111 protein-coding genes, 1 rRNA gene and 4 pseudogenes are annotated in these 109,973 nt (G+C 69.5%); 65 read left to right on the forward strand and 51 right to left on the reverse strand.

Going from position 1 to position 109,973, the window contains the following annotated elements:
• Positions 1 to 69: 69 nt before the first annotated feature.
• Entirely contained in the window at positions 70 to 1,410 is a 1,341-nt protein-coding gene (locus ACFVYE_RS29155) for an MDR family MFS transporter (RefSeq protein WP_389607678.1), read from the reverse strand.
• A 216-nt stretch (positions 1,411 to 1,626) separates the two neighbouring features.
• On the opposite strand from ACFVYE_RS29155, the gene ACFVYE_RS29160 reads away from it, so the two are divergent.
• Positions 1,627 to 2,388, forward strand: a complete 762-nt coding sequence (locus ACFVYE_RS29160; RefSeq protein ID WP_329836938.1) for a phosphoglyceromutase — start codon at positions 1,627 to 1,629, stop codon at positions 2,386 to 2,388.
• Between the two features lie 80 nt (positions 2,389 to 2,468).
• On the opposite strand, the pseudogene ACFVYE_RS29165 reads toward ACFVYE_RS29160, so the two are convergent.
• A pseudogene (locus tag ACFVYE_RS29165) lies at positions 2,469 to 3,061 on the reverse strand (tyrosine-type recombinase/integrase); the annotation flags it as partial.
• Positions 3,062 to 3,733: 672 nt separating this feature from the next.
• Here ACFVYE_RS29165 and ACFVYE_RS29170 point away from each other — a divergent pair.
• The gene (locus ACFVYE_RS29170; RefSeq protein WP_389607679.1) at positions 3,734 to 4,024 is read left to right on the forward strand and encodes a hypothetical protein; all 291 of its coding nucleotides are present in this window, start codon (positions 3,734 to 3,736) and stop codon (positions 4,022 to 4,024) included.
• Between the two features lie 243 nt (positions 4,025 to 4,267).
• On the opposite strand, the gene ACFVYE_RS29175 is transcribed toward ACFVYE_RS29170, so the two are convergent.
• Positions 4,268 to 4,912 (reverse strand): hypothetical protein, encoded by a 645-nt coding sequence (locus ACFVYE_RS29175; RefSeq protein ID WP_383971389.1) that lies wholly within the window; start codon positions 4,910 to 4,912, stop codon positions 4,268 to 4,270.
• A gap of 135 nt (positions 4,913 to 5,047) precedes the next feature.
• On the opposite strand from ACFVYE_RS29175, the gene ACFVYE_RS29180 reads away from it, so the two are divergent.
• On the forward strand, positions 5,048 to 5,296 hold the full coding sequence (locus tag ACFVYE_RS29180) for a hypothetical protein (RefSeq protein ID WP_114245784.1): 249 nt from the start codon (positions 5,048 to 5,050) through the stop codon (positions 5,294 to 5,296).
• A complete protein-coding gene (locus ACFVYE_RS29185) occupies positions 5,293 to 5,535 on the forward strand; it encodes a hypothetical protein (RefSeq protein ID WP_383971386.1) in 243 nt (80 codons plus the stop codon). The genes ACFVYE_RS29180 and ACFVYE_RS29185 overlap by 4 nt, the downstream gene beginning before the upstream one ends.
• Positions 5,536 to 5,583: 48 nt before the next feature.
• Here the strand turns inward: ACFVYE_RS29185 and ACFVYE_RS29190 are convergent, their stop codons facing one another.
• Both ACFVYE_RS29190 and ACFVYE_RS29195 read right to left on the reverse strand, forming a co-directional pair.
• Positions 5,584 to 5,931, reverse strand: coding sequence for an SCO0607 family lipoprotein (locus ACFVYE_RS29190; protein WP_383971383.1), 348 nt, complete (start codon positions 5,929 to 5,931; stop codon positions 5,584 to 5,586).
• Between the two features lie 171 nt (positions 5,932 to 6,102).
• The gene (locus ACFVYE_RS29195) at positions 6,103 to 6,882 is read right to left on the reverse strand and encodes a hypothetical protein (RefSeq protein ID WP_389607680.1); all 780 of its coding nucleotides are present in this window, start codon (positions 6,880 to 6,882) and stop codon (positions 6,103 to 6,105) included.
• 183 nt (positions 6,883 to 7,065) lie between these two features.
• On the opposite strand from ACFVYE_RS29195, the gene ACFVYE_RS29200 reads away from it, so the two are divergent.
• Entirely contained in the window at positions 7,066 to 8,088 is a 1,023-nt protein-coding gene (locus ACFVYE_RS29200; RefSeq protein ID WP_383971377.1) for a phosphotransferase family protein, read from the forward strand.
• Positions 8,089 to 8,113: 25 nt separating this feature from the next.
• Here the strand turns inward: ACFVYE_RS29200 and ACFVYE_RS29205 are convergent, their stop codons facing one another.
• The 3 genes from ACFVYE_RS29205 to mshA form a co-directional block, all read right to left on the reverse strand.
• The gene (locus ACFVYE_RS29205) at positions 8,114 to 9,880 is read right to left on the reverse strand and encodes a glycosyl hydrolase family 28-related protein (RefSeq protein ID WP_389607681.1); all 1,767 of its coding nucleotides are present in this window, start codon (positions 9,878 to 9,880) and stop codon (positions 8,114 to 8,116) included.
• Positions 9,881 to 10,032: 152 nt separating this feature from the next.
• On the reverse strand, positions 10,033 to 10,551 hold the full coding sequence (locus ACFVYE_RS29210) for a YbjN domain-containing protein (protein ID WP_383971371.1): 519 nt from the start codon (positions 10,549 to 10,551) through the stop codon (positions 10,033 to 10,035).
• The gene (gene mshA / locus ACFVYE_RS29215) at positions 10,544 to 11,896 is read right to left on the reverse strand and encodes a D-inositol-3-phosphate glycosyltransferase (RefSeq protein WP_383971368.1); all 1,353 of its coding nucleotides are present in this window, start codon (positions 11,894 to 11,896) and stop codon (positions 10,544 to 10,546) included. Before mshA ends, ACFVYE_RS29210 begins: the two co-directional genes overlap by 8 nt.
• A 225-nt stretch (positions 11,897 to 12,121) precedes the next feature.
• Between mshA and ACFVYE_RS29220 the strand changes: the two genes are divergently transcribed.
• The 3 genes from ACFVYE_RS29220 (at position 12,122) to ACFVYE_RS29230 (ending at position 15,916) form a co-directional block, all read left to right on the forward strand.
• Positions 12,122 to 12,913 carry a class I SAM-dependent methyltransferase gene (locus ACFVYE_RS29220; RefSeq protein ID WP_383971366.1) on the forward strand — a complete coding sequence of 264 codons (792 nt, stop codon included), beginning with the start codon at positions 12,122 to 12,124 and terminating at the stop codon, positions 12,911 to 12,913.
• Between the two features lie 219 nt (positions 12,914 to 13,132).
• A complete protein-coding gene (locus ACFVYE_RS29225) occupies positions 13,133 to 14,221 on the forward strand; it encodes an NlpC/P60 family protein (RefSeq protein ID WP_383971363.1) in 1,089 nt (362 codons plus the stop codon).
• A gap of 330 nt (positions 14,222 to 14,551) precedes the next feature.
• The gene (locus tag ACFVYE_RS29230) at positions 14,552 to 15,916 is read left to right on the forward strand and encodes a PP2C family protein-serine/threonine phosphatase (RefSeq protein WP_383971361.1); all 1,365 of its coding nucleotides are present in this window, start codon (positions 14,552 to 14,554) and stop codon (positions 15,914 to 15,916) included.
• Here the strand turns inward: ACFVYE_RS29230 and ACFVYE_RS29235 are convergent.
• The 3 genes from ACFVYE_RS29235 to ACFVYE_RS29245 all read right to left on the reverse strand — a co-directional run bounded on the left by ACFVYE_RS29235 (position 15,898) and on the right by ACFVYE_RS29245 (position 17,520).
• Positions 15,898 to 16,233: a DUF2516 family protein gene (locus tag ACFVYE_RS29235; protein ID WP_383971358.1), complete on the reverse strand. Its 336-nt coding sequence runs from the start codon at positions 16,231 to 16,233 to the stop codon at positions 15,898 to 15,900. The two genes, ACFVYE_RS29230 and ACFVYE_RS29235, sit on opposite strands and share 19 nt — an antisense overlap.
• A gap of 123 nt (positions 16,234 to 16,356) precedes the next feature.
• Positions 16,357 to 16,989, reverse strand: coding sequence for a hypothetical protein (locus tag ACFVYE_RS29240; RefSeq protein WP_383971355.1), 633 nt, complete (start codon positions 16,987 to 16,989; stop codon positions 16,357 to 16,359).
• Between the two features lie 27 nt (positions 16,990 to 17,016).
• A complete protein-coding gene (locus tag ACFVYE_RS29245) occupies positions 17,017 to 17,520 on the reverse strand; it encodes a helix-turn-helix domain-containing protein (RefSeq protein WP_383971351.1) in 504 nt (167 codons plus the stop codon).
• Positions 17,521 to 17,961: 441 nt separating this feature from the next.
• On the opposite strand from ACFVYE_RS29245, the gene ACFVYE_RS29250 reads away from it, so the two are divergent.
• From ACFVYE_RS29250 to ACFVYE_RS29270, 5 genes are all read left to right on the forward strand, one after another.
• Positions 17,962 to 19,446, forward strand: coding sequence for an ATP-dependent endonuclease (locus ACFVYE_RS29250; protein WP_383971348.1), 1,485 nt, complete (start codon positions 17,962 to 17,964; stop codon positions 19,444 to 19,446).
• Between the two features lie 166 nt (positions 19,447 to 19,612).
• Positions 19,613 to 20,362: a TnsA-like heteromeric transposase endonuclease subunit gene (locus ACFVYE_RS29255; protein WP_383971345.1), complete on the forward strand. Its 750-nt coding sequence runs from the start codon at positions 19,613 to 19,615 to the stop codon at positions 20,360 to 20,362.
• A complete protein-coding gene (locus tag ACFVYE_RS29260) occupies positions 20,356 to 22,410 on the forward strand; it encodes a Mu transposase C-terminal domain-containing protein (protein WP_389607682.1) in 2,055 nt (684 codons plus the stop codon). The genes ACFVYE_RS29255 and ACFVYE_RS29260 overlap by 7 nt, the downstream gene beginning before the upstream one ends.
• Positions 22,407 to 23,459, forward strand: a complete 1,053-nt coding sequence (locus ACFVYE_RS29265; RefSeq protein ID WP_383959940.1) for an AAA family ATPase — start codon at positions 22,407 to 22,409, stop codon at positions 23,457 to 23,459. The genes ACFVYE_RS29260 and ACFVYE_RS29265 overlap by 4 nt, the downstream gene beginning before the upstream one ends.
• A gap of 5 nt (positions 23,460 to 23,464) precedes the next feature.
• Positions 23,465 to 24,451, forward strand: coding sequence for a TniQ family protein (locus tag ACFVYE_RS29270; protein WP_383959939.1), 987 nt, complete (start codon positions 23,465 to 23,467; stop codon positions 24,449 to 24,451).
• Between the two features lie 310 nt (positions 24,452 to 24,761).
• Here ACFVYE_RS29270 and rox read toward each other — a convergent pair whose 3' ends face one another.
• On the reverse strand, positions 24,762 to 26,189 hold the full coding sequence (gene rox, locus ACFVYE_RS29275) for a rifampin monooxygenase (protein WP_389607683.1): 1,428 nt from the start codon (positions 26,187 to 26,189) through the stop codon (positions 24,762 to 24,764).
• A gap of 756 nt (positions 26,190 to 26,945) precedes the next feature.
• Here rox and ACFVYE_RS29280 point away from each other — a divergent pair.
• From ACFVYE_RS29280 to ACFVYE_RS29335, 12 genes are all read left to right on the forward strand, one after another.
• A complete protein-coding gene (locus ACFVYE_RS29280) occupies positions 26,946 to 27,302 on the forward strand; it encodes a VOC family protein (protein WP_383959934.1) in 357 nt (118 codons plus the stop codon).
• 413 nt (positions 27,303 to 27,715) lie between these two features.
• A complete protein-coding gene (locus tag ACFVYE_RS29285) occupies positions 27,716 to 30,106 on the forward strand; it encodes an ATP-binding cassette domain-containing protein (protein ID WP_389607684.1) in 2,391 nt (796 codons plus the stop codon).
• A 251-nt stretch (positions 30,107 to 30,357) separates the two neighbouring features.
• Positions 30,358 to 30,828, forward strand: a complete 471-nt coding sequence (locus ACFVYE_RS29290; RefSeq protein WP_389607685.1) for a helix-turn-helix transcriptional regulator — start codon at positions 30,358 to 30,360, stop codon at positions 30,826 to 30,828.
• Between the two features lie 10 nt (positions 30,829 to 30,838).
• Positions 30,839 to 31,255: a VOC family protein gene (locus ACFVYE_RS29295; protein ID WP_383959926.1), complete on the forward strand. Its 417-nt coding sequence runs from the start codon at positions 30,839 to 30,841 to the stop codon at positions 31,253 to 31,255.
• Positions 31,256 to 31,268: 13 nt separating this feature from the next.
• A complete protein-coding gene (locus ACFVYE_RS29300) occupies positions 31,269 to 31,580 on the forward strand; it encodes a hypothetical protein (RefSeq protein ID WP_389607686.1) in 312 nt (103 codons plus the stop codon).
• A 272-nt stretch (positions 31,581 to 31,852) separates the two neighbouring features.
• On the forward strand, positions 31,853 to 32,476 hold the full coding sequence (locus ACFVYE_RS29305) for a hypothetical protein (protein ID WP_383959922.1): 624 nt from the start codon (positions 31,853 to 31,855) through the stop codon (positions 32,474 to 32,476).
• A gap of 297 nt (positions 32,477 to 32,773) precedes the next feature.
• Positions 32,774 to 33,676, forward strand: a complete 903-nt coding sequence (locus tag ACFVYE_RS29310) for an oxidoreductase (RefSeq protein WP_383959921.1) — start codon at positions 32,774 to 32,776, stop codon at positions 33,674 to 33,676.
• A gap of 133 nt (positions 33,677 to 33,809) precedes the next feature.
• Positions 33,810 to 34,298 carry a MarR family winged helix-turn-helix transcriptional regulator gene (locus ACFVYE_RS29315; RefSeq protein ID WP_383959919.1) on the forward strand — a complete coding sequence of 163 codons (489 nt, stop codon included), beginning with the start codon at positions 33,810 to 33,812 and terminating at the stop codon, positions 34,296 to 34,298.
• An 88-nt stretch (positions 34,299 to 34,386) separates the two neighbouring features.
• Entirely contained in the window at positions 34,387 to 35,841 is a 1,455-nt protein-coding gene (locus ACFVYE_RS29320) for an MFS transporter (protein ID WP_383959917.1), read from the forward strand.
• A gap of 49 nt (positions 35,842 to 35,890) precedes the next feature.
• Positions 35,891 to 36,385, forward strand: a complete 495-nt coding sequence (locus ACFVYE_RS29325) for a pyridoxamine 5'-phosphate oxidase family protein (protein WP_389607687.1) — start codon at positions 35,891 to 35,893, stop codon at positions 36,383 to 36,385.
• Between the two features lie 58 nt (positions 36,386 to 36,443).
• Complete coding sequence (locus tag ACFVYE_RS29330) at positions 36,444 to 36,965, forward strand: DUF2199 domain-containing protein (protein ID WP_383959913.1); 522 nt, start codon at positions 36,444 to 36,446, stop codon at positions 36,963 to 36,965.
• A gap of 120 nt (positions 36,966 to 37,085) precedes the next feature.
• Positions 37,086 to 37,589 (forward strand): hypothetical protein, encoded by a 504-nt coding sequence (locus tag ACFVYE_RS29335; RefSeq protein ID WP_383959911.1) that lies wholly within the window; start codon positions 37,086 to 37,088, stop codon positions 37,587 to 37,589.
• A 45-nt stretch (positions 37,590 to 37,634) separates the two neighbouring features.
• Here the strand turns inward: ACFVYE_RS29335 and ACFVYE_RS29340 are convergent, their stop codons facing one another.
• Complete coding sequence (locus ACFVYE_RS29340; RefSeq protein WP_389607688.1) at positions 37,635 to 38,315, reverse strand: TetR family transcriptional regulator; 681 nt, start codon at positions 38,313 to 38,315, stop codon at positions 37,635 to 37,637.
• A gap of 98 nt (positions 38,316 to 38,413) precedes the next feature.
• Between ACFVYE_RS29340 and ACFVYE_RS29345 the strand changes: the two genes are divergently transcribed.
• Complete coding sequence (locus ACFVYE_RS29345) at positions 38,414 to 38,617, forward strand: hypothetical protein (protein ID WP_383959907.1); 204 nt, start codon at positions 38,414 to 38,416, stop codon at positions 38,615 to 38,617.
• 114 nt (positions 38,618 to 38,731) lie between these two features.
• On the opposite strand, the gene ACFVYE_RS29350 is transcribed toward ACFVYE_RS29345, so the two are convergent.
• Positions 38,732 to 39,505 carry a TetR/AcrR family transcriptional regulator gene (locus tag ACFVYE_RS29350; protein ID WP_383959905.1) on the reverse strand — a complete coding sequence of 258 codons (774 nt, stop codon included), beginning with the start codon at positions 39,503 to 39,505 and terminating at the stop codon, positions 38,732 to 38,734.
• 128 nt (positions 39,506 to 39,633) lie between these two features.
• Between ACFVYE_RS29350 and ACFVYE_RS29355 the strand changes: the two are divergent.
• Positions 39,634 to 39,945 (forward strand): annotated as a pseudogene (locus ACFVYE_RS29355) (ABC transporter); the annotation flags it as partial.
• Positions 39,946 to 40,131: 186 nt separating this feature from the next.
• Here the strand turns inward: ACFVYE_RS29355 and ACFVYE_RS29360 are convergent.
• From ACFVYE_RS29360 to ACFVYE_RS29370, 3 genes are all read right to left on the reverse strand, one after another.
• A complete protein-coding gene (locus ACFVYE_RS29360) occupies positions 40,132 to 41,382 on the reverse strand; it encodes a GNAT family N-acetyltransferase (protein WP_383959903.1) in 1,251 nt (416 codons plus the stop codon).
• A 64-nt stretch (positions 41,383 to 41,446) separates the two neighbouring features.
• A complete protein-coding gene (locus ACFVYE_RS29365) occupies positions 41,447 to 42,430 on the reverse strand; it encodes an asparaginase (RefSeq protein ID WP_389607689.1) in 984 nt (327 codons plus the stop codon).
• A gap of 44 nt (positions 42,431 to 42,474) precedes the next feature.
• Entirely contained in the window at positions 42,475 to 43,089 is a 615-nt protein-coding gene (locus tag ACFVYE_RS29370) for an ABC transporter substrate-binding protein (protein ID WP_383959899.1), read from the reverse strand.
• Between the two features lie 117 nt (positions 43,090 to 43,206).
• Between ACFVYE_RS29370 and dtd the strand changes: the two genes are divergently transcribed.
• Positions 43,207 to 43,656, forward strand: a complete 450-nt coding sequence (gene dtd / locus ACFVYE_RS29375) for a D-aminoacyl-tRNA deacylase (protein ID WP_389607690.1) — start codon at positions 43,207 to 43,209, stop codon at positions 43,654 to 43,656.
• An 89-nt stretch (positions 43,657 to 43,745) separates the two neighbouring features.
• Here dtd and ACFVYE_RS29380 read toward each other — a convergent pair whose 3' ends face one another.
• The 6 genes from ACFVYE_RS29380 to ACFVYE_RS29405 form a co-directional block, all read right to left on the reverse strand.
• Positions 43,746 to 44,711: a YgfZ/GcvT domain-containing protein gene (locus tag ACFVYE_RS29380; RefSeq protein WP_383959895.1), complete on the reverse strand. Its 966-nt coding sequence runs from the start codon at positions 44,709 to 44,711 to the stop codon at positions 43,746 to 43,748.
• 59 nt (positions 44,712 to 44,770) lie between these two features.
• On the reverse strand, positions 44,771 to 45,241 hold the full coding sequence (locus tag ACFVYE_RS29385) for a Fur family transcriptional regulator (protein WP_189279682.1): 471 nt from the start codon (positions 45,239 to 45,241) through the stop codon (positions 44,771 to 44,773).
• A 71-nt stretch (positions 45,242 to 45,312) separates the two neighbouring features.
• A complete protein-coding gene (locus ACFVYE_RS29390; protein ID WP_383959893.1) occupies positions 45,313 to 45,885 on the reverse strand; it encodes an FABP family protein in 573 nt (190 codons plus the stop codon).
• A gap of 332 nt (positions 45,886 to 46,217) precedes the next feature.
• Entirely contained in the window at positions 46,218 to 47,108 is an 891-nt protein-coding gene (locus ACFVYE_RS29395; protein ID WP_389607691.1) for a hypothetical protein, read from the reverse strand.
• Entirely contained in the window at positions 47,105 to 47,941 is an 837-nt protein-coding gene (locus ACFVYE_RS29400; protein ID WP_383959889.1) for a hypothetical protein, read from the reverse strand. Before ACFVYE_RS29400 ends, ACFVYE_RS29395 begins: the two co-directional genes overlap by 4 nt.
• Entirely contained in the window at positions 47,938 to 48,912 is a 975-nt protein-coding gene (locus ACFVYE_RS29405) for a hypothetical protein (RefSeq protein WP_389607692.1), read from the reverse strand. Before ACFVYE_RS29405 ends, ACFVYE_RS29400 begins: the two co-directional genes overlap by 4 nt.
• 106 nt (positions 48,913 to 49,018) lie before the next feature.
• Here ACFVYE_RS29405 and ACFVYE_RS29410 point away from each other — a divergent pair, with 106 nt between their 5' ends.
• Positions 49,019 to 49,381 carry a DsrE family protein gene (locus ACFVYE_RS29410; protein ID WP_383959886.1) on the forward strand — a complete coding sequence of 121 codons (363 nt, stop codon included), beginning with the start codon at positions 49,019 to 49,021 and terminating at the stop codon, positions 49,379 to 49,381.
• A 20-nt stretch (positions 49,382 to 49,401) separates the two neighbouring features.
• On the opposite strand, the gene ACFVYE_RS29415 is transcribed toward ACFVYE_RS29410, so the two are convergent.
• The 8 genes from ACFVYE_RS29415 to ACFVYE_RS29450 all read right to left on the reverse strand — a co-directional run bounded on the left by ACFVYE_RS29415 (position 49,402) and on the right by ACFVYE_RS29450 (position 54,947).
• A complete protein-coding gene (locus tag ACFVYE_RS29415; protein WP_383959884.1) occupies positions 49,402 to 49,659 on the reverse strand; it encodes a DUF3099 domain-containing protein in 258 nt (85 codons plus the stop codon).
• A gap of 191 nt (positions 49,660 to 49,850) precedes the next feature.
• The gene (locus tag ACFVYE_RS29420) at positions 49,851 to 50,138 is read right to left on the reverse strand and encodes a DUF1416 domain-containing protein (protein WP_018490348.1); all 288 of its coding nucleotides are present in this window, start codon (positions 50,136 to 50,138) and stop codon (positions 49,851 to 49,853) included.
• Positions 50,139 to 50,188: 50 nt separating this feature from the next.
• Positions 50,189 to 51,034, reverse strand: coding sequence for a sulfurtransferase (locus tag ACFVYE_RS29425; RefSeq protein ID WP_389607693.1), 846 nt, complete (start codon positions 51,032 to 51,034; stop codon positions 50,189 to 50,191).
• 158 nt (positions 51,035 to 51,192) lie between these two features.
• Positions 51,193 to 51,300: a putative leader peptide gene (locus tag ACFVYE_RS29430; protein ID WP_350983699.1), complete on the reverse strand. Its 108-nt coding sequence runs from the start codon at positions 51,298 to 51,300 to the stop codon at positions 51,193 to 51,195.
• Between the two features lie 210 nt (positions 51,301 to 51,510).
• Positions 51,511 to 52,200 carry a DUF2993 domain-containing protein gene (locus ACFVYE_RS29435; protein ID WP_383959880.1) on the reverse strand — a complete coding sequence of 230 codons (690 nt, stop codon included), beginning with the start codon at positions 52,198 to 52,200 and terminating at the stop codon, positions 51,511 to 51,513.
• Positions 52,201 to 52,334: 134 nt separating this feature from the next.
• Positions 52,335 to 53,744, reverse strand: coding sequence for a hypothetical protein (locus tag ACFVYE_RS29440; RefSeq protein WP_389607694.1), 1,410 nt, complete (start codon positions 53,742 to 53,744; stop codon positions 52,335 to 52,337).
• Between the two features lie 10 nt (positions 53,745 to 53,754).
• Positions 53,755 to 54,009, reverse strand: a complete 255-nt coding sequence (locus ACFVYE_RS29445; RefSeq protein ID WP_093899708.1) for a MoaD/ThiS family protein — start codon at positions 54,007 to 54,009, stop codon at positions 53,755 to 53,757.
• A 41-nt stretch (positions 54,010 to 54,050) separates the two neighbouring features.
• Positions 54,051 to 54,947: an alpha/beta hydrolase family protein gene (locus ACFVYE_RS29450; protein WP_383959876.1), complete on the reverse strand. Its 897-nt coding sequence runs from the start codon at positions 54,945 to 54,947 to the stop codon at positions 54,051 to 54,053.
• Between the two features lie 314 nt (positions 54,948 to 55,261).
• On the opposite strand from ACFVYE_RS29450, the gene ACFVYE_RS29455 reads away from it, so the two are divergent.
• The 6 genes from ACFVYE_RS29455 (at position 55,262) to ACFVYE_RS29480 (ending at position 60,866) form a co-directional block, all read left to right on the forward strand.
• Entirely contained in the window at positions 55,262 to 56,065 is an 804-nt protein-coding gene (locus ACFVYE_RS29455; RefSeq protein ID WP_383959874.1) for a response regulator transcription factor, read from the forward strand.
• A gap of 24 nt (positions 56,066 to 56,089) precedes the next feature.
• Positions 56,090 to 57,133 carry a LacI family DNA-binding transcriptional regulator gene (locus ACFVYE_RS29460; RefSeq protein WP_383959872.1) on the forward strand — a complete coding sequence of 348 codons (1,044 nt, stop codon included), beginning with the start codon at positions 56,090 to 56,092 and terminating at the stop codon, positions 57,131 to 57,133.
• 184 nt (positions 57,134 to 57,317) lie between these two features.
• Positions 57,318 to 58,448, forward strand: a complete 1,131-nt coding sequence (locus tag ACFVYE_RS29465) for a S1C family serine protease (RefSeq protein WP_383959870.1) — start codon at positions 57,318 to 57,320, stop codon at positions 58,446 to 58,448.
• A 10-nt stretch (positions 58,449 to 58,458) separates the two neighbouring features.
• Positions 58,459 to 58,647, forward strand: a complete 189-nt coding sequence (locus ACFVYE_RS29470) for a hypothetical protein (RefSeq protein ID WP_389607695.1) — start codon at positions 58,459 to 58,461, stop codon at positions 58,645 to 58,647.
• Between the two features lie 60 nt (positions 58,648 to 58,707).
• Positions 58,708 to 59,439: a response regulator transcription factor gene (locus ACFVYE_RS29475; RefSeq protein WP_389607696.1), complete on the forward strand. Its 732-nt coding sequence runs from the start codon at positions 58,708 to 58,710 to the stop codon at positions 59,437 to 59,439.
• Complete coding sequence (locus tag ACFVYE_RS29480) at positions 59,436 to 60,866, forward strand: sensor histidine kinase (protein WP_389607697.1); 1,431 nt, start codon at positions 59,436 to 59,438, stop codon at positions 60,864 to 60,866. The genes ACFVYE_RS29475 and ACFVYE_RS29480 overlap by 4 nt, the downstream gene beginning before the upstream one ends.
• Before the next feature lie 28 nt (positions 60,867 to 60,894).
• Here ACFVYE_RS29480 and ACFVYE_RS29485 read toward each other — a convergent pair whose 3' ends face one another.
• From ACFVYE_RS29485 to ACFVYE_RS29495, 3 genes are all read right to left on the reverse strand, one after another.
• On the reverse strand, positions 60,895 to 61,788 hold the full coding sequence (locus ACFVYE_RS29485; protein WP_383959862.1) for a phosphatidylinositol-specific phospholipase C: 894 nt from the start codon (positions 61,786 to 61,788) through the stop codon (positions 60,895 to 60,897).
• 169 nt (positions 61,789 to 61,957) lie between these two features.
• A complete protein-coding gene (locus tag ACFVYE_RS29490; protein WP_383959861.1) occupies positions 61,958 to 63,793 on the reverse strand; it encodes a bifunctional metallophosphatase/5'-nucleotidase in 1,836 nt (611 codons plus the stop codon).
• A 272-nt stretch (positions 63,794 to 64,065) separates the two neighbouring features.
• A complete protein-coding gene (locus ACFVYE_RS29495) occupies positions 64,066 to 64,482 on the reverse strand; it encodes a hypothetical protein (RefSeq protein WP_383959859.1) in 417 nt (138 codons plus the stop codon).
• Positions 64,483 to 64,599: 117 nt separating this feature from the next.
• Between ACFVYE_RS29495 and ACFVYE_RS29500 the strand changes: the two genes are divergently transcribed.
• The 12 genes from ACFVYE_RS29500 to pstB all read left to right on the forward strand — a co-directional run bounded on the left by ACFVYE_RS29500 (position 64,600) and on the right by pstB (position 76,540).
• Complete coding sequence (locus ACFVYE_RS29500; protein WP_389607698.1) at positions 64,600 to 64,749, forward strand: hypothetical protein; 150 nt, start codon at positions 64,600 to 64,602, stop codon at positions 64,747 to 64,749.
• A 127-nt stretch (positions 64,750 to 64,876) separates the two neighbouring features.
• Positions 64,877 to 65,800, forward strand: a complete 924-nt coding sequence (gene mshD, locus ACFVYE_RS29505; protein WP_383959855.1) for a mycothiol synthase — start codon at positions 64,877 to 64,879, stop codon at positions 65,798 to 65,800.
• A 90-nt stretch (positions 65,801 to 65,890) separates the two neighbouring features.
• Positions 65,891 to 66,301: a GntR family transcriptional regulator gene (locus tag ACFVYE_RS29510; protein WP_114245740.1), complete on the forward strand. Its 411-nt coding sequence runs from the start codon at positions 65,891 to 65,893 to the stop codon at positions 66,299 to 66,301.
• The gene (locus tag ACFVYE_RS29515) at positions 66,298 to 67,200 is read left to right on the forward strand and encodes an ABC transporter ATP-binding protein (protein ID WP_383959851.1); all 903 of its coding nucleotides are present in this window, start codon (positions 66,298 to 66,300) and stop codon (positions 67,198 to 67,200) included. The genes ACFVYE_RS29510 and ACFVYE_RS29515 overlap by 4 nt, the downstream gene beginning before the upstream one ends.
• Positions 67,197 to 68,171, forward strand: coding sequence for an ABC transporter permease subunit (locus ACFVYE_RS29520; RefSeq protein WP_383959849.1), 975 nt, complete (start codon positions 67,197 to 67,199; stop codon positions 68,169 to 68,171). The genes ACFVYE_RS29515 and ACFVYE_RS29520 overlap by 4 nt, the downstream gene beginning before the upstream one ends.
• A gap of 275 nt (positions 68,172 to 68,446) precedes the next feature.
• Positions 68,447 to 70,702: an RNA degradosome polyphosphate kinase gene (locus ACFVYE_RS29525; RefSeq protein ID WP_383959847.1), complete on the forward strand. Its 2,256-nt coding sequence runs from the start codon at positions 68,447 to 68,449 to the stop codon at positions 70,700 to 70,702.
• Positions 70,689 to 71,687, forward strand: coding sequence for a CHAD domain-containing protein (locus ACFVYE_RS29530; RefSeq protein ID WP_389607699.1), 999 nt, complete (start codon positions 70,689 to 70,691; stop codon positions 71,685 to 71,687). Before ACFVYE_RS29525 ends, ACFVYE_RS29530 begins: the two co-directional genes overlap by 14 nt.
• An 11-nt stretch (positions 71,688 to 71,698) precedes the next feature.
• Positions 71,699 to 72,097 (forward strand): NUDIX hydrolase, encoded by a 399-nt coding sequence (locus tag ACFVYE_RS29535; RefSeq protein ID WP_383959844.1) that lies wholly within the window; start codon positions 71,699 to 71,701, stop codon positions 72,095 to 72,097.
• 239 nt (positions 72,098 to 72,336) lie between these two features.
• A complete protein-coding gene (gene pstS, locus ACFVYE_RS29540; RefSeq protein ID WP_383959842.1) occupies positions 72,337 to 73,473 on the forward strand; it encodes a phosphate ABC transporter substrate-binding protein PstS in 1,137 nt (378 codons plus the stop codon).
• A gap of 184 nt (positions 73,474 to 73,657) precedes the next feature.
• Positions 73,658 to 74,653: a phosphate ABC transporter permease subunit PstC gene (pstC, locus tag ACFVYE_RS29545; RefSeq protein WP_389607700.1), complete on the forward strand. Its 996-nt coding sequence runs from the start codon at positions 73,658 to 73,660 to the stop codon at positions 74,651 to 74,653.
• Positions 74,650 to 75,735 carry a phosphate ABC transporter permease PstA gene (gene pstA, locus ACFVYE_RS29550; protein WP_383959838.1) on the forward strand — a complete coding sequence of 362 codons (1,086 nt, stop codon included), beginning with the start codon at positions 74,650 to 74,652 and terminating at the stop codon, positions 75,733 to 75,735. The genes pstC and pstA overlap by 4 nt, the downstream gene beginning before the upstream one ends.
• A gap of 28 nt (positions 75,736 to 75,763) precedes the next feature.
• Entirely contained in the window at positions 75,764 to 76,540 is a 777-nt protein-coding gene (gene pstB, locus ACFVYE_RS29555) for a phosphate ABC transporter ATP-binding protein PstB (protein ID WP_383959836.1), read from the forward strand.
• Positions 76,541 to 76,807: 267 nt separating this feature from the next.
• Here pstB and ACFVYE_RS29560 read toward each other — a convergent pair whose 3' ends face one another.
• Together ACFVYE_RS29560 and ACFVYE_RS29565 are read right to left on the reverse strand one after the other, a co-directional pair.
• Positions 76,808 to 77,806: an anion permease gene (locus ACFVYE_RS29560; RefSeq protein WP_383959834.1), complete on the reverse strand. Its 999-nt coding sequence runs from the start codon at positions 77,804 to 77,806 to the stop codon at positions 76,808 to 76,810.
• Between the two features lie 5 nt (positions 77,807 to 77,811).
• Complete coding sequence (locus tag ACFVYE_RS29565) at positions 77,812 to 78,432, reverse strand: DUF47 domain-containing protein (RefSeq protein ID WP_114245730.1); 621 nt, start codon at positions 78,430 to 78,432, stop codon at positions 77,812 to 77,814.
• A gap of 200 nt (positions 78,433 to 78,632) precedes the next feature.
• On the opposite strand from ACFVYE_RS29565, the gene ACFVYE_RS29570 reads away from it, so the two are divergent.
• Positions 78,633 to 78,992 carry a metal-sensitive transcriptional regulator gene (locus ACFVYE_RS29570; protein ID WP_383959833.1) on the forward strand — a complete coding sequence of 120 codons (360 nt, stop codon included), beginning with the start codon at positions 78,633 to 78,635 and terminating at the stop codon, positions 78,990 to 78,992.
• A 109-nt stretch (positions 78,993 to 79,101) separates the two neighbouring features.
• Here ACFVYE_RS29570 and ACFVYE_RS29575 read toward each other — a convergent pair whose 3' ends face one another.
• Both ACFVYE_RS29575 and ACFVYE_RS29580 read right to left on the reverse strand, forming a co-directional pair.
• Positions 79,102 to 79,296, reverse strand: a complete 195-nt coding sequence (locus tag ACFVYE_RS29575; protein ID WP_383959831.1) for a hypothetical protein — start codon at positions 79,294 to 79,296, stop codon at positions 79,102 to 79,104.
• A gap of 142 nt (positions 79,297 to 79,438) precedes the next feature.
• Positions 79,439 to 80,365, reverse strand: coding sequence for a hypothetical protein (locus ACFVYE_RS29580; protein ID WP_389607701.1), 927 nt, complete (start codon positions 80,363 to 80,365; stop codon positions 79,439 to 79,441).
• Between the two features lie 133 nt (positions 80,366 to 80,498).
• On the opposite strand from ACFVYE_RS29580, the gene ACFVYE_RS29585 reads away from it, so the two are divergent.
• Positions 80,499 to 80,687, forward strand: coding sequence for a hypothetical protein (locus tag ACFVYE_RS29585; RefSeq protein ID WP_383959829.1), 189 nt, complete (start codon positions 80,499 to 80,501; stop codon positions 80,685 to 80,687).
• Between the two features lie 67 nt (positions 80,688 to 80,754).
• Positions 80,755 to 82,383 (forward strand): FAD-binding oxidoreductase, encoded by a 1,629-nt coding sequence (locus tag ACFVYE_RS29590; protein WP_389607702.1) that lies wholly within the window; start codon positions 80,755 to 80,757, stop codon positions 82,381 to 82,383.
• A 105-nt stretch (positions 82,384 to 82,488) separates the two neighbouring features.
• Here ACFVYE_RS29590 and ACFVYE_RS29595 read toward each other — a convergent pair whose 3' ends face one another.
• The 7 genes from ACFVYE_RS29595 to ACFVYE_RS29625 form a co-directional block, all read right to left on the reverse strand.
• Complete coding sequence (locus ACFVYE_RS29595; RefSeq protein WP_383959826.1) at positions 82,489 to 83,220, reverse strand: phosphatase PAP2 family protein; 732 nt, start codon at positions 83,218 to 83,220, stop codon at positions 82,489 to 82,491.
• A 326-nt stretch (positions 83,221 to 83,546) separates the two neighbouring features.
• Positions 83,547 to 84,557 (reverse strand): NlpC/P60 family protein, encoded by a 1,011-nt coding sequence (locus ACFVYE_RS29600; RefSeq protein WP_383959825.1) that lies wholly within the window; start codon positions 84,555 to 84,557, stop codon positions 83,547 to 83,549.
• Between the two features lie 111 nt (positions 84,558 to 84,668).
• The gene (locus ACFVYE_RS29605; protein ID WP_389607703.1) at positions 84,669 to 85,265 is read right to left on the reverse strand and encodes a hypothetical protein; all 597 of its coding nucleotides are present in this window, start codon (positions 85,263 to 85,265) and stop codon (positions 84,669 to 84,671) included.
• On the reverse strand, positions 85,262 to 87,580 hold the full coding sequence (locus ACFVYE_RS29610; protein ID WP_389607704.1) for an alpha/beta hydrolase: 2,319 nt from the start codon (positions 87,578 to 87,580) through the stop codon (positions 85,262 to 85,264). Before ACFVYE_RS29610 ends, ACFVYE_RS29605 begins: the two co-directional genes overlap by 4 nt.
• A 286-nt stretch (positions 87,581 to 87,866) precedes the next feature.
• Positions 87,867 to 88,397, reverse strand: a complete 531-nt coding sequence (locus tag ACFVYE_RS29615; RefSeq protein ID WP_389607719.1) for a hypothetical protein — start codon at positions 88,395 to 88,397, stop codon at positions 87,867 to 87,869.
• 23 nt (positions 88,398 to 88,420) lie between these two features.
• The gene (locus ACFVYE_RS29620; protein ID WP_389607705.1) at positions 88,421 to 90,214 is read right to left on the reverse strand and encodes an alpha/beta hydrolase; all 1,794 of its coding nucleotides are present in this window, start codon (positions 90,212 to 90,214) and stop codon (positions 88,421 to 88,423) included.
• Complete coding sequence (locus ACFVYE_RS29625) at positions 90,211 to 90,615, reverse strand: hypothetical protein (RefSeq protein ID WP_383959816.1); 405 nt, start codon at positions 90,613 to 90,615, stop codon at positions 90,211 to 90,213. The genes ACFVYE_RS29620 and ACFVYE_RS29625 overlap by 4 nt, the downstream gene beginning before the upstream one ends.
• Before the next feature lie 403 nt (positions 90,616 to 91,018).
• On the opposite strand from ACFVYE_RS29625, the gene ACFVYE_RS29630 reads away from it, so the two are divergent.
• The 3 genes from ACFVYE_RS29630 (at position 91,019) to ACFVYE_RS29640 (ending at position 96,076) form a co-directional block, all read left to right on the forward strand.
• Entirely contained in the window at positions 91,019 to 91,774 is a 756-nt protein-coding gene (locus ACFVYE_RS29630) for a hypothetical protein (RefSeq protein WP_389607706.1), read from the forward strand.
• Positions 91,767 to 92,486, forward strand: a complete 720-nt coding sequence (locus tag ACFVYE_RS29635) for a caspase family protein (protein ID WP_389607707.1) — start codon at positions 91,767 to 91,769, stop codon at positions 92,484 to 92,486. Before ACFVYE_RS29630 ends, ACFVYE_RS29635 begins: the two co-directional genes overlap by 8 nt.
• Before the next feature lie 62 nt (positions 92,487 to 92,548).
• The gene (locus ACFVYE_RS29640; protein WP_389607708.1) at positions 92,549 to 96,076 is read left to right on the forward strand and encodes a hypothetical protein; all 3,528 of its coding nucleotides are present in this window, start codon (positions 92,549 to 92,551) and stop codon (positions 96,074 to 96,076) included.
• Positions 96,077 to 96,131: 55 nt separating this feature from the next.
• Here the strand turns inward: ACFVYE_RS29640 and ACFVYE_RS29645 are convergent.
• The 4 genes and pseudogenes from ACFVYE_RS29645 to ACFVYE_RS29660 form a co-directional block, all read right to left on the reverse strand.
• Positions 96,132 to 96,554 (reverse strand): annotated as a pseudogene (locus ACFVYE_RS29645) (GNAT family N-acetyltransferase); the annotation flags it as partial.
• Positions 96,555 to 96,751: 197 nt separating this feature from the next.
• Positions 96,752 to 97,993: a serine hydrolase domain-containing protein gene (locus tag ACFVYE_RS29650; RefSeq protein WP_389607709.1), complete on the reverse strand. Its 1,242-nt coding sequence runs from the start codon at positions 97,991 to 97,993 to the stop codon at positions 96,752 to 96,754.
• Positions 97,994 to 98,195: 202 nt separating this feature from the next.
• Complete coding sequence (locus tag ACFVYE_RS29655) at positions 98,196 to 98,561, reverse strand: iron chaperone (RefSeq protein ID WP_383959810.1); 366 nt, start codon at positions 98,559 to 98,561, stop codon at positions 98,196 to 98,198.
• Positions 98,562 to 98,570: 9 nt separating this feature from the next.
• Positions 98,571 to 99,053: an ATP-binding protein gene (locus ACFVYE_RS29660; protein ID WP_389607710.1), complete on the reverse strand. Its 483-nt coding sequence runs from the start codon at positions 99,051 to 99,053 to the stop codon at positions 98,571 to 98,573.
• A gap of 213 nt (positions 99,054 to 99,266) precedes the next feature.
• Between ACFVYE_RS29660 and ACFVYE_RS29665 the strand changes: the two genes are divergently transcribed.
• The 11 genes from ACFVYE_RS29665 (at position 99,267) to ACFVYE_RS29715 (ending at position 109,019) form a co-directional block, all read left to right on the forward strand.
• Positions 99,267 to 100,118, forward strand: a complete 852-nt coding sequence (locus tag ACFVYE_RS29665) for a Scr1 family TA system antitoxin-like transcriptional regulator (RefSeq protein WP_389607711.1) — start codon at positions 99,267 to 99,269, stop codon at positions 100,116 to 100,118.
• Between the two features lie 11 nt (positions 100,119 to 100,129).
• A complete protein-coding gene (locus tag ACFVYE_RS29670) occupies positions 100,130 to 100,321 on the forward strand; it encodes a DUF397 domain-containing protein (RefSeq protein WP_383959804.1) in 192 nt (63 codons plus the stop codon).
• Entirely contained in the window at positions 100,314 to 100,562 is a 249-nt protein-coding gene (locus ACFVYE_RS29675; protein ID WP_389607712.1) for a DUF397 domain-containing protein, read from the forward strand. Before ACFVYE_RS29670 ends, ACFVYE_RS29675 begins: the two co-directional genes overlap by 8 nt.
• A gap of 143 nt (positions 100,563 to 100,705) precedes the next feature.
• Positions 100,706 to 100,870, forward strand: coding sequence for a hypothetical protein (locus tag ACFVYE_RS29680; RefSeq protein ID WP_383959800.1), 165 nt, complete (start codon positions 100,706 to 100,708; stop codon positions 100,868 to 100,870).
• A complete protein-coding gene (locus ACFVYE_RS29685) occupies positions 100,867 to 101,493 on the forward strand; it encodes a DUF402 domain-containing protein (protein ID WP_389607713.1) in 627 nt (208 codons plus the stop codon). Before ACFVYE_RS29680 ends, ACFVYE_RS29685 begins: the two co-directional genes overlap by 4 nt.
• Positions 101,494 to 101,777: 284 nt before the next feature.
• Positions 101,778 to 102,086, forward strand: coding sequence for a hypothetical protein (locus ACFVYE_RS29690; protein WP_018101695.1), 309 nt, complete (start codon positions 101,778 to 101,780; stop codon positions 102,084 to 102,086).
• Positions 102,087 to 102,265: 179 nt separating this feature from the next.
• Positions 102,266 to 103,138 (forward strand): hypothetical protein, encoded by an 873-nt coding sequence (locus ACFVYE_RS29695; protein ID WP_389607714.1) that lies wholly within the window; start codon positions 102,266 to 102,268, stop codon positions 103,136 to 103,138.
• A 61-nt stretch (positions 103,139 to 103,199) separates the two neighbouring features.
• Entirely contained in the window at positions 103,200 to 104,498 is a 1,299-nt protein-coding gene (locus ACFVYE_RS29700) for a hypothetical protein (protein WP_389607715.1), read from the forward strand.
• A complete protein-coding gene (locus tag ACFVYE_RS29705; RefSeq protein WP_383959792.1) occupies positions 104,495 to 106,045 on the forward strand; it encodes an SCO6880 family protein in 1,551 nt (516 codons plus the stop codon). Before ACFVYE_RS29700 ends, ACFVYE_RS29705 begins: the two co-directional genes overlap by 4 nt.
• Positions 106,046 to 106,087: 42 nt before the next feature.
• Positions 106,088 to 107,506 (forward strand): ATP-binding protein, encoded by a 1,419-nt coding sequence (locus ACFVYE_RS29710; RefSeq protein ID WP_389607716.1) that lies wholly within the window; start codon positions 106,088 to 106,090, stop codon positions 107,504 to 107,506.
• Position 107,507: 1 nt separating this feature from the next.
• Positions 107,508 to 109,019 (forward strand): type IV secretory system conjugative DNA transfer family protein, encoded by a 1,512-nt coding sequence (locus ACFVYE_RS29715; protein WP_389607717.1) that lies wholly within the window; start codon positions 107,508 to 107,510, stop codon positions 109,017 to 109,019.
• On the opposite strand, the gene ACFVYE_RS29720 is transcribed toward ACFVYE_RS29715, so the two are convergent.
• Positions 109,016 to 109,603: a GNAT family N-acetyltransferase gene (locus ACFVYE_RS29720; protein ID WP_389607718.1), complete on the reverse strand. Its 588-nt coding sequence runs from the start codon at positions 109,601 to 109,603 to the stop codon at positions 109,016 to 109,018. The two genes, ACFVYE_RS29715 and ACFVYE_RS29720, sit on opposite strands and share 4 nt — an antisense overlap.
• A 57-nt stretch (positions 109,604 to 109,660) precedes the next feature.
• Between ACFVYE_RS29720 and ACFVYE_RS29725 the strand changes: the two are divergent.
• Positions 109,661 to 109,827 (forward strand): annotated as a pseudogene (locus tag ACFVYE_RS29725) (response regulator transcription factor); the annotation flags it as partial.
• A 66-nt stretch (positions 109,828 to 109,893) separates the two neighbouring features.
• On the opposite strand, the gene rrf reads toward ACFVYE_RS29725, so the two are convergent.
• Positions 109,894 to 109,973: ribosomal RNA gene (gene rrf, locus ACFVYE_RS29730) — 5S ribosomal RNA — on the reverse strand; the annotation flags it as partial.

Genomic DNA, 109,973 nt, shown 5'->3' on the forward strand with positions numbered 1-109,973 from the left:
GTAGCAGTCCGCTCCGCGCGGGGCTCCTATCGTGTGCGGAGGTGGTGCCGGGCGGCGTCCGCGCGTCCCCTAGGCGGAAGGCCCGGCCCCGGCGTCGGCCCCGGGACCGACCGGGACGGCATCCCCCGCATCCCGGCCACTTCCCTTCACCGTCCGGCCGCTCTCCGCCACCCGGCTGCCCTCGGAGGCCGCCCCGTCCTCCCCCGGCAGATTCCGCATCAGCAGCCAGTACCCGAGCGCGGCCCCGGTACCCAGGACCCCACACGTCCCCCACAGCCACTGGGCCCCGAACCGGTCGATCACCACACCCGACATCAGCGGTGCGACCAGCGCCGCCGCGGACCAGGACATCGTGTACATGCCCTGGTAGCGGCCGCGGCCCTGAGCGGGCGAGAGCCGGACCACCAGACCGGTCTGGACGGGCGAGTTGACGATCTCGGCAACCGTCCAGACGCAGATGGTCAGCGCGTACACGGCGACCGAACCGGCGAACGCGGTGAGCCCGAATCCGTACCCCGCCAGCAGCGACGACACGATGAGCAGACGGCGCGGATCACGGTGCTGGATGAAGCGGGTGACCGGGATCTGGAGCACCACGATCAGCACACCGTTGACGGCGACGGCTGTGCCGAAGTCGGAGCTGGAGAACCCGTCCGCCCCCATGGCCACCGGCAGCCCCACATACCCCTGCTGGAAGATCAGGGCGATGACGAAGGACAGCCCGACGACGCTCATGAACCGCCCGTCGCGCAGCACGGTGGAGAGCCGGACCTCGTCGGCGCCGGTGACCGCGTGCCCGGCCGGCGCCGACTTCTCCGGCCGTGACTCGGGCACCTTCATGAAGACGACGAAGGCGCAGACGAGCGTCATCACGGCCTCGCCGAGGAACCCGGCGAGATAGCTGTACTCGGCGACGAACCCGGCCCCGGCCGAGGAGACGGCGAAGCCCAGATTGATCGCCCAGTAGTTGAGCGAGAAGGCCCGCACCCGGTCCTCGGGCCTGACGATGTCGGCCATCATGGCCTGCACGGCGGGCCGCGAGGCGTTGCTGGCCATACCGACGACGAAGGCGACGGCCGCGATCGCCACCGGATGGACCATGAACCCGAGCACGGCCACGGACACGGCGGTCGAGGTCTGCGCGATGAGCATGGTGGGCCGGCGGCCCAGCCGGTCGGTCATCACCCCCGCCCCGAGCGAGGAGACGACCCCGCCGAGCCCGTGCAGCGCGGCGACCAGACCGGCGTACGAGGCGGAGTAACCCCGGTCGAGGGTCAGGTAGAGCGCCATGAAGGTGGCGACGAACGCCCCGAGGCGGTTGACCAGAGTGCTGGTCCACAGCCACCAGAACTCCCTGGGGAGACCGGACACGGATTCGCGTGCGGCCCGTCTGAGACCGGCGACAGACATACGGAATCCCCCCAGGGAAGTACGGAACGGACCCCGACGGTAAGAGGCCCGTCGGCTATCCGAACATTACGAATCCCGGTTTCCGGTCCGCCAGTCAATTGACGCCGGCCGTCAATCGTCCCGGCCCCGGCTCCCCCGCGCACCCCTCCTGCCCCCACCTGTCCGCCTTGTGACCGGCCGCACGACGCCCGCACGGCTTCGATTACGCTCGGACCCATGGCCGACGCACCGTACAAGCTGATCCTCCTCCGCCACGGCGAGAGCGAATGGAACGCGAAGAACCTGTTCACCGGTTGGGTGGACGTCAACCTCACAGAGAAGGGCGAGAAGGAGGCAGTCCGCGGCGGTGAGCTGATCAAGGACGCCGGCCTGCTCCCCGATGTCCTGCACACCTCCCTCCAGAAGCGCGCCATCCGCACCGCGCAGCTCGCGCTGGAATCCGCGGACCGCCACTGGATCCCCGTCCACCGCTCCTGGCGGCTGAACGAGCGCCACTACGGCGCCCTGCAGGGCAAGGACAAGGCGCAGACGCTCGCCGAGTTCGGCGAGGAGCAGTTCATGCTCTGGCGCCGCTCGTACGACACCCCGCCGCCCGCCCTCGAGGACGGCACCGAGTTCTCCCAGAGCGACGACCCGCGCTACGCGACGATCCCGCCGGAGCTGCGCCCGCGCACCGAGTGCCTCAAGGACGTCGTCGTCCGCATGCTGCCGTACTGGTACGACGGCATCGTCCCGGACCTCCTGGCCGGCCGCACGGTCCTGGTCGCCGCCCACGGCAACAGCCTCCGCGCCCTGGTCAAGCACCTCGACGGCATCTCCGACGCCGACATCGCGGGCCTGAACATCCCGACCGGCATCCCGCTCGCCTACGAGCTGGACGCCGACTTCCGCCCGATCAAGCCGGGCGGCACGTACCTCGACCCGGACGCGGCGAAGGCCGCCATCGAGGCCGTGAAGAACCAGGGCAAGAAGAAGTAACGCGACCAAGACAAGCCCCCTACCTGCGGTTTATCCGCGAGTAGGGGGCTTGTTTTTGCGCTGGGGCCGTCGCTGGGCCGTCAGGTGCTCGATCGGGCCGTAGCGAAGACAGCGGCCACAGCCGAGCGCGTGCGTTCCTGGCTGGAGGGCATCAGGTGCGCGTACACGCGGAGCGTCAGCCCGGGGTCCGAGTGACCGAGGTACTCCGCGAGGGCCTTGACGTTCTCCCCCGCGTCCAGGAGCACCGAGGCGCAAAAGTGGCGCAGTGCATGCATTCCGCTCTCTCGCGACTCGGCATACGGCTTGCCCCGTTCGGGGACCGGGATGATGCCGACAGCAGCCAACGAGGGCTTCCACGCTTCGTCGTTGAGGGACGTACGCCAGACGTGGCCACCGCGCGGACCGAAGAAGACGAGGCGCTTAGTCACAAGCGGTCCGTCCGCGACCTTCCACGGCAGCGTGATCTCGACCGGCGGGAAACGGTTCATGTGGGCCCGCAGCGATTCAGCGACGGGGCCGGGAGCGGGACGTCGCGGAGCTTGCCGCCCTTGGGCGATGCGAAGACCGGTTTGCTGCGGCTGAGCTTGAGTTGCTGGACGACGTGCAGCGTGTCCGACTCGAAGTCGATCGCGTCAACGGCGACGCCCAGGATCTCCCCTTGTCGCAGCCCGCAGCGAACGCTGGCACCTCAACCACTGAGACACAACCGACTTCGGTGCGCCAGGTTGGGCGGTCGCTCCCTCTGCCACACTGGGCCAGTTGTCGAGGGGTGGCGTCAAGGGGGTGGACCGTGGGAGCGACTTTGGGGGCTATGGTGCTCGGCGCGCTGTTCGTAGCGATCGCGCTTGCGCTGACGGGTGCCGTACTCGGCATCCATGCGCTGATCTTCGGACGAGTTCCCGGCCGCTGGCTACAACGGTACGTCAGGAGGCCAAGGGTGTGGGGCGCAGGAGCCCTCCTGCTTGTGTGGGGCGCATTCTGGTCCCCGAGTGCCGCTGTCATCGGAGTGGGACTCGTCGCCATCGGGTACGTACGAACACCGGCGTCCTGAACGGGTCCATCTGGCGATGACATCAGCGGCTGACACCAACGGGCCCGATCGTCGGCGAATCCCGGCGAATTCGCCGAGCAGGTAGATGCAGCACGGGACCCCATTGGCCATGGTGCGAGGTGCCCATGGACCGACCTGATAAGGATGAGGCCACAGGTTCAAGCCCTGGGGCCGATCCGGGGCCTCAGCCTGACGGAAGAGGCATCTCGTTTGCCTCGGCCATTGAGACTCCACCCGCCTCGGTTACTGTCTGGAGGCCCGAGAATCGGGCACAGTGAAGGGGAGGCCGCCGTCGTGTCGATACGAAAGAACTTCGCCAAGCTCTTCAAGAGCACGGCCAAGACCTCTGACGGCAACCTGTTCGCGGTACAGCGCCCATGCCAATGCTCGCCGGAGTGGCCCGGCTTGGAGACGACGGCGAACGGGCACATGCTCCCGGCTCAGCCCTCCAGCCACTACAGCGTTCTCACGAACCCGGAGATCGGTCCGTTCGTCGCGCGCTGCACCGTTTGTCGGGCTCGCTATCCCCGCCCTTGGGTGATCCCGCAGGATGCGCCGATGCCTTTCGACTGGGCTCGCGATTGAGTACGGGCCGTCTCTGGGCCGTGCGAGGTCACTCACGGGCAGCCAATGATGACCAATGACGACCCGTCGGCCGCAGCCGATGAGCTCCCGGAGCTGCGAAAACCCAGGTTGCCAAGATCAATCGCAAGACCCAGGGCAAGAAGAAGAAGTACGTCGACAACAAGCCCCCTGCCTGACGCCCGGTCGGCGGCTGCGTGGCTGCACCGCGCGCTCCACCTGTACGCCAGGGCCCAAGCCCGCTCGTCACGCCCCCGGTATCTCGGACAGCTCCCGCTCCTGCCGCTCCCCCTCCGCACCCAACGCCCGCCCGATGCGCACCGCAAGCGAGTCCCACGGGCGGCAGGCGACCACCGGCAGAGCATGCAGGCGGGCCTGGTCGCCCAGCCATCGCGAGTACTCCGCGCTGACCTGCGCCCGATGCCGCTGTTCCCCGCTGCCGGGCTCCCGGGAGGCGTAGTTGGCGGTGATCCGGTCCGGGTCCTCCTCGTGCAGGAACACCGCCCGCACGCGGCGGCCCGCCGTCCGGCCCTCGCGGATCGCCGCCGCGGCGGCGGCCGGGGTGAGGTAGTCGCCCTCGATCACGGCGGGGACGTCGACGGTCAGGCGGTTGCGCACGACCCCCAGCACCGCGGGCTCCAGGGCTCTGGCGGTGGCGATCTGCAGATCCAGCACCTGCTCGATGGCGAGTTGCGCGGTGTCGGGGATGTCATCGAAGTGATGGAGAGCGGGGTGGTGTTCGGCCGTCGTCATGGCCTCGACGGCGCTGACGACGTCGTCGAATTCGACCATGAACCCTTCTGCCTCAGCGGCCAGTTGCACGGCGACCCGGCTCTTGCCGATGCCGGACGCTCCACCGATCAGCAATATGTCCCACGATGTTCCCGTCACGGAGCGAACGTATCGCGCGGGTTCCGCGTCCGTCACCGCCCCTGGCACTACGGTGGCCCAAGTACCGGCCTGTGCACGAGCGGAGCCGATCGGGCGGGCCGTGCGGAGAGAGCAAGGAGAGCGGGGAGAGCAATCATGGGCGAGCCCCTGAAGACCTTCGTCGGCGGCGCCGAAGTCGACGTGCCCAACAGCATTCCGGACATCCGGGCCACCCTGCCCGAGGAGAGACGTGAGGAGTTCGACCGCGCCATCAACGACGCCGGTGTGAGCGAGATCCAGGCGGTCATGCGGCACTGGATGCTGGAGGCCGTACCCGATCCGGAGGCCGAGAAGATCCTGGACCGACTGGCGCAGGACGAGGCCGAGAGGCGGACCGTCGCTTGAGCTTCCGCATCTCCTACGCCCCGCCGGCCGACGACACCCTGGCCAAGATGCGCTACGGCGAGGTCTTCCGGGACGAGATGGCACGCACCCTGGGCCTCGACCCGTACGGGCACGGGTCGTCGGCCGTCAAGAGCGAGCGCGACCGCCGCGAGGCGACGGTCGCCGGGGCGATCGTGCTCTATTACGTCTCCGGGTCCGTGCTGATCGTCACCGTGGTGAGGCTCGTCCCGCTGCCCTGAACCAGCACCGGACCGAGGAGATTCCCCGGGCGCCCGAGCGGTTCTGCCTCACTCACCGGATTCGGCGGGGATGTCGATGGCCTTGCCGTTCTCGTCGACGGTGTGGGTCTCCCAGTACTTGTCCCACTTGTCGCCCACATGCTCGGGAACCTTGCCCTTCGGATACCGGGCGTAACCCTTCGGTGGTGCCTCGTCGTTGGGCGCGCACGCCGATCCGGCGTCCCCGACGACCAGGACCGGATATTCGCCGCCGCCGCAGATCGCTTCCTCCATCGAGCAGCCCGCGGTCAGCAGCGCCACGGTCACGGAGGCCAGGGCGAGGCCCACCGCGGACCGGCTCGGACGGCGCCCGCTCCTCGCGGGCGCCGATCGGTCAAGTCGGCTGATCCTGTGCACGGTTGGCTCCCTCTGGGTGGTTGGTACGACCAGCCTGCCCGGAAGGTGGGACGCCGATCATGAGTACGTGTACTCACACGCGTCGGGCTGCGTACGTGTTCCACGGACACGGCGCCGGACAACCGGCGCAGGACCGCCGCCACGAGGGACGCACAGAGCCGGGGCCGGCTCCTATGCCAGCTTCGCGGCCTGGGCCTCGACCACCGCGGTCGGCAGCTCGAAGTCCTCGCCCCCGCCCATCGCGGCCAGGTTCATCGAGGAGAACGAGGCGAACGAGGGGCCCTGGCGCATGGCCACGAGCTTGAACTCGATCTTCTCGCCGTCCTGTTCCAACTGCACCGTCCAGGCGGCCGCGTCCTCCCCGCCCTTGACCTGCTCCTCGGTGATCTTGCTGACCTTCTGCTTCTCACCGGCAGCCGTGAAGTCGAACCCTCCTGCGCAGTCGGTGGCGGCGGTGCGCAGCGAGGCGACCGACTCCTCCGCGCCCTTGCCGTCGTACGAGCCGAGGGCCAGCTGCGTCGTCGTGATGTCGAACGCCGCCTTGAAAGCGTCTTCGGCATCCGCGCCGTCCTGGCTGCCCTTCTTGGGCTCGCTGACGACCGTCCGCTTGGTGAACGCCGCGGGCTCACCGACCTGCGCCCCCATCAGCGCGTCGACGAACGGGGCACAGACCTCCTTCTCGACCTTGATGTCGTCACCGGAGATCACGTCCTTGGCCGCGGCCTTGGAGATCTTGTGCCCCTTGACGTCGCCCTTGGCCAGCGCCGCCTTCTCCAGCTCGGCGGCGGTCAGCGCCTTGGCAGCCGGGTTCGCGGCGGCGGACTCCTTGCCCTTGGCATCCGCCCCCTTGTCGCCGGAACCGGAGTCCGAGCCGCCGCATGCGGTGACGAGCAGGGCCAGGGACACCGCAGTGGCGGCAACGGCGGTACGGCGTATGGCGGTGGATCGCATGGTCCGGTCCGTCTCTCTGAGCTGGGTCTTCGGGTTTTGCTCACTCTATGAGCGACAGATGGTTTGACGATCAATCAAATAGGGCACGGGATGTGATCGTGATGGCGCCGTGATCATCCCGTGAAGACGCCGTCCGTCGCCGCAAGCCGGATCGAACACCGACGCAAAGGGGCAATTCATCCCATGCAGCCAGATGACACAACCGCGGCCGTTCTCCGGTCCGTTGGCGTGACGGAGGACCGCATCGCCGCAGTCGCACCCCTCGCCGGAGGCACGTTCAACACCGTCACCCGGGTGAGTCTCACCGACGGCAGCGACTGGGTGGTGAAGATACCGCCGCCCACTACCGACGGAACCCTGATGAGTTACGAGCGCGATCTGCTGGTCAACGAGGTCGAGTTCTACACCTGCGCGGGCGAGTCGGCGGCAGTCCCCCGCGTCCTGCACAGCGAACTCGACCCGCGCGCCCCGACCGGCCCGTACGTGATCATGTCTGCCTGCCCGGGTCGGCCCTGGTACGACATCGCCGGCGCCGCGGGCGACCGCGTCCTGTCCGACGCCGAGGAGCGCCGGCTCAGGAACGAGCTGGGGCGGATCGTCGCCCGGCTGCACTCCGTCACGGGCCCCGGCGGATTCGGCTATCCGGCCGGGGCGTTGGGCCCGTTGGCCCCGACCTGGCGGCAGGCGTTCACAGCGATGACGGACGCCGTACTCGCCGACGCGGACACCTACCGTGCCCGGCTGCCGCGCCCTGCAGCCGATATCCGCGCGCTGATCGCCGCAGCCTCGCCCGTACTCGGCGACGTCACCCGGCCCGCCCTGGTCCACTTCGACCTGTGGCAGGGCAACCTGCTCGTCGACGGGGAGCCCGGCGCGTGCACCATCGGCGGGATCATCGACGGTGAGCGGATGTTCTGGGGCGACCCGGTCGCCGACTTCGTATCGCTCGCCCTGTTCGCGAACATGGAGGAGGACGAGGACTTCCTCGCCGGGTACGGGAGCGGGAGCGGGCAGCCGTTGGTGTTCGACGCATCCGTGCGGCTGCGGCTCGCACTCTACCGCTGCTACCTCTACCTGATCATGCTGGTGGAGACCGTTCCGCGCCGCGTTCCCCAGGAGCACCTCGACTGGGTGTGGAAGGAAGTCGGTCCGCAGCTCGAATCGGCTCTGGTGGACGTGGAAGCGGCACTGCGGGCACGGGACTGACCACCGGCCCGCAGCGCCCTGCCCGTCAGCCGGCCAGTACCCGCTGCGCCGCGTGGAGGTTCGGCGGCCACACCGCTTCCGGTGTGCCGTACGCCTCCAGCCGGGTGTGCAGATCGCCGGTGAAGTCGGGGACGTCGATCTGGTCGAACTCCGTCACCTCGCTGACGCCGACCGTGGCGCTGTACGGGGCGAGCCCGTCGATCCGCATCAGGCCGGCCCGGCCGTTGGTCACCCGGATGTTCCAGTGGGTGAAGCGGGCGCCGAAGAGCGGCCCAGCGCTCGCGTCGCCGCCGTGGCGCCCGTTGTTGTTCACGGTGATGTCGGTACGGACGTTGGCGAACGGCATGCCCCGGTGGGAGTCGAACGTCCCCATCTCCATCACGCCACGCGACCAGACGTTGTAACTGGACAGGCCCTCGACGTTGATGCCGTGCAGCTGCGTTCCGGCGGGCGCCGGGACGGTCCGCTGAGCGATGGCGAAGTCCTCGATGAGGTTGTCGTGCGAGCCCTCGCGGCAGTAGTACGGGTGGTGGGAGCCGCGGCCCTCGACCCGCGTACGGCGCAGGGTGCAGGCGGACGCACCGATCAGCCCGAAGCCGTTGTCGACATGGCGGACGGTGATGTCGTCGGCCCAGCAGTCGTACGCGCACTGGAACGCGACCCCGTTGTACCCCTTGTCGAGCAGATGCTGCGACTGCGGGGTCTCGACCGCTTCGAGCGTGAGGCCCTCGACGCCGGAGCCGGTGAGCGGGGCGGCGAGGGTGGTCAGGCGCGGGTCCCACTCGGGGCGGATGTCGAGCGGAAGCGGGCGCTCCAGCGTGACCCTGTGGCCGTGTACGGAGGTGACGCGGACCGGCCACTCGTAGGGGACGTACGAGGTCAGCTTGGTCTTGTCGTCCCAGTAGTACGCCTCGGGGCCGGGGCCGCCCCCCGCCATGTGCTCCAGGAGCGAGTGGTCGGCGTCGTCGGCGAGGCGGAGCAGTACGAGTCCGCCGCGCTTCAGGTTCTTCGTGGACTCGACGGTGATGGACCGGTCGCCCCGGACGGCGGGGGCGACGGTGGTCAGGGTCTGCCACTCGTCGCGCCTGTTGCCGGTCCAGCCCTCGAAAGGCCAGGCCTTGGCCCTGATCGCGTCGGTGAGGGAGGCCCAACGGTCCTTCGGGCAGAGCCAGATGAGGCCGCCGGCCCACGACCAGCTGGACTTGTCGCCGCCGTAGCGGCTGCCGTACACACCGATCAGCTCGGTGAGGTTCTTGGTCGCGTACAGCTTGGTGCGCCCGCTGCCCGCACCGCGCACCACCACATTGCTGTGGCCGATCCGGATGATGTCGTCGATGCGGTACGTGCCTGCGGGGATGAGCACCGTGCCACCGCCACGCTCTCCGGCAGCGGCGATGGCACGGTTGATCGCGGGGGCGGAGTCGGTGGAGTTGTCCGGCTTCGCTCCGTAGTGCAGGACGTCGGCGACGAAACCGCGGCCCGTACGACGGGGCAGGTCACAGCCGCCCCGGTATCCGGCCCGGCCGATGAAGGGGACCTGCGGGTGGGTGAAGGGAGCGGCGGCGAACTCCCGCCAGAGGGGGGTGGCACGCAGGCCGCCGGCCGCGGACGCCTGCCCGGTCGCGGTGCCGGTGGCGGTGCCGGCCGCAGTCGACCGGCTCGCGGCGGATGCCGTACCGCTGCCGATGATGCCGGTGGCCGCCGCTGCGGCGACGGCCACAGCGCTGCCGAGCAGTCCACGTCTGCTGATGTTCCCCATGGTCGCCATGAATCCGAGCCGCCTTTCATGCATGTGAACGACGTTCATATCTGCGTCGGCGGCGAGCATGCCACGGCGCCCCGGCACGGCGAAAGAGTCGTGCACCGGGGAATCTCCAGAGGAGGCCGGTCAGTTGAGCCAGTCGATCGAGCCTCGGCCCGGTCGGCTGAGACTCGGCCCGGAGGTCAGCGGGCGGGGCGTTGGGTCAGATGTGTGAACGCGTCCAGGTTCCGCGTGGACTCGCCGCGCGACACCCGCCACTCGTACTCCTTGCGGATCGCGCTCGCGAAGCCCAGCTCCAGCAAGGTGTTGAACGAGCCGTCGGCCGCTTCGAGGACCGTGCCGAGCAGCCGGTCCAGCTCCTGCGGGGTGACCACGGAGAGCGGCAGCTTGCCGACCAGATAGATGTCGCCGAGCCGGTCGATGGCGTAACTCACGCCGAAGAGGCGGAGGTTGCGCTCCAGCAGCCAGCGGTGCACCGCCGCGTCGTTCTCGTCCGGGTGACGGACGACGAAGGCGTTGAGAGAGAGCGAGTGCTTGCCGACGCGCAGCGAGCAGGTGGTGGACAGCTTCCGCGTGCCGGGCAGCTTGACGACGTAGCTGCCGGGTTCGGGGCTCTCCCATTCGAGCTCGGCGTCCTTCAGGGTCGCCTCGATGACCTGCGCGACCTGCGTCGTCACCGCTTCATCGGGTACGTCAGCCATGGTGCGAGCGTACGCGACGGCGGTGTTCGTGCATCGCGGCCGTGTACACGTCGGCGGTCGCGGACGCGGCGGTGTCCCAGCCGAAACCCCGGGCGTGCGCGGCGGCCGCCGTACCCATACGGGCGACCAGCTCCGGCGCCTCGGCGAACCGGCCCAGCGCCTGCGCGTACGCCTGTGGGTCGTGCCCGGGTATCAGGAAGCCGCTGACCCCGTCCCGCACCGCCACCGGAAGACCGCCCACGGCCGCCGCGACGACCGGGGTGCCCGCCGCCTGGGCCTCGATGGCGACCAGGCCGAAGGACTCGCTGTACGAGGGCATGACCAGCACGGACGCGGCCCGGAACCAGTCGGCGAGCTGGTCCTGCCCGACCGGCGGCTGGAACCGTACGACATCGGCGATGCCCAGCCGCGCCGCCAGCTTCTGCAGCCCCTCCGGTTTGGCGAGCCCGCTGCCGCTCGGGCCGCCGACGACCGGTACGACCATCCGGCGACGCAGCGAGGGGTCGCGGTCCAGCAGTACGGCGACGGCCCGCAGCAGCACGTCCGGGGCCTTCAGCGGCTGGATGCGGCCCGCAAAGAGCGGAATCAGGGCGTCCTTCGGCAGTCCGAGGCGCGCCCGCGCCGCGGCGCGCCCGTCGGCGGGGCGGAAGCGGTCGAGATTGACCCCGGGGTGCACCACGGCGACGGAGCCGGGATCGGCCTCGTAGAAGCGGATCAGCTCGTCCGCTTCCTCGGCGGTGTTCGCGATCAGCCGGTCGGCCGCGCTGACGATCTGGGTCTCGCCGATGACGCGGGCGGCGGGCTCGGGGGTGTCGCCCTCCGCGAGCGCCGCGTTCTTGACCTTCGCCATGGTGTGCATGGCGTGGACGAGCGGGACGCCCCAGCGCTGGGCGGCGAGCCACCCGACATGACCGGAGAGCCAGTAGTGGGAGTGGACCAGGTCGTAGTAGCCGGGGCGCTGGCCGGCCCATGCCTGCATGACGCCGTGCGTGAAGGCACAGAGCTGGGCGGGCAGCTCCTCCTTGGCCAGACCCTCGTACGGCCCCGCGTCAACATGCCGGACCAGGACACCCGGGGCCAGGTCGACCGTCGGGGGCAGCGCGCCGGTGGTGGACCGGGTGAAGATCTCGACCTCGATATTGATCGCGGCGAGGCGCTTGGCCAGCTCCACGATGTAGACGTTCATGCCGCCCGCGTCACCCGTGCCCGGCTGATGCAGGGGCGAGGTGTGCACGGAGAGCATCGCGATGCGGCGAGGTTTGCGGTGACCGCCGGGGAAGGCGGCGGGGAACCTGAGGCGCGGCGCGACACGGCTGCTGCCGAGCCGGGAGACGTACTGACTCACGTCGTCCGGTCCTCCTCACTCAGGGCATGGCACCGAAGGGACCTGAGCCCCTTCGGGGGCTGCAACAGCGGAATCTCTCCTTTCATTTCCGCTTTACCAAATCATTGCAGTGACGGGGCCGCATGCCTGGTCGGGGGCCGGGCACCCCGCGCCGCCCACCGGGCCGGACCGGGGCCGGGCACCCGCGCCGCCTTCCGCCCCCGTGAGATCGTTACGCTCGCTGTCATGCGCCCCATCGGCACCGCGACCCGCGGGACCACCAACCCGAACCGGCTCCGCCGCATGGACCGCTGGATCGCCGCCACCCACGGCCCGGCCCTGCGCCGCGCCGACACCCCCGTCGCCGTCGACCTCGGATACGGCGCCGCACCCTGGACCGCCGTCGAGTTGCTGCAGCGCCTGCGTACCGCCGAGCCGCGCACGACGGTGGTCGGCATCGAGATCGACCCGGAGCGGGTCGCGGCGGCGAAACCGTACGAACGCGAGGGCCTCACCTTTCTGCACGGCGGCTTCGAGATCCCGCTCCCCGAGCGCCCCGATCTCATCCGGGCGGCGAATGTGCTGCGCCAGTACGACGAGGGCGAGGTCGCCGCGGTCTGGCAGCGGCTGTGCGCGCGTCTGGCGCCGGGCGGACTGCTGGTGGAGGGCACCTGCGACGAGATCGGGCGCCGGCACGTATGGGTGGCGCTCGGCCCGGAGGGCCCGCGCACGGTGACGTTCGCGACCCGGCTCGCCTCCCTGGACCGCCCCTCCGACCTCGCGGAACGTCTCCCCAAGGCGCTGATCCACCGCAATGTGCCGGGCGAACCGGTCCATGCGTTCCTGCGGGACTTCGACCGGGCGTGGGCCGCGGCAGCCCCGTACGCGTCACTGGGTGCCCGGCAGCGCTGGATCGCGGCGGTGCGGGCGCTGTCGGGCGACTGGCCGCTGGCGGACGGGGTGCGGCGGTGGCGCCAGGGCGAAGTCACGGTGAAGTGGACCGCCCTCCAGCCCAACCGACAGCCCAACACGTACTGAACAGACCCGCCGAGCCCGCATGCGGGGAGACGGGCGGGAACGCGGACAGGGCATCGTTCGTCAGGACAATGGGGAGCGATTCCCGGGACGCCGGTCGACCCGTGTGACCGTCAGGACAGCAGGTGTGTGCCTCTGTTGCTTTTCGGTACGGCATGGCACGATCTCGTCATCGGCAAAAAGTTACTGACGGTAAATCAGATTCATTCGGAGGGGGATCTCGTGAACCGACGTCACGTTGCCGCAGCCGCGATCACTCTGGTCTGCGCGCTGACCTTAATCACCGCGCCGGTCCAGGCTTTCGCCGCGCCCGCACCCCCCTCCCCCTCGGCGACACAGCCCGACACCCGGTCCGGTTCCGGGTCGAAGACGCCGAAGAAGAGCCTCGAAGAGGTACGCGAGGAGATCGACGCCCTCTACCGCAAGGCCGGGGCTGCCACCGACGCGTACAACCTCGCCGAGGAGCGGGCCAAGAAGCAGTCCGGCGAGATCGTGAAGCTGGCCAGGGCCATCGTCGAGGGCCAGTCGAAGATCGCCGAGCTCAAGAACCAGGCCGGCGCCCAGGCCCGCGAGCAGTACCGCACCGGCGGACTGCCGTCCGGTGCCCAGCTGATGCTCAGCGACGACCCGCAGCTTTTCCTCGACGGGGTGAGCCGGGTCAGGGAGGGCCAGCAGGCCGCCCAGGGAGTCCTCGGCGAACTGACCAGGACCCAGCAGGACCTGGAGACGTACACCCAGGACGCGAGCACCAACTGGCAGAAGCTCGAAGCCAACCGTCTCAAGCAGGCCCAGGCCAAGAAGAAGATCAACGCGCAGATCGCCGCGGCGAAGAAGCTGGAAGACCAGCTGGAGAAGAAGGAGCGGGCCCGCCTGCTCAAGCTGGAGCAGGAGGCCGAGTACAAGCTGCAGACGGCCTGGCTCAGCTCCGGCGCCCTGAAGGACATCAACCGCGAGGCGAGTGCGAGCGGTAAGAAGGCGGTGGCCTTCGCGACCGAGCAGATCGGCAAGCCGTACGTCTGGGGAGCCGAGGGCCCCCGTTCGTACGACTGCTCGGGGCTGACATCACAGGCCTGGGCGGCGGCGGGCCGGCCGATCCCGCGCACCTCGCAGGAGCAGTGGCGGCTGCTGCCCCACATCGCCATCAAGGACATGCGCCCCGGCGACCTGATCATCTACCACGGCGACGCCAGCCACGTGGGCATGTACATCGGCGACGGCGCCATCATCCACGCCCCCCGCCCCGGCCGGAACGTCACCCTGGCGGGCGCGGGCTCGATGCAGATCCTCGGCGTGGTCCGCCCGGACAAGTAGTGGGCACTGCCCGGACGGGCGGATCGAGCCCGTTCGGCGATCGACGACAGAGTGCCCGCCGGGAACGCCCCACGGCACCCCCACGGGAGTGACCCGCACCACCCGCCCCCCGCCACCCCGCGTGACCTTTGTCATGCCCGGCTTCCGCCCCCACCCCCACACATCTCGCCGGATCCGTGACCTGAAGCGGCTTATGGCGGTGCATATGACAGCGGGCGATTGCGGAACGCCATTCCGTTCCCCCACCGCGGACCGCTATCGTCCCCGTCTGGCGGGTCGTCGATCGTCGTTCCGCCGCGCCCTCGGGGGGAGGGAAGGAAACCCGAACCGATGCCCGTACCCGTACCGCAGCAGCGCGCCGTTTCCGCTGCGGAGACCTCCCACAGCGCCCACCTCACCCTCCTGGTGATCGAGGACGACCCGGCGGGCACCTTCACCGTCCCCGAGCTCCCGGCCGCAGCCGGCACGCGGGTCCGTATCCGCACCGCCCGCAACCTGACCGAGGCGGGCCGGCTCCTCACGGACGACGTGGACTGCATCCTGCTGGACCTGGCCCTGCCGACCGGCAGCGAGGCCCGCTCCGCCCCCACCGAAGGGGCCGACGAGCTCGCCACCCTCAAGCACGTCCTGCGGATCGCCCCGCGCCACGCCGTCCTCGCCCTCACGGCGGAGGACGACGCCGAGCTGGCCGCCGAGGCGGTACGGGTCGGCGCCCAGGACTACCTCTTCCGCGGCGAACTCGACGGACGGCTGCTCAGCCGCGCCATCCGTTACGCCGTCGAACGCAAGCGCGCCGACGTCGCCCAGCACCAGCTCACCGAGTCCCGGCTGCGCGCCCAGGAGAACGCCCGCCTCGAACGCGGCCTGCTCCCCACCCCGCTGCTCGAAGGCTCCGATCTGCGCTTCGCGGCCCGCTACCGCCCCGGCCGCAGCCGCGCACTGCTCGGCGGGGACTTCTACGACACGGTCCGTACGCCCGACGGCACCGTCCACGTGATGATCGGCGACGTCTGCGGGCACGGCCCGGACGAAGCGGCGCTCGGCGTCGAACTGCGCATCGCCTGGCGGGCGTTGACGCTGGCCGGGCTCTGCGGCGACGAACTGCTCTCCACGCTCCAGCAGGTCCTGGAGCACGAGCGGGAGAGCGAGGAGATCTTCGCGACGCTCTGCACCGTCGACATCACCCCCGACGGCCGACGCGCCGGCCTCTGCCTGGCGGGCCACCCCGCCCCGCTGATCGCCCGGCACGGACGGGCCGCGCACCTTCTCCCGTACGAGGACGGCGGCCCGGCTCTGGGTCTGCTGCCGCGTGCCCGCTGGCCTCGCCGTCAGGTGGATCTCGGCGGCTCCTGGAGCCTGATGATGTACACGGACGGGCTGATCGAGGGACGCGTGGGGCCGGACGGCACTCAGCGCCTCGGCCAGGACGGCATGGTCGCGATGATCAACCGCCAGCTGGATCAGGGGCTCACCGGCGAGGATCTCCTGGAGGCCGCGGTCACCCAGGTGCGGGAGCTGAACGGCGGCGAACTGACCGACGACGTCGCGGTCCTGCTGCTCGACCGCGACCAGGAACACATCCGCCGGCGGGGCCCGAACGCCAACCGGGGCCGGAGCATCCCGCGCCCCCGCCCTGAACCGGCATCACCCACGGCCCCCGCAAACCCTGCGAACGCTCAACGCCCGCCGTTGTAGGGCCCGTACGGCCCGTCGCTGCTGGAGCCACCGCGCCGGCCGCCGCCGCCCGAGACCGCCTTCAGCGCGGGCCGTACGTCCACCAGGAAGACGATGGACGCGACCGCGCCCGCAAGCTGCAGGAACAGCATCGGCACGAAGAGATTCACGGCGACGGTGATACCGAGGATGATCAGCCAGAAGGACTTCTTCTGCTTGTCCGCGGCCCGGTAGGCGTCCTCACGGGCCGTCGCGGCCATGAACAGTGCGACCACGGCCAGGACGAGCATGACCATGTAGAGCAGCCAGACGAGTGTGCTGAATCCTGTGAGCAACATGGTGTGCACCGCCTAATAAATGGATGAGCGCCTCGCGGCCAAGGTACCGGGACAACGCGCCGGGCACCCCGAAAGGTGCCCGCCCCGCGCCCCGGTACACACTCCGACTGTGCGCCGCAGGCCCTACTTCGCGGTCGGCGGAATGGTCTTCTTCGCGACGGGCTTGCGCAGGGGCGCCTTCTTGGCGGGCGCGGCCGGGGCCTTGCTCTCCGGCTTGACGGTCTTCGGGGCGGGCGACGCCTTTGCCGGCCCCGGCTTGGCGGCAGGCTCCGTCTTCGCGGTGCCTGCCGGCTTGGACTCCTTGCGCGGCTCGACGACGACGGCGATCTCGACGATCTCGTCGGCCGTCTCACCACGCCAGGTCTTCACGGTCTGCTCGCCGCGCTCGGCGACCTTCTCGTACGTCTCCCGGGCCCGCACCGCGTACTCCGCGGCCACGCCCAGACTGCGCAGCGCCAGGTCCTGGGCGCTCTCGCCCAGCTTCCGCAGATCACTGTCGAACGACCCGATCACCTCGGTGACCTTGGCCTGCACGGTGGCCTGCGCCTCCTTGGCCTGCGAGGTCACCTTCTCCTGCACGGCCTTGGGGTCGGTGTTGCGCACGGCCTCGATACGCTCCGGCGCCTCGGCACGCAGCTGCTCGATCAGCGCCGGGACCTTGCGCGCCTGCTCGACGGCGATATCGGCCGTACCGGCGGCGAAGTAGAGGGGGGTCGGGTCGGTGAGGGTCTTGCGCAGGTCATCGGTGATGGCCATGACTGTGGTCCTCCCGGATCATCAGACTCAGTGTGAGGGTTTTGAAGGCTTTGAAGCTGTGCCGGCATCGCTGCCGCCGGCCGTGCGGGGACCGTCGGCACCTCGGCGGCCGTCCGCACCGGCCCCCGATCCGGACTCGCCGCCGGTCGCCGATCCGGCTTCGGCGCCGGATTCCGGTCCGGGCTCGAACCCGTTCTCCTTGCGGAAGGAGTCGTAGATCTGCAGCAGAACATTCTTCTGCCGCTCGTTTATGGACGGATCGGCCAGGATCACCGCCCGCGTCTCCAGCTCCTCCCGCTCCCGCTCATCCAGAATCCCGGCCCGTACGTAAAGGGTCTCGGCGGAGATCCGCAGCGCCTTGGCGACCTGCTGCAACACCTCGGCGCTCGGCTTGCGCAGCCCGCGCTCGATCTGGCTGAGGTAGGGATTGGACACCCCGGCGGCATCGGCGAGCTGCCGCAGCGACAGCTGCGCATTGCGCCGCTGCTCGCGCAGATACTCACCGAGATTGCCGACGTTGAGTGATGCCATACGTCGATGGTGCGCCACCCTTGCTAACTTTTGCAAGCACCTGCTTGCAAAAGTGCGCCACACCACTCGCATGGCCCTGTGGCTCGTCCTCAACCGTAGGTGTCCCTTCCCGGCGGAGGTGGCGGAGTCCCGGGGAACCCGGCGGACGGATTGGCGAGTTCCCACCCGATCTGGCGCTGCCGACTCACTTCGCAACGGAGCATCCACCTCAGCGAGTGGACGACCACCTCCCGAACCCTTCCGCCCCAGCGCGGGCAGGTCGAGCACACTCGCGGCCCGTCGGGCAGGCGGCGGCCACAGCCCACCCAGGAGCCTTCCGGCGCGAACAACAGGCTTCTGCGCGCGCAGCGCGAGTACACTGTCCCAATATCCGCGCGAGACGGTAGCCGCCTCGCGCGCTCACGGCCACAGTGGACCATCGTGAACAGGGGACAGGCATCCATGGACGACTTCCGCAGCGAGATCCGCGAGGGCGACATCCGGCGCCTCGAAGAGAAGGTCGCCTCGGCCAACTACGGGGCTTACCTGCGCCGGGTCACGCTGAAACGAGTGCGCGGGTTCAACGATCGGGTTGTCAGCTTCGACTTCCCCGTCACGGCGGTCGTGGGGCCCAACGGTGGCGGCAAGACGACCATCCTTGGCGCCGCTGGCATCGCCTACAAGAACATCGCGCCGGGCGACTTCTTCGCCAAGAGCGGCCGATATGACGCCAGCATGAAGGACTGGGTCATCGAGTACGAGCTGATCGACAAGAAGCTCAATCCCCGCCTCCCCCTCCAGCGGACGGCGAGCTTCCCGCAGCTGAAGTGGAACCGTAAGGCAATCGATCGGCCCGTGCTTCTCTTCGGCGTATCGCGCACAGTGCCCGCCACCGAGCGCAGAGAACTCGTCAAGGCCGTGGGTAACAAGTTCGTCGCCGAAGACGAGGTAGCGCTCTCGTCTCCAGTAGTCGATGCAGTGGAGAAAATCCTCGCCAAGGAAATGCAGGGCTGCAATCGCCTCTCGGTCGATGCGCAGGGAAGGGCGACTATGTTCGCAGCCCGAAACTCCGACGGCAGCGAGTATTCCGAATTTCACTTCGGGGCTGGCGAAGCCAGCGTGATCCGAATCGTCTCCGCAATCGAGGAAGCTCCCGACGGAGCCATGATTTTGATTGAGGAGATCGAGAACGGACTACACCCCATTGCGACGCGCCGAATCGTTGAGTACTTGATCGATGTCGCCGTGCGCAAGTCGTGCCAAGTGGTCTTCACGACGCACAGCAACGACGCCTTGGATCCACTGCCTTCCAAGGCTATTTGGGCTGCCTACAATGGTGAGGTACTCCAGGGGAAGCTGGACATCAAGGCGCTTCGGACCATCACCGGCCAGATCGACGCCAAACTTGCAATCTTCGTTGAAGACGCGTTTGCCGAACTCATGGTCACAACCGCGTTGCGTTATCACGGCGGGATCGAACTCGATGCGGTCAAAATCCATGGAATGGGGGGAGCTGACCCGGCGATCAAGGTCAACGAACAGCACAATTTTGACCCGACTTCCAGTTTCCCTTCCGTCTGCCTCGTCGATGGGGATCAAGCAGGCAAGGCAGATCCCGATCGTCGGATCTTCGCTCTGCCCGGTCAAGGGGATCCGGAGGCTCATATCTTCGACGTCGTACTGGATCGGCTGGAGCACGTCGCGGCAAGGCTCACGGTCTCCATGCAGCTCCCGACCAGCGCACAGGAGCGCGTCAAGCAAGTGGTCCGCGATCGAGCCCTGACTAACCGTGACCGTCATGTCGTTTTCGAGCAGATCGGTGAGGACCTGGACTTCACAGCGGGAATGGTCGTTGCCAACGCCTTCCTCGCTATCTGGGCACAGGAGCGTCCAGATGAAATCACCACCCTTGTCGGCAATCTCGGTGATCTCGTCCCTAAAAGGTGAATAGAGCCGGTCACCCAACAACATCTGCCTCGACTTCACGAACGCGGATCGGTGCCACACATGGCTGACAGATGACTCGGAGCCGGCCTTGCCTGAGATCACTCACACGAGCGGTTTCATCCCGAAAGATCTGGCGGGGTCCCGGTGATTCTGGACAGTGGTCCACATGAAGCTGGGTCTGGCGGATACCGCCGTGCCAGGGGTGAACGGGTTCGAGGTCGGCTGGCGGGACGCCGGTGGCGAGCACCGGCGTCCGCTGGCCGAGGCGGCATCGGTGGAGTTCGAGGCGGGGCTGCCGGTACGCGGGTTCCCGTCGTACCGCGGTCAGCGGAACTTCCCGGGCCTGTACTGGTCGGCCACGACGGGCGGGCACGTGGGGTTCGAGTCGTGGCTGGAGCGGGATCACGCGATGCTGCTGGACTTCACACCCGAGGTGACTGGGCTGCTGTCGCAGCCGCTATGGCTGTTCTGGCAGAACGACAAGGGCAGAGCGGTCTCGCACGCGCCGGACTACTTCGCACGGTTCGAGGACGGCCGGGGGCTGCTGGTGGACTGCCGACCTCTGGACCGGGTCGACGAGCGGTCGGCGGCCAAGTTCGCGGTGACGCAGCTGGCGTGTGAAGCGATGGGCTGGGGCTATCGGGTAGTCGGGATGGTGGACCCGGTCCGGATGGCCAATGTCCGCTGGCTGGCGGGGTATCGGCACCCTCGGCACGCGACCGCCGCAGGGTTGGCCGAGCGGCTGATGATGGTGTTCTCGGTGCCCTCGCCGTTGGTGGGGCAGGCGTCGCTGCTGGGTGATCCGATTGCGGTGTTACCAGCGGTGTTCCATCTGCTCTGGCAGGGGCGGCTGCGAGTGGACCTCTCGAAGCCGCTGACCGACACGACGCTGGTGTCGCGGGCGGAGGCGTGGTGAGCGAGCGGGCGGCGCTGCGTGTCGGCGACCAGATCCGGCTCGATGAGCGGCTGCACACCGTGGTCGGGTTGTCGGGGACGGTGGTGCGGCTGGCCGACGAGGCTGGTCGGGCAAGTCTGGTGTTGCTGGCCCACCTACTGGCTACCGAAGGCTTCGAGTTCCTTGGTCAGCGGGACGGGTCACCGGTGGTGGCGCCCTTTGCGTTGCTGGACACCGTTCCGCCGCAGGAAGCGGAGAAGGCCGCCGCCTGGGAACAGCATCTGCTGGAGCTGGAGTCCGGGCGGCAGAGCGGTGTCGGAGCCGGGACGGGGCCGCGGCCGGAGTACGACCCGACCGCGCACACCTTGGAGGAGCGGATCGCCACGAAGGCCGCCGAGTTGCGGGCCCTGGGCTGGACTGTGAGCGCGCGGACGGTCGAGCGGATGCGGGCCCGCTACCGCGATCAAGGGGTCTGGGGGCTGGTTGATCACCGCAAGACCCGTCTGTCCTCGCCAACGGGCCGGGCTGATGAGCGGATGGTGGCAGCCGTCGCGGAGGTGCTGGCCGGGCAGCTGGAAGAGTCGACCGGGACACGAGGCCGGGTGCGGCGCCGGGTCGAGGCCCTGCTGGCCGAGCGGCATGGGGCCGGGGTAGTGCCGATGCCGTCGAAGACGACGTTCTACCGGCTTGTCGAGGCAGTGAGCGCGGGCACGCACGCCTTCGGTTCGGCTGCTTCCCGCCGCTCCCAAGCTCGGCGGCCCGAGGGGATGTTCACGCCGTCCGCTGCCTGCCGGCCGGGCGAGCTGGTGCAGATCGACACGACTCCGCTGGACGTGCTGGTGATCCTGGAGGACGGGGTGAGCGGTCGTCCGGAGCTGACCATCGCCGTCGATGTGGCAACCCGGACGATCTGCGCGGCGGTGCTGCGGCCAGCGGGCACCAAGGCGGTCGACGCATCGCTGCTGCTGGCGAAGATGCTGGTCCCCGAGCCGCTGCGGCCGGGCTGGCCCGAAGCCCTGGCCTTGTCGGCGACGCTGATCCCGCACGCCCGGCTGCTGGACATCGACGCCCGGCTAGAGCAGGCCGCCGCGAAACCGGTGATCGTCCCGGAAACCATCGGCATCGATCACGGCAAGGTGTTCGTCTCCGACACGTTCATCTCCGCTTGCCGGTCGCTGGGCGTCTCCGTCCAGCCCTCGCGGCCCGCCACTCCGACGGACAAGGCCATTGTGGAGCGGACGTTCTCTTCCATCAACACCCTGCTCTGCCAGCATGTTTCCGGCTATACCGGCTCCAACACGGACCGCCGCGGCGCGGGTGTCGAGGCGGTATGGACGCTCGGGGAACTCGACGACCTTCTTCAGGAATGGATCGTGGCCTGCTGGCAGCAGCGGCCGCACGACGGGCTTCGCAGTCCGTTCCTGCCTGCCCGGTCGATGTCACCCAACGACGCGTACGCGCTGCTCGTGGCCCGCACCGGCTACGTCCCGCTGCCGCTGAGCGGTCTCGACTACCTCGAATTGCTGCCGGCGGTCTGGCGGTCGGTGAACGATTACGGAATCCGCATCGACCATCGCACCTACAACTGCCCGGAGTTGGCCCCGCTGCGGCGCCGCCCTTCGGGAGTGGACGCGAAAGGCGGTCTCTGGGAGGTCCACTACGACCCCTACGACCTGTCCCAGGTCTGGGTACGCGATGCCCGCACCGGAGAGTGGATCACCGTTCCCTGGACGCACCGGCATCTGATCTCCGCGCCGTTCGCGGACTTCACCTGGCGCCGGGCCCGTGACCTGCTCGCGCTGCGAGGCCAGGACGACACCGACCAGGCCACCGTCGCGGCCGCGGTCGAGCAGCTCCTGGTCCGGGCGGAGTCCGGGCCGGATCGCCGTGTCGCGGCCCGTACCCGGGCGGCCCTGGAGCCTCCCAGGCCCGTTGCGGCCCTGCCTACCCCAGCGTCGGAGATCGACGAGGCAGATGAGTGGGACGAGGAAGAAGCCACGGCGGATACACCGTCGAACGTCATCCCCTTCGGCGTCTTCGATGCCTTCACCGACGGGAGCCGCTTGTGACCGAGGAACTGCCGCCGGACATCGGCAACCCGTACGCAACGCTGACCACGAAGGAAGGCTGGCGGTCCTTCGTCGAAGAACGCCCCGAGCCTCCGCCGCCACTGGCGCCGGGCACCAAGCTGGACGCGGAGGAACTGGACTCCTACCAGGAAGCCCGGAAGGACTACCACTCCAGTTCTGTCATCGTCGCCACCCCCACGATCCGCAAGGTCGTCACCACCGGCCGCAAACGGATCGTGCTCAACCGTCACCAGGTCTCCGCCCGCCGCGGGCTGATCGTGTCCGGCTCGGCCGGCACCGGCAAGACCACCGCGATCACTCAGCTCGGCAAGAACGTCGAACAGCTCACCCGGCGCCGCAACCCCGGCGCCACCGGCCAGCTGCCGGTCATCTTCGTCACCGTCCCGCCGGCCGCGACTCCGAAGATGCTCGCCGGGGAGTTCGCCCGGTTCCTCGGTGTCCCTTTGCTCCACCGCATGAGCCAGGTCCAGATCACCAACGCAGTCTGCGACCTGCTCGCCCAGCTCGGCACCACCCTGGTTCTGGTCGACGAGATCCACAATCTTGACCTGACCACCCGCTACGGAGCCGAGGCATCTGACCAGCTCAAGTACCTGTCCGAGCGGATCGCGGCGACGTTCGTACTGGCCGGGCTCGAAGTCGAGACCAGCACCCTGTTCCAGGGCACGAGAGGAGCACAGATCGCGGGCCGGTACTCCGTCATCCCGTCCCAGCCCTTCAGGCGGCGAAACCGCCAAAACCTAGAAGAATGGCAGGCAGTGATCAGCACACTGGAGGAGTCGCTGCGGCTGCACCGCCACCGCCCCGGCACGCTCCTGGCGCTCGACGCCTACCTGCACGAACGCACCAGCGGCCTGATCGGCAGTCTCTCCCAGCTCATCCGGGAGGCGGCCATCGAAGCGATCGATAACGGGGCCGAGAGAATCACCAAGCGCCTCCTCGACTCGGTCGAGCTCGACCACACCGTCGAACAGGCCAGGACCAAGAAGGCCGCCAAGAAGCCGACACGCAGAACGAAGGCGGCCTGAATTCCGTGAAGCCCTGGGAAGAACCCGTCCGGCTCCTGCCCGTCCCGCTTCAACCCATCCACGGCGAAGTGCTGGGCTCTTACCTGCACCGCCTCGCCGCAGCGAACCGGATGAGTTCGGCCCGCCTCGGGCAGTGTCTATCTCCCCACAGCAACCCCTTTTTCACCAGGCGCACAGATGCCTTGCGACGCTGGACACCAACAGCACTCCCGCGGCTGGCGACCATGACCGGCGTCCCGATCGAAGTGCTGCAACGCTCCCTCCCCGCCTTCGTCCGTCTCGCCGCCCGCGCCAACGGCGCCGGAGAGCCCGTCCACGCCCACTACGACCTCTACGTCGTCTGTCGGCACTGCATGCTGCGACATGGCATCCACGAGCCCGTGCTCGCACACATGCCTCCGGGCCTTCGGCTCTGCAACAAGCACGCCATCTGGCTCGACGGCGCATGCCACCCCCACGTCGGCCATCTCGACGGACTGATCAAGGCACAGCGCCAGCACTTCGGGCTGGTCCGTCGTTTCCCCGGCACCATCGACATGGCAACGAAGGAGGCGGAGAAACTCATCCGCTCCTGGTTGATGACGAACTACCAGCCAGCTCTTCAAAAGCGTTGGCAGAAACGGCTGGTGCAGCTCCCTCGGAAGGAACCACGCTACAGCGACGTGGTCCGCCAACGCCATGATGAATGGGAGCGCATCGTGACCTATCCCGAGTTCGTCAGCGTCCTGGGAATCCTCGCTGATCCACGCTGGCGGGCCCACCGCGTCCCCACCGGCCGGCACGTCAGCGTTGAAGATCACCGCGATGCCATCGCCGTCATTTTCGCCGAGGCCGAACGTCGGCTCTCCGTTCCGACGCTCCGCGTCATGCCCGAACGCCGGACCTTCCACAACGACCCCCTGTTTCGCTGGACCGACCCCCGCGGCAGAGTCCGCTTTTCACGCAGAGACGAACCGCACACCGTCATCCGAAGTCCCAGCCAAGCTGGATGAGCACAGGTCAACCGCACCGCCCGCTGCCAGTTCTGCTGGGACACCATGAGGCCAGCGATCCTCCGGATTCCCACAACCACATGCGCTGGGACACCAAGGACTCACGGCGTCCCGCTCCAACTGACGGGCCCCTGGTCAGAGGCGTCGCTCTCCGCCACTTCTACTGGGAACGGACAGTAGGCACCGCAGGTCAGAGCATCACCCTGCCCACAGTCATGGGGCAGGACAACAGGTGTCGCATGTGCAGGACACCCGTCGTGTCCCGTCTCACGCAATCACAACGGCCCACCCTTTCGGGCCACAACTGCGCTCAGCCGACGGCAGCGCCGAACCACTTGGGCAGCCGGCTGAGCAGATCCTGCTGATCTTCACCGACCCACGCCACGTGGCCGTCCGGCCGCAGCAGCACCGCGGGCGCGTCCAGTTCCTCGCTGACGTCGACGACGTGGTCGACCCGATCTGCCCAGCCCGCCACCGAGAGCCGGCCTGTCCGGTCGAGCAGCAGCCCGCGGCCGCCGTGCATCAGCTCGTAGAGACGCCCCTGCTTCAGTCCCACGTCCCGCATCCGCCGACCGAGCAGTTCATGCCCCTCGCCGAAGTCGTAGCGGACCTCGACCGCGGTGATGATCCCGGTCACGTACCGGTTCACCTCCTCGAAGTCCATCAGCTTCGAGAACAGCTCCCGCAGCGCGGTCGCACCCGGATCGGTCCCCAGCAGCGTGATCTGCGCGCGGGTGTTGTCCAGCACGCGGGCGCCCACCGGGTGCCGTTCGGCGTGGTAGCTGTCCAGCAGCCCCTCCGGTGCCCAGCCGTTGACCGCGGCGGCCAGCTTCCAGCCGAGGTTGAACGCGTCCTGCACGCCGAGGTTGAGCCCCTGCCCGCCGGTCGGCGGGTGAATGTGCGCCGCGTCGCCGGCCAGCAGCGCCCGGCCGACCCGGTAGCGCTCGGCCTGCCGGGTGGCGTCGCCGAACCGGGACAGCCAGCGCGGCGAGTGCACGCCGAAGTCGGTGCCGGCGACCGCCCGCAGCTGCTTCTTGAACTCCTCGAGGGTCGGCGCGGTCGCACGGTCCTCGGCCACCCCGTCCGCGGGCACGACAACGCGGCACACCCCGTCCTCGTTGGGGCCGACGCCGAACCGCAGTTGGGTCTTGCGGACCTCCTCGACGACGGCAGCAATCGTCGCCGGATCCTCGGTCACCTCCATTTCGCCCAACAGCGTCTCGACCTTGGCGGGCTCGCCGGGGAAACCGACGCCGAGCAGCTTGCGCACCGCGCTGCGGCCGCCGTCGCACCCGACGAGGTAACGCGAGCGCAGGTGTGTGCCGTCCGCCAGCTCGACAGTCACCCCGTCCTCGTCCTGGCTCAGCCCGACCACTTCGCAGCCGCGCCGGATCTCGGTACCGAGTTCGACGGCGCGCTCGTTGAGCAGCCGCTCGGTGACCGGCTGCGGGGTGGCGAGGCCGTACGGGTGCGCGGTGTCCAACCGATCCGGCCACGGCTTGTGGATGCCGCCGAACAAACCGCCGGCCTGGAACTTCTCACTGACCGCAAGAAACCGGTCCAGCAGGCCGCGTTGGTCCATCATCTCGACACTGCGCGCGTGCAGGCCCTGCCCGCGGGACTCCCCGGTCGGCTCGGCCAGCTTCTCCACCACGACCACCTGCACGCCGTGCAGCCGCAACTCGCCGGCCAGCATCAAGCCGGTCGGTCCGCCGCCGACCACGATCACGTCAATCATGAAAGCCCCCATTGAACGAAACTGAATTCCGGCCAGCCGCTCCGCGCAGTCCGGCGGCGCGCACACCCGCACCTCCGCGCCGAATCCCCGCAACCGCACCGCAAGTCCCACCGGCGGTTCGGCGTTCCCGCGCAACCCATACATCGGCAACAACTCACATACTTCGCAAAGCTGTTGTTTCCGCAGGTTCTGGCCTTGGCCGGCCATTCTGCGGCACGACCCGGGCCTTGCCGCAAGCCCCCCGGTGCGCTATATGTTGAGAGTGGCAAGGAGTGGGTGACCTCCTTGCCTTTGCCTTTTGTCGTCCGCTGTGGACGGACAAGCTCCTCCCGAAGCGGTGACACACCGCGTACGGCGATGCCGGCGGTCCAGGAGGACCTCCCATGGGCCTGCGGACACAGCCGCGGAACGAGAGGTTCTTCGCCCTCTTCAGCAGGGCCGGCTCACCGAGGGGTGCACCGAGGTCTGTATCGCGGCCGGCTGCCGTCGCCGGGCATCTTCAGCAGTCGCTTCACCGACATGGTCGGTGGGCCGCCCGGCGTCCATCGGCGCCACGCGACGCGCGTGACGGCGGGGATCCCGTCGGGCGTCGCGGAACAGGTGACAGACCGATCAGGAATCGAGAAGCGCCGGCCCCCGAGCCGCAGCTAGCGTGGCCAACGGCGAAATCGCCATCCGGGGCGATCGGGCTGTCGGATTCCGCACTTCCCGTTCGTCTTCAAGCCGATCCCGACCGGCACGACTTCAGGAGTGATCATGACCGGCTCTTCCACCCAGGGAATCAAGACCGTGCTGCATCCCGTCACCGACCTGGCGCGGGCCAAGAAGGTATACGCCGCCCTGCTCGGCGCAGCGCCGCAGGCCGACGAGTCCTACTACGTCGGCTTCGAGGCCGCGGGCCAGCACATCGGGCTGGTGCCGGGCGGTGGACAGCAGGGCATGACCTCACCGGTGGCCTACTGGCACGTGCCGGACATCGAGGCGAAGCTGGCCGAGGTGACCGCCGCGGGTGCCACCGTGAAGGAGCCCGCACACGACGTCGGTGGCGGCCGCCTGGTGGCCACCGTCACCGACCCCGACGGCAACGTCCTCGGGCTGCTTCAGGACCGATGAGTGCCGCCCCCGCTCCCGTTCGGCCGGGGCCGGGCCGCACCCGCGACGTTTCCGTGACCGAAGGCGAAGTCGATGTCCTCGGATCGACGCGCTGCCGGCAGCGGCGGGTGACCGGTCCGCCGCGCGCACCGGCTTCGACCCGCGTGCGCCGGCCACCCCGTACCGCTGGTTCCGCATCTCCCCGCGCCGCGTCCAGGCCTGGCGCGAGGTGGACCGACTGCCCGACCGCGAGCTGATGCGCGACGGCCGCCGGCTGGTCTGACGCCTCGGCGTGCACACCGCGTGGCCGGGGCCCAGAGGCTCCACGGGCCGAAGCGAAGCAGAACCGGACGTACGCTCGAAGCCGGTCGGATCGAGCCAGGCGACGCCGGCGGAGACCGCGAAGGCGGCCCCGCCCAACAGATGGAGACACGATGAGCATGGCCCCGAGGACGGACACGCAGTCGCCTGCGCTGCACGCTGCCGACAGCCACGATCTGATCCGCGTGCATGGCGCGCGCGAGAACAACCTCAAGGACGTCAGCATCGAGATCCCGAAGCGCCGGCTGACGGTGTTCACCGGAGTCTCCGGCTCGGGCAAGAGCTCGCTGGTGTTCGACACGATCGCCGCGGAGTCGCAGCGGCTGATCAACGAGACCTACAGCGCCTTCGTACAGGGCTTCATGCCGACGCTGGCGCGGCCCGAGGTCGACGTACTCGACGGGCTGACGACCGCAATCATCGTCGACCAGCAGCGGATGGGTGCCGACCCCCGCTCCACGGTCGGCACCGCCACCGACGCCAACGCGATGCTGCGCATCCTCTTCAGCCGGCTCGGGAAGCCGCACATCGGCCCGCCCAGCGCGTATGCCTTCAACGTCCCCTCGGTCCGGGCGAGCGGTGCCATCACCGTCGAGCGCGGTGCCAAGAAGGCGGTGAAAGCGACCTTCAACCGCACCGGCGGCATGTGTACGCGCTGCGAGGGCCGGGGCACCGTCTCCGACATCGACCTCACCCAGCTCTACGACGACTCCAAGTCGCTCGCCGAGGGTGCGTTCACCATCCCCGGCTGGAAGTCGGACAGCTTCTGGACCGTACGGGTCTATGCCGAGTCGGGCCTCCTCGACCCGAACAAGCCGATCCGCAAGTACACCGAGAAGGAGATGCAGGACTTCCTCCACCGGGAGCCGACCAAGGTGAAGGTCGAGGGTGTGAACCTCACCTACGAGGGACTGATCCCCAAGATCCAGAAGTCGTTCCTGTCCAAGGACAAGGAGGCGATGCAGCCGCACATCCGGGCGTTCGTGGAGCGGGCGGTCACGTTCACCACCTGCCCCGAGTGCGATGGCACCCGGCTCAGCGAGGGGGCCCGCTCGTCGAAGATCAAGCGGATCAGCATCGCCGACGCCTGCGCGATGCAGATCAGCGACCTGGCCGAATGGGTCCGCGGCCTCAAGGAACCGTCGGTGGCGCCGCTGCTCGCCGCGCTCCGGCACACCCTGGAGTCGTTCGTGGAGATCGGGCTCGGCTACCTCTCGCTCGAACGGCCGTCGGGCACGCTGTCCGGTGGCGAGGCGCAGCGCGTCAAGATGATCCGGCACCTCGGCTCGTCGCTCACCGACGTCACCTACGTCTTCGACGAGCCGACGATCGGACTGCACCCCCATGACATCCAGCGGATGAACAACCTGCTGCTGCGACTGCGGGACAAGGGCAACACCGTGCTCGTCGTGGAGCACAAGCCGGAGGCGATCGCGATCGCCGACCACGTGGTCGACCTCGGCCCCGGCGCCGGTACGGGGGGCGGCACCGTCTGCTTCGAGGGCACCCTTGAGGGGCTGCGGGCCAGCGGCACCGTCACCGGCCGCCATCTCGACGACCGGGCCGCCGTGAAGGAGACGGTGCGCAAGCCCACCGGCGCCCTGGAGATCCGCGGCGCGACAGCGAACAATCTGCAGAACGTCGACGTCGACATCCCGCTCGGGGTGCTGACGGTCGTCACCGGCGTCGCCGGCTCCGGCAAGAGCTCGCTCGTGCACGGGTCGATTCCCGCCGGCGAGGGTGTGGTCTCGATCGACCAGGGCGCGATCAAGGGCTCGCGACGGAGCAACCCGGCGACGTACACCGGACTGCTCGACCCGATCCGCAAGGCGTTCGCGAAGGCCAACGGCGTGAAGCCGGCGCTGTTCAGCGCCAACTCCGAGGGCGCCTGCCCCACCTGCAACGGCGCCGGCGTCATCTACACCGACCTGGCGATGATGGCCGGCGTCGCCAGCCCCTGCGAGGAGTGCGAGGGGAAGCGGTTCCAGGCATCGGTGCTCGAATACCACCTCGCCGGTCGCGACATCAGCGAGGTGCTCGCGATGTCGGTGACCGAGGCCGAGGAGTTCTTCGGCGCCGGCGAGGCGCATACGCCGGCCGCGCACAAGATCCTCGAACGGCTCGCCGACGTCGGGCTCGGCTACCTCACCCTCGGCCAGCCGCTGACCACGCTGTCCGGCGGCGAGCGGCAGCGGCTCAAGCTGGCCACGCACATGGCCGAGAAGGGCGGCGTCTACGTCCTCGACGAGCCGACCACGGGCCTCCACCTCGCCGACGTCGAGCACCTGCTCGGCCTGCTCGACCGGCTCGTCGACTCAGGCAAGTCGGTCATCGTCATCGAGCACCACCAGGCGGTCATGGCGCACGCCGACTGGATCGTCGACCTCGGCCCCGGCGCCGGCCACGACGGCGGCCGGATCGTCTTCGAGGGCACACCCGCCGACCTCGTCGCCGCCCGCTCCACCCTCACCGGCGAGCACCTCGCGGCCTACGTCGGCACCTGACCGGGGCCCTCGCGGACACCGTGGGACGAGTTCTCTCATCTGTTTCGACTCGTCCCATGTTCCGGCTCGTCCCACTCGACCGGTGGCGAGACGTGTCCGAGCAGGACGAGCAGGACGAGCAGGACCGGCCGCCCCGGGGGAGTACCCGAGGGCTTCGGCGATGACTGCCGCGGACGCAAGCCTCGCGGTCGTCATCGCCGAGCCGGTCGCCCGGCTCGCCCGCGGTCAGCTCCGGCTCCAGGGCGTCGTCCATGCTCCGTCACCGGCCTCGGGAGCTGTGGGAAACTCGTCAGGTGAGACGGCAGAACCTCGACGACCTCGTCCGGCTGCGGCGGGCCCGCGACCGGATGGACCGTGACTACGGCGAGCCGCTCGACGTCCCGGCGCTGGCGCGTGACGCCCTGATGTCGCCGGGCCATTTCTCCCGCAGCTTCCGCGCCGCTTTCGGCGAGACGCCATACGGCTACCTGATGACCCGCCGCATCGAGCGGGCCAAAGCGCTGCTGCGGCGCGGCGACCTCACGGTGACCGAGGTCTGCTTCGCGGTCGGCTGTACGTCACTGGGGTCGTTCAGCTCCCGCTTCACCCAGCTGGTCGGCGAGAGCCCGAGCGCCTACCGGGCCCGGAGCCATGACCATGGCGCCGCCATCCCGGCCTGCATGGCCAAGATCCACACGCGGCCGGTCAGGAACGGTGGACCGAGCCCCGCTGCCGGGCCGTAGCGTGAACAGCATGGAGATCAGCGTTTCCCAATGCTTCATCGCCGTCGACGACCATGACAAGGCGATCGCCTTCTATCGCGATGTGCTCGGCCTCGAGGTACGCAACGACGTCGGGTTCGAGGGGATGCGCTGGGTGACCGTCGGAGCGCCCTCGCAGCCGGACGTGAGCATCGTCCTGGAACCGCCCGCCGCCGACCCGAACGCCTCACCGGCCGACAAACAGGCCATGGCGGAGCTGATGGCCAAGGGCATGCTGCGCGGCGTCATCTTCGCGACGGACGACTGCGACGCCACCTTCGAGCGCGTCAGCGCCGCGGGCGGCGAGGTGCTGCAGGAGCCGATGGACCAGCCCTACGGCGTCCGCGACTGCGCGTTCCGCGACCCCGCCGGCAACCTGTTGCGCTTCAACCAGCCCCTCGGGAAGTGAGCCGGTCGTACCGGTGCCGGGCGGACTCAGGTTCCAGCCGGTCGATTCGCGCGAAGTGGCGGCCCGGCTCGTGGAACTCAGGCTCGCCCACCCGGCCGGTCCGGTGCCCGATCCGGCCGGGCCGAAGGTGTACGGGATGGCCGACCCGGCCCACGGATGCCTGCAGGCCCACGGCGGGCGCCGGTCGATGATGCCGGTCCGGATGCCGGGAACGGCCGGCCGCGCGTACCGGGCCGGCGAGAATCTGACGCCGGAGGGTGCCGCTGCGGGCGAGCGGACCTGGGAGGACTTCCTGGCGGAGCGGGTGAGCCGGCAGGCGAGCTGACGAGTACGCCTGCGGTCGTGGGCTGACTCTGCCCGTCGGAGGTCGTTGTTTGCTCAACGCATCGCCGATCGGCTGACTGCATGTCATGAGGCGGCGGTACGTGGCCTTTCGCATGGCGCCGGCCATAGGAGCCGCGGGGTGAGCCGGTGGCGGTCCGGGGCGGCCCGGAGCGGTCCGCCCTTTTCCGCCCGGCCGACCGCACAGACCGCCCGGCAGGATCTCAGCTCTGGGTAATGTGTGCCGAAATATCCCCATGCCGGAGACGGGTTCCCATGGATGACGACGACGTCGCCCGCGCTGCAGACGCAAGCGCAGGCGACGGCACAACCCCCGCCCCCAGCCGCACGCGTGGCGGCCGCGGGGCCTCGGTGGTGCCGAGGACCGCCGTGATCGCTGGCGGCGGAGCGCTGGCGGTCTGGGAGCCCGCTTTCACGCTCGGCGCCTACAACGTCATCTTCTACTACCAGATGCTCACCCTCTGGGCGGTGTCGACGGCCGTACTGCTGGCCGGCCTGCTGATGCGCGAACGCGGGCCGCGGCACGGCTGGGTGTACTGGGCCTGCCTTGCCCTGCCCAGCGCGTGGATCGGGCTCGCAGCCATCGTGCCGCGCAGCGGCAACTGGCAGGGCGAGGCGCTCTTCGTGGTGGGCGGTGTCTTCAGCATCATCGGCACCCCGCTGCTGACCTGGGTGCTCCTGCAGCTCCTGCTGTTCGGGGAATCGGAACTCTCCGTACGCCAGCGAAGGATGGTCATCGGCGTCGTCGCGGTCGTCGGCGGGCTCGCCTTTGTGCTCGGCAAATTCAACGATGTCTTTCTCACCTGCGGGGACTTCGACATCAGCGGCAACAGCGTCCCTTCCGGGTGCAGGCCGGGCCACGCCTCCCCGCTCGGCTGACACGGACTCGGATGCGCCCCCGCCGCACCTGGGCAGAACCGGGGCGAGCGGTGGGACCGCCGCGCCAGGTTGCCACCATGGCCGAATCCGTGCTGGTGGCGGGCGCGTGGCTCGGATCGCGGGCATGGGACGCCTGGACTCCGCGGAGCGGGTGGGGCAGGAAGGCTCTCGTTCCGGGCGCCGGGTCAAAGGTCATTGCCTCGCGGCAGCCGGGCCCGGCCGGTCTCGGAATGCCGTGCCCGTGACCGGCAATAATGAATGTGACGATCCGGTCCTCCGGCAGCCATGCTGCCCCCCATGACCTCCTCACCGATCGACTCGGCCCCGGATTCCGCGCCTCTCCCCGGCCCCGGCACCTTCGAACTGGGCGGCACCGTCACCATCCCCCGGCTCGGCTTCGGCGCGATGCAGTTGCCGGGGCGGTGGAGCGGGCCCGCCGGTGACACCGCGACCGCTGTGGCCGTGGCGCGGCGCGCCGTCGAACTCGGGGCGCGGCACATCGACACCGCCGCCTTCTACTTCTCCGACACCCACCGCGCCAACGACCTCCTGCGCGAGGCCCTTCATCCGTACCCCGCGGACGTCACCATCGCCACCAAGGTCGGCCCGCTGCGGGACGAGACCGGTGAGATGTACGCCGAGGCCCGTCCCGATCAGCTGCGCGGGGAGGTGGAGCGGAATCTGGAGGACCTCGGGGTCGACGTCCTCGACCTGGTGCATCTGCGCGTGGGGCGGCTGGGATCGGATGTCGCCGAGTCGCTCGGCGAGCGGTTCGCCGTGCTGGCCGCGCTGCGCGAGGAAGGGCTGATCCGGCAGCTCGGCGTCAGCAATGTGACGGCCGGGCAGCTCGCGGAGGCCCGGTCGATCGCACCGGTCGCTGCCGTACAGAACCGGTTCGGTGTACTCGACCAGGCGGACGCCGCGCTCGTCGACGAGTGCGCGGACGCCGGTATCGCGTACATGCCGTTCTTCGCGCTCGGCGGCGGATTCACCGATCTCAGCGGCGAGAACCTCCGCAAGGTCGCGGAGCGGCACGGTGCGACGGCGTTCCAGATCGCCATCGCGTGGGGGCTGGCCCGCTCGCCCTCCATCGTGCAGATCCCCGGCACCGCCTCGCTCGCCCACCTCGAGGAGAACATGGCCGCCGGCCGACTGACTCTGGACGAGGACGACATGGCACTGCTCGGGCGTCGCGAGTAACCGAATCGGGAAGGGCCGACCGGCCCGGCCCCGGCCCCGGCGTGGACGCCGACGCGTTCCCTCCGTACGGACCGGGGCCGGAACGTCCGCTTGCAGACTATCCACCACAGTCCGAATTGTTACGCTGGTACACATGACCGCCATGGCACCCGCCCGCACCACACCGGACCTCTCCTACCTCCTGGACCACACGAGCCACGTCCTGCGGACCCAGATGTCGGCGGCGCTCGCCGAGGTCGGGCTGACGGCGCGCATGCACTGCGTACTCGTCCACGCCCTGGAGGAGGAGCGCACCCAGATCCAGCTCGCCGAGATCGGCGACATGGACAAGACCACGATGGTGGTGACCGTGGACGCCCTGGAGAGCGCGGGCCTCGCCGAACGCCGGCCGTCCAGCCGGGACCGGCGGGCCCGGATCATCGCGGTCACCGAGAAGGGCGCCCGGCTCGCCGAGCAGAGCCGGCGGATCGTCGACCGGGTGCACAAGGACGCGCTGCAGACCCTCCCCTCCGGCGACCGGGAAGCCCTTCTGCGGGCCCTGAATCAGCTGGCCGGCGACCATCTGGCCACCCCGGAGGAGAGCCCCGGGACCGCCCGCCGCGCACGCCAGAGCAAGAAGTAGTCCGCAACAACAAGACCCGAAACAAATAGTCTGCAACAAAACCATCTGCTACGGTCTCTCTTGTCGATCCTTCCGACAGGAGAGCCCCATGTCTGCCCCTGCTGCCTCCGCCCCTCCCGCACCCGTATCCGCACCCGTTTCGCACGCCTCACGCCGGCTCGCCCTCGGCGTCATCGCCACCAGCCTGCTGATGACCGTCCTCGACGGCTCGATCGTGACCGTGGCGATGCCCGCCGTCCAGGAAGACCTGGGCTTCTCGCCCGCCGGCCTCAGCTGGGTCGTCAACGCCTACCTGATCGCGTTCGGCAGCCTGCTGCTGCTCGCCGGCCGACTCGGCGATCTCATCGGCCGCAAGCGCATGTTCGTCGCGGGCACCGCCGTCTTCACCGCGGCCTCGCTCCTCGCCGGCGCCGCCGTCTCCCCCGGCGTCCTGATCGCCGCCCGCTTCCTGCAGGGCGTCGGCAGTGCCATGGCCTCCGCCGTGGGCCTCGGCATCCTCGTCACCCTGTTCACCGAGCCCGGTGAACGCGCCAGGGCCATCGGCGTGTTCAGCTTCACGGGCGCGGCGGGGGCGTCGATCGGACAGGTGCTCGGCGGGGTTCTCACCGACGCCCTCGACTGGCACTGGATCTTCTTCATCAACCTGCCGATCGGGCTCGCGGCCCTCGTCGTCGCGGTGCGCGTACTGCCCGCCGACCACGGCCTCGGCCGGGCCGCCGGAGCCGATGTCATCGGCGCGCTCCTCGTGACCGCAGGGCTGATGCTGGGCATCTACACCGTCGTCCGGGTCGAGGAGTACGGCTGGGTGTCTGCGCCCACGCTCGGACTCGGCGCGCTCACCCTCGTACTGCTCGTCGCGTTCGTCGCCCGCCAGGCCACCGCCCGTACCCCGCTCATGCCGCTGCGGATCCTCCGCTCGCGCAGTGTCTCCGGCGCCAATCTGGTCCAGGTCCTCATGGTGGCCGCGCTGTTCTCGTTCCAGATCCTGGTCGCCCTCTACCTCCAGAACGTGCTGGGTTACGGTGCCGCCGCGACCGGTCTCGCCATGCTCCCGGCGGCGGCCGTCATCGGAGCCGTGTCACTGGGCGTCTCGGCCCGGCTGATCGCACGGTTCGGCGACCGGAATGTGCTGCTGGCCGGGCTGATCCTGCTGATCGGGGTCCTCGGCCTGCTCACCCGCGTACCCGTACATGCGCACTACGTCACCGATCTGCTCCCGGTGATGCTGCTCGCCGCGGGCTTCGGGCTCGCCCTTCCCGCGCTGACCGCGCTCGGCATGTCGGGGGCGGGGGACGGCGATGCCGGGCTCGCATCCGGACTGTTCAACACCACGCAGCAGATCGGCATGGCCATCGGCGTCGCGGTGCTGTCCACGCTGGCGGCCGCCCGTACCGACACCCTGCTCGCGGACGGCCTCGGCCGCGCCGAGGCGCTGACCGGGGGCTACCACCTGGCCTTCGCCGTCGGTACGGGGCTCCTCGTGGCCGCGTTCGTCATCGCGTTCGCGGTGCTGCGGCGCCCCGAGCGAGGGCCCGCCGCCTGAGCCCGCACCCGTACACCCCACCCCCACAAACCTTCCGAGAGGCCGAACCATGAACGCGCAGAACACCACCGAACAGCCGCCGGGGACCGGCCCCGCTCCCCGCGCACTCACCGACCGAGAGCTGTCGCGACTGCTCCGGAAGCAGCAGTTCGGGACCCTGGCGAGCGTGCGGCGCACCGGTCACCCGCACCTGTCGACCGTCCTCTACGACTGGAACCCCGAGGAGCGCGTCGTGCGCGTGTCCACCACCGCCGACCGCCTCAAGGTGCGTCAGCTGCGCAACGACCCGCACGCCTCCCTGCACGTACAAGGCCCGGACGTCTGGTCGTTCGCGGTCGCAGAGGGGGAGGCGGAGGTGTCGGAGCCGACCACCGTGCCCGGCGACGCGACCGGCCGTGAACTGCTCTCCCTGACCCCCGGCTTCGAAACCCCCGCGCAAGAGACGGCCTTCCTGAAGCAGATCGTCGCGGACCGGCGCGTGGTGATCCGGCTCCGGGTCACCAGGCTGTACGGAACAGCACTGGACATGCCGGCCGAGGACTGACCGTGCCGGGCACGGAACGCCCGCCGCCCCCGGGACCGCAGGGCCTAGGATCCCGCCCATGGCTATCGACCCCGGCTACACCTGCTCCTGCTGCGGCGAACACCACACGGAACTCCCGATGGGGTACTCGACCATGGCACCCGATGTCTGGGACGCAAGCCTGGAGAGCGATCCCGACAGCATGCTCTCCTCGGACCAGTGCATCGTCAGACACCAGCACTACTTCATCAAGGGTCTGATCGAGATACCCGTCCTCGGCAGTGAGGAGCCCTTCTCCTGGGGCGTCTGGGTCTCGCTCAGCCGGGAGAACTTCGCCCGTGCCCTCGATGTGTGGGAGACCCCCGGCCGTGAGTCCGAGCAGCCGTACTTCGGCTGGCTGAGCACCGAGTTGGGGCTGTACTCGCCGCGCACGACCAACCTCAAGACGAACGCCCACACCCGCCCGATCGGCCTGCGCCCCCGGATCGAGCTGGAACCCACCGACCACCCCCTCGCCGTGGAACAGCGCACCGGCATCACGCGCGACCGGGTGCGGGAGATCGCCGAAGCGGTGCTGCACGCCGAAGACGTCCGTGCCTGAGCGACACCGCCGGGTGCGGGAGATCGCCGAAGCGGTGCTGCACGCCGAGGACGTCCGTGCCTGAGCGACACCGCCGGGTGCGGGAGATCGCCGAAGCGGTGCTGCACGCCGAAGACCTCCGTGCCTGAGCGACACCGCCGGGTGCGCCCTGTCGTGGCGGTGACGGGTGCGGCGGTGCTCGCGGCCTTCGCGCTGGTGGCGGTACGCATGTACGTCGGGACGCCGCCGGAACGGCCCCGCACCCGGCAGGTCACCGAGCAGGAGGTCACGGCCGTCGTCGCCGGGGCCGGGGTGACGAAGTCGCCCGACCTGATCGTCGGCGTCATGGAGAGCGGCAGGGGCGCGAAGGAGGAATCCGCCGTCGGGTGTTCCTTCGCCTGGGGGCGCTACACGGAGCCGGAGAAGCGGAAGGCGAAGCCGAAGGGCTCCTTCGCCGGTGCCGTTGCCGCACTGGAGGCGGCCGGCTGGCGGGTGAGTGACCGCTCCGAACGGGAGACGTTCATCTACGCGACCCTCAAGAAGAGCGGATGGAGCTTGAACGTCACCGGCAGCGGTCCTCCGCCGATGCACAGCGATTCGATCGTGTTCACGGGCAGCGCCGACGACTGCCGCCCGTCCGAATAGCCCCGCACACCGACGCGAACACCGCCCGTCCACCGCTGCCGCCCCTTACTCCTCCCCGAGCCCCGACCGCAGCTGCGCGAAGGCGAGTTCGGCGGCTTCGACCGCACTGCCGTAAGCCTCGTCCGCGCTCTCCCCCGCGTCGATCCGCCGCCAGTTCTCCAGGCCCAGGATGCGCTGTACGGCGATGATCTGGCCCGCGGCCAGCCTGTCCCGTACCCGGTCGCCCAGCGCACGTGCGAGGGCCGCCTCCGAGCGGCCCTGGTAGGCGTACATGCGGGCCACCAGGGACGGCGTCCCGTACAGCAACCGCATGAACGCCAGCACCTGAGGCACATCACAGAGCCCGGTCACCGGGTCGCGCCGCTCCAGGCCGTCCAGGAAGTGACGGCGCAGGGCGTCCAGGGGGGACTCGGTGTCCGCGCGGGCGGCGACGACACGGGCCGCCTCGTCCTCATGGTCGGCGAACCGGTGCAGAGCCAGGTCCTCCTTGGTCGGAAAGTACCGGAACAGCGTCGGCTTGGAGATGTCCGCGGCGGCCGCCACCTCCGCCACCGAGACCTTGTCGAAGCCCCGCTCCAGGAACATCGCGATCGCGGCATCGGAGACCGCCTGGTACGTCAGCTGCTTCTTCCGCTCACGCAGGCTCATCGGCGCATGGGCCGCAGAGGCTGCGGGGGCCGTATGCACCGCCGCCCCGGGCCAGGGTTTCTCTCCGCTCATGACCATGAAGCGTACGCCTTGACCTCAACCGGACTTGACGTCCGAGGGCGGTCGGACGGGCGCCGGACGAGCCGGCCGCCGACAGCCGGAAGGTTGTGATCCAGATGCGTGCGGTGCTGGTCGGGGAGCTGGGCGGTCCGCAGGTGCTGGTGGCGGCTGAGTTGCCCGGACCGGTGGCGGGTCCGGGTGAGGTGGTGATCGAGGTGAGCCACGTTGACATCGGCTTCGTGGAGACCCGGATCCGTTCGGGTGGGACGATCGAGGCGCGCAGCCCGGGCGGCAAGGTGCCGCTCAGCGCGGAGGCCTGACGCCGGAACACAGAAGCCCGACGCCGGGGCACGCAGGCCCGGCATCGGGTGCGGAAGCGTTGTCCTCAGCGCGGGAAGCCCGACATCCGGCGGCGTGGGCCCGGCCTCGCCCCCTCAGTCCCGCGCCCTCGCCTCCACCAGGGCCGCGACCCCGTCCAGCACGCGTTCGAGCCCGAACCTGAACTCGTGGTCGGGCTCGTCCGGCGTCCCCATCACCTCGGACTTCAGCAGTCGGGAGAGCGACGGATGCCGTACGGGGTCGACGAGCCGGTCCAGGGTGCGGGCGTACCCGTCCATCACTTCCTGCGCCGGGATGCCGCGCGCCTCGACTGCGGCGGCGAGATCACCCGTCAGCAGCGCCTCGTTCCGTACGAACCCGCTGACCAGAAGGATGACGGAGACCTCCTCGCCGGCGCTCAGGCCGGTGCCTTCGAGAGCCTGGAGGCCCTGCTCCCACCAGGCGACGGAGTTCGGGCTGGCGGGCGGGCCCGAGATCGGGATGCGGAGCATCCACAGATTGCGGTGGAACACCCGGCGCTGCGCCCACGCCCACTGCGCGAGCGCCTCCCGCCAGCCGGTGCCGCTCTCCGGCGCGGGCAGCTGGGGCGGCGGACCCATCGCCGCCTCCTGCATCAGGACATAGAGCTCACCCTTGGCGGACACATACCGGTACAGCGACATCGTCGACGCGCCCAGATCCTTGGCGACCCGCCCCATCGAGACCGCCCCCAGCCCCTCGGACGCCGCCACCGCCACCGCGGCGTCCACGATGCGGGCCAGACTCAGCCCGGGCTTCGGCCCCTTGGCCGGGCGCTCCCGCAGCCCCCAGGCGGCCTCGATGCTGGCCGGCAGGCCCGTACCGCCCGACGGGCCCTTCTCTTCAGTCACCTGAAACCCCACCTTCCCTTGACGACCACCCTAGTTATTCGTAACCCTTACGCACTATTGCGTATGTCATACGCTGAAGGGATGGGCGCACCCATGACAGGCGTGATCGAGGCACACGGCCTCACCAGGTCACCGCCGCGGCCCGGCGCCCCACCCGTACGTACTCCGGAGGCATGCGGCGCAGGCTCGACCTGGCGGCAGGGCTCGTCGGCAGTCCGCAACCGGAGGTGTTCTTCCTCGACGAGCCGACAACCGGCCTCGACCCACGCAGCCGGCAGCAGCTCCGGCAGGTGGTCCGCGACCTCGTCAACCAGGGCGCCACCACCCAGTACCTGGAGGAGGCGGACCGGCCGGCCGACCGCATCGCCGTCCTCGACCGGGGACGAATCGTCGCCGAAGGAACGGCGGACGCGCTGAAGTCACGCGTCGCGGGACACCGAAGCCCTTGCCCCTCTCGCGCACGCCGCCACCACGACCGGGCGCTCCCTGCGCATCAGCAGACGCAACACAGACGCGGTCATCACCCGGCGGACATCGCTTGTGCGCGCTCGGAGGTCACGGAAGAACGCTACAACTCCGTTTGCCGCAAAGGTGGTTGGATCCGGACGGCTGTTTGACGGCAGACCCTAGAACACATCCGGGCACCAAGCCCGCCGCGCCGCCCGGAACATCCCTTCCGCCAGTGCCACCGCACCCGGCGTGAGTTCCTTGATGCGCCCCAGGGCCGCCAGTCGGGCCGGGGACTCGTCGCCCAGGTAGAGGGTCCCCAACTCCCGCACGTCCAGGGTGAGATCGGCGCCGGCCGTGGTGGGGGTGCAGGTGGCGCCGGACGGGGAGGTGTCGAGGCGGTAGCGGCCGGTGGTCAGGCCCGTGGCGTCGTGGATGTCCAGGGTCAGTGCGCCGGGTACCGCGTAGGAGCGGGCCTCCAGGGCGCGTACGACGTCCAGGACTCGTATCCACAGCCAGTCCGCCTGGGTCACGATGCGGGCCGCGCGCGGGTCCGGGAGGAGGAGGGGCAGCAGGTCGTCGGGGGCGCGACGGCCGGTGCGGACCGTGGTGATCCAGTCGATCGAGCAGACGAAGTGCCACAGCGCGCGCTCCGCGGCCGGGGTGACGGCGATCTGGCCGAGCACCGTGGCCCGGTTCAGCGGCTGCTTGGCGTCGCCCCAGTTGTCGTCGGCGCGGTATGCGATCAGGCCGTCGGGCTCGCCGTCCGCGTTGCTGTAGACGGCGTAGAAGGGCTCCGTCCAGGTCTCGGGGCCGAACAGGTTCTCGCCGGTGTTCACTTCCCACCAGCGTGTGTCGCGGCTGACCGCGCCGTGCTGCCGGGCGCGCAGCCGGTCGTGGAGGGCCGGGCCCAGTTTGCGTACGTCCGCGCCGCTCACCAGGTCGATCCGGCCGCCGTCCTGTGCGGAGGGCCCCGACCAGCGCGGGTCGAGGCCCGCCCGCGGTACGTCGATCTCCCACTCGGTGGTCCACGCCGCCGGGCCGAAACCGTACCGCCCGTAGATCGGGTACTCGGCGGCGATCAGCGTGGCGACCACGTCGCCGCGCTCCTTCGCCGCCGCCAGGTCCGTGGCCATCATCCGGCTGAGCAGCCCGCGACGGCGGTGCGTGGGAGACACCGTGACGTTGGAGACCGCGTCGGCCTGCACCGTGGCGCCGCCGACGACCGTGAGCTCCTGCGCGAACGAACGGAACGTGGCCACGCACCGCCCGCCGTCGAACGCACCCTGCGTACGGGCCAGGTCGGTATGCGGGAGGCGGCCGGCGACCTCCTCACCCGTCACCACCGGCGGGCGCAGAAAGCCGGTGTTCAGGGCCTGCAGCCAGCCGGGGTACTCGGATTCGGCGATCGCACGGACGTCAAGGCGCATGGACCCCACGCTAGATACCGGCTCGCCGAATGTCGCCCGGTTTTTCCGCCGACGGGGAATCCGGTCAGAACGCTGCCCGGATCTCGCCGACCTCGCCGCCGCCGCCCAGCAGAGGCGTGCGTCCGATCCGGGAGACCACCGGGGCGTCGATGCCGAGCAGACGCAGCGACTGTGCCAGCACCGGACCGAGTGCCCGCGTCGCACCGTCGTCGATCTTGAAGGCCAGTGCCCGGCCGTCCGCCAGTGCCACCGCCTGCACCGCCTCCGCGCCCATCTTGGAGAGCGTGCCCGGCACTTCCCGCATCAGCCAGGTGTCGGGACGGCGCGTTCCGGCCACGTACTCGGGGTGGGCCCGCATCGCGTCCCCGACCCGGCGCTCCGCCGACCCCGGCTCCGCCAGCACGAACGAACGGAAGGCCCGCGCCAGACCCACCAGGCTGATCGCCATCAGCGGAGCCCCGCACCCGTCCGTACCGACCGCCGCGACCGGCTCTCCGGCGGCCTCCTCGACCACCTGGTGGACCAGCTGCTGGAGCGGGTGCGACGGGTCGAGGTACGAGGCCCGGTCCCAGCCGTTCACCGCGCACACCGCGAGCATCGCCGCGTGCTTGCCGGAGCAGTTCATGGTGATCCGGTCCCGGACATGGCCCGCGGCGAGATACGCCTCCGCCTCCGCCGGATCCAGCGGCAGATCGGGCGGGGTCTGCAGATCGCCGGGCGTCAGTCCGTTCTCGGCGAGCATCGTGCGCACGAGTTCGAGGTGGAAGTCCTCGCCCGAATGGCTCGCGGCGGCCAGTGCCAGCCGTTCCCCGGACAGATCGAGCCCGGCCCGCAGCACCGCCGCGGCCTGCATCGGCTTGTTGGAGGAGCGCGGGAAGACCGGTGCCGCCGGGTCGCCCAGAACCCGCTCCACGCTGCCGTCGGCGGCCAGTACGACCAGCGAGCCCCGGTGCCGGCCCTCCACGAAGCCGGACCGTACGACCTCGGCCAGGACGGGGTGGGCGGGGGATATGGCGGAGGGAGCGGCGGGGGCGGCGCTGGAGGTCATGGTGGCCTTCCGGGACGGGCGGACCCGCCCCCGGAAGGGTCGCTTCAGGCGAGCAGGTCGTCTACTTGTGCTTCACCATCACGGTACCTGCGGGCGATCTCCGCACTGCAATCGTCAGCGGTCCGTTGCAGCTGGTGACGGCGTCGGGAGACCTGCTGTTCGTAGCGGACCAGGCGCCCCATCGCGGCGTGCAGCTCTTCGTCCGTACGGGCGTCGAGGTCGGAGAGTTCGACCTCGGCGAGCGTCTCGGCCGCCAGCCGGCGGTACTCGTCGCTGCGCGGTGTGGTGAGCGTGACATGCCTGGCGGAGGAGCGGTGCCGGGACGGGGTGTCGGCGAGGATCTCCGAGAGCCGGTCCACCACGGGTGTCTCCGGATCCAGCCTTCGGGCCAGCTCGGCCCGCAGGATGTCGATCCGCCCCTGGACCAGCCGCCGCACATAGCTGAGGTCGGCCTCGTCGCGCTGCGATTCGCGGCGCAGGGTGCGCAGCTCCGGCAGTCGCAGGCCGTCCAGCTCGGGCTGCGGTTCCGCGGACGGGCCGTCCACGGGACCGTGACCGGTTCGCTGCACGGGTGGGCGCATGGTGCTGGTGCTGGTACTGGTGCCGGTGCGCGCGCCCGGCACGGCACCGGGGGACTGCCCGGTTCCATGGGTACTCATGCTGTTGTCCATCCCCTCGACCGGTGCGTCGGCACACCGCCTTCCGAGCATGGTGCCACTCCCATGGGGCCTCTGTGGATGCTCTGTACCCGTTCAGCCCAAGATAGGTTGGTCTGTATGCGTGCAGTGGTACAGAGGGTGGATGGTGCGAGCGTCACGGTGTCCGAGGGCACGGGCGCGTCGGGCGGGCCCGAGGTGGTCGGCGAAATCGTCGGCGAGGGGCTGTGTGTGCTGGTGGGAGTCACCCACGGGGACACCGCGGAGAAGGCGGCACAGCTCGCCCGCAAGCTCTGGTCGGTCCGCATCCTGGAGGGCGAGAAGTCCTGCTCCGATGTGAATGCACCACTTCTGGTGATTTCGCAGTTCACTCTCTACGGGGACGCCCGGAAGGGGCGCAGGCCCACCTGGAACGCCGCGGCACCCGGCGAGATCGCCGAACCGCTGGTCGACGAGGTGGTGGCACAGCTGCGGGCACTGGGGGCGCAGGTGGAGACGGGCCGGTTCGGGGCGGACATGCGGGTCTCGCTCACGAACCATGGCCCGTTCACCGTCATCATCGAGGTCTGACCGGGCCGGATCCCGGTCAGGTCCGTGTCAGGTCTGAACCAGGTCGACCAGTCGGTGCAGACGGTCGCGCGTAGAGAATCTACGCACAGTTACGGCTCCACGACCGTCTCCTGGGCTGCGGCCGTGTCCCCTGCGAGCAGCTCCGCGTCCACCGCGACGTTCCGCTTGACCAGCGCCAGCGCGATCGGTCCCAGCTCGTGGTGGCGGGCGGACGTGGTGATGAAGCCCAGCTGACGGCCTTCGGCGCCGTCCGCGGCGAGCCGTACCGGTGTGCCGTGCCCGGGCAGGACGACCTCGCTGCCGTCGAGGTGCAGGAAGACCAGCCGCCGCGGCGGCTTGCCCAGGTTCTGCACCCGGGCCACGGTCTCCTGACCGCGGTAGCAGCCCTTCTGGAGGTGGACGGCGGTGCCGATCCAGCCCAGCTCGTGCGGGATGGTGCGGTGGTCGGTCTCGAAGCCGAGGCGCGGACGGTGCGCCTCGACGCGCAGCGCCTCGTACGCCAGGATGCCGGCCACGGGGCCGTGCCCGGCCGCGTACTTCTCCAGGTCGGCGCGGGGCAGGAACAGATCCCGGCCGTACGCCGTCTCCCGTACCGTCACGCCGTCCGGGACCTCCGCGATGGAGCCGGCCGGCAGGTACACCACGGCGAAGTCCTCGGTGCGGTCGGCGACTTCGACCCGGTAGAAGAATTTCATGGATTCCAGATAGGCGACGAGGTCGCCCTGCGTTCCCGGTTCGGCATGCATCCACACGGTCTCGCCGTCGTCGACGAGATAGAGGGCGTGCTCGATGTGCCCGTTCGCGGTGAGGATCAGGGCCTCGGTGGCCTGTCCCGGGGCGAGTTCGCTGACATGCTGGGTGAGCAGGAGATGCAGCCAGGCCAGCCGGTCGCTGCCGGTGACGGTGACGACGGCGCGGTGCGAGAGGTCGACGAGGCCGGAGCCGCCGGCGAGGGCGCGCTGCTCGCGGAACAGGTCACCGTAGTGCGCGGCGACGCCTTCGTCGCGGCCTTCGGCGGGGACGGCGCCGGGCAGGGACAGCAGGGGGCTCTTCATGCGACCAGCGTACGACGCGATTTAAGGCCGCCCTCCGGCTGCCGGTCGGCCGGAGGGGCCTAGGGCTTGGGATCGGCCGCGTCGGCCGTCCGGGCCGCACCCTCGGACGCCGCCTTCGCCGTGCAGTCGGCGCAGCGGCCGAAGATCGCGAAGTGCTTCATGTCCGTCTCGAAACCGAAGGTGCCCTGCAGCTTTGCGGTGAACTCGGCGACGACATCGACATCGGCCTCGATGACGTTCGTACAGTCGCGGCAGACCAGATGGATGTGGTGGTGGCGGTCGGCCAGATGGTACGTCGGTGCCCCGTGGCCCAGATGGGCGTGGCTGACCAGCTCCAGCTCCTCCAGGAGCTCCAGCGTCCGGTAGACGGTGGAGATGTTCACCCCGGACGCGGTCCTGCGCACCTCGGAGAGGATGTCGTCGGGCGTCGCGTGTTCCAGCGTGTCGACGGCTTCCAGGACAAGCTGCCGCTGCGGCGTCAGACGATAGCCGCGCTGCCGGAGATCGGTCTTCCAGTCGGTGCTCACCACAGGCCCAGTGTAGGACCGGGTGAGCACCTGCCCGCAGCTTTGTACGAGGGGAAACCCGTGAACGGGCCGGACTACTTGAAGAAGGCGATGCCGTCGTCCGGCAGGTCGCCGAGGCCCTTCGCCATCGCCTCGACCTCTTCCGGGGTGACGGTCTTCTTCAGATGCGCCGACATGTACGGGCGCAGCTCCACCTCGGGGGTGGCCTTCTCGCCGACCCACATCAGGTCGCTCTTCACATAGCCGTAGAGACGCTTGCCGCCGCTGTACGGGCCGGAGGCCGCGGTCCGGGCCACCGCGTCGGTGACCAGGTCGATCTGCGGCTTCTGGTCGGCCAGCTCGCCGTACCAGATCTCTATGACGCCCTGGTCGCGGACCATGACGACCTCGACCTTGCGGTCCTTGTCGATGCGCCAGTAGCCGGACTCGGACTCCAGCGGCTTGACCTTCTTGCCCTCGGAGTCGAGCACCCAGGTGTGCGAGACGTACTCCAGGAAGTCCCGGCCGTCGTGGCTGAAGGAGACTTCCTGGCCGAAGTTGCACTGCTCGGCGCCGGGGAAGTCGGAGACACCGGCGCCCGCCCAGTTGCCGAGGAGGAAGGCCAGCGGGACGAGGTCCGGGTGGAGGTCGGACGGGATCTCGATCATGAGCGGCTCAGACGATCTGTGAGGTGGGGGCGGGTGACTGCGGACGTGACACATCGGGCACGAGTGTCACGTTCGTGACGGGGGTACCGGCGCGGACGGAGGCGAGGGCAGCGAGGGTCAGCGCTGACCCTGGTACAGCTTCTTCACGGTCACGCCGGCGAAGGCGATAACGCCGACGCAGACCAGGACCAGCAGGGCGGAGAAGAATGCCTCAAGCACGGGAGCTCCTTGGAACGAGCGGTATGGCAGCAATACGGGGCCGGGCCCCAGCCTAATGGGTTGGGGCCCGGCCCGTCGGTTCGGGGTTTGCCCGGGGATCGCCGAGAGGCAGGTCAGCCCAGCAGCTGGTTCTGCAGGATCAGCGTCTGGCGGAACGGAACGCTCCGAGTGCCCTCCTCGCCCTTGCGGGACTGGACGACGAGGGCGAGCGTGTCGCCGGCGACCAGGTAACCCTGGCGGACCTGCGCCTCGCCGTACGGCTTCGCCTCGTCGTACGCGTACGACGCGGTGCCCTCCACCTTGCCGCCACCGCTCCAGCCTTCGTCGAGAACCGTCTCGGGCGCCCCGACGAGCGGCACCCCGGATCCGCTGCCGGAGACCGAGTCCATGAAGTACTGGGCGAAGGCCGTCGAGTTGAACTGGACGAGATAGATCCGGGTCGACGTGCCGTCCGGCATGGTCCAGCCGCGGGCCGCGACGTGCCGCGGAGCGGAGTCCTTCAGTATCTGTGTGATGTCGGAGCGCTCGCCCTTCACATACTCGGAGAGGTACTGCTCCGTGCTCACCCAGCCTCCGTCGAGCTTTTTGTCCACGGTTGCTCCGGCCGGGGCGGGCAGCAGCAGACGCCGCAGGTCGGCGTAGTGGATCTCGGCGACATTGCCGTCGCTGAACGGGCGGGGCGAACCGGCCGACAGCGCGGGCAGTCCCAGCTCGGGGTAGTCCCAGCGGCCGTCGCTCTCGGTGGCCAGACCGGGCACGTCGGTGCGCTCCATCGAGGTGATGCCGAAGGCCGTACCGGCGCCGAGACCCCCGAGGACCAGGGCGGCGACGGTCCACCGGGCGACAGCCCGCAGGACGCGCCGGGGCGGCTCGGGCACCGGCGGCGGGGCCGACGAAGGCTCTGGCACCCGCGGCGGGGCCGACGGAGGCTCGGGCGCCTGCGGTACGGGGGTGGCCTCGGCGGGCACGGGCGCGGCGGGCGTTTCCGTCGTCTGCTCGGTCATACGTACTCCCCCGGAGACGTGATGTGGTTGAGCTGGTCCTTCAGCAATTCGGCGACGGCCGCCCGGTCGAAGGGCACGGTGCCGGATGCCGAGACACTGATGCTCAGCTCGCCGTCGTACGCCATGCACTCCATGGACACGATGGAGTCCTCGCCGCCTTCGCTGTCCTTGCGCAGGAGGAAGCACTTGGCGTTCCTCGTGTGCCCCTGGATCTTCGGCCCCTGGCGGAAGATGCCGATGGTCTCGAAGAGATCCGACCTGACGTCGTAGAGGTTGCGGACCGCCTTCTTGTCCTTCATCCGCATGATCTGTGTTTTCACCAGCAGGTCGTTGCCGTCCGATGTATAGGAACGGACGGCGGTGCCCTCGATACGGAGCTTGTCGACCCGCTTCTCGTAGGCCCGGCGCTCCTTGCCCGCGAGACCGTGGGCGTTCTCCTTCACCGCGGCGGCCGCCTTCTTGCCGCTCTGCTCGCTGTCGTTGCCCATCTCCCCCATGTCGGGGCCGAGCCGGTAGCCGGTCGGGACCGGCAGCAGCAGCTTGCTGAGCTCGGTGGAGGCCCGGCCCCGGGCCACATCGCCGGCCGGGTCCTTGCCGGGCTTGTGCGCGGGCTCCTGCCAGAGGCCGGTCCTGACGCTGCGGTCGGCGTTGTCCACCGTGCTCCTGGTGTACGCAGCCGCACCGCCGACCGCGGCGATCACCAGCACGACGGGAAGCGCCGTGAGGATCACCCGGCGTGCCCGGCCGGAGGCGGCCGGGGGAAGCGGGGCGGCGGTACCGGGAGCGTCGGCGCTCTCGTCCGGCGTGGTCACCTGCGTGGTCACGTCGTTCACAGGCGCTCCAGCTGTCGCTCGGCCAGCGTCCGGATGTCCTTCTTGCTGATCGGTACGGTGTCGTAGATGTGGATGTCGGCCATGATGTCGCCGCGGTACACGGTGGCCCTGGCGTGGTAGGACGGCAGATAGCCCGGCTTCCGGTCGACCTCGTAGAGGTAGTAGCGGCCGTTGCCGCTGCCCTTGAGCGGATCACCGTCGTTGCCCGCACCGTTCTCGGTTCCGGACATGTACGAAAGCTGGCCCTCCGCGAAGTCCTGGGCCCCCTGGACGGTTCCCGAGCCGAACTGCACGAGATTCGTCTCGGCGGTGCGGTACTGCCCGCGCTTCCAGTTGGCGCTCGCGATCCGGCGGATGTCGGACTCCAGGAAGTACTCGTACATGGGTCCCTTGTCCTTGAAGGAGAGGGCGTACTCGTCCACGTCCACCCATCCGTCGCTGAGGCCCAGCGCCTGCTTGTCGTCGCTCCAGCCCGCGGGCCTGTCGGCGATCAGCTTGCGCAGGTCGCCGTCCGTCCCGACCCGACGGTCCTGTGACGCGGGCAGCGGGTCGGGGACCTTGCCCGGGGGCAGCGCCTTCGCCGGGTAGGCCAGATCGGGCTGCGACAGGGCGGGCAGCGGTGTCGGGGCCCGTCCGGCCTGCACGTCGTAGCCCACGGCGGTGCCGCCGGCGATACCGAGCACCGCGGCAGCGGCGATCAGCAGAGCCGTACGCCCGCGCGGGCGCCTCGCGACGGGCGCTGCGGCCACAGGGGCGGGTGCGAACTCGGGCGCGGACTCGGGCCCGGACTCGGGCCCGGACTCGGGCCCGGACTCGGGCCCGGACTCGGGCCCGGCCGCAGGCACGGTCACCGGCCCGGACTCGACCGCGGGCTCGGCCACCGGCTCGGGTGGCTCTGCGGCGCCGGCCGGTGCCTCTTCCCCGGCGAGCGTCCCGGCCTGCCCGTCAGAAATGGTGTCTTTCGGTTCCAATTGGGGTCCCCCCACGAGACCAGAGGCGCTGATTCCGTTATCCGCGCACACACCTGACTGCCACCGAGGAGATGAGGTTGCCCGCCCGACGATTACAGTTCGGCATATGCCGAAGAAGCTCGTGATCAAGGTGACTGCCGGTGCCGACTCAGCCGAGCGCTGCTCACAGGCGTTCACGGTGGCCGCGGTCGCCGTCGCCAGCGGCGTGGAGGTCTCGCTCTGGCTGACCGGTGAATCCTCATGGTTCGCTCTGCCGGGGCGCGCCGCGGAGTTCGAACTTCCGCATGCCGCGCCGCTGCCGGATCTGATCGAGTCGATCCAGGCGGGCGGGCAGATCACCCTGTGCACGCAGTGCGCGGCCCGTCGCGACATCACCGAGCAGGACGTCCTGAAGGGCGTACGGATCGCCGGCGCCCAGGTCTTCGTCAGCGAGATCATGGCCGAGGGCGTCCAGGCCCTCGTCTACTGACGCGCCCCGCGCCGTACCCGCTACTGACGCTTCTTGCCGTCGAGCTCGTCCCACCACTCGTCGGACTTCGGGTCGCCCGACGGGTCGTCCCACCAGCGGTCCTCCGGACCCCGGCGGTTGGCGACCATGGCCGCGACGGGCGGGATGACCATGGCGACCACGCACATCGCTATCGCGGCGGGCATCGACCACAGCCTGACAAAGGACCAGGCCGACACGAAGAGGACGATGCAGCCGCCCATCATGAGGAAATAGCCGCGACGGCGTCGGGCGTACATGACTCAAGCGTAGGCCCGTTTCCGCCCACGCGAACGGCACGAAGGGCCGTACCCCACTTCGGAAGGCGTCCAACCCCCGGGGTACGGCCCTTCGGCCGGTAAGGCGTCGCGGGAGCCCCGGGCCGGTCCGACGGACACAGTCCGGCGCGGCGGCTCGGAGTCCGCGAAGCGGCACGAGGCCGCGTTCGGAACTAGACGGCGATCGCGACCTCGGAGAGGCCACCGGTCTGCGCCACGACCGTGCGGTCGGCGCTGCCGCCCGGGACGAGGGCGCGCAGCGTCCACGTGCCCTCGGCCGCGTAGAACCGGAACTGTCCGGTCGCCGAGGTCGGGACCTCTGCGGTGAACTCGCCGGTCGAGTCCAGCAGGCGCACGTAACCGGTGACGGGTTCGCCGTCACGGGTCACGCTGCCCTGGATGGTGGTCTCACCGGGCTTGATGGTCGAAGCGTCGGGGCCGCCGGCCTTTGCTCCACACATGGTGTTCTGTCCTTCTGGTCGGGGGTCGTGCTGGTCCGGGTCGTGCGGAGTTACTTGTTGGCGCCGAGCTCGATCGGCACACCCACGAGGGAGCCGTACTCGGTCCACGAACCGTCGTAGTTCTTGACGTTCTCCTGGCCGAGCAGCTGGTGCAGCACGAACCAGGTGAGCGCGGAGCGCTCGCCGATACGGCAGTACGCGATGGTGTCCTTCGCCAGGTCGACCTGCTCGTCCTCGTAGAGGGCCTTGAGCTCGTCGTCCGACTTGAAGGTGCCGTCGTCGTTGGCGTTCTTCGACCACGGGATGTTGCGGGCGGTCGGCACGTGGCCGGGGCGCTGGGACTGCTCCTGCGGGAGGTGCGCCGGGGCGAGCAGCTTGCCGCTGAACTCGTCGGGCGAACGCACGTCGACCAGGTTCTGGCTGCCGATCGCCTTCACGACGTCGTCGCGGTAGGCGCGGATCGACTCGTCCTGCGGCTGGGCCTTGTACTCGGTGGCCGGGCGCGACGGGATCCGGTCGCCGTCCACCAGGTCGCGGGAGTCGAGCTCCCACTTCTTGCGGCCGCCGTCGAGCAGGCGGACGTCCTGGTGACCGTAGAGCTTGAAGTACCAGAACGCGTAGGACGCGAACCAGTTGTTGTTGCCGCCGTACAGGACGACAGTGGTGTCGTTGCCGATGCCCTTCTCGGACAGCAGCTTCTCGAAACCTGCCTGGTCGATGAAGTCACGGCGGACCGGGTCCTGGAGGTCCTTGGTCCAGTCGATCCGGATCGCGTTCTTGATGTGGTTCTTCTCGTACGCCGAGGTGTCCTCGTCGACCTCGACGAGAGCAATCTTCGGGTCGTCGAGGTGGGCCTCGACCCAGTCGGCGTCTACCAGGACGTCACTGCGGCTCATTCTGTTCTCCTCCGGGGCAGTCTGCGGCGAGATGGTGCGAGACGGTGCGTGATGCGGATGTACGGCGGCACAGGGTGCGGCGCACGTGCACAGGCAATCGGGATGGGCCCTGACAGCGGTCGAAGGGCCGGGGAATGCGGGGTGCCGAAGGCTCCCGCTCAGACAGTGCGACAGAGCATGGCGGCGACGCGGCACAGGTCCACTGCCCGCCGCTTCGTGAGATCCGCCCGTCCCCGCTGTGGGAGACCGCCAATAGAGCACTGCATGGGACCGATCGTAGGGAGGTGCGGGCGGGCATGTCACCGCCGTGTCGCATCATGAGACGCGATCGCCCATGATGCGAGACACGAATGGCCTACCGGCTTCCCCCGCGCCGGTCCCTCGCCGTCGGCGCCCGTCGGTCATCTGCGGATCGGACGCAGTCGTCTCAATATGTGGGTGCGCAGGGTTGTTGAAGCCCCGTTCGCCGATCGGTCCTATCCGGCGAGCTGTATGTCCGTGCCCGTCACCGAGATCTCCAGGCCGTCGGCGGTCGGCTGGATCTTCTGCAGCTTCAGACCGCTGGGCAGACCGCCGACCTCCCGCTCGAAGTCGGTCTTCTCGCGCACCAGACCCTCCAGCCCCGGGATGCCCTCGCCCGGCACCTTGTCCGCGTGCACCTTGATCGTGTGGCCGTCGACCAGAGTGACGGTGGAGAGCACACTGCGCGAGAGCGGGCTGCCGAGGACATCGACCGTGCCGGTCACCTTCACCTTGCCGTTGCCGCCGTACTCGACGACGACGCCGTCGCTGGCGGCCTTGGTCAGGTCCTCGTACGAGATGACGGCGGTGCCGGTGGCCCGGGCAGCGGTGGCGCTGGAGTAGCCGTCGGCGAGCTTCACCTCGTGCAGCGCGGCGTTCATCCGGCTGATCCGGATCTTGCGGCCGTTGGCGTCGGTCTCGATGCCGGTGATCTCGACGTCGACCTCGTCGAGCTGGTCTCCGGCGACCTGCGTCAGGAACGGGAATCCCTTGATGGAGACGTCCGTCGAGCCGATCGTGGCGCCGGTGACCTGGACCCGCCCCTCGACCTCCGACTCGGCGAAATACACCGCCGCCCGGTCGACGGCGACGAAGATCCCGCCCAGAACCACCACTGTCACCAGCAGTATTCGCAGTGCACGCATGCCCGCTCTTCCCCCACCCTGAATCCGGCCGGACCCCTGGCGCCCGCGCGTCCACTATGGATGCACAGCGCGCCCGGGGTGATCGACGAGCGGTCACCCCCCTTCGGTTCCCGGGGGGGCGATACCGTTCCGCGCTACGAGATCGCGCGGCCGATCAGATAGACGGCGGGGGCCGCGGCGGTGAGCGGCAGTGCCACACCGGCCGTCATGTGGACGAACCGTGACGGGTAGTCGTAGCTCGCCACCCGCAGTCCGATCAGTGCGCAACCGCCCGCCGTGAGGCCGAGCAGCGCACCCTTCGTACCGAAGTCGGTGAACGCCCCCGCCGCCGCACCGGCGCCCGCGGCAGCGAGCAGCGCCACCACGACCGAGGCAGGTCCGGGCAGCGGCAGTGCGCGGACGAGCACGGCGACCGCGACGGCCACCCCGCCCACCGTCACCGCGTCCGGAACCGCCGCGAGATGTCCTGCGGCCAGGACGGAGAGGGCGGCCGACGCGACGGTGGCCATCAGCCCCTGCATCCGCTCGTCGGCGCTCGCGTGACTGCGCAGTTGGAGGACCACGGTGAGCAGCACCCAGATGCCGAGGGTGCCGAGGATTGCGGCCGGTCCGTTCTCGCGGCCCGCGGCGAGCAGTGCGATGTCGGCCACGAAGCCGCCGGCGAACGCGAGCGCGATGCCCTGCCGGGCCGGCCACATGCCGTTGAGCCGGAACCAGCCGGCCGCGGTCACGGCCTGAAGCAGCACCAGGGGTACGACCAGGGCGTACGGCCCGATCGCGGCGCCGAGGGCGAGCAGCAGCCCGAGTCCCGCGGTGATCGCGGCGGGCTGCATACCCGGCGCGATGATCGGCGAACGGCCCTCGGCGCGGGCGCGCTGGGCATCGGTGATGCGGCTGTTGCCCAGGGTGGTGGGCGCGCTGTAACCGGCGGCATCGTGCGCGGATGCGGTGGCGGCCGGAGCCTCGTCGGCGGGTGCGGCCGCCCGGACCGGCTCGGCGGCGACGGGCGCGACGGGGGCCTCGGGAGGCAGCGGGTAGGAACCGGAGGCACCCTGCGGCTGCGGATGAGGCGGCGGATAACCGGTCTCGGCGGCGGCCGGAACGGGCTGCTGCACCGGCTGGGCGGGCTGACCAGGCTGAATGGTCGGCTGGTACTGGGTGTCCCAGGTCTGGCCCTCCCAGGTCTGGGTGACACCGGGATCCTGTGGGCCGTGTCCAGCAGGCGCGGCGGGCTCCTGCATGTGCCCGGCCGGCCACGCGGGCCCGGGGTTCGCCCGGGGTGCCTGGTTCGGGTCGTACGGGCCGTGCGCCTGTTGCGGGGCTCCGTACGGGGCCTGCTGACCGTACGACTGCGCGCCGTAGGACTCGCCCGCGTACGACTGCTGACCGTAGGACCGGTCGCCGTAGGACTGATCCGCGTAGGACTGGTCGCCGTACGCCTGCTCCCCGTACGGCTGCGCAGACTGCGGCTCCTGGCCGTTCAGCGGGTCGTACCCGTAGCGCGGGTCGTGTCCGTACGGATGCTGCTGATCGTTGCTGCTCATGTTCTGCGGTTCACCCTCCTGCGAACGGCGGGAGCACCTCGACCGTGCCGCCCTCGGCAAGGCGTACGGTCTCATGACTGCGGGTTCCCACGGGGGCACCGTCGATGAGGAACGAGCACCTTTGCAGCACTCGGGTGAGCTCACCGGGGTGCCGCTCACGCACCGCGTCGAGTGCCTCGGCGAGGGTCGCGGCTGTGTACGGCTCCTCCGCGGTCCCGGCGGCGGCCTTGGCGGCGGCCCAGTAGCGGATCGTTCCGGCAGGCATGACGGCGTTCCTCTCGTCTCGCATCAGCTGTCCATCATGAATCACCGCGCCACCGCCCAGTCGCCGATGCGGGTGAGCAAGCTCTCGTCGGCGGCGTTCTCGGCATGGCCCATGCCGCGCTCCAGCCACAGCTCGGCGCCGTCGCCCGCCGCGTCCGCAAGCATCCGGGGGTGGTCCAGCGGGAAGTACGGGTCCTGGTCGCCGTGCACGATCAGCAGCGGGGCCGGGGCGATCAGCCCGGCCGCCTCGACGGGCGGGAGCGGTACCGGATTCCAGTCGTTCCGGTCGATCCTGGTGCGGAACCCGTAGCGGCCGACCAGCCGGCCGACGGGTCGGGTGACCACCCAGTGCAGGCGGCGCATCGGAGCCGTGCCCCGGTAGTACCAGCGGGCAGGGGCGCTCACGGCCACCACCGCATCCGCGTGCGCCTCGTTGCGCGCCTCAATACGCCCCTCGCGCTCCGCAACACCACCGGCTTCCGCGCCGGCCGTTGATCGTCCCGTATACAGCGCCCCGTGCCGCAGCACCACGGAACCGCCCATCGAAAACCCGACGGTCACGATCCGCCGATGTCCGAGCGCCCGCGCCCACTCCACCGCAGCCGCGAGATCCAGCACCTCGCGGTCGCCCACCGTCGACCGCCCGCCGGACCCGCCGTGCCCCCGGAAGGAGAACGTGATCACGGCCGCACGCCGGGCGAACACCCCGGCCGCACGCCGCACCGCGGGCCGGTCCGCCGATCCGGTGAAACCGTGCGCGACCACGATCGCAGTACTGTCGAAGGATGTTTCCGCAGCAGTCCCGGCATCTGCCGTACACGGCTGGTACACCGCCTCGATTTGTACCCCGTCATCGGTCCGCAATGTGGTGCGCAGTGGACCCGGCGTGATCAAGGAAACAGAAGAACTCCGAAATCGCCCCTCGGACACTGAACTCATGTGGGCTATTCTGCTGGGAAGAGGATCCGGGCAAAGCAGCCCCCGGGTCCTTTTGTGCTTTCCAAGCGTTGTTACGGCGACGTTTCCACAAGCTCAGCGGTCCCAGGGCGCGGGACCGCACCCGTAAAACCCGTATGACGAACGTCGTACGGCAAGCAGTGCGAAAGCCAGCACGAAACGTACGAAGAAGTGCCGCATACTCCCCCGGGCCCGAGCCCGGGAGTGCCCCTCTCGCAGGGAACGAGGAGGACCGACGTAATGGGCGAGCGAACCGTGCACGATCATCGACCGACGACCCAGGCAGGTGGGCGGCGATGAGTTCACTGCTGCTCCTGACGAATGCCCTTCAACCGTCGACGGAGGTGCTTCCGGCCCTCGGTCTCCTGCTGCACAGCGTGCGTGTGGCGCCGGCCGAAGGCCCCGCTCTCGTCGACACCCCCGGTGCCGACGTCATCCTGATCGACGGCCGCCGCGATCTGCCGCAGGTGCGGTCGCTGTGCCAGCTGCTGCGGTCCACCGGACCGGGCTGTCCGCTGATCCTCGTCGTGACGGAGGGCGGTCTCGCGGCCGTCACCGCCGACTGGGGCATCGACGACGTGCTGCTGGACACGGCGGGCCCGGCCGAGGTCGAGGCCCGGCTGCGGCTGGCCACCGGCCGGCAGCAGATCAGCGCCGACGACTCCCCGATGGAGATCCGCAACGGCGATCTGTCGGTCGACGAAGCGACGTACAGCGCGAAGCTGAAGGGCCGGGTTCTGGACCTGACCTTCAAGGAATTCGAACTGCTCAAATATCTGGCACAGCACCCGGGCCGGGTCTTCACCCGCGCCCAGCTGCTCCAGGAGGTCTGGGGCTACGACTACTTCGGCGGTACTCGGACGGTCGACGTCCATGTGCGGCGGCTGCGCGCCAAGCTCGGCCCCGAACACGAGTCGCTGATCGGTACGGTCCGCAACGTCGGCTACCGCTTCGTCGCACCGGAGAAGGTGGAGCGTGCCGCCGAGGGGGCCAAGGCGCAGGCCGCGGCGAAGGCGGCCGCCGAACCCGTAATCCGTCCGGAGCGGACGACGGTGGCCGAGGTCGTCGAAGAAGCCCCGGTCCGGCCTGCCAACCGGTAGGTCCATCCGCGTAGACTGCCGCGCGTGGCCAAGGTGACGCGGGACGATGTGGCGAGACTGGCGGGTACGTCGACCGCGGTCGTCAGCTATGTCATCAACAACGGACCCAGGCCGGTCGCCCCGGCCACGCGCGAGCGGGTACTCGCCGCGATCAAGGAGCTGGGCTACCGGCCCGACCGGGTTGCCCAGGCCATGGCCTCGCGGCGGACCGACCTCATAGGGATGATCGTGCCGGACGCCCGGCAGCCGTTCTTCGCGGAGATGGCGCACGCGGTGGAACAGGCTGCCGCCGAGCGCGGAAAAATGGTGCTCGTCGGCAACTCCGACTACCGCGACGAGCGCGAGGTCCACTATCTGCGGGCCTTTCTCGGCATGCGGGTCTCCGGGCTGATCCTGGTCAGCCAGGGCCCCAGCGAGCGGGCGGCGGCCGAGATAGAGGCATGGGACGCGCGGGTCGTGCTGCTGCACGAGCGGCCCGAGGCGATCGACGACGTCGCGGTCGTCACGGACGACGTCGGCGGCGCCCAGCTCGCCACCCGGCATCTGCTGGAACACGGCAACGAGTACGTGGCGTGCCTCGGCGGCATGGAGTCGACCCCGGCGGTCGGCGACCCGGTCGCCGACCACGTCGAGGGCTGGCGCCGTGCGATGCACGAGTCGGGGCGCTCGACGGAGGGCCGGCTCTTCCAGGCCCCGTACAACCGTTACGACGCCTATCAGGTGGCGCTGAAGCTGCTCGCGGGTCCGGACAGGCCGCCGGCGATCTTCTGCTCGACGGACGACCAGGCCATCGGTGTACTGCGGGCCGCACGCGAGCTGCGGATCGATGTGCCCGGGGATCTCGCCGTGGCGGGCTTCGACGACGTGAAGGAAGCCGGTCTGACCGATCCGCCGCTGACGACGGTCTTCTCGGACCGCCCGGCGATGGCACGGGCGGCCGTGGACCTGGTGCTCGACGACTCGTTGCGGGTGTCGGGGTCGCGGCGGGAGCGGCTGAAGCAGTTCCCGTCGGCGCTGGTGGTGCGGCGGTCGTGCGGCTGCGGGGAGCCCACGGTCGGGGCGCGATAGGCCCGGCGGGCCGTAGCTGCGTACCTCTTGTCCCTGCCGGGCCGTACTCCCTGACTTCCCGGCGGGAAGTCCCGGCGGGAAGTCCCGGCGGGAAGTACTCCCTTATATGGGGCATACGAGGTTCTGCCGGGCTTCTCAGCGCGTGCTCAGGCTTCTCTCATCTTCGCCGGACACGCTCTTGGACATGACAGAGAGCCAGCGCCCGAGCGGCGAGTACCCGATGTACCCCTCGTACGGCAACGGTGACGCGTCCTACCCGCCACCGCCGTCCTACCAGCCCGCGCAGCCGATCGCGGCGGGCCCGGGAACCACCGTGTGGCCCGGCCTGGGCGGCGGCGCCGACGGGCACGGCCAAGGCGGGGACGGCGGTTACGGCTCCGACCTCCCGCAGCCCGCTCCCGAGCCTGCCTCGTCCCGGCGCCGGGCCCGGCGGCCGGTGGCCCTCCTGGCGGCCGTGGCGATCGCGGCGGCGGTCGTCGGTGGCGGTACCGCCACCGTCGTCGGCCAGCTCATCGGCAACGACACGAACAGCACGGGCAGCGGCGTCGTCCCCGGCACCACCGTCTCGCAGAGCAGCAAGGGCACCGTCGCCGGTGTCGCCCAGGCCGTCTCGCCGATGATCGTCGAGATCAACGCGACCTCGACCGCGGGCGAGTCCACCGGCTCCGGCGTGGTCATCACCTCCGACGGCGAGGTCGTCACCAACAACCACGTCATCTCCGGCGCCTCGTCGATCAAGGTGACGCTCAGCACGGGCAAGACGTACAACGCGAAGGTCGTCGGCACCGATGCCGACAAGGACCTCGCGCTCATCAAGCTCCAGGGTGCGAGCGGGCTGAAGACGGCCACGCTGGGCGACTCCTCGGCGGTCTCGGTCGGCGACCAGGTCGTCGCGATCGGCTCGCCGGAAGGCCTCACCGGCACCGTCACCAGCGGCATCGTCTCCGCCCTCGACCGCGATGTCACGGTCGCCAAGGAGGACTCCGGCGGCCAGGACCAGGCACAGGGCGGGCAGGGCGGCGGCGAGCAGTGGCCGTTCGAGTTCGGCGGCCGGCAGTTCAACGGCGACACCGGCAACTCCACCACCACGTACAAGGCCATCCAGACCGACGCCTCGCTCAACCCCGGTAACTCCGGTGGCGCGCTCATCAATATGAACGGCGAGATCATCGGCATCAACTCCGCGATGTATTCGGCGAGTTCGTCCGACGGATCCAGCAGCGCCGGCGCGGGCAGTGTGGGCCTCGGCTTCGCGATCCCGGTGAACACGCTCAAGGCCGACCTCGACACCCTGCGGGCCGGCAACAGCTCCTGAGGAGGCAGCCATGCACCACCCCACGCACACCCCCACCGGCCCGGCCGGCCTGGCCCTGCCCCTTGCCCTCGCAGCGGAATTCGCCACGGAACCGGCCGCGCGCCGTACCTCCGGGCCCCGGCGCGCCCCGGAGGTCCGTACCGCCGCGGGCCGCAAGCGCCGGGCCGCGCGACGACGTGCCGCGGCCGTGCGAGGCTGAGAGCACGGCAGGCCCCGCGGCCCGCCCCGGCAGCCCGGAACGAGAAGAGGACAACGAGCGATGAGCCCCGCCGAAGACGATCCGCAACGCATCCTGATCGTCGACGACGAGCCCGCCGTGCGTGAGGCACTGCAGCGCAGTCTCGCGTTCGAGGGGTACGGCACGGAGGTCGCCGTCGACGGCCTCGACGCCCTCGCCAGGGCCGAGTCGTACGCCCCCGACCTCATCGTCCTCGACATCCAGATGCCGCGGATGGACGGACTGACAGCGGCCCGCAGGCTTCGCGCCGCAGGCACCACCACACCCATCCTGATGCTCACCGCCCGCGACACCGTCGGCGACCGGGTCACCGGTCTCGACGCGGGCGCCGACGACTACCTGGTCAAGCCGTTCGAACTGGACGAGCTCTTCGCCCGCATCCGGGCCCTGCTGCGCCGCAGCTCGTACGCGGCCGCGGCGGGCGGCGGCGTCCTGGACGACGATGTGCTGGACTTCGCCGATCTGCGGATGAACCTCGCCACCCGCGAGGTCACCCGGGGCACACGCCGGGTCGAGCTGACCCGTACGGAGTTCACCCTGCTGGAGATGTTCCTGGCCCACCCACGGCAGGTGCTGACCCGCGAGCAGATCCTCAAGGCGGTGTGGGGCTTCGACTTCGAACCGAGCTCCAACTCCCTGGACGTGTACGTGATGTACCTGCGCCGCAAGACGGAGGCGGGCGGCGAACCGCGGCTCGTGCACACGGTGCGGGGGGTCGGTTACGCGCTCCGGTCCGGCGGCGGTGACGGATGACCGAGACCCTGCACCGGCTCCGCGCCCTGCCGTTGCGCTCCCGGCTCGCGCTGCTGGTGGCGACGGCGGTGGCGGTCGCGGTGGCGGCAGTGGCTGCGGCCTGCTGGTTCGTGACGAAGGCGCAGCTGGACCAGCAGATGGACAACACGCTGCGAAGTTCCAAGGTCGACAGGAACTACCTGGCAGACCTGTACTCCTACTGCCGGGGCACCACCCCGCTGCCGCCCCCGCCGTTCACCGGATACACCGTTCAGCTCGTCGACTCCCAGGGCACGGTGTGCATCGCCCGCAAGAATTCGGCGCTCCCTGTGAGCCCCGCCGACATCGCAGTGGCCGAAGGGCAGCAGCCCTACGCCCTGCACTCGGCGAGGGCCGAGAACGGGACGAGGATGCGCGTCTACACCTACCCGCTGCTGCAGACCGCTCCCACTCCCGGTGGCACGACGGGCAACATCGCCGTGTCCATCGCCCGCCCGATGAGCGAGATCGACAAGCCGCTCTCCACCCTCGCCTGGGTCCTCCTGGTCGTCTCCGGCATCGGCGCGATCGGAGCCGGCGCGGCCGGTCTCTGGGTCGCCCGCACCGGCCTGCGCCCCGTCGACGAGCTCACCGAGGCGGTCGAGCATGTCGCCCGCACCGAGGACCTCACCGTCCGCATCCCGGCCGAGGGCGAGGACGAGATCGCCCGGCTGTCCCGCTCCTTCAACTCGATGACCGCTTCCCTCGCCAGCTCCCGCGACCGTCAGGCCCAGCTGATCGCGGACGCCGGCCACGAACTGCGGACGCCGCTGACGTCCCTCCGTACCAACATCGAACTCCTCGCCCGCAGCGACGACACCGGCCGGGCCATCCCGCCGGACGACCGCAGGGCCCTGATGAAATCGGTCAAGGCTCAGATGACCGAGCTGGCCTCGCTCATCGGCGACCTCCAGGAACTGGCCCGCCCCGACGCGGCGGACCCCGGCCCGCTCCAGGTCGTCGCTCTGCACGACATCGCGGACACGGCCCTGGAACGCGCCCGCCTGCGCGGCCCCGAGCTGACGATCAGGGCGGACCTGACGCCTTGGTACGTACGGGCCGAGCCGGCCGGGCTGGAGCGGGCGGTGGTCAACGTCCTGGACAACGCCGTCAAGTTCAGCCCGCCCCGCGGCACGATCGAGGTCGCACTGCGCGACGGCGAACTGACGGTACGGGACCACGGTCCCGGCATCCCCGCCGAGGAACTCCCGCACGTCTTCGAACGCTTCTGGCGCTCCCCGTCCGCCCGCCAGCTCCCCGGTTCGGGCCTGGGCCTGTCGATCGTCGCCCGCACGGTCCAGCAGTCGGGCGGCGAGGTCACCCTGCGCCCGGCGGACGGCGACGGCACGGTGGCGTCGATCAGACTGCCGGGGGCACCGCAGCCGCCGCCGGAACCGCCACGGCCGTGAGGCCCGCCGCCCGGGCCGCCGGGAGCGCTCAGGCCCCCGGGTTGTGCCGGATCAGCGATTCCACCAGGCCGGACCGGGTGGCGGGGAAGTCCAGCGGGACGATGCCCAGCCCGGTCCAGCCGGCCGCCTCGGAGCCGTCGAGGAACGACTGGACCTGGGGGTTGAGGCGGTCCGCGTTCCAGCGCGGGGGCATCAGGGCCGCGGTGCTGACGTAGTTCATGTACAGCTTCCCGGGCTGCTGGGCGGCCTTGCGGAACTGGGCCTCGATCTTGGGGTACTTGGCGAACGGCTCCGCCATGTAGTCGTCCTGGATGTCGAAGAGCGCGGAATCGGCGTAGCGGACACCGGGCAGCCCGCCGTTGTCGGCGAGCAGCACGACCTTGCCCCGTGCCTCGCCCAGCGAGGGCAGCGCCGGGTCGATGCGGAACAGCGGCCGCCACCCCTTGCTGTCGAGGTAGAGGTCGAAGATCCGCCGGAACTCCGCGTCGCCCTCCTCGGAGTACTCCTGCTTGACCCGCATCAGCACGGTCTCGGTGGGCCGCTCGGCCAGGAAGTCCCAGCAGGCGCCGAGCACATCGCCGAACATCAGGTTCTGGTACGAGGCGCCGTGATGGATCGCGAAGGAGTCACCGGTGACCCGGCACCGTACGTCGAGGAAGCGCAGCCCGCTGTTCAGCTGCTCGGCGATCGTGGTGTTCTGGCACTCGGTCCAGGGGCCGCCGTAGCGGGCGCCGGAGTCGTGCGATCCGGGGATCGTGAGGCGTTGCAGCGCGGTGGCGTCGGGGATGGCGCCCATCCAGTCCTGGGTGGTGAGGACTTGCCGGGACACCGCGGTGGCGGGTGCCGCGCCCACGAGGGCGGTGGCGGTGGCGGCGAGGGCGCCGGTGAGGAAGTTCCGGCGGGTAGCGGTGTACGGGCTCATGCGGGGGTGCCTCCGTCTGCCGTGGGGGGTCAGCCCTGGGATTATGACGGGTGCACGTCACTACTGGAACAGGGCGGCCCGGCGGGCGAGGTACCGCCTCGAAGGTGGCGAACGCGCAGCGGGGCGGTGGGCCCGCCGGCCCACCGCCCCTCTCACCCGCGTACGGGAGTTACTGGATGACCGTGATCCGGTCCGTCGCCGGCGGGGCCAGCGGCGCGGCGGCCGTGGAGTGGGCCGCCAGGTAGGCGTTGAACAGGTCCAGGTCGGACGCGCCGACCAGCTTGTTGGCGCCCTGGCCGAGTGCCGCGAAGCCGTCGCCGCCGCCTGCCAGGAACTCGTTCATCGCGACGCGGTACGTCTTGGCCGGGTCGATCGCCGCACCGTTCAGCTTGATGGTGTCGGTGACCACACGGGCCGCACCCGTCTTCGTCATGTCCAGGGTGTACGTGAGGCCCTTGGACACCTGAAGGATCTTCGGGCTGGCCTCGTTGGAGCCGCTGACCTGCTGCTGGAGCGCGGTGATCAGCTGCGCGCCGGTCAGGTCGACGACGTTCATCATGTTGGTGAAGGGCTGCACGGTGAACGACTCCCCGTACGTCACCACCCCGTCGCCCTCACTGCCGGTCGACTTGTACACCAGGTCCGCCCGGATACCGCCCGGGTTCATGAAGGCGACGACCGCCCCGCCCTTGTCCGCCGGGGCCAGGCCCTCCAGCTGGGCGTCCGCGATCAGGTTGCCGAGCGGCTTCTCGGGGGCCGTGGAGCCGCGTCCGTTGATGTCGGCGGTGATGTAGCCCTGCGGCTTGTTCGCGATGGGCGCCGCGAGGGCGTTCCAGCGGGCGATCAGGTCCGTCATGTCCCTGGCCCTGCGCTGGTCCCGGCTGACGATGTGGTTCGCCGACTTCGGGTTCGAGGCTCCGGCCGACTTCACCGACGTACGGACGATGTCCTTGGTGCGGCGGTCGTAGGTGAGGGTCGTGTCGGTGTAGAGCTTGCCGAACGACGACGCCGAGGTGACCATGCGCGGGTTGCCCGCCGGGTCGGGGATCGTGCAGACGTACGCCTGGTGGGTGTGGCCTGTGACCAGCGCGTCGACCTTGGGCGTGATGCCCTTGGCGATGTCGGTGATCGGCCCGGAGATGCCGTCACCGGCGCCGGAGCTGTCGCAGTCGTAGTTGTACGAGGTGGAGGCGGGCGCCCCGCCCTCGTGGATCAGCGCGACGATGGACTTGACGCCCTGCCGGTCCAGCTCCTTGGCGTACTTGTTGACCGTCTCGATCTCGTCGTGGAACTTCAGGCCCTTGACGCCGTTGGCCGTGACGATGTTCGGCGTGCCCTCCAGGGTCACCCCGATGAAGCCGATCTTGACGCCGTTCTTCTTCCACACCGTGTACGGCTTGAGGATCGGCTTCCCGGTCTTCTCGCTCGTCACATTGGCGGCGAGGTAGGGGAAGTCGGCGCCCTCGAACTTCTTGTCCTTGTCGTAGCACCCCTCGACCGGGTGGCAGCCGCCGTTCTGCAGGCGGGCCAGCTCGGTGGCGCCCTCGTCGAACTCGTGGTTGCCGACGGCCGTCACATCGAGGTCGATCTTGTTGAGCGCCTCGATGGTCGGCTCGTCGTGGAAGAGACCGGAGAGCAGGGGGCTCGCGCCCACCATGTCGCCACCGGCCGCGGTGATCGAGTACGGGTGCCCCTTGCGCGCGGTGCGCAGCGAGGACGCGAGGTACTCGACGCCACCGGCCGGAATCGCCTTGGTGGTGCCGTCGGCCTGCGTCTCGGTGACCGTGCCCGCCGAGCCGGCCGGCGGCTCCAGGTTTCCGTGCAGGTCGTTGAAGGACAGCAGCTGTACGTCGACGGTACGGGCCGGCTTGTGGTGCCCGTGCCCATGGCCGCGGTCCTGGGCGCCCGCCGGCATCGCGGCGACGAGCGCGCCGACGGTGGCGAGCCCGGCCGCGGCGGCGAGCATCCGCCGGGACGCACGGTTCTTCTGCGGTGTCGCTGACATCGGTCCCCTTGTGAGTTCAGCGGGAGGTCTGAGAGTGGTGACGAGTCTGGAGACTTCGTGCCGCAGCCTAGAGTCAACGCGCGTAGCGCGACAGGTGTTCGGGGTTACGAACTGGTTGCCATGCGGTCGGTATCGGGGCCAACCACCGCGCATCACCCGTATGGCGTACGTATACAGGCAGAAACATCACGGCATGCATGCCTGCCGGAAGCGCGTGCGCCGGCGCGCCTCGCCGACAGTCGCACCCGCTGCCACGGACGGGTGACGGCGAATCACCCGGCGCCGTACCGCCTGCCGGTGGCCACCACCTCTTGCACGGCCCCGGCACGCTCAAGCAGCATCACACCGGCCTCACGGTCCTCGTGGTGGACGCGCAGTCGCGGGCCGTCGGCTACGACGCGCAGCTCCGGCCACGGGTGGTTCCACAGCAGGACGGCACGCTCCCACATCTGCATCCCGCGCGTGGTCGAGCGCAGTTGGTACTGCGGGCTTTCGTAGGGCGAGGGCGGGCTGTGGTCCGCGTACGGCGGACGGACCGTGTACGTGCCGATCACGCTCTCCCCGGGCTCCAGAGCCTCCGCCCGCATGCCGTCCTCGCGGCCCAGCCGCGCACCGGCCCGGCCCGCGAGCACCGCCACCAGTACGGCGACGGGCGCCAGGACCCACCACGGCGGCGCGATCTCGATCATCCGCCCGACGGCGGCCACAACTGCGAAGAACGCCGTCGCAGCGCCCCCGCGCACAGCCCGGCTCGCCCGACGCGCCCGGACCGCCCCTCAGCGGTGTCCCGCCCCGGCCTCGCTCCCGTGTTCCTGGTCATCCGCAAGCTCACCGTCCCCGAGCGCAGTGGCATCGTCACTCGAACCGCGACGGCACGAACCTACTGGTCACCGATCTTCGGTCACAACGCCCACCCCTGGACGGCACACGACAATCGGGCGCCGGACGACTACTGAAGGCGACTCGAACGCGACTCGAACAATTTGGGCAACAAGCTGTTGCCCAAATTGTTCGACACCCGTTCGACAGCCCGCCGCCCCCGCAACGCCCCCACCCCCACTCACCCCCCGTACGCTCGTACACATGACGACTGACGTACCTCTCCCCGCCCCCGGACGCGAGATCCAGACGCTCGAAGTGCTCTCCCCCGAACAGGCCGGAGCCGTGTCCGAGCTGCTCGCCGAGGCGGCCCGGTCCGACGGCAGGCAGGCCGTGTCCGAGCAGGGGCGGCTGCAGCTGCGGGGCGGGCGGCGTGAGGGGGTGCGGCATCTGCTGCTCACCAGTGGGCCGACCCTGGTCGGGTATGCGCAGCTGGAGGACACCGACCCCGTCGAGGCGCCGGCCGCCGAGCTGGTCGTACATCCGGCGTACCGCGGGCAGGGGCACGGGCGGGCGCTGGGTGCGGCGCTGCTCGCCGTGACCGGGAAGCGGCTGCGGGTGTGGGCGCACGGCGGGAAGTCCGCGGCCCGGCATCTTTCGCAGGTCCTCGGCCTCTCCCTCTTCCGCGAACTGCGTCAGCTGCGGCGCCCGCTGAGCCCGCTGGACATCGCGGAGCCGGTGCTGCCGCCCGGCGTCACCGTCCGCACCTTCGTGCCCGGCGAGGACGACGCCGCCTGGCTCGCGGTGAACCGCGCCGCCTTCGCCCACCACCCCGAACAGGGTTCGCTGACCCAGCGCGACCTGGACGACCGCAAGGCGGAGCCCTGGTTCGACCCGAAGGGCTTCTTCCTGGCCGAGCGCGACGGCGAGCTGATCGGCTTCCACTGGACGAAGGTGCACGCCGATGACCACCTCGGCGAGGTGTACGTCGTCGGCATCCGGCCCGACGCGCAGGGCGGCGGGCTCGGCAAGGCGCTCACCGCGATCGGGCTGCGCCACCTGGCCGCCGAGGGGCTGCCGACCGCGATGCTCTACGTCGACGCGGACAACAAGGCGGCCCTGACCGTCTACGAGCGGATGGGCTTCGCGACGCACGAGGTGGACCTGATGTACCGCACGGAGTCCTGAGCAGCCACAACTCGCCCGGGGGCGGCGTCGCTTGACGTCGCCCCTTCCTTACGCCACCCTTCCACTAGTTAATTAGTGAAAGGGGTGAACATGGCAGAGTCCGCAGCGGTCGAGTACCGCATCGACCGGCGCAGCGGCGTCGCCACGTACCTCCAGATCGTCCAGCAGACCAAACAGGCCCTCCGCCTCGGTCTGCTGGAGCCCGGCGACCGACTGCCCACCGCACGCGAGGTCGTCGAGGCCACCGCCATCAACCCGAACACCGTGCTCAAGGCCTACCGGGAGCTGGAACGCGAGGGCCTCGTCGAGGCCCGGCGCGGGCTCGGCACCTTCGTCACGCGGACCCTCGGCGGCGCTGCGGCCGCCGACGACGCGCCGCTGCGCGCCGAGCTCGCCGACTGGGCCCGCCGGGCCCGCGCGGCCGGACTGGAGAAGGACGACGTGAGCGCACTCTTCACCGCCGTACTGGACAAGACTTTCGAGGGGGATCAGGCCGGATGACAGGCGCTGCGATCGAGGCCGTCGGCCTCGGCATGAAGTACCGGAGCAGGGGCGGGGGCTGGGCGCTGCGCGACTGTTCGTTCCGGCTGCCCGCCGGGCGCGTGTGCGCACTCGTCGGTCCCAACGGTGCGGGCAAATCCACCCTGCTCGCCCTCACGGCGGGCTTCCTGCGGCCTTCGGAGGGCACGGTACGCGTGCTGGGCGGGGCGCCCGGGAAGACACGGGCCAAGATGGCCTTCGTGGCCCAGGACAAGCCGCTGTACCCGCAGTTGACGGTCGCCGCGACACTCTGGGCGGGCGCCGAGCTGAATCCCGCCACCTGGGACCAGGACACCGCCGAACGCATCGCCGGAGAGCTCCCGCGTGACGCCGCGGTCCGCAACCTCTCCGGCGGCCAGCGCACCCGGCTCGCACTGGCCCTCGCCCTCGGCAAGCGGCCCGAACTGCTCCTGCTGGACGAACCGATGGCCGACCTCGACCCCCTCGCCCGCCACCAGCTGATGGGCGCACTGATGGCCGAGGCCGCCGAGCACTCCACCACCATCGTGATGTCCTCGCACATCCTCACCGAGCTGGAGGGCGCCTGCGACTACCTCCTGTTCGTCGACGGCGGCCTGGTCCGCCTCGGCGGCGAGACGGACGACCTCCTCGCCGCACACGCCCTGCTCACCGGTCCGGTGCGGGACACCGCCCCGCACACCGTCGTCGAGTCCCGCACGGCAGGGCGTCTGCAGACGGCGCTGGTACGGAGGCAGGGCCCGGTGGACGCCACCGTCTGGGAAGCCGCGGAGCCTTCGCTGGAGGAACTGCTGCTGGCGCATCTGCGATCACCCGGGGCGCCCGCTCTGCTGACGCCGAGCGCAGAGGCGCGCAGCCGTGAGGCGGTGGCGGCCGTATGAGCACGATCGCCTTGCGCGGCCCGGCCCGCGTCGTCCTCACCCAGCACCGGCGGGCCCTTCAGCTCCTGGGCGTGCTTCCCGTCCTGGTCGTCGTCGCTCTGGTCGGCGCCTGGCTGTGGACCGACCACGTCCAGAACGCCTTCGCCGCGACGGGCTGCTCGGTCGTGCACACCGTGCCCGGCTGCGGCGACACGGTGAATGACTTTCTCGACCGCCGGTTGTGGATGAGGGAGGCCCTCGACTGGTCCGGCCTGCTGATGATGGTCCTCCCCGCGTTCATCGGGATCTTCGTGGCGGGCCCGGTGATCGGCCGCGAGATGGAGAGCGGCACGTACAAGCTGGCGCTGTCCCAGTCCGTGGCACCCGCCCGCTGGCTCGCCGCCAAGCTCGCCGTGCCGGCCGTCGTGACACTGGCCTCCGTCTCCGTGCTGTCGGCCGCCTGCGCCTGGGCCCGGCCACGGGCCGACAGGGCGCATCAGGGACTGGAGTGGCACGAGCGCACCGTGTACGGCTCGATGGGCACCCTCCCCGTCGGCTACGCCCTGTGCATGCTGGCCCTCGGCGCACTCGCCGGTCTGGTGCTGCGGCGGACCGTGACCGCGATGGTCGTGACGGTGATCGGGTACGGCGCCCTGGTGGCGACCTTCAACTCCGTGCGCGACCGTCTGTGGCCGACCCTGACCGACACGTTCAAACAGGGGAGCGGCTACCGGTTCCCCGACGGGGCGGTCGACGTCGGGACGGGCTGGCTGACCCACTCCGGCCGACGGCTGCCCCACAGCGCGTGCCTGGAATGGGACCCCGGCTTCAAGCAGTGCCTGGCCGACAAGGACATCACCCTCCGCTACGTCGACTACCACCCCGCCTCGCACTTCTGGCCGCTCCAGCTCGTCGAGACCGGCATCCTGCTCGCCCTGGCCGCACTCGCCGTCGCTCTCGCCTTCCGGGTGCTGCGCCGCCGCCACGGCTGAGACCGCCGCCGGGCACCGTGTCCGGGCCTTCGGGGGCCCGGACACGGCTTATATGACCAATCCGCGCACCACACACCGCTTCCTGCACGTCATGTCGCCGTTACCAGCCATTCAGAAGGGCTTGCGACCCTCTCGGAATGCAGCCAGCTGTGCCGACCCCCCACAACGGGAGAAATCCCGGTGGAAACCGTGCGGACCGCACGACCCGTGAGTTCCCCGTGATCTCCGCCCCCTTCGGCGCGCCCTCAGAGCCCCCGACGCGGAAGAATAGGGCCATGAGCCAGCAGCCCAGCTCCGAGGTCCCGGTCCAGCCCACCGTGCAGCCGTCGGTCGGCTCGCTCGCCGCGCACCGGCCGCACGCCGTCGCCTCGTCGGCGTCCAACGGCGCCACGCTGTCGACCCGGGCCGACCTCGATCCCGACATCGACGCCGACGTCGACGCGTACGAACCCGACGTCGACGGCAGCGAACTGCCCCACGGCCGTTTCCTGGACCGGGAACGCAGTTGGCTCGCGTTCAACGAACGGGTGCTCGAACTGGCCGAGGACCCGGCGACGCCCCTCCTCGAACGCGCCAATTTCCTCGCCATCTTCGCCTCCAACCTGGACGAGTTCTTCATGGTCCGGGTGGCCGGACTGAAGCGCCGTATCGCCACCGGTGTCGCCACCCGCTCCGCCTCCGGACTCCAGCCCCGCGAGGTCCTCGACCTGATCTGGACCCGCTCGCGCGAGCTCATGGCCCGGCACGCCGCCTGCTACCAGCAGGACGTCGCCCCCGCCCTGTCCGACGAGGGCATCCAGCTGATCCGCTGGCCCGAGCTGACCGAGAAGGAACAGGCCCGCCTGTTCACCTTCTTCCGGCAGCGCGTCTTCCCCGTGCTGACCCCCCTCGCCGTCGACCCGGCACACCCCTTCCCGTACATCTCGGGTCTCTCGCTCAACCTCGCCGTCGTCGTACGCAACCCGGTCAGCGGCCACCGGCACTTCGCCCGGGTCAAGGTTCCGCCACTGCTGACCCGCTTCCTGGAGGCGTCGCCGCAGCGGTACGTGCCCATAGAGGACGTCATCGCCGCCCATCTCGAAGAGCTCTTCCCGGGCATGGAGGTCCTCGCCCACCACATGTTCCGGGTCACCAGGAACGAGGACCTGGAGGTCGAGGAGGACGACGCCGAGAACCTCCTCAAGGCCCTGGAGAAGGAGCTCATGCGGCGCCGCTTCGGCCCGCCGGTCCGCCTGGAGGTCGAGGAGTCCATCGACCCGTACGTGCTGGACCTGCTGGTACGCGAGCTGAAGGTGTCCGACGCCGAGGTCTACCCGCTGCCCGGACCGCTCGACCTCACCGGGCTCTTCGGCATAGCGTCCCTGGACCGGCCCGAGCTGAAGTTCCCCAAGTTCATCGCGGGCACCCACCGCGATCTCGCCGAGGTCGAATCCGCCTCCGCGCCCGACGTCTTCGCCGCCCTGCGCGAGCGCGACGTACTCCTGCACCACCCGTACGACTCGTTCTCCACCTCCGTCCAGGCGTTCCTGGAGCAGGCCGCCGCCGACCCGGACGTCCTGGCCATCAAGCAGACCCTGTACCGGACTTCGGGCGAATCCCCGATTGTGGAAGCCCTCATCGACGCCGCCGAATCCGGCAAGCAGGTCCTCGTACTCGTCGAGATCAAGGCCCGCTTCGACGAGCAGGCCAACATCAAGTGGGCGCGCAAGCTGGAGGAGTCCGGCTGCCACGTGGTCTACGGGCTCGTCGGCCTCAAGACCCACTGCAAACTCTCGCTCGTCGTCCGCCAGGAGGGCGACACACTGCGCCGGTACGCCCACGTGGGCACCGGCAACTACCACCCCAAGACCGCCAGGCTGTACGAGGACCTCGGCCTGCTGACCGCCGACCCGCAGGTCGGCGCGGACCTCTCCGACCTCTTCAACCGGCTCTCCGGCTACTCCCGCCGCGAGACCTACCGCCGCCTCCTGGTCGCCCCGAAGTCTCTGCGTGACGGGCTGATCGCCCGTATAAACAAGGAGATCACGCACCAGCGGGCCGGGCGCAGCGCCTACGTGCGCATCAAGGTCAACTCGATGGTCGACGAGGCGATCATCGACGCCTGCTACCGGGCTGCCACGGCGGGCGTACCGGTGGACATCTGGGTGCGCGGCATCTGCGCGATCCGCCCCGGCGTCCCCGGCCTCTCCGAGAACATCCGGGTCCGCTCGATACTGGGCCGCTTCCTCGAACATTCCCGGATCTTCTCGTTCGGCAACGGCGGCGAACCCGAAGTGTGGTTCGGCAGCGCCGACATGATGCACCGCAACCTCGACCGCCGGATCGAAGCACTGGTCCGGGTCACCGACCCCGCCCACCGCGCCGCGCTCAGCCGGCTCCTGGAGACCGGCATGGCCGACACCACCTCCTCCTGGCACCTCGGTTCCGACGGGAACTGGACCCGGCACGCCACGGACGCGGACGGCCAACCGCTGCGGCACGTACAGGAAATGCTCATTGACGCCCGGAGGCGCCGGCGTGCGACGCCATGACCACCAGACGACGCAGGCGGACCTTACGGCAGGAGCGGTGCTCGCGCCCTACCTGCAGGAACAGGCCGCCGAATTCCTGCGCAGCCTGCGCCTGCACCGCGAGAACAGCGCCCCCACGGACGCCGGAACCCACGCCGCCGAGGAGGCCGCCGGTGCCCTGCGCCGTTCGTCCCGCCGGATCGGCGGCACGCTGCACACCTTCCGGGCGGCGCTGGACGCGGCCTGGGCCGAGCAGCTCCGCACCGAACTGGCCTGGCTGTCGGGCACCCTGGCCCGGGAGCACGCCTACTCGACCCGGCTGAACCGGCTCCTCGAAGCTCTTCACGCCCTGTCCGGCACCTCACTGCCCACCGCCCGCACCGGGGCCGGCTCCGGTGCCGCCGGTGACAAGGAGCGCGCCGCTCTCGGCGTAGGCGCGGCCCGCGCCGGGGCGCTGCTCGAACGGCAGCTGACCCTCGCCCGGACCCGCGCCCACTCCGCGGCGCTCCAGGCGCTCGGCTCCTCCCGCTTCCATGCGGTGGCCGACGCCGTCGCGCTGCTCGCCTCCGAGGTGCCGCTCGCCGCGGCAGCCACGGCTCCGGCCGAGGAGATGCTGCACGGGCCCGCCGACCGGGCCGAACAGCAGCTGCTCGGTGCGGTGGCCGCGCTCCCCTCGAACGAGGCGGTCGAGCCGTACAACGAGGCGCAGGACGCGCCCTGGCACCGGACCCGGCTGCTGCTGCGCCTGCACCGGTATGCCCACGAAGTGGTACGGGGCGCCCCCGACCCGGTCCTGGTCGCGTCGGGGCACGCGCTCGATCTGCACCGGGATGCGGCGGAGGCGGCCTCGGCGGCGGCATCGGCGGCCCGCACGCCCCGGATCGCGCCCGCGACCGCGTACGCCCTGGGGGTGCTCCACGCCGATCAGCGGCACGAGGTGGAGGCGGCGCGCAGTGTGTTCCGGGAGAGCTGGCCGTACGCGACCGCGGCGGTGATCGCACCGTGAGGAGCGGGCCTGTGCTCGCCGCGGGGTGCGTGCTGTGGCGCCGGTCGGAGTGCTCCGGCGAGCTGGAGATCTGTCTGGTCCACAGACCCCGTTACGACGACTGGTCGCATCCGAAGGGCAAGCTGAAGCGCGGCGAGTCCGCGCTGGACGGCGCCCGGCGCGAGGTCCTGGAGGAAACGGGCCACCACTGCGCACCGGGTGCCCCGCTGCCCACGGTCCGGTACGCCGTGAACGGGCGTCCCAAGGAGGTCGCCTACTGGGCGGCCGAGGCGACCGGTGGCTCCTTCGTACCGAACGCAGAGGTCGACCGGGTGAGCTGGCTCTCCCCGGCGGCGGCCCGTACCCGCCTCACCCGGCCGCACGACCGGGATGTGCTGGACGCCTTGCTCGCCGGCCTGCCGAGCACCTGACCGGGACGAGGATCAAGCCCGTCCGGCGTCGAGGATGTGACCCTCGCCCCGGACGGACCCCGGAACCGCACCGTACGACACGGTTCACCTCCCGTTCACTCTCCCCCGTAAACGGCTTCACCTGTTCTGCCTAACTTCGGCAGTGCACGGTGCGCGGCGCAACGCCGAAGCACCCACCACATCGCACGCCGTCGTAGAACGAAAAAGACCTCGGCGGCTCCTGGAAGGAACACCCGAAAGTGAAGCTTCAGCGCAAGAACCGGCTTCGTGCCACCGCGCTCGGTGCCCTCGCCGTCTCCGGCGCCCTGGTCCTCACGGCGTGCGGTTCGGACAACAACAGCGACGGGTCCACCGGTGGCAACGGCGGCAAGACGAGCGCCGCGTCGAACATCAAGTGCGACGACGCCAAGGGCCAGCTGCTCGCCTCCGGCTCCAGTGCGCAGAAGAACGCCATGGACCTCTGGGTCAAGAACTACATGGCCGGCTGCTCGGGCGTCGAGGTCAACTACAAGGGGTCCTCCTCCGGTGACGGCATCATCGCCTTCAACCAGGGCACGGTCGGCTTCGCCGGTTCCGACTCGGCGCTGAAGCCCGAAGAGGTCGCCGACTCGAAGAAGATCTGCAAGGGCGGCCAGGGCATCAACCTCCCGATGGTCGGCGGCCCGATCGCCATCGGCTTCCACCTGGAAGGTGTCGACAGCCTGACGCTGGACGCCCCCACCCTCGCCAAGATCTTCGACAGCAAGATCAAGAAGTGGAACGACCCGGCGATCGCCAAGCTCAACAGCGGCGCGAAGCTCCCGGACAAGGCCATCCAGCCCTTCCACCGCTCCGAGGACTCCGGCACCACCCAGAACCTCGGCAAGTACCTGGGCGCGGCCGCCCCGAGCGACTGGAAGTACGAGGCCGAGAAGAAGTGGCCGGCCCCCGGTGGCCAGGCCGCGTCCGGCTCCTCCGATGTCGCCGCTCAGGTGAAGCAGGTCGACGGCGCGATCGGCTACTTCGAGCTCAGCTACGCCACCTCGCAGTCGATCTCCACCGTCGACATCGACACCGGTGGCGCCGCCCCGGTCAAGGCGACCCCGGAGAACGCCTCCAAGGCCATCGCCGCCGCCAAGATCAAGGGCACCGGCAAGGACCTGGCGCTCGACCTCGACTACGCCACCAAGGCCGAGGGTGCGTACCCGATCGTCCTGGTGACGTACGAGGTCGTCTGCGACAAGGGCAACAAGGCCGAGACCCTGTCCACGGTCAAGTCCTTCCTGAACTACACCGCCGGTGACGACGGCCAGAAGATCCTCACCGAAGCCGGTTACGCGCCGATCCCGACCGAGATCAACGCAAAGGTCCGCGAGACCATCGCCTCCCTCTCGTAACCGAGGAACGCAGCCGGGGCACGCAGCCCGAAGGCACGCAAGCACCACATAGCAACACCCGTAGCAACATCAGCAACACCTGGCGGGCCGGTCCGGTGCACCCCTCCGGACCGGCCCGCCACCACCCATCCGGTGCACCGCCGCCAGGGGAGCCCACCGCTCCCCCACACAGACCGGAAAGACCATGGCTTCCACCACACCGATAGACACGCCGCCGGCACCGCCGGTGGCGCGCAAGCGCGCCAGGCCCGAGGCCGGGCGCGTGGGCGACAAGATCTTCCTGGGCCTCTCAAGGGGCTCGGGCATTCTGCTGCTCGTGATCATGGCGTCGATCGCCGTGTTCCTCACCTACCGCGCCGCGCTCGCCGTGTCCAAGGACGAAGGCAACTTCTTCACCACCTTCGACTGGAACCCGGCCGGCGACCCCCCGGTCTTCGGCATCGCGGTCCTCCTCTTCGGCACGGTCGTCAGCTCGATCGTCGCGATGGCCATCGCCGTCCCGGTCGCTGTCGGTATCGCCCTGTTCATCTCGCACTACGCGCCGCGCAAGCTGGCCGCGCCCCTCGCGTACGTCGTCGATCTGCTCGCCGCAGTGCCGAGCATCGTGTACGGCATCTGGGGCGCCCTCGTCCTGGTCCCGTACCTGGAGGGCCTGAACCTCTGGCTCGACCAGTTCTTCGGCTGGACGTACCTCTTCGAGAAGACCGAGGTCGGCGTCGCCCGCTCGCTCTTCACCGTCGGCATCCTGCTCGCGATCATGATCCTGCCGATCGTGACCAGCATCAGCCGCGAAGTCTTCCTCCAGGTCCCGAAGATGAACGAGGAAGCCGCCCTCGCCCTCGGCGCCACCCGCTGGGAAGTCATCCGCCTCTCGGTGCTGCCCTTCGGCCGCTCCGGCGTGATCTCCGCCTCGATGCTGGGCCTGGGCCGTGCGCTCGGCGAGACGATGGCCGTCGCCACGGTTCTGTCGCCGAGCTTCCTCATCTCCGGGCATCTGCTCAATCCGGGTGGCGGAACCTTCGCCCAGAACATCGCCGCGAAGTTCTCCGAGGCCGACGATCTCGGGCGCGACGCCCTGATCGCCTCCGGCCTCGTGCTCTTCATCCTCACCCTGCTGGTCAACGGCGCGGCCCGGCTGATCATCGCCCGCCGCAAGGAATACTCGGGGGCCAACGCATGAGCCAGGCAGCCAACACCGGCATCCAGGAACGCCCCACCCCGATGGCGCCCACACGCAAGACCGGCCTCAGCAGCCGGACCCTGCCCCGCTGGGCCCCCCTCGCCTTCGCGGCCGTCGCGATCGCACTGGGCGTGGGGATCGGCGCGGCGGCGGGCTGGCGCAGCCACACCCAGTGGGGACTACTCTCCGCCCTGCTCTTCGTCGTCATCTCGTACGTCACGACGACGGTCGTCGAGAACCAGCGCCAGGCCAAGGACCGTCTCGCCACCAGCATCGTCTGGGTGTGCTTCCTCCTGGCCGTCGTCCCGCTGCTCTCGCTGCTCTGGACCACGGTCAGCCGCGGCGCCGAGGTCCTCGACGGTTACTTCCTGACCCACTCCATGGCCGGTGTCCCCGGCATCGAGCCGGGCGGCGGCGTCTACCACGCACTGATCGGCACCCTGGAGCAGGTCGGCCTCGCCACCCTGATCTCCGCCCCGATCGGCCTGCTGACCGCCGTCTATCTGGTGGAGTACGGCAAGGGCGCGCTCGCCAAGGCCGTCACGTTCTTCGTCGACGTGATGACGGGTATCCCGTCCATCGTCGCGGGTCTCTTCATCCTGTCGATCATGCTGATGACGCAGCTCCAGCCGTCCGGCCTGATGGGTTCGCTGGCCCTGTCGATCCTGATGATCCCGGTCGTGGTCCGCTCCACCGAGGAGATGCTCAAGCTCGTCCCGAACGAGCTCCGCGAGGCATCGCTCGCCCTCGGCATCCCGAAGTGGCGCACCATCCTGAAGGTGGTCCTCCCCACCGCGATCGGCGGCATCACCACCGGTGTGATGCTCGCGATCGCCCGGGTCGCCGGCGAGACCGCGCCGATCATGCTGCTGGTCTTCGGCAGCCAGCTGATCAACACCAACCCCTTCCAAGGTGCACAGTCCTCGCTCCCGTTCTACATCTGGGAGCAGTACAAGATCGGCAGCGAGCCGTCGTACGACCGTGCCTGGGCCGCCGCTCTGGTCCTGATCGCCTTCGTCATGATCCTCAACCTGGTGGCCCGCGGCATCGCCCGCTGGAAGGCCCCGAAGACCGGCCGCTGACCGCGGCACGAAAGAAGCAGTGATTCAGATGGCCAAGCGCATCGACGTCAGCGGCCTGTCCGCCTACTACGGCTCCCACCTCGCCATCGAGGACATCTCGATGACCGTGGAGCCCCGCTCCGTGACCGCCTTCATCGGCCCGTCCGGCTGCGGCAAGTCCACCTTCCTGCGCACCCTGAACCGTATGCACGAGGTCACCCCCGGTGGCCGCGTCGAGGGCAAGGTGCTGCTGGACGACGAGAATCTGTACGGGACGAACGTCGACCCGGTCACCGTGCGCCGCACGGTCGGCATGGTCTTCCAGCGTCCGAACCCGTTCCCGACCATGTCGATCTTCGACAATGTCGCGGCGGGCCTCAAGCTGAACGGCTCGTACAAGAAGAACCAGCTGTCGGACATCGTCGAGAAGTCCCTGCGCGGCGCCAACCTCTGGAACGAGGTCAAGGACCGGCTGAACAAGCCCGGCTCCGGTCTCTCCGGCGGCCAGCAGCAGCGCCTGTGCATCGCCCGCGCGATCGCGGTCGAGCCGGAGGTGCTGCTGATGGACGAGCCGTGCTCCGCCCTGGACCCGATCTCCACCCTCGCCATCGAGGACCTGATCGGCGAGCTGAAGGAGCGCTTCACGATCGTCATCGTGACGCACAACATGCAGCAGGCGGCCCGTGTCTCGGACCGCACGGCGTTCTTCAACCTCGCGGCGGTCGGCAAGCCCGGCAAGCTCGTGGAGATCGACGAGACGGAACGCATCTTCTCCAACCCGTCCGTTCAGGCAACCGAGGACTACATCTCGGGCCGCTTCGGATAGTCACCCGGCAACGGGGCTGACGTGGGCCGGGGACGTGGGTGGTTACGCCCGGTGGTGGGTTTCCACCGGCGAACCGCCTCACCCCTCCGGCGAACCGGCCTCGTCCCCAGATGGCCTTGAGGTGCTGCATGGCGGTGCCACCGCAAGGCGAAGGGGCCGCCCCCACTCCCCGCAGAGGGAGTGGGGGCGGCCCCATTTCCGTACAACCCCGATCGCGCCGGGCAGAGGACGAAGCGGCCACCGGACGACCCCGGCAACCCCGCCCCGTCACCCGAACAGCAGCACCACAACCCCGTAACTGGCGGCAGCGACCAACCCCGCGGCCGGCATCGTGATGAACCACCCCAGGATGATGTTCTTGGCAACACCCCACCGCACCGCGTTCACCCGCTTCGTGGCGCCCACACCCATGATCGCCGAGGTGATCACATGCGTCGTGGAGATCGGTGCGTGAAACATGAACGCCGAGCCGAACATGATCGACGCGCCCGTCGTCTCCGCGGCGAACCCCTGCGGCGGGTCCAGCTCGATGATCTTCCGGCCGAGCGTCCGCATGATGCGCCAGCCACCCGCGTACGTGCCCAGCGAAAGCATCAGCGCGCAGACGAGCTTCACCCAGACCGGAATCGGGTCGCTCGGGCTCTCGACATCGGCGATGACCAGGGCCATCACGACGACACCCATCGTCTTCTGCGCGTCCTGCAGACCATGGCCGAGCGCCATGCCCGCAGCCGAGACCGTCTGGGCGATCCGGAAGCCGCGCTTGGCCTTGTGCGGGTTGGCCTTCCGGAACATCCACATGATCGCGACCATCACCAGATAGCCGACGACCAGGCCGATGACCGGCGAGACGAACATCGGGATGACGACCTTGTCGAGCACCCCGTCCCAGTGCACCAGCGTCCCGCCGGCGAGCGCCGCACCGACCATGCCGCCGAACAGCGCGTGCGAGGACGAGGACGGCAGCCCGAAGTACCAGGTGACGAGGTTCCAGATGATCGCACCGACGAGCGCGGCAAAGAGGATTCCCATCCCCTTGTCCCCCTCGGGGGTCGCGATCAGACCCTCACTGACGGTCTTGGCGACACCGCTGCCGAGGAATGCACCGGCAAGATTCATCACCGCGGCCATCGCCAGTGCCGCACGTGGTGTCAGTGCACGGGTGGAGACGGACGTGGCGATGGCATTCGCCGAGTCGTGGAAGCCATTCGTATACGTGAAGCCGAGCGCGACACCGATGGTCACGATCAGCGCAAAGGTGTCCACGTGGTTCAGGACTCCTTGACCGCGATGGTCTCCACCGTGTTGGCGACATGCTCGAACGCGTCGGCGGCCTCTTCCAGCACGTCCACGATCTGCTTGAGCTTCAGCACCTCCATGGCGTCGTACTTGCCATTGAAGAGATGGGCCAGCAGCTTGCGGTGGATCTGGTCGGCCTGGTTCTCCAGACGGTTGACCTCGATCCAGTACTCGGTGAGGTTGTCCATCGTCCGCAGACCCGGCATCGCCTCGGCGGTCAGCTCGGCCGCCCGGGCCAGCACCTCGATCTGCTGCGCCACACCCTTGGGGAGTTCTTCGACCTGGTACAGCACGACCAGGTCGACGGCCTCCTCCATGAAGTCCATGATGTCGTCGAGCGACGATGCGAGGTTATAGATGTCCTCGCGGTCGAACGGCGTGATGAAAGAGGAGTTCAGCTGGTGGAAGATCGCGTGGGTGGCATCGTCCCCCGCGTGCTCCGCTGCCCGCATGCGCTCCGCGATCTCGACCCGGGAGGCAGAGTCCGCCCCGAGCAGTTCCATCAGGAGTTTCGAGCCCGTGACGATGTTGTCCGCGGATGCGGAGAACATGTCATAGAAGCTCGTCTCCCTGGGGGTCAGACGAAAGCGCACGTGGGGTCCTCGGGGTGCTTTGGATTCGGTCAGGCTGATGCTAGGCGCATCATCCGGCCACGGCTAACCGGCATTCTTCAGTGTCGCGCATCGGGCACTGTGATCAGCACGGGCCCCCGGTCACGTTTCGGCAGAATTCGTTAGTATATACCCACCAGGGGTATATAAACGGCAGGGTAAAGGGAAAACGGGAGGCAGCAATGACCACCACCGAGGCCGCCGCGACCACCGCCGCCACCGCGGAGACGGAACCGGTCGTCACCGACCACGACCGGGGTATTCACGGCTATCACCACCAGAAGGCCGAGCACCTCAAGCGGCTGCGCCGGATCGAGGGCCAGATCCGCGGACTGCAGCGCATGGTCGACGAGGACGTCTACTGCATCGACATACTCACCCAGGTCTCGGCGTCCACGAAGGCGCTCCAGTCCTTCGCACTCCAGCTGCTGGAGGAGCACCTGCGGCACTGCGTCGCCGACGCGGCGGTCAAGGGAGGCGAGGAGATCGACGCGAAGGTCGAGGAGGCCACGAAGGCCATCGCCCGCCTGCTCCGTACCTGATACGGGGAGATGCCTGGTGCGGAAAGGAAGCCTGGTGCGGGAGGGAAGCCCGGCGCCGGCGGGGATGCCCGGTGCGGGGCGGGGCCCGATGCGGGGCGGGGCCCCGCACTCACCCCCGGTGGTCGGCCTGCCGGGGGACGGCGGTTCGTTCGGCGATCACCTGGACGTCCAGCACCTCGTCGATACGGTCCGCACTGAGCCGTTCCCCGATCGCGGCCGACGCGGCGATCATCAGCTCACCGCAGAGCTCGATCTCGGCGAGGGCCACATGGTCAGATACGGTCCGCGTGCCGAGCGTCACCACGTCACTCACCTCTCACTGCCGTCGCCGACTTCCTAGCGTAGGGAGCGGACCACACGCCGCGCATGGCACGGACGGACCATTTCGCGCCGCCGGCATGCCTACGCCCCGCCTTTGTCCGTGCCCTCGCCCGTGTGCCGCCCGGCTATCTCTGTTGGATCTTCCCTGTGTAGATGTCGCGATCGTCCGGCAGTCGTACGGAGACAGGTACCCCGAATCCGTACAGCAGCGTCGTCGACACCACCTCCACCGCCGGCCCCTCGTTGGCGAAGCTGAACCGGTGGCGCACCTTGCGCAGCCGCCCCTGTTCGTCCAGATACGCGTCGAACGGCACCGTGTCCGTGTGGAACCCTTTCGCCGCCGCGGCCAGTGCCCCGCGCGATTCCGGCGAGGCCTCGCGCGCCGCCCGGCCGATGTCCGAGATCCCCCGGTAGTGCCGCACCACCACCCCGGCGAGCTCGGTCCTTCCTACGTACGTCACCTGCCGCGCCCCGCGCAGCAGTTCGGCGGCGGCCATCGGGTCGGTCACTCCGCCGGTGACCAGATTGCCGTCCTCCAGGGTCGTCGTATCGATCCTGACCCACTTGTTCGCGGGCACTCCGGCGCCGCGGTTCATCATGTAGAGCGCGCCGGGGGCCAGCAGTTCGGTGATGGGACGGTGCTCGTCCTCGCCCGCGGCGTCCTCGGGCAGCACGACCTTGAGCCGGCCCACCTGGTTGCGGAAGTCGTACGTCCCCCGGCCCCTGATCGTCACCCGCGTTCCGCCCGCCGCGGTCTCCATCGATGTACGCACCTCGGCGCTTCCGGCGACGGACCGGACTCCGGCACCGGCGGTGGCGGCCCCGGTCACCGTCCCCGTCCCCGTCCCGGTACCGCTCACCGTCCCCGCGAGCACCGCGGCCGCGCGGTGGACCGCGTCGAGGGAGTCGGCCCCGCCCCGTTCATCGGCCATGGCACGGCCGCCGCCGCCACCGCCGCCCGAGCATCCGGCGGTCGCCGCCATCACGCCCACCACGGCAAGGGCGCAGACAGCGCGCGCCCCGCCTCCGGACCTGTGCTGCTGCACCACCATCGCCTGCCAACCCCCAACGACGTACCGCTTGCCCGAGCCCCCCGTCCGTTCCGCATAACGACAGCCCGTGTCCCCCGTCACGCCGCTCCCGTACGCCACACCGCCGGGTGGCCGTGCCCAGTACCGTGGACGGGTGTATGTCCAACACACCGATGAGGTCCCGCTGACTCCCCCCACTCCCGCGTCCTCCGGGCACGAGCCCACGACCGTGGAACGCGGCTCGTTCTGCACCGCCCGCTGCAGCTGCGGCTGGTCCGGGCCGGCCCGCCGCTCCCGGGACCGGGCCCGCACGGACGCCGCGGAGCACAGCGCGGCGTCCTGACTTCCTCTCCCACTCCCCCGACCTCTCCCCACCGACCGGCCCTGAGTGGCCACGACCCGGAGGTCCGATGAACCTGCCGCCTCTGCCCGACCGGCGCACCCTGCTCACCGCGGGCGCCGCAGCAGCACTCACCGGCGTCACCACAACCGCCTGCAGCGGCGCATCCGGCTCGGGAACCGGTGCCGACGGCAACTCCCCGGGCACGTCAGGCGCCACGGGCGGCGTCACTCCTGCCTCACCGGCCTCATCGGTCCCGTCGAAACCCTCCCCCTCCGGCCCGGCGAACTGGTCCGCCCTGGCCAAGAGCCTCGACGGCACCCTCGTACGCCCCCAGGACGCGGCCTATCCGACCGCCCGTCAGCTCTACAACACCCGCTTCGACGGTCAGAAGCCCGCTGCCGTCGCATACGTCAAGCACAAGGCGGACATCCGCGAGTGCCTGGCCTTCGCCCGTCGCACCGCCATCCCCGTATCCATCCGCAGCGGCGGTCATTCCTACGCCGGCTGGTCGAGCGGCAACGGACGCCTCGTCCTTGACGTCTCGTCACTGTCCCGCGTCGACAGGAACGGCACGATCGGTGCGGGCGCCAAGCTCATCGACGTCTACCAGGGCCTCGCCCGCCACGGCCTGACGATCCCCGGCGGCTCCTGCCCCACGGTCGGCATCTCCGGCCTCACCCTCGGCGGCGGCCACGGTGTCGCGTCCCGCGCGTACGGCCTGACCTGCGACAGCCTCACCGCGGCGACCGTCGTCACGGCCGACGGCAAGACCCTCACCGTGGACGCCAAACACCACCCGGACCTCTTCTGGGCGCTGCGCGGCGCGGGCAACGGCAACTTCGGCGTGGTCACCGAGCTGACGTTCCGTACCCGCCCGGCCCCGCAGACCGTCACCGCGTACATGTCCTGGCCGTGGTCGCGCGCCCGGGCCGTCATCCAGGCCTGGCAGGAGTGGGGACCGTCCCAGCCCGACGAGATCTGGTCCTCGGCGCATCTCGACGCGGGCCCGGGCGGCCGCAACCCGACCGTTTCGGTGGCCGCGTTCAGCCTCGGTACTTACGGCGACCTGCAGAACGCCGTCGACCGCCTCGCCGGCCGGATCGGTGCCCCGGCCTCCTCCGTCTCGCTGCGCCGCCGCAGCTACCAGGAGTCGATGCTCGTGTACGCGGGCTGCTCGGGCATCACCAACGCCCAGTGCCATCTGCCGGGCAGGACGCCCGGCCGCACCGCACAGGGCACGCTCCAGCGCGAGACGTACGCCGCCGCGTCCGACTTCTATGACCGCTCCCTGTCCCCGGCGGGCGTGAGTGTCCTGCTCGACCGGGCCGAAGCGTTCACCCGGATTCCCGTCACCCAGGGCGGAGGCGGCGGCTCCATCGCGCTCACCGCACTCGGCGGGGCGATCAACCGGGTCTCCCCGCAGGCGACGGCCTTCGTCCACCGCCGCTCACGCGTACTCGCCCAGTACATCGGTGCCTGGACCCCCGGCACGGCGGGCAGCGCCCAACAGGACTGGCTGAAAAAGACCCATACGGCGATGCGCCGGTACGCGTCCGGAGCGGCGTACCAGAACTACACGGACCCGACGCTGACCGACTGGCGCCGGGCCTACTACGGCTCGGCGGCCGACCGTCTCACCCAGCTGAAGAAGCAGTACGACCCCGGCCGCCTCTTCGCTTTCCCGCAGGCTCTCTGAGTGCGGTGATGCCCGTGACGTACGGTCACGCCCGTGACATATGACCACGAGCGTGACGTATGGCCACAACCCCGGCCCCGGCCACCCGATGGTCCCGGCCACCTCCTACGCGGCCAGGTCCTTCTCGCTGTCCCCGCCGCCCGTCCCCGGCCGCGGCTCGGGAATCCCGAACGCCCCGGCCCGCCCGTCCGCCGTTGCCGACGGCTCCGGCCGGCGCGACCGTACGAGCCACCCGAGCCGGTCCGATCGGGAGACGGCCGCCACCAACGGGGTCAGCAGCATCATCGCCAGCGGGGCGAGCAGCAGAGCGGCTGCCGTGCCGAGCGCGAATCCGCCGATGACGTCGGTCGGGTAGTGGACACCCATGTAGATCCGGCAGAAGCCTTCCAGCAGGGCGAGCGCGATCGCGGCGATGCCGAACTTCCGGTTGGCCACGAAGAGCCCGACGGCCAGAGCCATCGCCATCGTGGCGTGGTCGCTCACGAAGGAGAAGTCGTTCTTCCCGTCCACCAGGACATCCAGCCCCTGGTGATCCCGGAACGGACGCGGCCGCTCCACGAAGCCGCGGATCGGGATGTTGATGAGCAGCGCGATCCCGGCGGCGAGCGGCGCCCAGACGATCCCGGCGACCGCCGTCACCGAATCATCGGCCGTGCCGCGCCGGCGCACGCTCCACCAGCACCACAGGACCACCAGGACCATGCCGAGCATGATCCCGTACTCGCCGACGAACTCCATGACCCGGTCGAACCAGGTGGGAGCGGACTTCGCGAGTCCGTTGATGTCGTAGAGCAGGCTGACGTCGGGGTTCGACCCATCCAGTGCGAGTCCAGCCATCTGCTGCGGCCCCTTGCCTTGTCTGCTGCCGCGGTCCACCCATGTGCACCGCTTTGACGAACCCCCGTGTCGGTTCGATCACTGCGTGGATCGGTGAATCGGTAATACGTGGATCAGCACTGCGTGGCGGCTCTGTCCGTGAGATCTTCCCCGGTCAGCGCCGCATGGTCAGTGCACCACTGCCCGGTCCACCCAGGGAACGACGTGCCCTGTGCGTACGTTCCACTCTCCACCGAATGATCACCATGACGTTATCGAAGAGTGACTCATCGTCGCAGCTCAGGGCCCAGGCTTCACGGAGAGTTCCGGCCACCGCCGTCCCGGCGTCATGCCGCCGGGAGGGCGGTCGGAAGGGCCGCGGCCCCGTCCTTGGTCACACGCGTCGCGCCGAAGTAGTCGGGTGTGTCGATCTTGTCGAACCGGATCACGGCCCCGGTATAGGGAGCGTTGATCATGTACCCGCCCCCGACGTACAGCCCCACATGGTGGATGGCCCGCGAGTTGCTCAGATCGTCCGAAAAGAACACCAGGTCACCCGGGAGCAGCTCGTCCCGCGAGGGGTGCGGCCCGGCGTTGTACTGATCGTTCGCCACCCGGGGCAGCTCGATGTCCACGGTGCGGTACGCGGCCTGGGTCAGCCCCGAACAGTCGAACCGCCCGCCCTGCTCGGCCGTGCCGTTGCCGCCCCAGAGGTACTTCGTACCGAGCTTCTTCTGCGCGAAGTAGATCGCCCCGGCCGCCTGCTGCGAGGGCTGCACCCGTCCGACGGGCCGGGCGAAGCTCTTCTCCAGGGACCGGATGATGGTGACGTAGTTCTGCGTCTCCGCGATGTCCGGAACCCCGCCCGAGCGGATCACCCGGTACGCACCGGCGTTGTACGCGGCCAGCATGTTGTCCGTCTGATCCCCCGGCACCTTCTTCACATACCCGGCCAGTTCGCAGTCGTACGAGGCGGCGGACGGAATCGCATCGGCCGGATCCCATACGTCCCGGTCCCCGTCCTTGTCCCCGTCGATCCCGTGACCGGCCCAGGTGCCCGGGATGAACTGGGCGATGCCCTGAGCGGCGGCGGGACTCTCGGCCCGGGGGTTCCACCCGCTCTCCTGGTACAGCTGGGCGGCCAGCAGGGCCGGGTTGATGGCGGGGCAGAGATTGCCCCACTTCTGCACCAGGGGCTGGAATTTCGCGGGCACGGCCCCCTTCGCCAGCGCGACGGCTCCGCTACTGCCGGAACTGACGAGTCCGGCAGCAGCGGAGTACGTACCGACAACGAGCAGCGCCACGAAGCACATGGCCATACCGACGCCGACGCCACCAACCACCCAGAATTTCCGCACCCCTCAACCATCCCCCATCGGGGCCGGGTTCATGAGCGGTTTCGCGGGTGTGTACGAATCAACCGGGTCATCAAGGTCGTTGACCAGCCACTCCGGAGCACTGACCGGCCATCAGGACGCTCCGGTGGACCAGTGGTCGGAGTGCACATTGGGACGCGGAAGGGGGTAGACCCCTTCATAGGCAGGCCCGTTCGGCTTGGAGGTGGAGTCAGCGACCTTCGACTCCTTCACGCAGGGGCTGTCCGCTTCGAAGAACGCCTGCCCCTTGCCGCGGAAACTCACACTGATGCCGAAGCCGGCCTTTGTCTGTGCGTAGACCGCCGGGAACTCCTTGTCGTTGTTCTTCGCCTTGATGCGGTAATCGCTCTTGCGCCAGAACTTCTCGACCTGGTCCAGGAAGCTCTGCCGGCGCTCCGCCGACACGATGGTCATCACGGTGCGCCTGCGCGTCACATCGCAGCTGCCCGTCGTCGTCGGACCGTGCGCCCACTGCACCTCGGGGTCGATCTCCTTCAGTACGGCGTCGAGCATGCCGTCGGACCGTTCGGCGGCCTCCTGCATGTCCATGCCGCCCTCCTTGGAGCTCTTGGTGCTCTTGGTCGTGTCGGCGCTCTCGCTGCCGCTCGATTGTCCGCTGTCGTTGCCGCAGCCGGACAGTGCGAAGCCGAAAGCCAGGGCCACCGCAACGATCTGGAACCTTCGCTTCATCGCTGTTCCTCCATCTTGAGCCTGTCGGAGTGTCCCGACACGATCAGAGCGATGCTGTCCGCCGACATAGCGTCCCGTACCGGATCGAAGTAGTTGGAGTGCGCGTCGAAGCTCACACCGCCGGTGCTGATCAGGGGCTGGCCGGGGGCCACCGGGAATCGCTGGGCTCCGAAGGCCTTGCTCGCCGGGTCCTTGCCGAACCAGAGGTCGTCATCTCCCGGGTCGGCCAGGTCTCCGGCGAAGTATGCACCGGCGGGGCCTCCCAGAATCATTCCCAACGCACCCACGGCGGCCTGTGTCTTGGACGGGAGCTTGGTCACCGGGTCGTTGGCCGCTGCACCGACGAAGACATGCCCGCTGCCGACACCGAGGTCCACGGCGCGGTCCACGCCCACCCCCGGACTACCGACCAGGATGATGTCGTCCACCCCCGGAATACCACCGTCGCGCTGCGTCGCGGCGCCCACGGTACGTGAACCGTAGGAGTGCCCGATGGCCGTGATGTGCGGGTCCTTGTTCTGGTTGGTGGCCGCGATACCACCCATGAAGTCGCTGTAGGCCACGCCGCCCTTCTCCGCGCGGCCGGTGCCCGCGACCGCCAGGCTGTGCAGCCCGTCCGGCGTCTGCGGTGCGTCGTATCCCAGCCAGACGATCGACGCGGTGGACGAGTCGTAACCCTGGGCGCCGATCGCCGTGTCACGAGCACGCTTGAGATCGTTCTTCGCGAATTCCTCGTCGAGGGAAGTGTTCAGCCCCGGCACATAGGCCGACACGTTCTTCGAGGTGTCGGGGTTGCCGTAGGAGACGATGGCCCTCCCGTTGCCCTCGTCGCTGATGCCGATCAGGTACATCGGCGGCTTGCTCCCCTCCTGCAGCTGCCGGTCGATCTCCTTCAACGCCGCCAGCTGGTCCTTCGACTTGGAGTCGGTCTTCCCCTCCAGCTTCGAAATCAGGTCCGGGAGGTTCTTCCGGTTGGCCGCGTCCCTGTCCGCCGCCGGGATGCCGTCCAGATTGCCGATCTTGTCCGGGGAGAGCTCCAGGTACTGATCGCGTTGTTGCTGCGTCAGCCCGTTCCACCAGTCCTTGCGTTGGGCCGCAGTCGCGTTGTGCGGAATTCGGTCGTTGAGGTAGTCGCGCTCCGCGTCCCGTACCGCCGCTTCCACGCGACTACCGGAGCCGGGCAGCCCGGCGACCGCGCCGCCGCCCCCGCCTGCTGCCTTGGTCATGTCCCAGGCGGCGGCTACGTGATCGCCCTTGCTCCACTTGTCGCCGGCGCCCCGTGCGGCCTGGGCGTACTGGTCGGCGATGCCCTTGGCGGTGTCGACGGGGTGGGCAACCGTGTCGATGGCACCGCTGACGTCGCCCCACAGGCCGTCGTCGCCGACGACGCCGGTGAGGAAGTTGCCGTCCGAGGGGCGCGAGGAGTTGGTGTCCGAGTTTTGTCTACCCGCGTCGACCTGCGAAGAAGAATCGCCGTTGGTCGAGCCGCCGGAACCGCCGGAGGTGTCGGAGCCACCGGTGCTGTCTGTGCCACCGGAGCCGCCGGAGGTGTCGGAGCCACCGGAACCCGAGCCGCCGGATGCGCCGGATCCTCCGGATGCCGTGGACCCGCCGGATGTGTCCGATCCTCCGGACCCCGTACCCCCGGTCACGGTCGCGCCCTCGGATCCCGCACCGCCGGCGGAATCGGATCCGCCCCCGGTCGAGGTGCCGCCGCCGTTACCCGTATCCGTGCCCTCGCCGGCGACCACGTCGACATCGGGTGCCGGACAGGCACTTCCGGTCAGCTGGCAGATGGCGTTACGGATCTCCCCGGTCAACTGCCCCCCGATGCCCGTCGCCACGAGCCCACCGATGAGGGCCACGACCACGAGGATCATGCCCAGGTACTCCATCGCGGTCTGACCGGCGTCCCGACGCCACTTGATCATCCGCGTGATGCTGAACGGCCGGTGCTCGGCGCGCTGTTCAGGACTGAGCCCGAACCATTCGCGCGAGCCGGCCCGGAACAGCAGGACGACGACGACAATCGGCATCACCAGTTGCGTCACACCCTGCCCGCCGGTGTCCTCGCTCAGTGTCGCCAGGGCGCCGAGGGTGAGCCAGGCGTGTACGGCGAGGAGCCCGCGCCAGATCCAGACACCGCCGGTCCGCATGTACAGCGACAGCACGAATCCCGTGACGCCGGGCAGTGCGGCGTACAGCACCATGCCCAGAAGGTGACCGTCCACCGCATCGACGGACGAGGCCACGACCAGCGCGTCGATCGCACCCACGACGGTGACGACGAAGAGCAGCCGTACGAGAATCAGCACCGCTTGCAGAGGGCGCGACAACGACTGTCTGCCCGGATGGGCGGCGGCAGCGCCTATATCGGCGCCACCCGGTACCGCTAATTCTCGTATGCCAGACACGACGGGTCTCCCAGCTTTGTGAGTGGGCGCAGCGACAGTTCCCCCGGTCTCTGTATGCGACCACACCAACACTGGGCGCGGCATGGGCCCCAGGGCCCAATGCAGGACTCAAAGTCCCAGGTGGCCAGCCTGTCCGTTACCCCCACCGACTGGCCTGATATGGGTCATTGGGGGTGATGACGTGACGTCAGGGAGCTCCGGCGGACCAGAAGTCGGAGCGGACGTTGGGGCGGGGGATGATCTCGGCGTCTGCGTAGCTCGGCCCGTTGGGTTTGGCGATCGGATCCGCGACCTCAGATTCCTGTACGCATGGGCTGTCGACCTCGAAGAAAGCCTGACCTTCGCCCCCGATGATCAAACTGACGCCGAACCCGTCCCGCGTCTGCGCAAAAATTGCCGGCACATCCGCGTCATTGTTGATCGCCTTGATCCTGTAGCCGCTCTTCCGCCAGAAGCGATCGACCACGCCCAGGAAGCTACCTCGGCGCTCCGCCGACACAATGGTCATTACCGTGCGCCGTCGAGTCACATCACAACTACCCGTGGTGGTCGGGCCGTGCGTCCACTGCACCTGCGGATGAATCTCCTTCAATAGCGCGTCGAGGATTCCGTCAGCACGTTCCGCCGCCTCCTGCATATTCATGTCAGTCTTCCCGCCATTCGAACGGATGCCACCGCTAGCACACGCAGACAGCGGAACAAACAGGAGCAGCGCCATCACCACAATCCAGAACTGGCGCCTCACCGGTACTCCTCCGCCTTCAGTTCGTTGGAACGTCCCGCCGCTACCAAGGCAATATTGTTTGCCGATACAGAGTCTCTCCTCGGATCGAAATAATGGGAGTGCGCATCGAGAGAGACCCCTTCACCGCTGATCAGCCTGGGCCCTTCATCCACTTGAAAGCGTCTCGCGCCGAATGATTCACTCGCTGGGTCCTTGCCGAACCAGAGGTCATCGTCCCCTTGATCGGCAATGTCTCCCGCCACGTAAGCAGCTGCTGGCCCAGCAGCAATGAGTCCCACAACACCGGCGGCACTCTGCTGCTTGGACGGAAGTTTGGTCACCACGTCGTGTTCGGCGGCTCCGACAAAGACGTGATCCTTCCCAACCCCGAGGTCTTCCGCGCGATTGACTCCTACCCCTGGGCTGCCAACGAGAACGATGTCGTCAACCCCTGGGATCCCACCGCCTTGCTGCGCGGCAGCGCCCACAGTGCGCGAACCGTACGAATGACCAATTGCGGTCAGGTGCGGGTCCTTATTCTCGTTGGTGACCGACAGACCGCTCATGAATCCATTGAAAGCACGTCCACCCTTCTCCGCCCTTTCATCACCCATCACATCCAGGCTCCCCATACCGTCAGGGGACTGTGGCGCGTCGTAGCCAAGCCACACGATCGCCGCACTCGAAGAGTCGTGAATGCGAGTACCGATCGCAGTGTCGCGGGCGCGCTTGAGATCATCCTTCGCAAATCCTTCATCCAAGGACGTATTCAGTCCCGGGACATACGCCGAAACATTCCTCGCAGTGTCGGGGTTGCCAAACGAAACGATCGCTCGCCCGTTCCCCTCGTCACCGATCCCGAGCAAGTACATCGGCGGCCCCCCAGGTTTGTGCCCCTCCCGCAACTGCCGGTCGATCTCCCGCAACCCCGCCAACTGCGTCTCCGACTTCGCGTCGTCCCGCCCCTCCAGCTTTCCCATCAGCAGCTGCAGGTTGTCCCGGTTCGCCGCGTCCCTCACCACAGCCGGAATGCCGTCCAAGTTGCCGATCTGGTCCGGGTACACCGCCAGGTACTCCTCGCGCTGTTCGTCCGTCAGGCCGGTCCACCAGGCCTTCCGCTCGGCCGGTGAGGCGTCGCGGGGGATGCCGTCTTTCAGGTAGCCGCGCGCCGCGTCCCGTACCGCGGCCGCGTCGCCCGCCGCGTCGGTCCACGTGGCGTCGGGGATCTTCAGGCCCTCCTCGGCCCTCAACTCGCGCAGGATGCGGGCGTACCGCCAGTCGATCTCGGCCGCCGTCCGGACGGCCTTCGCCACCCGGTCCGCGATGTCCTGCGCCTTCGCCACGTTCGGGTTGGGCGCGACCAGACCCGAGGGCGACAGGAGGCCGGGCGCCTCACTCACCGACGCCGTCCCGCCCGGCAGCGGCTTTCCGTCGATCAGGCCATCGCCCGCCGCCGGATACGTCACCGAACCATCCGCGTGCACGGTGAACTTCAGGGACTCCGCATCGTCCAGCGCCTCCCGCAACGCCCGTTGCTGGGTGCGCAGCTCATGGGCCAGGCTGTTCAGCGTCGTACGGAGCAATCCGCACTCCGTGTAGACGTACTGCAGGTTCCGGCTCATCTGCTGCAGCCGACCGACCGCCGCCTCCGCCGCCGCACCCCGCTGCGTACCGCGCAATCCGGTCAGGAGTTGCGTCTCGATGCGGTCCCGGCCCGCGTCGGCACGGTTGCTCGCCCTGCCCCACCCGTCGGCCGCACCCTCCAGTTCGCCGCACTTCAGGTCGCGTAACTGCGCCCAGGTGAGGGTCATCGCACCTCACCCCGACCCGACGACGCCACCGAAGCGAACGACGCCTTTACTGTCTCGTCCGTCTCGCCCTGGGCCCGGGCGACGGCCCTCAGCTTCCCGGCCAGCGCCCCGCACTCCCCCCGCGCGACCTCGAACCGTCGTACCCACGACTCCCGGACCGATCCCAGCTCCGCCAACGCGGTCAGACCTCCGGTCCCCGCGAGCAGGCCCTCGTGCGCCGTCTCCAGTTCCGACTTCACCGGGCCGAGGTGCGCACACATCCCTTCCGCACCACCGGCGGCCCGTAGCCAGACACCGTCGCTGTGCTTCAGTACGTCCCTGCCGCCGCCTCCCGCCGCACCCGCCAGATCGCTCAGCCGCTGCCGGCCCCCCGGCTGTCCCACCACTGCCACTCCGGCCACCCCGCTCCGTCCTTGATCGTGGAGCGGCACTGTGCCAAATCCGGTGCGGGCGACACGCCGCGCCCACACGCGCCTCAAGGCGTCAGGCCCCCGCAGGCCCCGCGCACCAGGCCCCGCATTTCACCCGAACGGGCTACCACCATGCCGCGCACGAGCCCGTCGGCCGGATCCCGCCGACGGTGTGGTCACCCCATGTCATGGACTCCTAGAGTGAGTTGGCAGACAAACGCGTGACACACACGCAACACGGGGAACGGGGCACGGAGTGACGCGAGTCGTGGGCGTGCACGGCGTGGGCAAGCAGCTCATGGGCAGCGAAATGTTGCGCAGCGATTGGTTTCCGGCCCTTTCCGACGGGCTCCGGCATGCCGGCCGACAAGCCGTCCCTTGCAGCGACTTCACAATGGCGTTCTACGGGGATCTGTTCCGGCCACCGGGCCGCACCCTGGCCGTGGGCGACCCCATGTTCACCGCGTCCGACGTCGCGGACGGCTTCGAACTCGACCTGCTCCTCGCCTGGTGGCAACACGCAGCCGACATCGACCCCGCCGTACCCCCGGCCACCGGCTCCACAACCCTCGCCCGTTCCCCCCGAGCCGCGCAGACGGCGTTACGGGCCCTGCAACGCTCCCGGTTCTTCGCCGATGTCTCGTTGCGGGCGCTGGTCTTCGATCTGAAGCAGGTACGCCGCTACCTCCTCGACGACGACCTGCGCACCGCCGCCCGTGAGCGGGTCCAGGAGCAGATCGGTCCCGACACTCACGTACTGATCGGCCATTCGCTCGGCTCCGTCATCGCATACGAGGCCCTGTGCGCGATGCCGGGGCATCCCGTAAAGACGCTGGTCACACTCGGTTCGCCGCTCGGCATGCGGATGGTCTTCGACCGGCTCCTGCCCCGTCCCGGCGACTGGCCCGGCAGCTCCCGCCCCGGCGACCGGGCGGGCCATCCCGACCCCGGACCCGGCCCCGCCCCGCGCTGGACCAACGTCGTCGACGAAGGCGATGTCGTCGCCGCGGTCAAGGACCTGTCGCTGCTCTTCGGGCCGTCCCTCGAAGGCAAGGTCGTGCACAACAGCTCCCATGCCCACGAGGCGACCGCGTACCTGACAGCGGCCGACACCGGTTCGGCGGTGGCAGAAGGCCTGCGGCGTGACTGAAACAGCCCCCACGCCCCCACCGCCTCCGCGCCGCTATCTCATCGCGACAGCGGTCACCGCCTACCCCAAGGCCCCCGCCCATCTGGAGTGGGACCGCCCCGGTCTCGCGGACGCCCGCCGCCGGGTCATCGATCTGTTCACCACACACCTCGGCTACGAGCATGTGTCCGACCTGGGCCTGAACCCCACCGAGGCCCAACTCCTGACCGAACTGCGCAACTTCAGCAAGTCGCCCGACCGACGCCCCGACGACCTCCTCGCCGTCTACATCGCGGGCCACGGCGAGGTGCTCGATGACGGCGAGCACGTACTCCTCACCTCGGACACCGACCCCGACGACATCGACGACGCCCTGCCCACACTCACCCTGGCCCGCAAGATCCTCCGGGGCACCCGGGTGCGGAGGCTCCTGCTGATGCTGGACACCTGCTTCTCCGGCCAGGGCGGCAACGAGCTGCTCTCCGCCATGGCCCGGCTGAAGGGCCGATGGAACGGCGACGAAGAAGCCGGGCTGGCAGTTCTCACCTCCGCACAGCCGGGCGAGCTCGCCGAGACCGGCGCCTTCCCCGAGCTCCTCGGCGAGGCCGTACGGAGCCTGGCCACGGCCGGTTACACCCCCGACACCCTTGCGCTCGACGCCGTCGTCAGTGCGATGAAGAACGACCCCAAGCGCCCCGGGCACCAGACGATCGGCCTGGAGATCATCTCCTGACCGGCGCGATCCCGCCGTTTCTGCCCAACGGGCATCAACGCGCCCGGCTCAGCCACTTCGACGTGGCCCTGCAGCAGACACTCGAATGGGAACGCCAGGCCGACCGCCGCGTCGTCGAATACCTGAGCCGTTTCCTGACCCGCGTCAAGGGGCATTCGGATCGCGCCAGGGCCGGCTGGTGGTTCTCCGGCCGCCATGACGCCCTCGCGGACATCTCCCGCTGGCTGATCGATCCGCCTCCCTCACAACCCGCGCTCGCCGTCACCGGAGGCCCTGGTTCCGGCAAGACGGCGGTACTCGGCCTCCTGGCCGCCGTCAGCGATCCCGAGCAGAGCCGCACCGTCCCGCTGGACAGCATGGGGCTCGCCTCGGTCCGCCTCCCGCCGCCACGCTCTCTCGACGCCGCGATCTACGCACAGAGCCTCACCGACCAGCAGGTCCTGCACGGCATCGCCGCCGCCGCGCGCGTCACGGCCGACACCGTCTCCGAACTGGTCGACCGACTGGCGGCCGGACCGGGTCCATCCGACCGGCGACCGCTGACGATTCTGATCGACGCACTCGATGAGGCCGTCACCCCCGAGAGCCTCTGCCGCAACATCCTGCGTCCCCTGATCGACCCGGGCACCCCACACCTGCGGCTGCTCCTGGGAACCCGCCCCCACCTGCTCGAACGGCTCAAGCTGGGCAACGCCGAGCGCATCGACCTCGACTCCGAGAGGTACGCCGACCCCGAGGCCGTCCACGCCTACACGATCCGCAACCTCCTCGGCGCACACATCCACTCCCCCTATCTGTCCTGCGGCGCCACCGTGCTCACAGCCGTCGCACGCCAGGTGGCCCGGGCGGCGGGCCGGTCCTTCCTCGTTGCCCGCATCACCGCAGGCACCCTCGCCGCCACACCGGAACTCCCCGACCCCGATGCCCCCGACTGGATCGCCTCACTGCCCCGGATGCCCGGCGAAGCCATCCACAACGACCTCACCCGACGCCTCGGCGACCGGGCCCCCGAGGTCATGGACCTGCTGCGCCCGCTCGCCTTCGCCCAGGGCCAGGGCCTGCCGTGGGAGGACATCTGGGCCCCGGCCGCCTCGGCGGTCTCCGGCCACGGCTACACCAACGAGCACCTGTGGCAGCTGCGCTCCACCGCCGGTTCGTACATCGTCGAGGCGATCGAGGACGGCCGCTCCGTGTACCGGCTGTACCACGAGGCGATGGCCGAGTACCTCCGTACGGACCAGGACGCGCAGGCCGTGCACGCCGCCCTCACCTCGGCGCTGTCCGCGACGGTCCCGCACGGTGCCGACGCCGCCCCCGACTGGTCGCGCGCCCATCCCTACCTCCGCCGCCACCTCGCCACGCACGCCGCACTCGGGGGCGTACTCGACGAACTGGTCCAGGACTCCGACTACTTGGTCCACGCGGAGTGCGACGCACTCGCCCCGCATCTGCGTCTGCTGACCACCGCCGAGGGCCGGCTTCACGGTGCCGTCTACCGGGCGTCGATCGGTACCCACCGCCCGCTGACGCCCGACGAGCGGCGGTCAGTTCTCGCGCTCGACGCGGCACGGTACGGGGCTGGTGCGACACGGCGGGCGCTCGCCGACCGGATGCCGGCCGGCGCCTGGAAGCCCGTCCACGCGACCGGCAGCGGTGTCTCCCCGGCCATGCACAACATTCTCACCGGGCATACCCGCGAGGTGTCAGCGGTGGCCTGCACCGTGATCGACGGCCGACCCGTCGCCGTCACCGGCTCCCACGACCACGCCGTGCGGATCTGGGACCTCAACACCGGCCGGCCCATCGGCGAACCCCTCACCGGGCACGAGACCCCGGTGACCGCAGTGGCCTGCACTCAGGTCGACGGCCGGCCCGTCGCCGTCACCAGCTCCTACGACTCACCTGCGCGCATCTGGGAGCTCGACACCGGTCAACCCGTCGGCGAACCCTTCACCGGGCCCAACAGTCCTGTGGATGGGCTCATCTGCGCCGAGTTCGACAGTCAGCCCGTCGTCGTCACCGCTTCGTACCACGACCCCACGGTACAGATGTGGGACCTACGCACCCGCCAACCTGTCGGCCCGCCCCTCACCCACCACACCGCCTGGTTCCAAGCGGTGCTCTGCGCGGGAACCGACGGCCGACCCTATGCCATCGCCAGCTACCGGGACACGGACAGGAAGCACCTGGTGCGGGTGTGGGACCTGAGCACCGGCCGGCCCGTCGGCGACCCCTTGATGTCCGAGGACGGTCCGGTGAAGACCGCGGCCTGCACCGAGATCGACGGCCGACCCGTCGTCATCGCCGGCACCCCTGTTTCCGTGCAAGTGGTGGACCTCACCACCGGCCGACCCATCGGCCCGCCCTTCCCCACCTACACCGGCGCACCGACTGGGCTGGCCTGCATCCACCTCGACGGACAACCCATCGGCGTCGCAACCTCCCGCAACGGGGAGCTGTCGCTGTGGAATCCGGGCACGCGACGCGTCATCGGCGACCTCACGGGCCATACCAGTGGGGTGAGTGCGGTGGCCTGCATCTACCTCGACGGCCGGCCCGTCGCCGTGACCGGCTCGCGCGACTACACGGTTCGCGTGTGGGATCTGAACACCGACAGCCCCATCGGCCGGCCCTCCGCAGGACACACCGACAAGGTGACGGGAGTGACCTGCGGCCGACTCGACGGCGAACCTGTCGCCGTCACCACCTCCTCCAGCGACAGCGCACGGGTATGGAGCCTGCAAACCCACAAGGCCATCGATCAGTTCAGCATGGGGATGACTGGCCCGTCGGAGGTGGCCGCCGTCACCTCCACCGTCGACGGCCGACCCGTCATCCTCAGCCTCGACGACCGACCCGACCTCCGCTTCAAAGTACGGGTCTGGGACCTGCAAGCCCGCCTGCCGACCGGCCGGCTCCTGATCGACACGATCCGTCGGGTGACGACGCTGGCCTGGACCCGACTCGACGGACGGCCCCTCGCCCTCATTGGCTACGACGACGGAGCAACACAGTTGTGGGACCTGGAGACCCGCCGCCCCGTCGGCCGCACCCTCAACGGACGCAAGGGTTCGAGTGAAGCAGCGGCCTGCATCCGACTCGACGGACGGTCCGTCGCCCTCATCAGTTACACCGACAACAGCGTGCGCCTCTGGGACATGGACACCGGCGAACCCATCGGCCGACCGCTCATCGGCCACCTCGGCCGGGTGACGGCCGTGGAATGCATCGAGATCGACGGCCGGCCCGTCGCCGTCACGAGTTCCCATGACAAGACGCTGCGCATGTGGGACCTGAACACCCAGTCCGCCTTCGGCCGTCCCCTCGTCGGCCACACCAACTGGGTGAACGCCATGCTCTGTACCGAAGTCGACGGACGCCCCGTCGCCGTGACCGGCTCGCACGACAACACCGTACGGATCTGGAACCTCCAGAATCCCACGGCGGCGCCCACGGTGATCCGGTTGGCCAACCGCTGCTCGGCACTCGCCGTTTCCGACGGCCACCTCGTGGCCGCCTTCGGCAACGACGTGGCGTTCTTCAGCCGGGAGCCCGTTTCCTCTCGTCCGCGGTCCGGCTGGACGCCATGACTCGCACGCTCACCGCGCCCGAGTGGACGATCTGAATCCTGGACCTGCGCGGCGGTCAGGCCGCGATGTCGGCCGGTTCCGGGTCGGCGGCCAGGCGGGCGTGCAGGTGCTCGTCGTGGCACGCCCCGTCGCCGTAGCGGTGGGAGTCGCGCAGTGTGCCCTCGGGAAGGTAGCCGCAGCGGTGGGCCACCCGGCAGGAGGCCTCGTTGCCGGTGGCGTGGGCGATCTCGATCCGGCGGGCATCGGCCGTCTCGAAGGCCCAACTGGTCACCGCTCTGGTCGCTCTGGTGGCCACGCTCCGTCCCCGAGCGGCCGGGAGTGTCCAGTAGCCGATCAACGCGAGGCCGTCCGCGCGGTCGACCCAGCTCAGACGAACGGCGCCCAGCAGGGCGCCGTCGGCCGCGCCCAATACGGCGAAGGCGGCGGCACCGCGGTCCCAGCCGCCCTCGCGCAGCTCCAGCCACGCCATGGCCTCGGCGCGATCAGCTGCCGGAAAGGGCGAGCCAGTCGTCGACGGTGACGACGTCCGCCCACTGCGGGAACAGCTTCTCGGTGAGGAACCGGTGAACCTCGGCGTCGGTGTCCAGGCAGGCGGCCTGCCAGGTCAGAGCGTCGGCGTATGCAGCGAGCCGCGAGACCTTGCATCAGCTCAGCGCCGTCGCGGGACGCGGCTGTTCAGTTGCCGACGAGGGCGTCGTGGATGGCCCACCCCATGTCGCCGGCGCACCAGCTGATGTTGCCGAGGACGGCGACGTCCAGGCCCTGCTGCGGGTAGTGATAGAGGCGGGCACTGGCCCCGTCCTCCTCGCCCGTGTGGCCCCAGCGGACGATGGTTCCTTCATCGTCGAGGATGTGGGTGAGGCCGAAGCCGTACATCCACCGGTAGCCGCGGACCTTCTCCTCACGCTCGTCGACCTGCGGGGTCAGCGCCAGGCGTGTGGTCTCCTCGTTCAGCAGCAGCCCGCGGCGCAGTGCGTGGGCGAAGGCCGTCAGATCGGCGGCGCTACAGGTAGCCCCTCCGTCGGCGGCGGCCCCGGGGGTGGTCGCGTAGTGATTGGTCCGGTACGGGGTGGGGCTGCCGGCGGTGGTGAGGTATCCCTCGGCGATGTCCGGCCCCAGGTCGTCCAGGGCCGGGAATCCTGCCGCGCTCATTCCGGCACGGGCGAATACATCGTCGGCGATGACCTCCTCGAACGAGCGGCCGGTCACCGATTCGATGAGCAGGCCGAGCAGGATGTAGCCGGCGCCGTTGTACAGATGGCGCTCCCCAGGAAGGAAGTGGGGCTGCTTGCCGGCGAACAGTGACAGGTAGTCCTTGTTGCTCCGCAGCAGGTAGAGCGGGTGGGAGGAGGTCAGGGCGGCCCATTCGGCCTCCCAGTCGGCGCTGCCCTCCTCGAACCAGTCGCCGATGCCCGCCGTCATCGTCAGGGCGTGGTGGACCGTGACACGCGGATCGAGCTGGGGCATGTGCTCTTTCACGAAGCCCACCAGCGCGTCGTCGAGGCGGACCTGCTTCCGCTCGACGAGCTGCAGGACGGCCACCGCTGTGAACATCTTGGACACCGACGCCACCCGGAATCGCGTGTCGCACGTGTTCGGTATGGACCACCGCCGTGACGCCATCCCGAACGCGCGGGTGAATACCGGCTCCCCGTGACGCGTGACACGGACCGTGCCGGAGAACCCCCTCCCCTGCGCCACTGCGGAGACGGCCTCCTCCAGGCCAGCCGGATCGAATCCGTCAGCCCTCGTCACGATCGTCACCGCAGACCCCTCACAGAAGAAAGTTAACCAGTCATCGGTGATGATGATCGTCACCAGTCCGCCTGCGAGCAACCGATTTACCCTGACCACACGAGCCGCGGCGAGAGTGTCGCCCAACTCGCGTCGGCCAACGGTCCGTTGACCGCGACGCACATTCCGTCACCTCGCGGATCGCGCGTCGTCGGTATCCCCTCCGGCCCCGCGGTGCTCAGGCGCCGGATTCCCGGCTCGGGTGGGGCGGGATCTCCACGCCGAGGCCAACGAACGGTTCGACGAGCGCGTCGTACTGCTTGGGCGTGAGGTTCTTACGCTTCAGGATGTAGAGGTACTCATGGGGGCGTGATGGCGCACCCGCTCAGCAGACCGTGCCCGACTCTGCCCCCGTCGCCCGGAGCAGATCCCGCACCAGGTCGTAGTCGATCGCCTCCGTCTTACGGAAGCGCAGGCAGCCCTTCCCCATGTCCTGCCCGGCCAGCCGCTCCGCGAAGGCCTCGCGCACATCGCTGCGCATCAGGTAGAAGGAGATGTACTGCTTCTGCGAGGCGAACGCGATCTCCGCGGTGCCGTCCCGCTCGTACGCGGGCATCCCGTACGCCATGACCTCGTCGAACCCGGCCAGCTCCGCCCGGCACAACTCCCGCAGCCTCGCCAGGGCGTCCCTGCGCGCCTCGGGCACCTCGGCCAGATACCCGGCCACGTCCTTCGCCTCGCTCCGCACCATGCAACGAGGCTATGCCCGTCCCGTGCATCTGTCGCCCGGCCCGCACTCCCCCTCGTCCTCCCCTTTGGCCGCGCACTCCACCCAGAGCAGCTTCCCGCCCTGCCCCGGCAGCCCGCCGCGCATGGGGTACGCGCCCCAGCTCTCCGCGTAGAGGGTGACGAGATAGAGCCCCCGCCCACGTTCGGCGAGCTCCGCCGGGGCCTCGGCGCTCCATCGGAACGGGGCGGGGATGTGCGGGTTGGTGTCCCAGACACTCAGCCGGATACGACTGCGCCCGGCGTCGCGCAGGCGCAGGGAGTACGCCCCCGAGGAATGCAGGTAGGCGTTGGTGACCAGCTCGCTCGCCAGCAGTTCAGCGGTCTCGATGAGTTCGCGCATGCCGTGCACGCGCAGGATGGTGCGGAGGGTTGCACGGGCCACGCCGGGGGCGCGGGGATCCTGCGGGAGTTGGAGGGTGTACGTCCAGGGCGGGGATACCGTGGCACTGACCATGGAAGTCTCCGTTCACGGAGGGAAGTTGAATCATGGGTTTCCGGTTACCCGGTGACGAGGCCGCTCCGTCGAGCGGGGTACTTCCGGGCGGGTGGCCTGAGTCAGAGATTAGGCTGCTGCAAGGATTGCTTGCAGCAGTTGAACGGAATCCTTGAGATGAACCACTCGTGTGAGTGACAGTCCAACTCAGCTGTCTTCAGGGGAGAGTTCGAAATGGCAGGCAGGGCCGCCTCTACCGCACGTCGCGCACGGCTCGGCGCCGAGCTGCGCAAGCTGCGGGAGCGTGCAGGGATGACCACCACTCAGGCAGCCGACCTCCTGGGTACGAGCTCGGGGCAGCTCAGCAACATAGAGGTGGCGCGCTTCGGCGTGAGCGCCGACCGCGTACGGGTCGCGGCCCACACGTACTCCTGCACCGATCAAGCACTGATCGACGCACTGGTCGCCATGACAAGTGACCGCAGGCGTGGCTGGTGGGAGGAGTACCGGGAAATCCTGCCGCCCAAGCTGCTCGATCTGGCCGAGATCGAACACCACGGCACAGGCCTGCATGCGGCGCACAGCATCCACATCCCCGGCCTGCTCCAGACCGTGGATCACGCCCGGGAGATCTACCGGCAGGCCGTTCCCGAATTGTCTCCACCGGAGATCGAGCACCGCGTCTCCTACCGCATCAAGCGGCAGGAAGTGCTCTACCGGACCGACCCCGTCCCCTACCAGGCCGTCATTCACGAGGCCGCTCTGCGCATGATGTTCGGCGGTCCGAATATCGCCCGGGGGCAGCTCCAGCACCTGCTCAAAATGAGCGAGCTACCCCACGCCACCATCCGCGTGATCCCCTTCGAGGCCACGTACTATCCGGGCTCGGGTCAGTCCGTGTACTACGTACGCGGACCGGTGCCCGCACTCGATACGGCGCAGCTCGACCAGTCGCACGGGCCTGTGTTCATCGACGCGGAAGCCCAGTTGGCCCAGTACCGCCTGCTGCTCGAACGACTCGACGACGCGGCCCTGGACATCGGGCGGTCCCGGGAACTCATCCACAAGGTCGCCCAGTGCCTGTGAAAGGAACCACGATGTCCGAACGCACCTGGCAGAAGTCGTCCTACTGCGCCCAGGGCGAAGCCTGCGTACACGTAGCCGCGGCCCGGACCGGAGGAATAGAACTCACCGAGAGCGGCGACCCCACCGGAGCGATACTCCGCACCACGCCCGCCGCCTGGGCAGCCCTCGTACGCACTCTCAAGGAGAGCCGCGCCCGTGACTGACATCCCCGCCGACCTCACCTGGACCCGCGCCGCCCCCGAGGGCGAGGAGGGCCCCGGCCCCTGGATCGAGATCGCCTTCGGCCCGGACGAACTCGTCCGCCTCCGCGAGACCGGCGACCCCACCAACATCGTCACGACCACCCGGGCGAAATGGGACGCCTTCACCAAGGGCGTCCTCGCCGGCGAATTCGACCACTTCGCCGAACTCGACGACGACCAGGGCACATCGGCACCAGCCTGACGGAGACCCGGCGCCCCCGAGGCTGCTATATCGCGTCAAGCTGTTCGGAGGAGATCACCGTGGTTCGGTCTGAGCGTTCGAGGATCTTGAACAGCTGGCGGCAGACAGCTCGTCTCAGGCACCGTTGTGCGTCGCGGGAGATCTTGTCCTCGCTGATCCTGCGGGCGACGCAGGTCTACTGGGCCTGCACTCCGGACGCGGACGGCGAGCAGCCCACGGCCAACGCGGCAGTCATCACCGCCACCATCGCCCTCGACCTGTCCTGCCACGTGTCCGCGCACCCCGCCGCGGGCATGATCAACGGATGAACGACGCCCCGGGCCGGATACTCCGCTGGAACTTCTTCATCGGCGGACACCTGAGCGCCTCGGTGCCCGTACGCCTCGTCGAGCGCACCGAGGCGGGCCAGCTGGTGTGGATGGAGACCGGCACACCGATGTGGCGTACGAAGCTTCCGCGCGGGGCGCACCTGCGGGACATCGCCCCGCACGACCGCCCGGCCGACGGGTACCCCTTGGTCGCCGACCGGTGGCCGATGGGCAGCGCGCTCTTCTATCAGCCGACCGGTGCCGCACACTCGGTGCTCTGGCTCTTCGGCCGCAGACAGAAGTTCCGTGGCTGGTACGTAAATCTGGAGCGCCGGGTCCACCACGGCGACGACATCGACATCACCGACTACGAACTCGACATCAATGTGGCCCCGGACCGGAGCTGGCAGTGGAAGGACGAGCAGTCCTTCGCCGAGAAGACCGGTGACCCGGCCTACTGGTCGGCCGACGAAGCGTCAGCCATCCGACGCGAGGGCACCTCAGTCGCACGGCTCGCCGAGGCCGGAACGTTTCCCTTCGACGGCACCTGGTGCGATTTCCGGCCACCGCCGACCTGGACGACACCACCCCGGCCACCCGTCCCACGCCACCCCCTGCTCTGACCAGCCACTGCGCTGACCAGCCCTGCCCAAGAGTCTCGGCCAGGGTGGCGGGATGACAGTCATTGCCCGGGGTCACCCTCCGTGATACACAGAGTAACCATACGTATTCGGTCATACACCGATTCGATCCGCAGGTCAGGGGGGTCGGACCGGTCAAACGTGCGAGATCCGGGTAAAGAGAGACGTCAAGCCGTCGTACGAGAGCAGTTTCATCAGCGAAGATAGAGAGCGACCCGTGTCGTGTGGCAGGGGCAATGAACTACCCAACAGGGGCGGTGACTTACATGATCCTGGCAGCTGAAAAGGGCGACATCACCACCATCATCGGCGGAATCGCCCCGAACTGGGGGCCGTTCGGGACCTTGGGCAACGAGGCCCGCGTAATGATCGAGGTCGTGATGGCCATTGCCATCCTGCTCTGCCTCGGCATCGCGGTCTGGGGTGCGGCAAAGCAGCGCATCGGCGCCACGGCACTGCGCGACACATTCAGCGCGGAGCAGGGCAAGGGGCTGATCGTTGCCGGTCTGACCGGTGTGTTCATCATCGGATCGCTGGGCACCTTGTTCACCATCGTCTACGGGATGGCCGTCTGACCGGCTGTCATCCCATGTCAGGGGCAGTCCCGCCCACGCCCACACCATCCGTCCGTCGTGCCCACCGGCAGAGGTTACGTTTCCCTGATGTCGAGTCACCACACCGCGCCCGCGCGGGAACCCGCACGGCTACCGTCGTACTACCCGGTTCAGGAAACGGTTGAGGGGGCGTACGCGGCATGAGTCTCGGCGACGAGAACGGCTACGGCAGCGGTTCAGGTCGTACGGACGATGGATACAGCACCATCGGCGGTACGCGCCAGACCCGTACCCGTCTCCCCGACGGCGAGGACGGCGACGGCTACACCACCCCCCGCCGCCCCGCCCGCAGCTCCCGCTCCCTCGTCACGGTGGTCGGCGTGGTCGTCCTCCTGATCGCGGCTATCGCGTTCGCGAACATGGGCGGAGGAGGCCCAGACGGCAGCGGCGGCTCGGGGAACGGGGGGAGCAAGCCGGATTCGTCGTCCACGGCGGCCACGGGGACGAAGCCGGTGACGGGGAAGAACGGTTCGATTCCTTCGGGGTTCGCCCATGACGAACAGGGGGCGCAGAGCGCGGCCACGAACTACTCCGTAGCGCTCGGCTCAGCCGACATGTTCGACAAGAGCAGTCGTCGCGCGATCGTCACCGCTGTATACGCCCCTGCGGTCGCCGCTGCCCGCCAGGGTGACCTCGACAAGGTGTACTCCGGCCAGGACTTTCTCACCAGCATCGGGCTGAATGCTGACGGCACTGCACCTTCCGGCCTGACCTTCATCTCACGTTCCAACCCGGCCGGCACCAAGATTGTGAAGTTCAACGGCGACACCGCAAGCGTCGCCGTTTGGTACTCAGCCCTGTTCGGGCTGGCCGGTGAAGGTTCCAAGAACCCCGTCTCTGAGAGCTGGTTCACCAACACCTTCGACCTGGCGTGGATCGACGGGGACTGGAAGATCACCGACTTCACGCAGAAGGACGGCCCCACCCCCGTCGGCCGTGACCAGGCTGCTTCCCCCGCCGAGGAAATGGCCAATGCCGTGGAAGAGTTCGGAGGGTTCACGTATGCCCGGTAAACGACCCAGCCGAGCCCTTTCACTCGCAGCGGCGGCAACCAGCCTGCAGGTCGCTCTCGTCATGCTGGCCAGCCGCGCATTTGCTGAGCCCTCGCCAAGCCCGAAGCCCAGCGCAAGCAACAACGCATGCGACCTGATCCGCGGCCCCGCCAAGGACTACTGCGAAAAAGGCGACGCAGGCGCCCCCAAAACCGACCCCGGCTCCGGCCTGGACAACTCCCTGGACCCCCTCTCCTCCCTCGCCCGCGGCTGCGCCGACGCCGCCGCATGGATCGTCGGCAAGCTCAGCGAGGCCGTGAAGAGCACCGCCAATGTCGACTTCACGAACACCAAGTTCCTCCAGCAGTACGCGATCGTCTTCGCCGCCTCCACCGTCCTGACGCTCGTCCTGTGGCTGCTCGCCGTAGCCAAGCGGGCGATCCGCGGCGTGCCGCTGACCACCGCGATCTCCGAGGCCATCGGCTTCCTGTGGCTGACGGTCCTCGCCTCGGCGTTCACTCCGCTGATCCTCTACACGGTCGTCTCCGCCACCGACGGCGTCACCGAAGTCATCGCCACGTCCTCGGGCGGACAGACGGACGTCTTCTTCGGCTCGTTCGCCGAAGCGCTCAAGAAGGGCTCCGACATCGGCGGCGGACCGATCATGCTGATCGTCGTCTCGCTCGTGTCGATCCTCGCCGCGGGCATCCTCTGGCTGGAGCTCGTCATCCGGGCCGCCCTCCTCTACGTCGGCGCCCTCCTGGGCACCGTCGTCTACGCGGGGCTCGTCGACAAGAACATGTGGGGACACGTACGCCGCTGGGCAGGCATCATGATCGCGGTGATCATGGTGAAACCGGTCATCGTCGTCGTGCTCGGGCTGGCCGGCGCGCTCTCCGAGGACGACGGGCCGAACGCGTTCTCCGCCGTCGTGTCCGGTCTCGCCATCATCCTGCTCGCGATCTTCGCCTCCGCGATGATCTACCGGTTCGTCCCCGGCTTCGGCGACGAGATCCAGGGCGCCCGCACCAACCGCAAGCAGGCCACCGACGGCTCCCAGGCCGCCGCGATGATCAGCTCCCCTGCCGCTCTCGTCTCCCAGGGCATCAAGACCCACAGCAGCCGCAGCGGCCAGAACAGCGGCGACAGCGGCAGTGGCGGGGCCCGGCCCGCCAACGCGGTCAGCGGTGGTGTCGCCGCGCACAGCTCCCGCAACTCCGGCGGCGGGAGCGGAGCCGGCGGCGGGTCTGTCCCCTCCGCCGCACCTCCGCCCCGCAGCGGATCGGGACCGACCTCCGGCACCCCCCACGGCAGCCGCTCCCCCCGAGGTGGCGGATCAGGCAGTTCAGGTAACAACAGCACGGGAGGTGGAGGGCGTTGACGACTCAGTCCCACACGATCGCGCCCCGCCGTACGTATCTCATCGGCCGGGCCCGGCCGAACGCGATCGTCGGCAAGAACCGCGAGACCGGCGAGATCGCACTGATCATCGTCGGCGCGTTCCTCGGCATGGTGAGCGGACTGGCCGTCCCCTACCTGGCCCCGCGGATCGTGCTGCTCGCGGGCTTCCCGCTCCTCGCCCTCGCGATCGTGTACCTCCCGTACAAGCACCGCACCTTCTACAAATGGTTCGAGATCAACCGCAGCTACAAGCGCAGCCTGCGCCGCGGTACGACCTACCGCTCCGCCGCCATGGAGGCGGGCGTCGGCGCCGACGGGCGCGAGGTCGAGATCGGACCGCCCCCCGGCATCGGCCGGATCAGCTGGCTCGCCGCCCCCTTCGGACCGGACGAGATCGCCGTGCTCCTGCACGCCGACCGCCGCACCGTGACCGCCGCGATCGAGATCGAGGGCCCCGGCGTCGGGCTGCGCGACAGCGAGGACCAGGAAGCGCTCGTCGACCGGTTCGGCACGCTGCTGAAGCATGTCGCCAACGGCGACGGCTTCGTGACCCGCATTCAGATGCTTGCCCGCACCCTCCCCGCCGACCCCGACGCCCACGCCAAGGACGTCGCCCAGCGCGGTGACAAGGCGTCCCCGGGCTGGCTGCAGGAGTCGTACGACCAACTGCAGTCCATGGTCTCCACCTCCAGCGAGCAGCACCGCGCCTACCTCGTCGCCTGCATGCACTACACCCGTGAGCTGGCCGCCGAGGCCAATGCCATGGCCCGCGCCGCCCGCCCCCAGGCCGGCCGCAAACTGGACCGGGACGCGGGTCTCGCCGTCGTCATGGCGCGCGAACTCACCGACATCTGCGCCCGCCTCGCCGAGGCCGACATCCGGGTGCGCCAGCCGCTCGGCCAGAGCCGGCTCGCCTCCCTCGTGCATTCGATGTACGACCCCGACCACCCCATCGACCACATCCAGGCCATGACCAAGCGCAACGCCTGGCCCGCCGAACTGGACGCGGTCGAGCCGACATTCCTCCAGGCCAAGACCCGCGAGTCGGCCACCCGCGCGCCCTGGTGCCATTCCACGGCCTGGGTGAAGGAGTGGCCGATGACGCCCGTCGGCGTCAACTTCCTGGCCCCGCTGCTCGTCCACACGCCCGATGTGATCCGTACGGTCGCGGTCTGCATGGACCTCGAACCCACCGAGGTCGCCATCGAGCGGATGCTCACCGAGAAGACCAACGACGAGGCGGAAGCCAGCCGTCAGGCCAAGATGAACCGCACCGTCGACCCACGCGACATCGCCGCGCACGGCCGGCTCGACCAGCGGGGTGAAGATCTCGCGAGCGGCGCGGCCGGAGTGAACCTGGTGGGGTACATCACGGTGTCCTCGCGTTCACCCGAATCCCTGGCCCGCGACAAGCGAACGATCCGCGCCTCGGCCGGAAAGTCGTATCTGAAACTGGAGTGGTGCGACCGCGAGCACCACCGCGCCTTCGTGAACACCCTGCCGTTCGCCACCGGCATCCGTCGCTGACCGCAAACAACCGAGAGAAACGAGAGGGAGGTCGGTCACGCCATGCGAGATCCGCTGTCCGCGCTGTCGGACGCCTTCACCGCCTTCCTCTTCGGGAAGGTGGAGACGACCAGGCTGCCCGTCCGTACGTCGACCGGACAGGCCCAGGCCGTCTACCTGCCCACCGCGGCCCCCGGCCTCGGCGACTCCGGAGTGATCATCGGCCGCGAGGTGTACTCCGGCAAGGGCTACATCTACGACCCCTTCCAGCTGTACGGACAGCAGCTGCCCGCCCCGCACTGGCTGGTGCTCGGCGAGTCCGGCAACGGCAAGTCCGCGCTGGAGAAGACGTACGTGCTCCGCCAGCTCCGCTTCCGCGACCGCCAGGTCGTCGTCCTGGACGCCCAGGGCGAGGACGGCGTCGGCGAGTGGAACCTCATCGCCCAGGAACTCGGCCTCACCCCGATCCGCCTCGACCCGACCTCCGCACTCAACGGCGGCATCCGGCTCAACCCGCTCGACCCCGCGATCACCACGACCGGCCAGCTCGCCCTGCTCCGTACGATCATCGAAGTCGCGATGGGGCACGGCCTGGACGAACGGTCCGGCTTCGCGCTGAAGGTCGCCCACGCGTACGTCAACGAGACGATCAACGACCGGCAGCCGGTCCTGACCGACATCGTCGACCAGCTGCGCCACCCGGAGCCCGAGTCCGCCGAGGCGATGAACGTCGACATAGATGACGTACGGGCCTGGGGCCTGGATGTCGCCCTCGTCCTGGACCGCCTGGTCGACGGTGACCTGCGCGGCATGTTCGACGGACCGACGAGCGTCGGCATCGACCTCGACGCCCCGCTGATCGTCTTCGACCTGTCGCACATCGACCGGAACTCGATCGCGATGCCGATCCTGATGGCGATCGTCGGCGTCTGGCTGGAGCACACCTGGATCAGGCCCGACCGGAAGAAACGCATCTTCCTGGTCGAAGAGGCCTGGCACATCATCAACTCGCCCTTCGTGGCCCAGCTCTTCCAGCGTCTGCTGAAATTCGGGCGCCGGCTGGGTCTCTCGTTCGTGGCCGTCGTCCACCACCTCAGCGACGTCGTCGACGGAGCGGCGGCCCGCGAGGCCGCGGCAATCCTCAAAATGGCGTCCACCCGCACGATCTACGCCCAGAAGGCCGACGAGGCCAGAGCCACGGGACGTGTGCTCGGCCTGCCCCGATGGGCGGTCGAGATCATTCCGACCCTCACCCCCGGCATCGCGGTCTGGGACGTCAACGGCAACGTCCAGGTGGTCAAACACCTGATCACCGAGGCGGAACGCCCCCTGGTCTTCACGGACCGCGCGATGACCGAGTCCTCCGCGACCGAACTCCTCCCGGAGGACGTACGCGCCGCCGAGCTGGAGGCGGAGCAGCGCGCGGCACGGATCGAGCACCAACAACGACTGAACGAGTCGTCCGAGTCAACGGTGGCATGACATGGCAGGGCGCGGCGAGGTACGTACCGGCGGCAGCGGAGGCATCCCTGACGGCCTGCTGATCGGCCTGCTGGCCTTCCTGCTCGGGCTGACGCTGCTGGCGTGGACGGCCACCGGCCTGGCCGGGCTGTTCACGCACGGCGCCTGGCCGGAGGGGGTCACCCTCGCCGAGACCCCCTTGGCGATACGACAACTCGTCACCACCCCGCACAACATCCCGGCCGCCTGGCCGAACACCCCGGCGAGCGAGCTCTCCGGGTACGGGCTCTTCTGGGGCCTGTTCATAGGCGAACTGATGGTGCTGCTGGTGCTGACGGTCTTCGTGATAGGGGTAGTGACCCGTTGGCGGCTGGTACGGGCACGGCAGCGTAGCGAACGGCACGGAGACGAGGACATGCCCGTACCGTCCCAGCGGCAGGAGCCCCGGCCCGAGGCCCAGAACCCACAGCAGACGGAGCCGCAGCCAAAGCCGGAGCCGGAGCCTCGACCGACGGCCCACTCCCCGGAGGCCGTACCCGTACCCGAACCCGTACCCGTGGAGCACACCCCGGCCGAGCCCGTTCCCTCCGCGCTCCCCTCCCCCCGCACCCCCCTTGTCGTCTACGGACCGGCCGCCACCCGCCGCCCCACCGTCGTCCAGGCAATCCAGGAGGCCGACGGGCCCGCGCTCGTCGTCACGTCCGACCCCACCGTCTGGGCCGAGACCAAGGACGCCCGCGCCAAGCTCGGCCCGGTCCTCGTCTATGACCCGGGCCACCTCTGCGACACCCCGGCCCGCCTCCACTGGTCCCCCACGGCCGGCTGCGAACAGCCCGACACGGCCGCCGCCCGCTCCGCCGCACTCCTCGCCCCGGTCCGGCCGCAGGCGCGGATCGACGCGACGACGGCCGACACCGCGGAAACGCTCCTGAAGTGCTGGCTGCACGCCGCCGCCATCGACGGCAGGCCCTTCCGCCAGGTCCACCGCTGGGCCCTCGGCGGCAGCGCCCACGAACCGGTGCGCCTGCTCCGTACCCACCCCAAGGCAGCCTCGGGGCTCGCCGGCGTGCTGGAGTCCGCACTGACCGCCCATCCCGAACGCCGCGAGATGGCACAGGAATTGACCGTACGAGCCTTTGCCGCGCTCTCCTCGGTCCACATCCGCGAGGCCTGCACACCGAACCGGGCCGATTCGCTCGTGCTGGAATCTTTCGCGGGCGAGGGGGGCACCCTTTATGTGGTGGGTGAACCGATCGAGGATCCCCGCTCGGGTCCCGGAGCAATGCCCCTGCTCACGGCACTCGCCTCACACGTGGTCGAGCACGGCCGCCGCATGGCCGCACGGTCAACCGACGGTCGGCTCGACCCACCAATGACTCTCGTACTCGACGACGTCGCCGCGGTGGCGCCCCTGCCCCGGCTCCCGGAGCTGCTGTCGGCCGGCCAGGCTCAGGGCCTGCCGACCCTGGCCCTCCTCCGCTCCCAGGAACAGGCCCGCGCCCGCTGGCCCCAAGACCTCACCGGCTCACGCTAGCCGGGCGACCCGGCGCCACGCACCTGTGCCGGCCGCCGCACCGCATACTCCAGCTCCCGCGCAGACGGGTCGCCCGGCACAGGCACCGACTCCCCGGTGGCCACGAACCCGATCCGCCGATAGAGCGCCGCAGCCCGCGCGTTGTCCTCGTGCACATACAGTCGCACCCGCTCGATCCGCGGCTCCACCAGTGACCACGCCCAGTCCGTCCCGGCCCGGAACAGCTCCTCGGCCAGGCCCTCGCCCCGTGCCTCGGACCGTACGAACACACCGACCAGATGCGCCTGGTGGACGTCGGCCGCCTCACCGAACCGCACGTCCGCGTCCGGCCGCTCGATCAGCACGGTGACGCTGCCGTCCCACCGCCCGTCGGGCGCGACGGCGACGAACTGCCGCACTTCGCCGCTCCCGGTCTCGGACCCGCCGACCGCCCGGTCCTGCCAGAACGCGTCGGGCTGGGCCGCACCCTGCGCGTACGTCTCCAGAAAGGCCACCGCCGCAGCCGGGTCCTGCAGCGCCGCCAGCCGCAACTCCTTGACCAGGGGCCATTCATCGGCGCGTACGGCTCGAATCACATGTTCCATCCGCCGATCCTTCCCTTCCCCGCCCAACCCGCGCAATCAACATTCACGGGCCCCGACACGGTCATCGGCCAGGGCTGGACCAATACGGAGATCGCCGAACGGCTCCACCTCGCCGAATCAACGGTGAAGACACACGTCACGCGCGTCCTCGCCAAACCGGATCCCGCGACCGCGTCCAGGCAGTCATCCAGGCTTACAGCACCCACCTGGTCAACCCCGCCTGACAGCAAAGAGGGATGAACGCAGAAAAGCCCCGTGCCACAAGGGCACGGGGCTTTCCCGTAAAAGGAGTTCGGCGGCGTCCTACTCTCCCACAGGGTCCCCCCTGCAGTACCATCGGCGCTGAAAGGCTTAGCTTCCGGGTTCGGAA

It is taken from the genome of Streptomyces sp. NPDC058239, from assembly GCF_042882185.1.
In the GTDB taxonomy this organism is placed as follows: Bacteria; Actinomycetota; Actinomycetes; order Streptomycetales; family Streptomycetaceae; genus Streptomyces.

What these genes read in the sequence shown, in the direction of transcription:
- ACFVYE_RS29465 (WP_383959870.1), top strand. Translation starts at nt 57,318, where the DNA reads ATGACAGAGAGCCAGCGCCCGAGCGGCGAGTACCCGATGTACCCCTCG.
- ACFVYE_RS29180 (WP_114245784.1), top strand. Translation starts at nt 5,048, where the DNA reads ATGGGCGAGCCCCTGAAGACCTTCGTCGGCGGCGCCGAAGTCGACGTG.
- ACFVYE_RS29690 (WP_018101695.1), top strand. Translation starts at nt 101,778, where the DNA reads ATGATCCTGGCAGCTGAAAAGGGCGACATCACCACCATCATCGGCGGA.
- ACFVYE_RS29710 (WP_389607716.1), top strand. Translation starts at nt 106,088, where the DNA reads ATGCGAGATCCGCTGTCCGCGCTGTCGGACGCCTTCACCGCCTTCCTC.
- ACFVYE_RS29590 (WP_389607702.1), top strand. Translation starts at nt 80,755, where the DNA reads ATGAACCTGCCGCCTCTGCCCGACCGGCGCACCCTGCTCACCGCGGGC.
- ACFVYE_RS29670 (WP_383959804.1), top strand. Translation starts at nt 100,130, where the DNA reads ATGTCCGAACGCACCTGGCAGAAGTCGTCCTACTGCGCCCAGGGCGAA.
- ACFVYE_RS29195 (WP_389607680.1), bottom strand. Translation starts at nt 6,882, where the DNA reads ATGCGATCCACCGCCATACGCCGTACCGCCGTTGCCGCCACTGCGGTG.
- ACFVYE_RS29305 (WP_383959922.1), top strand. Translation starts at nt 31,853, where the DNA reads ATGGATGACGACGACGTCGCCCGCGCTGCAGACGCAAGCGCAGGCGAC.
- ACFVYE_RS29255 (WP_383971345.1), top strand. Translation starts at nt 19,613, where the DNA reads ATGAAGCTGGGTCTGGCGGATACCGCCGTGCCAGGGGTGAACGGGTTC.
- ACFVYE_RS29605 (WP_389607703.1), bottom strand. Translation starts at nt 85,265, where the DNA reads ATGAAGCGAAGGTTCCAGATCGTTGCGGTGGCCCTGGCTTTCGGCTTC.
- ACFVYE_RS29450 (WP_383959876.1), bottom strand. Translation starts at nt 54,947, where the DNA reads ATGAGTTCAGTGTCCGAGGGGCGATTTCGGAGTTCTTCTGTTTCCTTG.
- ACFVYE_RS29475 (WP_389607696.1), top strand. Translation starts at nt 58,708, where the DNA reads ATGAGCCCCGCCGAAGACGATCCGCAACGCATCCTGATCGTCGACGAC.
- ACFVYE_RS29395 (WP_389607691.1), bottom strand. Translation starts at nt 47,108, where the DNA reads ATGACCGAGCAGACGACGGAAACGCCCGCCGCGCCCGTGCCCGCCGAG.
- ACFVYE_RS29485 (WP_383959862.1), bottom strand. Translation starts at nt 61,788, where the DNA reads ATGAGCCCGTACACCGCTACCCGCCGGAACTTCCTCACCGGCGCCCTC.
- ACFVYE_RS29295 (WP_383959926.1), top strand. Translation starts at nt 30,839, where the DNA reads ATGGAGATCAGCGTTTCCCAATGCTTCATCGCCGTCGACGACCATGAC.
- ACFVYE_RS29235 (WP_383971358.1), bottom strand. Translation starts at nt 16,233, where the DNA reads ATGTTGCTCACAGGATTCAGCACACTCGTCTGGCTGCTCTACATGGTC.
- ACFVYE_RS29380 (WP_383959895.1), bottom strand. Translation starts at nt 44,711, where the DNA reads ATGAAGAGCCCCCTGCTGTCCCTGCCCGGCGCCGTCCCCGCCGAAGGC.
- ACFVYE_RS29520 (WP_383959849.1), top strand. Translation starts at nt 67,197, where the DNA reads ATGAGCACGATCGCCTTGCGCGGCCCGGCCCGCGTCGTCCTCACCCAG.
- ACFVYE_RS29340 (WP_389607688.1), bottom strand. Translation starts at nt 38,315, where the DNA reads ATGGTCATGAGCGGAGAGAAACCCTGGCCCGGGGCGGCGGTGCATACG.
- ACFVYE_RS29715 (WP_389607717.1), top strand. Translation starts at nt 107,508, where the DNA reads ATGGCAGGGCGCGGCGAGGTACGTACCGGCGGCAGCGGAGGCATCCCT.
- ACFVYE_RS29490 (WP_383959861.1), bottom strand. Translation starts at nt 63,793, where the DNA reads ATGTCAGCGACACCGCAGAAGAACCGTGCGTCCCGGCGGATGCTCGCC.
- pstB (WP_383959836.1), top strand. Translation starts at nt 75,764, where the DNA reads ATGGCCAAGCGCATCGACGTCAGCGGCCTGTCCGCCTACTACGGCTCC.
- ACFVYE_RS29420 (WP_018490348.1), bottom strand. Translation starts at nt 50,138, where the DNA reads ATGTGTGGAGCAAAGGCCGGCGGCCCCGACGCTTCGACCATCAAGCCC.
- ACFVYE_RS29700 (WP_389607715.1), top strand. Translation starts at nt 103,200, where the DNA reads ATGCTGGCCAGCCGCGCATTTGCTGAGCCCTCGCCAAGCCCGAAGCCC.
- pstC (WP_389607700.1), top strand. Translation starts at nt 73,658, where the DNA reads ATGGCTTCCACCACACCGATAGACACGCCGCCGGCACCGCCGGTGGCG.
- ACFVYE_RS29285 (WP_389607684.1), top strand. Translation starts at nt 27,716, where the DNA reads ATGAGCATGGCCCCGAGGACGGACACGCAGTCGCCTGCGCTGCACGCT.
- ACFVYE_RS29495 (WP_383959859.1), bottom strand. Translation starts at nt 64,482, where the DNA reads ATGATCGAGATCGCGCCGCCGTGGTGGGTCCTGGCGCCCGTCGCCGTA.
- ACFVYE_RS29595 (WP_383959826.1), bottom strand. Translation starts at nt 83,220, where the DNA reads ATGGCTGGACTCGCACTGGATGGGTCGAACCCCGACGTCAGCCTGCTC.
- ACFVYE_RS29615 (WP_389607719.1), bottom strand. Translation starts at nt 88,397, where the DNA reads ATGGCGCTGCTCCTGTTTGTTCCGCTGTCTGCGTGTGCTAGCGGTGGC.
- ACFVYE_RS29200 (WP_383971377.1), top strand. Translation starts at nt 7,066, where the DNA reads ATGCAGCCAGATGACACAACCGCGGCCGTTCTCCGGTCCGTTGGCGTG.
- ACFVYE_RS29290 (WP_389607685.1), top strand. Translation starts at nt 30,358, where the DNA reads ATGCTCCGTCACCGGCCTCGGGAGCTGTGGGAAACTCGTCAGGTGAGA.
- ACFVYE_RS29210 (WP_383971371.1), bottom strand. Translation starts at nt 10,551, where the DNA reads ATGGCTGACGTACCCGATGAAGCGGTGACGACGCAGGTCGCGCAGGTC.
- ACFVYE_RS29630 (WP_389607706.1), top strand. Translation starts at nt 91,019, where the DNA reads ATGGCGTTCTACGGGGATCTGTTCCGGCCACCGGGCCGCACCCTGGCC.
- ACFVYE_RS29570 (WP_383959833.1), top strand. Translation starts at nt 78,633, where the DNA reads ATGACCACCACCGAGGCCGCCGCGACCACCGCCGCCACCGCGGAGACG.
- ACFVYE_RS29245 (WP_383971351.1), bottom strand. Translation starts at nt 17,520, where the DNA reads ATGGCATCACTCAACGTCGGCAATCTCGGTGAGTATCTGCGCGAGCAG.
- ACFVYE_RS29390 (WP_383959893.1), bottom strand. Translation starts at nt 45,885, where the DNA reads ATGATCGAGATCCCGTCCGACCTCCACCCGGACCTCGTCCCGCTGGCC.
- ACFVYE_RS29315 (WP_383959919.1), top strand. Translation starts at nt 33,810, where the DNA reads ATGACCGCCATGGCACCCGCCCGCACCACACCGGACCTCTCCTACCTC.
- ACFVYE_RS29665 (WP_389607711.1), top strand. Translation starts at nt 99,267, where the DNA reads ATGGCAGGCAGGGCCGCCTCTACCGCACGTCGCGCACGGCTCGGCGCC.
- ACFVYE_RS29230 (WP_383971361.1), top strand. Translation starts at nt 14,552, where the DNA reads ATGCCCGTACCCGTACCGCAGCAGCGCGCCGTTTCCGCTGCGGAGACC.
- ACFVYE_RS29455 (WP_383959874.1), top strand. Translation starts at nt 55,262, where the DNA reads ATGAGTTCACTGCTGCTCCTGACGAATGCCCTTCAACCGTCGACGGAG.
- ACFVYE_RS29480 (WP_389607697.1), top strand. Translation starts at nt 59,436, where the DNA reads ATGACCGAGACCCTGCACCGGCTCCGCGCCCTGCCGTTGCGCTCCCGG.
- ACFVYE_RS29345 (WP_383959907.1), top strand. Translation starts at nt 38,414, where the DNA reads ATGCGTGCGGTGCTGGTCGGGGAGCTGGGCGGTCCGCAGGTGCTGGTG.
- ACFVYE_RS29435 (WP_383959880.1), bottom strand. Translation starts at nt 52,200, where the DNA reads ATGCGTGCACTGCGAATACTGCTGGTGACAGTGGTGGTTCTGGGCGGG.
- mshD (WP_383959855.1), top strand. Translation starts at nt 64,877, where the DNA reads ATGACGACTGACGTACCTCTCCCCGCCCCCGGACGCGAGATCCAGACG.
- ACFVYE_RS29415 (WP_383959884.1), bottom strand. Translation starts at nt 49,659, where the DNA reads ATGTACGCCCGACGCCGTCGCGGCTATTTCCTCATGATGGGCGGCTGC.
- ACFVYE_RS29425 (WP_389607693.1), bottom strand. Translation starts at nt 51,034, where the DNA reads ATGAGCCGCAGTGACGTCCTGGTAGACGCCGACTGGGTCGAGGCCCAC.
- ACFVYE_RS29330 (WP_383959913.1), top strand. Translation starts at nt 36,444, where the DNA reads ATGGCTATCGACCCCGGCTACACCTGCTCCTGCTGCGGCGAACACCAC.
- ACFVYE_RS29470 (WP_389607695.1), top strand. Translation starts at nt 58,459, where the DNA reads ATGCACCACCCCACGCACACCCCCACCGGCCCGGCCGGCCTGGCCCTG.
- ACFVYE_RS29440 (WP_389607694.1), bottom strand. Translation starts at nt 53,744, where the DNA reads ATGAGCAGCAACGATCAGCAGCATCCGTACGGACACGACCCGCGCTAC.
- ACFVYE_RS29320 (WP_383959917.1), top strand. Translation starts at nt 34,387, where the DNA reads ATGTCTGCCCCTGCTGCCTCCGCCCCTCCCGCACCCGTATCCGCACCC.
- ACFVYE_RS29155 (WP_389607678.1), bottom strand. Translation starts at nt 1,410, where the DNA reads ATGTCTGTCGCCGGTCTCAGACGGGCCGCACGCGAATCCGTGTCCGGT.
- ACFVYE_RS29250 (WP_383971348.1), top strand. Translation starts at nt 17,962, where the DNA reads ATGGACGACTTCCGCAGCGAGATCCGCGAGGGCGACATCCGGCGCCTC.
- dtd (WP_389607690.1), top strand. Translation starts at nt 43,207, where the DNA reads ATGCGTGCAGTGGTACAGAGGGTGGATGGTGCGAGCGTCACGGTGTCC.
- ACFVYE_RS29310 (WP_383959921.1), top strand. Translation starts at nt 32,774, where the DNA reads ATGACCTCCTCACCGATCGACTCGGCCCCGGATTCCGCGCCTCTCCCC.
- ACFVYE_RS29660 (WP_389607710.1), bottom strand. Translation starts at nt 99,053, where the DNA reads ATGGTCAGTGCCACGGTATCCCCGCCCTGGACGTACACCCTCCAACTC.
- ACFVYE_RS29430 (WP_350983699.1), bottom strand. Translation starts at nt 51,300, where the DNA reads ATGCAGTGCTCTATTGGCGGTCTCCCACAGCGGGGACGGGCGGATCTC.
- ACFVYE_RS29365 (WP_389607689.1), bottom strand. Translation starts at nt 42,430, where the DNA reads ATGACCTCCAGCGCCGCCCCCGCCGCTCCCTCCGCCATATCCCCCGCC.
- ACFVYE_RS29325 (WP_389607687.1), top strand. Translation starts at nt 35,891, where the DNA reads ATGAACGCGCAGAACACCACCGAACAGCCGCCGGGGACCGGCCCCGCT.
- ACFVYE_RS29205 (WP_389607681.1), bottom strand. Translation starts at nt 9,880, where the DNA reads ATGCATGAAAGGCGGCTCGGATTCATGGCGACCATGGGGAACATCAGC.
- ACFVYE_RS29515 (WP_383959851.1), top strand. Translation starts at nt 66,298, where the DNA reads ATGACAGGCGCTGCGATCGAGGCCGTCGGCCTCGGCATGAAGTACCGG.
- ACFVYE_RS29525 (WP_383959847.1), top strand. Translation starts at nt 68,447, where the DNA reads ATGAGCCAGCAGCCCAGCTCCGAGGTCCCGGTCCAGCCCACCGTGCAG.
- ACFVYE_RS29445 (WP_093899708.1), bottom strand. Translation starts at nt 54,009, where the DNA reads ATGCCTGCCGGAACGATCCGCTACTGGGCCGCCGCCAAGGCCGCCGCC.
- rox (WP_389607683.1), bottom strand. Translation starts at nt 26,189, where the DNA reads ATGATTGACGTGATCGTGGTCGGCGGCGGACCGACCGGCTTGATGCTG.
- ACFVYE_RS29280 (WP_383959934.1), top strand. Translation starts at nt 26,946, where the DNA reads ATGACCGGCTCTTCCACCCAGGGAATCAAGACCGTGCTGCATCCCGTC.
- ACFVYE_RS29720 (WP_389607718.1), bottom strand. Translation starts at nt 109,603, where the DNA reads ATGGAACATGTGATTCGAGCCGTACGCGCCGATGAATGGCCCCTGGTC.
- ACFVYE_RS29695 (WP_389607714.1), top strand. Translation starts at nt 102,266, where the DNA reads ATGAGTCTCGGCGACGAGAACGGCTACGGCAGCGGTTCAGGTCGTACG.
- ACFVYE_RS29580 (WP_389607701.1), bottom strand. Translation starts at nt 80,365, where the DNA reads ATGGTGGTGCAGCAGCACAGGTCCGGAGGCGGGGCGCGCGCTGTCTGC.
- ACFVYE_RS29510 (WP_114245740.1), top strand. Translation starts at nt 65,891, where the DNA reads ATGGCAGAGTCCGCAGCGGTCGAGTACCGCATCGACCGGCGCAGCGGC.
- ACFVYE_RS29160 (WP_329836938.1), top strand. Translation starts at nt 1,627, where the DNA reads ATGGCCGACGCACCGTACAAGCTGATCCTCCTCCGCCACGGCGAGAGC.
- ACFVYE_RS29370 (WP_383959899.1), bottom strand. Translation starts at nt 43,089, where the DNA reads ATGAGTACCCATGGAACCGGGCAGTCCCCCGGTGCCGTGCCGGGCGCG.
- ACFVYE_RS29240 (WP_383971355.1), bottom strand. Translation starts at nt 16,989, where the DNA reads ATGGCCATCACCGATGACCTGCGCAAGACCCTCACCGACCCGACCCCC.
- ACFVYE_RS29685 (WP_389607713.1), top strand. Translation starts at nt 100,867, where the DNA reads ATGAACGACGCCCCGGGCCGGATACTCCGCTGGAACTTCTTCATCGGC.
- ACFVYE_RS29220 (WP_383971366.1), top strand. Translation starts at nt 12,122, where the DNA reads ATGCGCCCCATCGGCACCGCGACCCGCGGGACCACCAACCCGAACCGG.
- ACFVYE_RS29410 (WP_383959886.1), top strand. Translation starts at nt 49,019, where the DNA reads ATGCCGAAGAAGCTCGTGATCAAGGTGACTGCCGGTGCCGACTCAGCC.
- ACFVYE_RS29655 (WP_383959810.1), bottom strand. Translation starts at nt 98,561, where the DNA reads ATGGTGCGGAGCGAGGCGAAGGACGTGGCCGGGTATCTGGCCGAGGTG.
- ACFVYE_RS29620 (WP_389607705.1), bottom strand. Translation starts at nt 90,214, where the DNA reads ATGACCCTCACCTGGGCGCAGTTACGCGACCTGAAGTGCGGCGAACTG.
- ACFVYE_RS29360 (WP_383959903.1), bottom strand. Translation starts at nt 41,382, where the DNA reads ATGCGCCTTGACGTCCGTGCGATCGCCGAATCCGAGTACCCCGGCTGG.
- pstA (WP_383959838.1), top strand. Translation starts at nt 74,650, where the DNA reads ATGAGCCAGGCAGCCAACACCGGCATCCAGGAACGCCCCACCCCGATG.